At 60.5% G+C, this 114,093-nt stretch carries 106 protein-coding genes and 1 pseudogene (2 of these 107 only partly in view); 47 read left to right on the forward strand and 60 right to left on the reverse strand.

Translation table 11 applies throughout. From position 1 onward, the window contains the following. Positions 1-1,225, reverse strand: partial view of an energy-dependent translational throttle protein EttA gene (gene ettA, locus ACM1ZW_RS04840; RefSeq protein ID WP_017340873.1) — the 5' portion only. It extends 440 nt beyond the left edge of the window; 1,225 of the gene's 1,665 nt are visible here — the first part of the coding sequence; its start codon is at positions 1,223-1,225; its stop codon lies beyond the left edge, outside the window. 285 nt (positions 1,226-1,510) lie between these two features. On the opposite strand from ettA, the gene ACM1ZW_RS04845 reads away from it, so the two are divergent. From ACM1ZW_RS04845 to ACM1ZW_RS04865, 5 genes are all read left to right on the forward strand, one after another. Continuing rightward, entirely contained in the window at positions 1,511-5,359 is a 3,849-nt protein-coding gene (locus ACM1ZW_RS04845; RefSeq protein ID WP_414878323.1) for an EAL domain-containing protein, read from the forward strand. Positions 5,360-5,594: 235 nt separating this feature from the next. Next, the gene (glyA, locus tag ACM1ZW_RS04850) at positions 5,595-6,848 is read left to right on the forward strand and encodes a serine hydroxymethyltransferase (protein ID WP_017340875.1); all 1,254 of its coding nucleotides are present in this window, start codon (positions 5,595-5,597) and stop codon (positions 6,846-6,848) included. A gap of 275 nt (positions 6,849-7,123) precedes the next feature. Further along, entirely contained in the window at positions 7,124-8,437 is a 1,314-nt protein-coding gene (locus tag ACM1ZW_RS04855) for a C4-dicarboxylate transporter DctA (protein ID WP_414878325.1), read from the forward strand. Between the two features lie 53 nt (positions 8,438-8,490). Then, entirely contained in the window at positions 8,491-9,195 is a 705-nt protein-coding gene (locus ACM1ZW_RS04860) for a FadR/GntR family transcriptional regulator (RefSeq protein WP_414878326.1), read from the forward strand. A gap of 24 nt (positions 9,196-9,219) precedes the next feature. Continuing rightward, on the forward strand, positions 9,220-9,909 hold the full coding sequence (locus ACM1ZW_RS04865) for a GntR family transcriptional regulator (protein WP_416740258.1): 690 nt from the start codon (positions 9,220-9,222) through the stop codon (positions 9,907-9,909). 53 nt (positions 9,910-9,962) lie between these two features. Here the strand turns inward: ACM1ZW_RS04865 and yjiA are convergent, their stop codons facing one another. From yjiA to ACM1ZW_RS04880, 3 genes are all read right to left on the reverse strand, one after another. Further along, positions 9,963-10,934: a GTPase gene (gene yjiA / locus ACM1ZW_RS04870; RefSeq protein WP_017340880.1), complete on the reverse strand. Its 972-nt coding sequence runs from the start codon at positions 10,932-10,934 to the stop codon at positions 9,963-9,965. Positions 10,935-11,097: 163 nt separating this feature from the next. After that, positions 11,098-11,295 (reverse strand): YbdD/YjiX family protein, encoded by a 198-nt coding sequence (locus ACM1ZW_RS04875; RefSeq protein ID WP_007895266.1) that lies wholly within the window; start codon positions 11,293-11,295, stop codon positions 11,098-11,100. Positions 11,296-11,309: 14 nt separating this feature from the next. Further along, positions 11,310-13,376 carry a carbon starvation CstA family protein gene (locus ACM1ZW_RS04880; protein ID WP_017340881.1) on the reverse strand — a complete coding sequence of 689 codons (2,067 nt, stop codon included), beginning with the start codon at positions 13,374-13,376 and terminating at the stop codon, positions 11,310-11,312. A 158-nt stretch (positions 13,377-13,534) separates the two neighbouring features. On the opposite strand from ACM1ZW_RS04880, the gene ACM1ZW_RS04885 reads away from it, so the two are divergent. After that, complete coding sequence (locus ACM1ZW_RS04885; RefSeq protein ID WP_414878329.1) at positions 13,535-13,903, forward strand: PilZ domain-containing protein; 369 nt, start codon at positions 13,535-13,537, stop codon at positions 13,901-13,903. A 47-nt stretch (positions 13,904-13,950) separates the two neighbouring features. Here the strand turns inward: ACM1ZW_RS04885 and radA are convergent, their stop codons facing one another. Continuing rightward, positions 13,951-15,318 (reverse strand): DNA repair protein RadA, encoded by a 1,368-nt coding sequence (radA, locus tag ACM1ZW_RS04890; protein WP_008040321.1) that lies wholly within the window; start codon positions 15,316-15,318, stop codon positions 13,951-13,953. 635 nt (positions 15,319-15,953) lie between these two features. Between radA and mscL the strand changes: the two genes are divergently transcribed. Then, the gene (gene mscL, locus ACM1ZW_RS04895; RefSeq protein ID WP_017340883.1) at positions 15,954-16,370 is read left to right on the forward strand and encodes a large-conductance mechanosensitive channel protein MscL; all 417 of its coding nucleotides are present in this window, start codon (positions 15,954-15,956) and stop codon (positions 16,368-16,370) included. A gap of 41 nt (positions 16,371-16,411) precedes the next feature. On the opposite strand, the gene ACM1ZW_RS04900 is transcribed toward mscL, so the two are convergent. Beyond that, on the reverse strand, positions 16,412-17,188 hold the full coding sequence (locus ACM1ZW_RS04900) for a ferredoxin--NADP reductase (protein WP_017340884.1): 777 nt from the start codon (positions 17,186-17,188) through the stop codon (positions 16,412-16,414). A gap of 340 nt (positions 17,189-17,528) precedes the next feature. Between ACM1ZW_RS04900 and ACM1ZW_RS04905 the strand changes: the two genes are divergently transcribed. Together ACM1ZW_RS04905 and ACM1ZW_RS04910 are read left to right on the forward strand one after the other, a co-directional pair. After that, entirely contained in the window at positions 17,529-18,260 is a 732-nt protein-coding gene (locus ACM1ZW_RS04905) for a helix-turn-helix transcriptional regulator (RefSeq protein WP_017340885.1), read from the forward strand. 161 nt (positions 18,261-18,421) lie between these two features. Beyond that, on the forward strand, positions 18,422-19,546 hold the full coding sequence (locus ACM1ZW_RS04910) for a methyltransferase (RefSeq protein ID WP_416740259.1): 1,125 nt from the start codon (positions 18,422-18,424) through the stop codon (positions 19,544-19,546). Between the two features lie 78 nt (positions 19,547-19,624). On the opposite strand, the gene ACM1ZW_RS04915 is transcribed toward ACM1ZW_RS04910, so the two are convergent. From ACM1ZW_RS04915 to ACM1ZW_RS04925, 3 genes are read right to left on the reverse strand one after another with little or no spacing between them, the layout of a single operon-like run. Then, positions 19,625-19,792 carry a DUF2474 domain-containing protein gene (locus tag ACM1ZW_RS04915; RefSeq protein WP_080995174.1) on the reverse strand — a complete coding sequence of 56 codons (168 nt, stop codon included), beginning with the start codon at positions 19,790-19,792 and terminating at the stop codon, positions 19,625-19,627. Between the two features lie 57 nt (positions 19,793-19,849). Next, positions 19,850-20,857: a cytochrome d ubiquinol oxidase subunit II gene (gene cydB / locus ACM1ZW_RS04920; protein ID WP_017340888.1), complete on the reverse strand. Its 1,008-nt coding sequence runs from the start codon at positions 20,855-20,857 to the stop codon at positions 19,850-19,852. Between the two features lie 3 nt (positions 20,858-20,860). Next, positions 20,861-22,300 (reverse strand): cytochrome ubiquinol oxidase subunit I, encoded by a 1,440-nt coding sequence (locus ACM1ZW_RS04925; RefSeq protein ID WP_017340889.1) that lies wholly within the window; start codon positions 22,298-22,300, stop codon positions 20,861-20,863. A gap of 540 nt (positions 22,301-22,840) precedes the next feature. Here ACM1ZW_RS04925 and ACM1ZW_RS04930 point away from each other — a divergent pair. Further along, positions 22,841-24,079, forward strand: a complete 1,239-nt coding sequence (locus ACM1ZW_RS04930) for an MFS transporter (protein WP_017340890.1) — start codon at positions 22,841-22,843, stop codon at positions 24,077-24,079. Between the two features lie 6 nt (positions 24,080-24,085). On the opposite strand, the gene ACM1ZW_RS04935 is transcribed toward ACM1ZW_RS04930, so the two are convergent. Then, positions 24,086-24,637: a DJ-1 family glyoxalase III gene (locus tag ACM1ZW_RS04935; RefSeq protein WP_017340891.1), complete on the reverse strand. Its 552-nt coding sequence runs from the start codon at positions 24,635-24,637 to the stop codon at positions 24,086-24,088. A 66-nt stretch (positions 24,638-24,703) separates the two neighbouring features. Then, positions 24,704-25,150: a DUF4879 domain-containing protein gene (locus ACM1ZW_RS04940; protein ID WP_416740260.1), complete on the reverse strand. Its 447-nt coding sequence runs from the start codon at positions 25,148-25,150 to the stop codon at positions 24,704-24,706. Between the two features lie 223 nt (positions 25,151-25,373). Between ACM1ZW_RS04940 and ACM1ZW_RS04945 the strand changes: the two genes are divergently transcribed. Both ACM1ZW_RS04945 and trmA read left to right on the forward strand, forming a co-directional pair. Then, positions 25,374-26,669, forward strand: coding sequence for an NCS2 family permease (locus tag ACM1ZW_RS04945; RefSeq protein WP_017340893.1), 1,296 nt, complete (start codon positions 25,374-25,376; stop codon positions 26,667-26,669). Beyond that, positions 26,666-27,745, forward strand: coding sequence for a tRNA (uridine(54)-C5)-methyltransferase TrmA (gene trmA / locus ACM1ZW_RS04950; protein ID WP_414878332.1), 1,080 nt, complete (start codon positions 26,666-26,668; stop codon positions 27,743-27,745). The genes ACM1ZW_RS04945 and trmA overlap by 4 nt, the downstream gene beginning before the upstream one ends. Positions 27,746-27,799: 54 nt before the next feature. Here the strand turns inward: trmA and ACM1ZW_RS04955 are convergent, their stop codons facing one another. Next, the gene (locus tag ACM1ZW_RS04955; RefSeq protein WP_416740261.1) at positions 27,800-28,246 is read right to left on the reverse strand and encodes a DUF2442 domain-containing protein; all 447 of its coding nucleotides are present in this window, start codon (positions 28,244-28,246) and stop codon (positions 27,800-27,802) included. Beyond that, on the reverse strand, positions 28,243-28,671 hold the full coding sequence (locus ACM1ZW_RS04960; protein ID WP_416740262.1) for a DUF4160 domain-containing protein: 429 nt from the start codon (positions 28,669-28,671) through the stop codon (positions 28,243-28,245). Before ACM1ZW_RS04960 ends, ACM1ZW_RS04955 begins: the two co-directional genes overlap by 4 nt. Positions 28,672-28,885: 214 nt before the next feature. Here ACM1ZW_RS04960 and ACM1ZW_RS04965 point away from each other — a divergent pair, with 214 nt between their 5' ends. From ACM1ZW_RS04965 to ACM1ZW_RS04975, 3 genes are all read left to right on the forward strand, one after another. Beyond that, the gene (locus ACM1ZW_RS04965; protein WP_017340897.1) at positions 28,886-29,797 is read left to right on the forward strand and encodes a LysR family transcriptional regulator; all 912 of its coding nucleotides are present in this window, start codon (positions 28,886-28,888) and stop codon (positions 29,795-29,797) included. A gap of 206 nt (positions 29,798-30,003) precedes the next feature. Beyond that, the gene (gene aroQ, locus ACM1ZW_RS04970) at positions 30,004-30,444 is read left to right on the forward strand and encodes a type II 3-dehydroquinate dehydratase (protein ID WP_414882982.1); all 441 of its coding nucleotides are present in this window, start codon (positions 30,004-30,006) and stop codon (positions 30,442-30,444) included. Between the two features lie 5 nt (positions 30,445-30,449). Next, positions 30,450-31,304, forward strand: coding sequence for a shikimate dehydrogenase (locus ACM1ZW_RS04975; protein ID WP_414882983.1), 855 nt, complete (start codon positions 30,450-30,452; stop codon positions 31,302-31,304). Positions 31,305-31,455: 151 nt separating this feature from the next. On the opposite strand, the gene ACM1ZW_RS04980 is transcribed toward ACM1ZW_RS04975, so the two are convergent. Both ACM1ZW_RS04980 and quiC read right to left on the reverse strand, forming a co-directional pair. Next, positions 31,456-32,133, reverse strand: a complete 678-nt coding sequence (locus ACM1ZW_RS04980) for a TetR family transcriptional regulator (RefSeq protein ID WP_017340900.1) — start codon at positions 32,131-32,133, stop codon at positions 31,456-31,458. 102 nt (positions 32,134-32,235) lie between these two features. Next, a complete protein-coding gene (quiC, locus tag ACM1ZW_RS04985) occupies positions 32,236-34,137 on the reverse strand; it encodes a 3-dehydroshikimate dehydratase QuiC (protein WP_416740263.1) in 1,902 nt (633 codons plus the stop codon). A 352-nt stretch (positions 34,138-34,489) separates the two neighbouring features. On the opposite strand from quiC, the pseudogene ACM1ZW_RS04990 reads away from it, so the two are divergent. Beyond that, a pseudogene (locus ACM1ZW_RS04990) lies at positions 34,490-35,727 on the forward strand (MFS transporter). Between the two features lie 98 nt (positions 35,728-35,825). On the opposite strand, the gene ACM1ZW_RS04995 reads toward ACM1ZW_RS04990, so the two are convergent. Both ACM1ZW_RS04995 and ACM1ZW_RS05000 read right to left on the reverse strand, forming a co-directional pair. Beyond that, entirely contained in the window at positions 35,826-36,704 is an 879-nt protein-coding gene (locus ACM1ZW_RS04995; RefSeq protein WP_416740264.1) for a DMT family transporter, read from the reverse strand. Positions 36,705-36,815: 111 nt separating this feature from the next. Next, the gene (locus ACM1ZW_RS05000; RefSeq protein ID WP_017340904.1) at positions 36,816-37,592 is read right to left on the reverse strand and encodes an IclR family transcriptional regulator; all 777 of its coding nucleotides are present in this window, start codon (positions 37,590-37,592) and stop codon (positions 36,816-36,818) included. 253 nt (positions 37,593-37,845) lie between these two features. Between ACM1ZW_RS05000 and ACM1ZW_RS05005 the strand changes: the two genes are divergently transcribed. Further along, positions 37,846-38,736: a neutral zinc metallopeptidase gene (locus ACM1ZW_RS05005; protein WP_414878108.1), complete on the forward strand. Its 891-nt coding sequence runs from the start codon at positions 37,846-37,848 to the stop codon at positions 38,734-38,736. Next, the gene (locus ACM1ZW_RS05010; RefSeq protein WP_414882984.1) at positions 38,737-39,693 is read left to right on the forward strand and encodes an alpha/beta hydrolase; all 957 of its coding nucleotides are present in this window, start codon (positions 38,737-38,739) and stop codon (positions 39,691-39,693) included. A gap of 12 nt (positions 39,694-39,705) precedes the next feature. Here the strand turns inward: ACM1ZW_RS05010 and ACM1ZW_RS05015 are convergent, their stop codons facing one another. The 3 genes from ACM1ZW_RS05015 to ACM1ZW_RS05025 form a co-directional block, all read right to left on the reverse strand. Continuing rightward, positions 39,706-40,293: an HAD family hydrolase gene (locus ACM1ZW_RS05015; RefSeq protein ID WP_017340907.1), complete on the reverse strand. Its 588-nt coding sequence runs from the start codon at positions 40,291-40,293 to the stop codon at positions 39,706-39,708. Continuing rightward, entirely contained in the window at positions 40,290-41,159 is an 870-nt protein-coding gene (tesB, locus tag ACM1ZW_RS05020) for an acyl-CoA thioesterase II (RefSeq protein ID WP_017340908.1), read from the reverse strand. Before tesB ends, ACM1ZW_RS05015 begins: the two co-directional genes overlap by 4 nt. A 106-nt stretch (positions 41,160-41,265) precedes the next feature. After that, positions 41,266-41,835, reverse strand: coding sequence for a GNAT family N-acetyltransferase (locus ACM1ZW_RS05025; protein WP_017340909.1), 570 nt, complete (start codon positions 41,833-41,835; stop codon positions 41,266-41,268). Positions 41,836-41,926: 91 nt separating this feature from the next. On the opposite strand from ACM1ZW_RS05025, the gene ACM1ZW_RS05030 reads away from it, so the two are divergent. Then, the gene (locus tag ACM1ZW_RS05030) at positions 41,927-42,847 is read left to right on the forward strand and encodes a histone deacetylase (RefSeq protein ID WP_416740265.1); all 921 of its coding nucleotides are present in this window, start codon (positions 41,927-41,929) and stop codon (positions 42,845-42,847) included. 220 nt (positions 42,848-43,067) lie between these two features. Then, on the forward strand, positions 43,068-44,309 hold the full coding sequence (locus ACM1ZW_RS05035) for a TIGR03862 family flavoprotein (protein WP_416740266.1): 1,242 nt from the start codon (positions 43,068-43,070) through the stop codon (positions 44,307-44,309). A gap of 122 nt (positions 44,310-44,431) precedes the next feature. Here ACM1ZW_RS05035 and ACM1ZW_RS05040 read toward each other — a convergent pair whose 3' ends face one another. Next, positions 44,432-45,766 (reverse strand): DEAD/DEAH box helicase, encoded by a 1,335-nt coding sequence (locus ACM1ZW_RS05040; protein ID WP_017340912.1) that lies wholly within the window; start codon positions 45,764-45,766, stop codon positions 44,432-44,434. A gap of 65 nt (positions 45,767-45,831) precedes the next feature. After that, positions 45,832-46,758: a drug/metabolite exporter YedA gene (gene yedA, locus ACM1ZW_RS05045; protein ID WP_017340913.1), complete on the reverse strand. Its 927-nt coding sequence runs from the start codon at positions 46,756-46,758 to the stop codon at positions 45,832-45,834. 165 nt (positions 46,759-46,923) lie between these two features. Here yedA and ACM1ZW_RS05050 point away from each other — a divergent pair, with 165 nt between their 5' ends. Next, entirely contained in the window at positions 46,924-47,379 is a 456-nt protein-coding gene (locus ACM1ZW_RS05050; protein WP_017340914.1) for an Lrp/AsnC family transcriptional regulator, read from the forward strand. Positions 47,380-47,532: 153 nt separating this feature from the next. On the opposite strand, the gene ACM1ZW_RS05055 is transcribed toward ACM1ZW_RS05050, so the two are convergent. The 4 genes from ACM1ZW_RS05055 to ACM1ZW_RS05070 form a co-directional block, all read right to left on the reverse strand. Next, the gene (locus ACM1ZW_RS05055) at positions 47,533-48,063 is read right to left on the reverse strand and encodes a Bro-N domain-containing protein (RefSeq protein WP_416740267.1); all 531 of its coding nucleotides are present in this window, start codon (positions 48,061-48,063) and stop codon (positions 47,533-47,535) included. A gap of 467 nt (positions 48,064-48,530) precedes the next feature. Further along, complete coding sequence (locus tag ACM1ZW_RS05060) at positions 48,531-49,142, reverse strand: PolC-type DNA polymerase III (RefSeq protein WP_017340916.1); 612 nt, start codon at positions 49,140-49,142, stop codon at positions 48,531-48,533. A gap of 22 nt (positions 49,143-49,164) precedes the next feature. After that, positions 49,165-49,644, reverse strand: coding sequence for an NYN domain-containing protein (locus ACM1ZW_RS05065; RefSeq protein WP_017340917.1), 480 nt, complete (start codon positions 49,642-49,644; stop codon positions 49,165-49,167). 252 nt (positions 49,645-49,896) lie between these two features. Further along, complete coding sequence (locus ACM1ZW_RS05070; protein WP_017340918.1) at positions 49,897-50,643, reverse strand: DUF2076 domain-containing protein; 747 nt, start codon at positions 50,641-50,643, stop codon at positions 49,897-49,899. A gap of 162 nt (positions 50,644-50,805) precedes the next feature. Here ACM1ZW_RS05070 and ACM1ZW_RS05075 point away from each other — a divergent pair, with 162 nt between their 5' ends. Both ACM1ZW_RS05075 and ACM1ZW_RS05080 read left to right on the forward strand, forming a co-directional pair. Then, complete coding sequence (locus tag ACM1ZW_RS05075; protein ID WP_031319133.1) at positions 50,806-51,480, forward strand: YciC family protein; 675 nt, start codon at positions 50,806-50,808, stop codon at positions 51,478-51,480. Positions 51,481-51,547: 67 nt separating this feature from the next. Next, the gene (locus ACM1ZW_RS05080; protein ID WP_017340920.1) at positions 51,548-52,627 is read left to right on the forward strand and encodes an endonuclease/exonuclease/phosphatase family protein; all 1,080 of its coding nucleotides are present in this window, start codon (positions 51,548-51,550) and stop codon (positions 52,625-52,627) included. Between the two features lie 40 nt (positions 52,628-52,667). On the opposite strand, the gene ACM1ZW_RS05085 is transcribed toward ACM1ZW_RS05080, so the two are convergent. The 5 genes from ACM1ZW_RS05085 to ACM1ZW_RS05105 all read right to left on the reverse strand — a co-directional run bounded on the left by ACM1ZW_RS05085 (position 52,668) and on the right by ACM1ZW_RS05105 (position 58,584). Further along, positions 52,668-53,501, reverse strand: a complete 834-nt coding sequence (locus ACM1ZW_RS05085) for an ABC transporter ATP-binding protein (RefSeq protein WP_416740268.1) — start codon at positions 53,499-53,501, stop codon at positions 52,668-52,670. Continuing rightward, positions 53,489-54,292 (reverse strand): ABC transporter permease, encoded by an 804-nt coding sequence (locus ACM1ZW_RS05090; protein ID WP_008149230.1) that lies wholly within the window; start codon positions 54,290-54,292, stop codon positions 53,489-53,491. Before ACM1ZW_RS05090 ends, ACM1ZW_RS05085 begins: the two co-directional genes overlap by 13 nt. 9 nt (positions 54,293-54,301) lie before the next feature. Next, complete coding sequence (locus ACM1ZW_RS05095) at positions 54,302-55,288, reverse strand: ABC transporter substrate-binding protein (protein ID WP_416740269.1); 987 nt, start codon at positions 55,286-55,288, stop codon at positions 54,302-54,304. Positions 55,289-55,688: 400 nt separating this feature from the next. Further along, positions 55,689-57,059, reverse strand: a complete 1,371-nt coding sequence (locus ACM1ZW_RS05100; protein ID WP_017340923.1) for an aspartate aminotransferase family protein — start codon at positions 57,057-57,059, stop codon at positions 55,689-55,691. A 31-nt stretch (positions 57,060-57,090) separates the two neighbouring features. Then, on the reverse strand, positions 57,091-58,584 hold the full coding sequence (locus ACM1ZW_RS05105) for an aldehyde dehydrogenase (RefSeq protein ID WP_416740270.1): 1,494 nt from the start codon (positions 58,582-58,584) through the stop codon (positions 57,091-57,093). A gap of 225 nt (positions 58,585-58,809) precedes the next feature. Here ACM1ZW_RS05105 and ACM1ZW_RS05110 point away from each other — a divergent pair, with 225 nt between their 5' ends. Continuing rightward, positions 58,810-59,730 (forward strand): LysR substrate-binding domain-containing protein, encoded by a 921-nt coding sequence (locus tag ACM1ZW_RS05110; RefSeq protein ID WP_416740271.1) that lies wholly within the window; start codon positions 58,810-58,812, stop codon positions 59,728-59,730. 172 nt (positions 59,731-59,902) lie between these two features. Here the strand turns inward: ACM1ZW_RS05110 and hrpB are convergent, their stop codons facing one another. Continuing rightward, positions 59,903-62,419 (reverse strand): ATP-dependent helicase HrpB, encoded by a 2,517-nt coding sequence (hrpB, locus tag ACM1ZW_RS05115; protein WP_416740272.1) that lies wholly within the window; start codon positions 62,417-62,419, stop codon positions 59,903-59,905. Positions 62,420-62,528: 109 nt separating this feature from the next. On the opposite strand from hrpB, the gene ACM1ZW_RS05120 reads away from it, so the two are divergent. Beyond that, the gene (locus ACM1ZW_RS05120; protein WP_017340970.1) at positions 62,529-62,948 is read left to right on the forward strand and encodes a hypothetical protein; all 420 of its coding nucleotides are present in this window, start codon (positions 62,529-62,531) and stop codon (positions 62,946-62,948) included. A gap of 29 nt (positions 62,949-62,977) precedes the next feature. Then, positions 62,978-63,886 carry a cation diffusion facilitator family transporter gene (locus ACM1ZW_RS05125; protein ID WP_017340971.1) on the forward strand — a complete coding sequence of 303 codons (909 nt, stop codon included), beginning with the start codon at positions 62,978-62,980 and terminating at the stop codon, positions 63,884-63,886. On the opposite strand, the gene ACM1ZW_RS05130 is transcribed toward ACM1ZW_RS05125, so the two are convergent. Continuing rightward, positions 63,871-64,899 carry a DUF6515 family protein gene (locus ACM1ZW_RS05130; RefSeq protein WP_416740273.1) on the reverse strand — a complete coding sequence of 343 codons (1,029 nt, stop codon included), beginning with the start codon at positions 64,897-64,899 and terminating at the stop codon, positions 63,871-63,873. The genes ACM1ZW_RS05125 and ACM1ZW_RS05130 overlap by 16 nt on opposite strands. 438 nt (positions 64,900-65,337) lie before the next feature. Here ACM1ZW_RS05130 and ACM1ZW_RS05135 point away from each other — a divergent pair, with 438 nt between their 5' ends. Further along, positions 65,338-65,817, forward strand: a complete 480-nt coding sequence (locus tag ACM1ZW_RS05135; protein ID WP_007894448.1) for an Lrp/AsnC family transcriptional regulator — start codon at positions 65,338-65,340, stop codon at positions 65,815-65,817. A gap of 123 nt (positions 65,818-65,940) precedes the next feature. Next, on the forward strand, positions 65,941-66,150 hold the full coding sequence (locus tag ACM1ZW_RS05140; protein ID WP_007937369.1) for a DUF2788 domain-containing protein: 210 nt from the start codon (positions 65,941-65,943) through the stop codon (positions 66,148-66,150). Here the strand turns inward: ACM1ZW_RS05140 and ACM1ZW_RS05145 are convergent. From ACM1ZW_RS05145 to ACM1ZW_RS05160, 4 genes are all read right to left on the reverse strand, one after another. Then, positions 66,145-66,786 (reverse strand): pseudouridine synthase, encoded by a 642-nt coding sequence (locus ACM1ZW_RS05145; RefSeq protein WP_017340973.1) that lies wholly within the window; start codon positions 66,784-66,786, stop codon positions 66,145-66,147. The genes ACM1ZW_RS05140 and ACM1ZW_RS05145 overlap by 6 nt on opposite strands. A gap of 71 nt (positions 66,787-66,857) precedes the next feature. After that, positions 66,858-68,357: an AMP nucleosidase gene (gene amn, locus ACM1ZW_RS05150; protein WP_193393003.1), complete on the reverse strand. Its 1,500-nt coding sequence runs from the start codon at positions 68,355-68,357 to the stop codon at positions 66,858-66,860. An 88-nt stretch (positions 68,358-68,445) separates the two neighbouring features. Further along, positions 68,446-70,092, reverse strand: a complete 1,647-nt coding sequence (locus ACM1ZW_RS05155; protein ID WP_017340975.1) for an acyl-CoA dehydrogenase family protein — start codon at positions 70,090-70,092, stop codon at positions 68,446-68,448. Between the two features lie 73 nt (positions 70,093-70,165). Further along, on the reverse strand, positions 70,166-72,550 hold the full coding sequence (locus ACM1ZW_RS05160) for a 7TM diverse intracellular signaling domain-containing protein (protein ID WP_416740274.1): 2,385 nt from the start codon (positions 72,548-72,550) through the stop codon (positions 70,166-70,168). A 314-nt stretch (positions 72,551-72,864) separates the two neighbouring features. Between ACM1ZW_RS05160 and ACM1ZW_RS05165 the strand changes: the two genes are divergently transcribed. From ACM1ZW_RS05165 to ACM1ZW_RS05180, 4 genes are all read left to right on the forward strand, one after another. Further along, entirely contained in the window at positions 72,865-73,662 is a 798-nt protein-coding gene (locus tag ACM1ZW_RS05165; protein WP_017340977.1) for a hydroxymethylpyrimidine/phosphomethylpyrimidine kinase, read from the forward strand. A gap of 18 nt (positions 73,663-73,680) precedes the next feature. Next, positions 73,681-74,304 carry a thiamine phosphate synthase gene (thiE, locus tag ACM1ZW_RS05170; RefSeq protein WP_017340978.1) on the forward strand — a complete coding sequence of 208 codons (624 nt, stop codon included), beginning with the start codon at positions 73,681-73,683 and terminating at the stop codon, positions 74,302-74,304. Between the two features lie 29 nt (positions 74,305-74,333). Further along, entirely contained in the window at positions 74,334-75,617 is a 1,284-nt protein-coding gene (gene hemL / locus ACM1ZW_RS05175) for a glutamate-1-semialdehyde 2,1-aminomutase (protein WP_017340979.1), read from the forward strand. A gap of 224 nt (positions 75,618-75,841) precedes the next feature. After that, positions 75,842-76,396, forward strand: coding sequence for a tetratricopeptide repeat protein (locus tag ACM1ZW_RS05180; RefSeq protein WP_017340980.1), 555 nt, complete (start codon positions 75,842-75,844; stop codon positions 76,394-76,396). A gap of 179 nt (positions 76,397-76,575) precedes the next feature. On the opposite strand, the gene ACM1ZW_RS05185 is transcribed toward ACM1ZW_RS05180, so the two are convergent. Further along, positions 76,576-76,905, reverse strand: a complete 330-nt coding sequence (locus ACM1ZW_RS05185; RefSeq protein WP_007894425.1) for a DUF1820 family protein — start codon at positions 76,903-76,905, stop codon at positions 76,576-76,578. 135 nt (positions 76,906-77,040) lie between these two features. Between ACM1ZW_RS05185 and miaB the strand changes: the two genes are divergently transcribed. The 5 genes from miaB (at position 77,041) to lnt (ending at position 82,460) form a co-directional block, all read left to right on the forward strand. Further along, positions 77,041-78,369, forward strand: coding sequence for a tRNA (N6-isopentenyl adenosine(37)-C2)-methylthiotransferase MiaB (gene miaB, locus ACM1ZW_RS05190; protein WP_031319146.1), 1,329 nt, complete (start codon positions 77,041-77,043; stop codon positions 78,367-78,369). Positions 78,370-78,585: 216 nt separating this feature from the next. Next, positions 78,586-79,590 (forward strand): PhoH family protein, encoded by a 1,005-nt coding sequence (locus tag ACM1ZW_RS05195; RefSeq protein ID WP_031319147.1) that lies wholly within the window; start codon positions 78,586-78,588, stop codon positions 79,588-79,590. Further along, entirely contained in the window at positions 79,583-80,077 is a 495-nt protein-coding gene (ybeY, locus tag ACM1ZW_RS05200) for an rRNA maturation RNase YbeY (RefSeq protein WP_017340983.1), read from the forward strand. Before ACM1ZW_RS05195 ends, ybeY begins: the two co-directional genes overlap by 8 nt. Before the next feature lie 5 nt (positions 80,078-80,082). Beyond that, positions 80,083-80,922, forward strand: a complete 840-nt coding sequence (locus ACM1ZW_RS05205) for an HlyC/CorC family transporter (protein ID WP_017340984.1) — start codon at positions 80,083-80,085, stop codon at positions 80,920-80,922. Between the two features lie 14 nt (positions 80,923-80,936). Further along, a complete protein-coding gene (gene lnt / locus ACM1ZW_RS05210; protein WP_416740275.1) occupies positions 80,937-82,460 on the forward strand; it encodes an apolipoprotein N-acyltransferase in 1,524 nt (507 codons plus the stop codon). Between the two features lie 22 nt (positions 82,461-82,482). Here lnt and ACM1ZW_RS05215 read toward each other — a convergent pair whose 3' ends face one another. Together ACM1ZW_RS05215 and ACM1ZW_RS05220 are read right to left on the reverse strand one after the other, a co-directional pair. Further along, a complete protein-coding gene (locus ACM1ZW_RS05215) occupies positions 82,483-83,244 on the reverse strand; it encodes a YdcF family protein (protein ID WP_416740276.1) in 762 nt (253 codons plus the stop codon). Positions 83,245-83,351: 107 nt separating this feature from the next. Then, positions 83,352-83,672, reverse strand: coding sequence for a hypothetical protein (locus ACM1ZW_RS05220; protein WP_017340987.1), 321 nt, complete (start codon positions 83,670-83,672; stop codon positions 83,352-83,354). A gap of 279 nt (positions 83,673-83,951) precedes the next feature. Between ACM1ZW_RS05220 and leuS the strand changes: the two genes are divergently transcribed. The 5 genes from leuS (at position 83,952) to ACM1ZW_RS05245 (ending at position 89,989) form a co-directional block, all read left to right on the forward strand. Beyond that, a complete protein-coding gene (leuS, locus tag ACM1ZW_RS05225; RefSeq protein WP_416740277.1) occupies positions 83,952-86,558 on the forward strand; it encodes a leucine--tRNA ligase in 2,607 nt (868 codons plus the stop codon). Between the two features lie 86 nt (positions 86,559-86,644). Then, entirely contained in the window at positions 86,645-87,250 is a 606-nt protein-coding gene (gene lptE, locus ACM1ZW_RS05230) for an LPS assembly lipoprotein LptE (RefSeq protein ID WP_017340989.1), read from the forward strand. Between the two features lie 39 nt (positions 87,251-87,289). Then, complete coding sequence (gene holA, locus ACM1ZW_RS05235; protein WP_416740278.1) at positions 87,290-88,327, forward strand: DNA polymerase III subunit delta; 1,038 nt, start codon at positions 87,290-87,292, stop codon at positions 88,325-88,327. A gap of 112 nt (positions 88,328-88,439) precedes the next feature. Next, positions 88,440-88,604, forward strand: coding sequence for an alternative ribosome rescue factor ArfA (gene arfA, locus ACM1ZW_RS05240; protein WP_017340991.1), 165 nt, complete (start codon positions 88,440-88,442; stop codon positions 88,602-88,604). Between the two features lie 62 nt (positions 88,605-88,666). Then, positions 88,667-89,989, forward strand: a complete 1,323-nt coding sequence (locus tag ACM1ZW_RS05245) for a lytic murein transglycosylase (protein WP_017340992.1) — start codon at positions 88,667-88,669, stop codon at positions 89,987-89,989. A gap of 95 nt (positions 89,990-90,084) precedes the next feature. On the opposite strand, the gene ACM1ZW_RS05250 is transcribed toward ACM1ZW_RS05245, so the two are convergent. The 13 genes from ACM1ZW_RS05250 to ACM1ZW_RS05310 form a co-directional block, all read right to left on the reverse strand. Then, positions 90,085-91,032, reverse strand: coding sequence for a S66 peptidase family protein (locus ACM1ZW_RS05250; protein ID WP_416740279.1), 948 nt, complete (start codon positions 91,030-91,032; stop codon positions 90,085-90,087). Between the two features lie 176 nt (positions 91,033-91,208). Then, positions 91,209-92,231: a lipoyl synthase gene (gene lipA, locus ACM1ZW_RS05255; protein WP_007946663.1), complete on the reverse strand. Its 1,023-nt coding sequence runs from the start codon at positions 92,229-92,231 to the stop codon at positions 91,209-91,211. A gap of 1 nt (position 92,232) precedes the next feature. Next, on the reverse strand, positions 92,233-92,880 hold the full coding sequence (lipB, locus tag ACM1ZW_RS05260; RefSeq protein ID WP_017340994.1) for a lipoyl(octanoyl) transferase LipB: 648 nt from the start codon (positions 92,878-92,880) through the stop codon (positions 92,233-92,235). After that, positions 92,880-93,155, reverse strand: a complete 276-nt coding sequence (locus tag ACM1ZW_RS05265; RefSeq protein ID WP_017340995.1) for a DUF493 domain-containing protein — start codon at positions 93,153-93,155, stop codon at positions 92,880-92,882. The genes lipB and ACM1ZW_RS05265 overlap by 1 nt, the downstream gene beginning before the upstream one ends. A gap of 80 nt (positions 93,156-93,235) precedes the next feature. Next, entirely contained in the window at positions 93,236-94,393 is a 1,158-nt protein-coding gene (locus ACM1ZW_RS05270; protein ID WP_414878124.1) for a D-alanyl-D-alanine carboxypeptidase family protein, read from the reverse strand. Between the two features lie 181 nt (positions 94,394-94,574). Beyond that, complete coding sequence (locus ACM1ZW_RS05275; protein ID WP_017340997.1) at positions 94,575-95,588, reverse strand: septal ring lytic transglycosylase RlpA family protein; 1,014 nt, start codon at positions 95,586-95,588, stop codon at positions 94,575-94,577. Then, the gene (gene mltB, locus ACM1ZW_RS05280) at positions 95,588-96,598 is read right to left on the reverse strand and encodes a lytic murein transglycosylase B (RefSeq protein ID WP_017340998.1); all 1,011 of its coding nucleotides are present in this window, start codon (positions 96,596-96,598) and stop codon (positions 95,588-95,590) included. The genes ACM1ZW_RS05275 and mltB overlap by 1 nt, the downstream gene beginning before the upstream one ends. A 17-nt stretch (positions 96,599-96,615) precedes the next feature. Next, positions 96,616-97,719: a rod shape-determining protein RodA gene (gene rodA, locus ACM1ZW_RS05285; RefSeq protein ID WP_050558263.1), complete on the reverse strand. Its 1,104-nt coding sequence runs from the start codon at positions 97,717-97,719 to the stop codon at positions 96,616-96,618. 31 nt (positions 97,720-97,750) lie between these two features. Further along, the gene (gene mrdA, locus ACM1ZW_RS05290; protein ID WP_017341000.1) at positions 97,751-99,646 is read right to left on the reverse strand and encodes a penicillin-binding protein 2; all 1,896 of its coding nucleotides are present in this window, start codon (positions 99,644-99,646) and stop codon (positions 97,751-97,753) included. A gap of 9 nt (positions 99,647-99,655) precedes the next feature. Continuing rightward, complete coding sequence (rlmH, locus tag ACM1ZW_RS05295; protein WP_007937439.1) at positions 99,656-100,123, reverse strand: 23S rRNA (pseudouridine(1915)-N(3))-methyltransferase RlmH; 468 nt, start codon at positions 100,121-100,123, stop codon at positions 99,656-99,658. 9 nt (positions 100,124-100,132) lie between these two features. Beyond that, entirely contained in the window at positions 100,133-100,627 is a 495-nt protein-coding gene (gene rsfS, locus ACM1ZW_RS05300; RefSeq protein WP_017341001.1) for a ribosome silencing factor, read from the reverse strand. A gap of 73 nt (positions 100,628-100,700) precedes the next feature. Continuing rightward, entirely contained in the window at positions 100,701-101,423 is a 723-nt protein-coding gene (nadD, locus tag ACM1ZW_RS05305; protein ID WP_416740280.1) for a nicotinate-nucleotide adenylyltransferase, read from the reverse strand. Beyond that, positions 101,392-102,663 carry a glutamate-5-semialdehyde dehydrogenase gene (locus ACM1ZW_RS05310; RefSeq protein WP_017341003.1) on the reverse strand — a complete coding sequence of 424 codons (1,272 nt, stop codon included), beginning with the start codon at positions 102,661-102,663 and terminating at the stop codon, positions 101,392-101,394. Before ACM1ZW_RS05310 ends, nadD begins: the two co-directional genes overlap by 32 nt. A gap of 189 nt (positions 102,664-102,852) precedes the next feature. Here ACM1ZW_RS05310 and ACM1ZW_RS05315 point away from each other — a divergent pair, with 189 nt between their 5' ends. Beyond that, complete coding sequence (locus ACM1ZW_RS05315; RefSeq protein ID WP_416740281.1) at positions 102,853-103,551, forward strand: DNA-3-methyladenine glycosylase; 699 nt, start codon at positions 102,853-102,855, stop codon at positions 103,549-103,551. 107 nt (positions 103,552-103,658) lie between these two features. Then, positions 103,659-104,975: a bifunctional DedA family/phosphatase PAP2 family protein gene (locus ACM1ZW_RS05320; protein ID WP_017341005.1), complete on the forward strand. Its 1,317-nt coding sequence runs from the start codon at positions 103,659-103,661 to the stop codon at positions 104,973-104,975. A gap of 77 nt (positions 104,976-105,052) precedes the next feature. On the opposite strand, the gene ACM1ZW_RS05325 is transcribed toward ACM1ZW_RS05320, so the two are convergent. The 3 genes from ACM1ZW_RS05325 to ACM1ZW_RS05335 are packed head-to-tail and all read right to left on the reverse strand — an operon-like array spanning position 105,053 to position 106,729. Then, positions 105,053-105,643 carry an LON peptidase substrate-binding domain-containing protein gene (locus ACM1ZW_RS05325; protein WP_017341006.1) on the reverse strand — a complete coding sequence of 197 codons (591 nt, stop codon included), beginning with the start codon at positions 105,641-105,643 and terminating at the stop codon, positions 105,053-105,055. Positions 105,644-105,653: 10 nt separating this feature from the next. After that, positions 105,654-106,370 (reverse strand): LrgB family protein, encoded by a 717-nt coding sequence (locus tag ACM1ZW_RS05330; protein ID WP_017341007.1) that lies wholly within the window; start codon positions 106,368-106,370, stop codon positions 105,654-105,656. Next, complete coding sequence (locus ACM1ZW_RS05335; protein WP_017341008.1) at positions 106,367-106,729, reverse strand: CidA/LrgA family protein; 363 nt, start codon at positions 106,727-106,729, stop codon at positions 106,367-106,369. Before ACM1ZW_RS05335 ends, ACM1ZW_RS05330 begins: the two co-directional genes overlap by 4 nt. Positions 106,730-106,914: 185 nt before the next feature. On the opposite strand from ACM1ZW_RS05335, the gene ACM1ZW_RS05340 reads away from it, so the two are divergent. From ACM1ZW_RS05340 to ACM1ZW_RS05350, 3 genes are all read left to right on the forward strand, one after another. Next, positions 106,915-107,370: a MaoC family dehydratase gene (locus ACM1ZW_RS05340; protein ID WP_017341009.1), complete on the forward strand. Its 456-nt coding sequence runs from the start codon at positions 106,915-106,917 to the stop codon at positions 107,368-107,370. Positions 107,371-107,472: 102 nt separating this feature from the next. Continuing rightward, a complete protein-coding gene (locus tag ACM1ZW_RS05345) occupies positions 107,473-109,191 on the forward strand; it encodes a C13 family peptidase (protein WP_017341010.1) in 1,719 nt (572 codons plus the stop codon). Between the two features lie 27 nt (positions 109,192-109,218). After that, on the forward strand, positions 109,219-109,860 hold the full coding sequence (locus tag ACM1ZW_RS05350; protein ID WP_017341011.1) for an oxidoreductase: 642 nt from the start codon (positions 109,219-109,221) through the stop codon (positions 109,858-109,860). Between the two features lie 120 nt (positions 109,861-109,980). Here ACM1ZW_RS05350 and ACM1ZW_RS05355 read toward each other — a convergent pair whose 3' ends face one another. From ACM1ZW_RS05355 to ACM1ZW_RS05370, 4 genes are all read right to left on the reverse strand, one after another. Further along, entirely contained in the window at positions 109,981-110,265 is a 285-nt protein-coding gene (locus ACM1ZW_RS05355; protein WP_017341012.1) for a YceK/YidQ family lipoprotein, read from the reverse strand. Then, positions 110,258-110,890, reverse strand: a complete 633-nt coding sequence (gene ubiX / locus ACM1ZW_RS05360) for a flavin prenyltransferase UbiX (protein ID WP_008035761.1) — start codon at positions 110,888-110,890, stop codon at positions 110,258-110,260. The genes ACM1ZW_RS05355 and ubiX overlap by 8 nt, the downstream gene beginning before the upstream one ends. Further along, the gene (gene mpl / locus ACM1ZW_RS05365) at positions 110,887-112,236 is read right to left on the reverse strand and encodes a UDP-N-acetylmuramate:L-alanyl-gamma-D-glutamyl-meso-diaminopimelate ligase (protein ID WP_017341013.1); all 1,350 of its coding nucleotides are present in this window, start codon (positions 112,234-112,236) and stop codon (positions 110,887-110,889) included. Before mpl ends, ubiX begins: the two co-directional genes overlap by 4 nt. Positions 112,237-112,439: 203 nt before the next feature. Continuing rightward, positions 112,440-114,093, reverse strand: the 3' portion of a protein-coding gene (locus ACM1ZW_RS05370) for a sigma-54-dependent Fis family transcriptional regulator (RefSeq protein ID WP_416740282.1). It continues 260 nt past the right edge of the window; only the last 1,654 of its 1,914 coding nucleotides appear in the window; its start codon lies off the right edge, out of view; it ends in the stop codon at positions 112,440-112,442.

Here is a 114,093-nt window from a genome sequence, read left to right on the forward strand (position 1 = left end):
AGATCTGCTGGAACACGGTCTTGCTGCCGTCCAGGTCTTCGCGGCTCTGGTCGACGCACGCCAGTTGCACGGTTTCGCCGACTTCGATGCTGCCCGAATCCGGGGTTTCCTTGCCCATCAGCATGCGGAACAGGGTCGATTTACCGGCACCGTTACCGCCGATCACGCCCACAATGGCGCCCTTCGGCATCGAGAACGACAGGTTGTCGATCAACACGCGATCGCCGTAGCCCTTGGTGACGTTCTTGAACTCGATGACCTTGTCACCCAAGCGCGGACCGGCCGGGATGTAGATCTCGTTGGTTTCCGAACGCTTCTGGAATTCCTGCGATTGCATTTCTTCGAAGCGTTGCAGACGTGCCTTGGATTTGGACTGGCGGGCCTTGGCGCCTTTGCGCACCCACTCCAGTTCTTCCTTCATGGCTTTTTCGTGGGCCGACTGCTGCTTGGATTCGGCCGCCAGACGATCGGACTTGGCTTCGAGCCAACCCGAATAGTTGCCCTCGTAAGGAATGCCCGCGCCACGGTCGAGTTCCAGAATCCAGCCGGCAACGTTGTCCAGGAAGTAACGGTCGTGCGTGATCGCAACGACGGTGCCCGGGAAGTCGTGGAGGAAATGCTCCAGCCAGGCGACGGAGTCAGCGTCCAGGTGGTTGGTCGGTTCGTCGAGCAGCAGCATGTCGGGGGCGGACAGCAGCAGGCGGCACAGGGCTACACGACGCTTTTCACCACCGGAGAGGAATTCGACCTTGGCGTCCCAGGCCGGCAGGCGCAACGCATCGGCGGCGACTTCCAGTTGGCGATCCAGGTTATGACCGTCGCTGGCTTGCAGGATGGCTTCGAGCTTGGCCTGTTCGGCTGCCAGCTTGTCGAAGTCGGCATCTTCATCAGCGTAAGCCGCGTAGACCTCGTCCAGGCGCGCCTGGGCGTTCTTGATCACGCTGACCGCTTCCTCGACCACTTCACGCACGGTTTTGGTCGGGTCCAGGATTGGCTCTTGCGGCAGGTAACCGATGTTCAGCTCCGGCATCGGACGGGCTTCGCCCTCGAACTCGGTATCGACGCCGGCCATGATTTTCAACAGCGTGGATTTACCCGAACCGTTAAGGCCGAGCACGCCGATCTTGGCGCCAGGGAAGAAGGACAGCGAAATGTTTTTCAGGATTTCCCGCTTCGGCGGAACAACTTTGCCCAGCCGATGCATGGTGAAGACGTATTGAGCCATGGAGAACCTTGGGTCAGTGACAGATGAATGATTAGGGCGCAGGCGATGCCTGGCCAGGCCGTGCGCGTCGCCCGATTGAAAGCTATCAATATGTGCGCGCTGAAAAAGCCTGATTTTAGGAGCTGGAACGCTCCCGCGTAACCGGCAAAGCTACCTGAATGACGAGAGGCAGTCCAGCCGGGAGGGACTGGCACTTTGCCACAACTCAAGGCATGCTAGCCGCCCTCCGGGCGTCCGGCTTATAGTGCACGTCGCGCCAGTCCAGCCAAACCGCAGGATTACAGTTTGTCCAATGTCACTCCGCCCCTGATCCCCCGTGCACCGACTGTTGCGCCCGGCTCCCCCCTGCGCGGAACCTTGAAGGGTGCGCTGGCGACACTGGTGTTGCTGCTGCTCGCCCTGCTGTTCTGGCAACTGCTGGATCAGCTGCGCGAAACCCAGAAAAACCAGCGTCAGTACACCATCGACTACACCGCCGATCTGGCCGCGCAAGTCAGCCTGAACATGGCACTCAACGCGCAGATCGCCCTCAACCTGCTACCGATCGTCGAACAGCCACAAAGCGCCGACGAACAGCAGGAGTTGCTCCGCAAGCTGCAAAAATCCTTGCCCGACCTGATCAGTCTTGCGCTGTTGAGTCCCTCCGGCAAAATCCTCAGTGACAGCGCCACCGACAGCGAGGACGCCGACTACCTCGCCGACCTGGTTCGTCACAGCCGTCGCCAGGCCCACTATTTCAGCAACGCCGATAACGGTTCGACGGTGCACTTGCTGCTGCATCAGTCCAGCGGCAGCACGCGTGGCTACTGGGCCCTGCGCCTGAAGCCGAGCTTTTTCTCGTCACTGACCAAACAGAACGAAACCGGCATCCGCCCAATGTGGCTGGTGGAAAACCGCTTCAACCACCAAGTCATCAGTCGCGATGATTCGCGCCCCTCGGCCAAGCCGGGCGAGCTGACCGAAGAGGATGTGGCCAACAGCGTGCTGACGGTTCCTCTGAGCAGCAGCGACTGGCAATTGCGCGGTTTGTTCGACCGCAAGCGCGTGATTGAAGAATTGTTACCGGCGTTCATCGGCAAATGCCTGTTGGGGCTGGCGCTCTCCCTGCTGCCGCTGATTGCCCTGCTGAACATGCGCCGCCGTCAGCGCCAGGTGACTGAAGGTCGTCGGCGCTACAAGGATATTTTCGAAGGTACCGGCGTGGCGCTGTGTGTACTTGACGTGTCGGGGCTCAAGCAGGCGTTCGACAAAGCCCGGTTGCACAGCAGCGAACAACTGCGTGGCTGGCTGGAATCTGCGGAGCAACGGCAGCAATTGCTGCAGGAACTGCGCATCACCGAGGTCAACCAGGTTGCCCTGCAACTGCTCAACGTCAACACCTGCGAACAAGCCTGGAAACTGCTGATCGACGGCAATCCGCTGGACGGCACTGCCATCGGCAATCAAGTGCTCGACGCGGTGCTCAACCAGCAGAAACAGCTCGAGCTGGAGATAAAACTCCCGGACGCCAACGGTCGCGACCAGCACTTGTGGCTGGTGCTGCGCCTGCCGGAAGACCAGGATGACTATAAAGCGGTGATCCTGAGCATCAACGACATCACCAGCCGCAAGCTCATTGAATTGTCGCTGCTCGAGCGTGAAGGGTTCTGGTCCGATGTGGTGCGCACGGTGCCGGATCATCTGTATGTGCAGGACGTGATCAGCCAGCGCATGATCTTCAGCAACCACCACCTGGGCCAGACACTCGGCTACAACCGCACCGAGCTGCACCAGATGGGCGAGTACTTCTGGGAAATCCTCCTGCACCCCGAAGATGCCGACCACTACCACCGTTCGCGCCAGACCCAGCGTCACGCCGGCTACACCCAATTGCTGCAATGCCAACTGCGCTTCCGTCATCGCGATGGCCAATGGCGGCGGTTCGACATTCGTGAGCAGGCGCTGGCGCGGGACAAACATGACCAGGTCACCCGTATCATCGGTGTGGCCAAGGACATCACTGAGCAGATCGAAGCCAGCGAGTCCCTGCGCGACAGCGAGCAGCGTTACCGGATGCTCGCCGAAAGCATCAGCGATGTGATCTTCTCCACCGACAGCAAGCTCTCGCTCAACTACGTCAGCCCGTCGGTGCAGGCCGTGCTGGGCTACGACACCGACTGGATCTTCCAGAACGGCTGGCAGACGACCATTGCCAACCCACAGCAATTGTCCGGCATCTACAGCCTGATGGACCGCGTCAGCAAGGCGCTGGACAAGCCCGACCAACTGGCGTTGCTGCGCAGTCAGGTGCAAACCCAGCTGTTCCTGTTCGATTGCCTGCGGGCCGACGGGCGCAAGATTCCTATCGAGCTGCGCCTGGTGCTGGTCTGGGATGAACACGGCGCCTTCGAAGGCGTGCTCGGTGTCGGTCGCGACATCAGCCAACAACGCCGCGCAGAGAAAGACCTGCGCATGGCGGCCACGGTATTCGAACACTCGACCTCGGCGATTCTGATCACCGACCCGGCGGGCTACATCGTCCAGGCCAACGAAGCGTTCAGTCGCGTGAGCGGCTATGCGGTGGAGCAGGTGCTCGACCAGTTGCCGAACATGCTGACCGTCGACGAGCAGCAGGAAGCGCATCTGCGCTATGTGCTCAAGCAACTGAACCAGCACAGCACCTGGGAAGGCGAAGTCTGGCTCAAGCGACGCAATGGCGAGCATTACCCGGCGTGGGTCGGCATCACGGCGGTGCTCGACGACGAAGGCGATCTGGCCAGCTACGTGTGCTTCTTCAGCGACATCAGTGAGCGCAAGGCCAGTGAACAACGGATTCACCGTCTCGCCTATTACGACGCCCTGACCCACCTGCCCAACCGCACGCTGTTCCAGGATCGCCTGCACACCGCCTTGCAATCGGCGGAACGGCAGAAGTCCTGGGTGGTGCTGATGTTCCTCGACCTGGACCGTTTCAAGCCGATCAACGACTCCCTGGGCCACGCTGCCGGCGATCGCATGCTCAAGGAAATGGCCACGCGCCTGCTCGGTTGCGTCGATGACGACGACACCGTAGCGCGCATGGGCGGCGACGAGTTCACCCTGCTGCTGCAACCGCGCATCAATCGGGAAATCGCCCTGAACCGGGCGATACACGTGGCGGAGCAGATCCTCGCCAGCCTGGTGAAACCGTTCGTGCTCGAAGGCCGCGAGTTTTTCGTCACCGCCAGTATCGGCATCGCCCTGAGTCCGCAGGACGGTAACGAACTCAGTCAGTTGATGAAGAACGCCGACACCGCGATGTACCACGCCAAGGAACGCGGCAAAAACAACTTCCAGTTCTATCAGGCCGACATGAACGCCAGCGCCCTCGAGCGCCTGGAGCTGGAAAGCGACTTGCGCCATGCCCTGGAGCAAAACGAATTCGTTCTGTATTACCAGCCGCAGTTCAGCGGCGACGGCAAACGCCTGACCGGCGCCGAAGCCTTGCTGCGCTGGCGTCATCCACGCCGTGGCCTGGTGCCGCCGGGGGACTTCATTCCGGTGCTCGAAGAGCTCGGCCTGGTGGTGGACGTTGGCGACTGGGTGATCAGCGAGGCGTGCCGTCAGCTCAAGTCCTGGCATCAGGCCAAGGTGCGGGTGCCGAAGGTCTCGGTGAACATCTCCGCACGGCAGTTCTCCGACGGCCAGCTCGGCACGCGGATCGCCACCATTCTCAAGGAAACCGGCCTGCCGCCGGCGTGCCTGGAACTGGAACTGACCGAAAGTATCCTGATGCGCGAAGTCAGCGAGGCGATGCAGATTCTCGCCGGGCTGAAAAACCTCGGGCTGAGCATCGCGGTCGACGACTTCGGCACCGGTTATTCATCGCTCAACTACCTCAAGCAGTTCCCGATCGACGTGCTGAAAATCGACCGCACCTTTGTCGACGGATTGCCCTCAGGTGAACAGGATGCGCAGATTGCCCGGGCGATCATCGCCATGGCCCACAGCCTCAATCTTGCGGTGATCGCCGAAGGCGTGGAAACCCATGAGCAACTGGACTTCCTGCGTGAGCATGGTTGCGATGAGGTTCAGGGGTATCTGTTCGGGCGTCCGATGCCGGCGGGCCGGTTTGAAGCGCAGTTCAGCAATGATGCGTTGTTCATGTTCGACTGAAGCGCAATTATTGTGGCGAGGGAGCTTGCTCCCGCTTGAGTGCGCAGCGCTCACAAGATTTTTGGGGCCGCTTCGCAGCCCAACGGGAGCAAGCTCCCTCGCCACAGGCCGGCATGATCACCGCTGATCCCGTCATGAAGCCCACTTGTCTGCGACATGATCTCCTTTCATATGCCATCTAAAACCCATTGGGTTAGAATGCCCCCCTTTTCTGCCCCGATCCTTGAGGACCGCCATGTTCAGCCGTGATTTGACTATTGCCAAGTACGACGCCGATCTCTTTGCCGCCATGGAGCAAGAAGCTCAGCGCCAGGAAGAGCACATTGAGCTGATCGCTTCGGAAAACTACACCAGCCCTGCGGTGATGGAAGCTCAAGGCTCGGTACTGACCAACAAGTACGCCGAAGGTTACCCGGGCAAGCGCTACTACGGTGGTTGCGAGTTCGTCGACATCGTCGAGCAACTGGCTATCGACCGCGCCAAGGAGCTGTTCGGCGCCGATTACGCCAACGTTCAGCCACACGCCGGTTCGCAAGCCAACAGCGCCGTTTACCTGGCTCTGCTGCAAGCAGGCGACACCATCCTGGGCATGAGCCTGGCCCATGGTGGTCACCTGACCCACGGTGCCAGCGTTTCTTCCTCCGGCAAGCTGTACAACGCCGTTCAGTACGGCATCGACGCCAATGGTCTGATCGACTACGACGAAGTCGAGCGTCTGGCCGTTGAGCACAAGCCGAAAATGATCGTGGCCGGTTTCTCTGCGTACTCGCAGATCCTGGACTTCCCGCGCTTCCGTGAAATCGCTGACAAGGTTGGCGCTTACCTGTTCGTCGACATGGCCCACGTGGCCGGTCTGGTCGCCGCTGGTGTCTACCCGAACCCGGTTCCTTTCGCTGACGTGGTGACCACCACCACCCACAAGACCCTGCGCGGTCCACGTGGCGGTCTGATCCTGGCGCGCGCCAACGCCGACATCGAGAAGAAGCTGAACTCCGCGGTATTCCCGGGCGCCCAGGGTGGCCCGCTGGAGCACGTGATCGCCGCCAAAGCGATCTGCTTCAAGGAAGCCCTGCAACCTGAGTTCAAGGCTTACCAGCAACAAGTGGTGAAAAACGCCCAGGCCATGGCCAGCGTATTCATCGAGCGCGGTTTCGACGTGGTCTCCGGCGGTACTGAAAACCACCTGTTCCTGCTGTCGCTGATCAAGCAGGAAATCTCCGGTAAAGACGCCGACGCCGCTCTGGGCAAAGCGTTCATCACCGTGAACAAGAACTCCGTGCCAAACGATCCACGCTCCCCGTTCGTTACTTCCGGCCTGCGCTTCGGCACTCCGGCTGTGACCACTCGTGGCTTCAAGGAAGCTGAGTGCAAAGAGCTGGCCGGCTGGATCTGCGACATCCTGGCTGACCTGAACAACGAAGCGGTGATTGACGCCGTTCGTGAGAAGGTCAAGGCCATCTGCAAGAAGCTGCCGGTGTACGGCGCTTAATCAGCCCGCTAAACCGCAGCAATGAAAAAACCGGCCAGCGATGGCCGGTTTTTTTTTGACTGAAATTCCTGACGGCTAATCTGACGGCAGCTCCTACGGGACCAGCACCACTGGTCAGACCGGTAATGCCAATTTGTCTGCTTACCCTTGTAATCCTGAAAAAATCCAGCGTAGACTGCGCCTGCACTGGACATACCGGTAAGACCACAATAATTAAGTCCTGAATCTGATGCGCCCCGCGCACGGCAGCCAGGACACCGACCAGGATTCCTCCCATGCTCAGATGGTGCTCGCGTTCAATCTTCCTCCAAGTGGTTCTCGGACTGGTGCTCGGCATCGTCTGCGGGCTGACCCTTCCCGAATATTCCGCCCAGCTCAAACCGCTCGGTGACGGCTTTATCAAGCTGATCAAGATGCTCATTGGTCTGATCGTGTTCTGCGTGGTGGTCAGCGGCATCAGCGGAGCCGGCGACCTGAAGAAGGTCGGGCGCATCGGCCTGAAATCGGTGATCTACTTCGAAGTGCTGACCACCATTGCCCTGGTGATTGGCCTGGTGTTCGCGTTCACCACCGGCATCGGCAGCGGCGCGAACATTCATCTGGAGCAGTTGTCCGCCGCCGACATGGGCGACATCGCCCAGCGCGGTCAGCATATGCAAACCACCTCGCAGTTCCTGATGAACCTGATCCCGAGCTCGGTCATCGGCGCCTTCGCGGAGAACAACATTCTGCAAGTGCTGCTGTTTTCGGTGCTGTTCGGCAGCGCGCTGAACCTGGTGGGCGAAGCGGCATCGGGTATTTCCCGGTTGATCAACGAGCTCAGCCACGTGATTTTCCGCATCATGGGCATGATCGTGCGCCTGGCGCCGATCGGCGTGTTCGGCGCGATCGCTTTCACCACCAGCAAATATGGCCTGGATTCGCTGCAACACCTGGGCAGCCTGGTCGGTCTGTTTTACCTGACCTGCGTGGCGTTTGTGACACTGATTCTCGGCCTGGTGATGCGCCTTTCGGGCCTGAAGATGTGGCCTTTGCTCAAATACCTGCGTGAAGAATTGCTGATCGTCATGGGCACCGCGTCGTCCGACGCCGTGCTGCCTCAAATCATGCGCAAGCTTGAGCATCTGGGCATCGGCAGCTCGACGGTGGGCCTGGTGATTCCAACCGGGTACTCGTTCAACCTGGACGGTTTTTCGATCTACCTGACCCTGGCCATCGTCTTCATCGCCAATGCCACCGGTACGCCGCTGGCCATGACCGATCTGCTGACGATTCTGCTGGTGTCATTGATCACGTCCAAAGGCGCACACGGGATTCCCGGCTCGGCGCTGGTGATTCTGGCGGCGACGCTGACCGCGATTCCGGCGATTCCGGTGGTCGGCCTGGTGCTGGTGCTGGCGGTGGACTGGTTCATGGGCATCGGCCGCGCGCTGACCAACCTGATCGGCAACTGCGTTGCCACCGTGGCCATCGCACGGTGGGAAAAAGACATCGATATCCAACGGGCAAATAAAGTGCTTTCGGGTCAGGTCGGTTATACCTTCCAGCCGAAAAAACCGGTTGCCCCGGCGCATCAGCAGGAATTTTAAACAACATGTGCCTGCCTGCGGGCGGGCACATTCATCGCGACTTGGAGCGAACAGTGATTACCTCGTCAACCGTCGTCAATTCAGTGGTAGAAAAACTTCGGGCCGCCCTGGCCCGTGGTCAGTGGCGCTCCGGCGAGATGTTGCCGGGCCAGCGTGAACTGGCCGAGCAACTGGGCATCAGCCGCCCTAGCCTGCGCGAAGCGGTGATCGTGCTGGAGACCCTCGGCCTGGTGCGCTCAATGCCCGGCAAAGGCGTGGTGGTGCTGGACGCCAATCTGAGTGACAGCCAAAGCCACGACAGCGCGGTGGCCGGTGCAAGCCTCGAAGATGTGCTGCAACTGCGCTACACCCTTGAGCCGTTTATCGTCGGCCTGGTGGCGCAATCCATCAGCAGCAAGGAAGTCGGGCAACTGCGCCTGACGTTGATGGACATGCGCGAAGCCCTGGAGGCCAACGACAGCGAGGCGGGCGTAAACGCCTACATCGCCTTCCACGAAGAGCTGTTCACCCTGACCTCGAACCCGATCTTCCAGAGCGTGGTGCAGCAGACGAGCAATGCCCTCAAGCAAAGCGCACAGGTGTTGCGCAACTCCCCCGAGCATCTGGCTGAGCGTCTGGAAGAGAACGAAGCCGTGGTGCGCGCGATTCGCAGCAAGAACAGCGCCCAGGCCAGTGCCGAAATGCGCCGCCATATCCTTCGCGAAGGAAAGCGGATGGGCATCGAATTGAATATTCCGGACGACAACCTCGGCAGTTGAAACCTATAAAACCGGAGACAGGCCATGAACAGCTTCGCTTCACCGCACACTCTTGTCGCCCTGCCCTTTTCTCCGCCGGCGGATGATCTCTACTCGCGAGTCTTCGACGCCATTCTCGAACAACGCCTCCATGCTGCCAGCCGCTTTACTGAAGAGAGCCTGGCGCAAATGTTCGGTGTTCGCCGCAGTGAGATTCGCGGGGTGTTGACGCAACTGTCCCATCAGCAGGTCATCGTCCTTCGGGCCAACCATCGCCCCCGCGTCGCCATGCTCGATAGCGAGCTGATTCGGCAGACACTGCATGCCCGGCGGTTGACTGAGACCATGGTGGTGCGGCTGGCGTGCCAGCAGCCCCGGTCACAGGACTTGAAATGTCTACGAGCCCTGATCGATAGCGAGCGTCACTGTGCAGCGCGTGGGGCGGCGATCCGGTTGTCGGGGGAGTTTCATCTGAAGTTGGCGGAAATGGCGGGGAATGCACCATTGGCGCATTTTCTGGGCAGCCTTGTGCCGCTGTCTTCGCTGGCGATTGCGCAGGTTGAGGTGCGGGTGGAGGGTTATTGCGATTGGCAGGTGCATGCAGGGATTCTGGATGCAGTAGAGCGTAGCGAGGCAGTCAAGGCGGTCATGCTGCTCAGCAGGCATCTGGATTATCTGGAGGAAACATTGCTGAGCACGGGACCGGGCCTGAGCCAGAATCGTGTTGCGGGGTAGATCGCCATCGCGGGCAAGCCCGCGATAGCGTCATCACTGACGCTACACATATTTCAGCCCGCGGCCACCCGCGCAAAGCCCTCTCGAATTTTCTCTTCCGGCAGATCATCGGCGATAAACACGATCACGCTTTCACGCGCCTCGCCGTCCGCCCATTCCGTATCCCAATCGAATCCGTACAACTTCAGCACACCCTGAAACACCATCCGCCGCGGCTCACCGAGAATGCTCAACACACCTTTGTAGCGCAGCAGTTGCTTGCCATGATCTTCCAGCAGTTCGTTCATGAACTCGCTGAGCTTGTCGATATCCAGCGGCTTGTCAGTGCGCAGCACCAAGCTGGAAATGCGGTCGATGGAAGGCGCCTTGCTGACCGGGCGCAAACTCACGCCGCCACCCAGGTCGGCATTGAGATTGAAACCACGCACGTCGAGCAATTCGGCCAGGTCGATCTTGCCGTGGTCGACCACGCGGATAGGCGCGCGACGGTTGATGCGGGTCAGGCGTTCGCTTAATGCGGTGAACGTTGGCTCGTCCACCAGATCGCGCTTGCTCACCAGCAAGCGGTCGGCAAAACCGATTTGCGCCTGGGCGATGGTTTGGGTCAGATGAGTATCGGCATGCGCCGCGTCGACCAGGGTGATGATGCCATCGAGGATGTAACGCTCGCGCAATTCTTCGTCGATGAAAAAGGTTTGCGCCACGGGGGCCGGATCCGCCAGGCCGGTGCACTCGATCACCAGGCGGTCGAAGGCGATTTCACCGCTGTCCAGGCGTTCGAGCAACAGGTAAAGCGCCTTGGTCAGGTCAGTGTGAATCGTGCAGCAGACGCAGCCGTTGGACAGCGTCATCACTTGCACCGGCTCATCACCCAACAGTTGGGTGTCGATGCCGGCGTCGCTGAATTCGTTTTCGATCACGGCAATTTTCAGGCCGTGCTCGGTTTTGAGCAGGTGGCGCAGCAGCGTGGTCTTGCCGGCGCCGAGGAAGCCGCTGAGGATTGTTACCGGGATGGGAGAGGACAAACTGGATCTCCTGTCTCACAAAGTTAAAGTATCAACACAAAATAAATGTGGGAGCTTGCCTGCCAGCGATGGCGGACTGTCAATCAACAAGGATGTTGAATGTTCAGCCGCCATCGCTGGCAGGTTAGCTCCCACAGGGGTTGCTGCTAATCCGGCAACCGGGTCAACAGCACTTGGGCCCACCCTTGCCACCGTAACGGGCTTCCTGACGTTCCCGGAAGAACATTTCGTAGCTCATCACCGGTTTGTCCGGGTGTTTGGTCTGCATGTGCTCGACGTAGTTGTCGTAGTCGGGCATGCCGACCATCAGGCGCGCGGCCTGACCGAGGTATTTACCGAGGCGACTCAGGTCATTGAACATCGTGCATTCCTCGATTACGCATCAGGCAGCGCCTGGAACGGTGCTTCTTTATCCGTACGCTCCTTGGTACCCCAGGCGGAAATACCGACCTTGAGCGCATAGAACAGGATACTGAAGACCACAAACAGGAACAGTGCCGTCAGCGTTGCGTTGGTGTAGGCATTGAAGATCACGTGTTGCATCTGAGTGATGTCCTTGGCCGGGGCGAGGATCTGACCGTTGGCCAGCGCATCGCTGTATTTCTTCGCCAGCGACAGGAAGCCGATCGCCGGGTTGGCGTCGAACAGCTTGATGAAGCCGGCCGTGGTGGTGCAGATCAGCAGCCATACTGCCGGGAGCATCGTGACCCAGACGTAGCGTTGACGTTTCATTTTGATCAGCACGACGGTGCCGAGCATCAGCGCGATACCGGCCAGCATCTGGTTGGAGATACCAAACAGCGGCCACAAGGTGTTGATGCCGCCCAGCGGATCGATCACGCCCTGATACAGCAACCAGCCCCACATCGCCACGCAACCGGCGGTGGCGATCAGGTTGGCCGTCCAGGATTCGGTGCGTTTCAGCGCCGGTACGAAGGAGCCAAGCAAGTCCTGGAGCATGAAGCGTCCGGCACGGGTACCGGCGTCTACCGCGGTCAGGATGAACAGCGCTTCGAACAGGATCGCGAAGTGGTACCAGAACGCCATGGTGTTTTCACCCGGCAGGACACTGTGCAGGATCTGCGCGATACCGACCGCCAGGGTCGGCGCACCGCCCGCGCGGGCCAGGATGGTGGTTTCACCGATGTCCTTGGCCACTGCTTGCAGCGCTTCCGGGGTAATTGCAAAACCCCAACTGCTGACGGTTTGAGCCACAGCCACCACATCACCACCGACGACTGCCGCTGGACTGTTCATGGCGAAGTAGACGCCCGGCTCGATCACCGACGCGGCGACCATCGCCATGATGGCGACGAAGGATTCCATCAGCATGGCGCCGTAACCGATGTAACGGGAGTTGACTTCGTTATCCAGCAGTTTCGGCGTGGTGCCGGACGAGATCAGTGCGTGGAAACCCGAGACCGCGCCACAGGCGATGGTGATGAACAGGAACGGGAACAGACCGCCCTTCCACACCGGACCAGTGCCATCGACGAACTGGGTCAATGCCGGCATTTTCAGCTCTGGCATGGTGATCAGGATGCCGATCGCCAGGGCCACGATGGTGCCGATTTTCAGGAACGTCGACAGGTAGTCACGTGGCGCCAGGATCAGCCAGACCGGTAACGAGGCGGCCACGAAACCGTAACCGACCAGCATCCACGTAATCTGGACGCCATTGAAGGTGAACGCCTTGGCCCAGACCGGATCGGCGGCAATCTGCCCGCCCAGCCAGATCGACCCCAGCAGCAGCAATACGCCGACCACGGAGATTTCACCGATACGACCCGGACGGATGTAGCGCATGTAAATGCCCATGAACATCGCGATCGGGATGGTCGCCATCACCGTGAAAATGCCCCACGGGCTTTCGGCCAGGGCTTTGACCACGATCAGCGCCAGCACCGCGAGGATGATGATCATGATCAGGAAACAGCCAAACAGCGCGATGGTGCCGGGGATGCGGCCCATTTCCTCACGGACCATATCGCCCAGGGAGCGACCGTTGCGGCGGGTGGACATGAACAGGACCATGAAGTCCTGAACCGCACCGGCCAGCACCACGCCGGCAATCAGCCACAGCGTGCCGGGCAAGTAGCCCATCTGCGCCGCCAGAACCGGACCGACCAGCGGACCTGCGCCGGCGATGGCCGCGAAATGGTGACCGAAGAGGATGTGTTTGTTGGTCGGTACGTAGTCCAGACCGTCGTTGTTGAGCACGGCGGGGGTGGCCCGTCGCGAATCGAGTTGCATCACATTGTTAGCGATGAACAGACTGTAGTAACGGTACGCAACCAGATAAATGGCCACGGCAGCGACCACAATCCACAAGGCATTGATTGCCTCGCCGCGACGCAATGCCACTACACCAAGGGCGCACGCGCCTACGATTGCCAGCAGCAGCCAGGGTAGGTGGCGTAGCAGGCTATTATTATTTTTCATTTTATGATTCCAGCCAGGGTGGACAAGAAAGACAGCCACCCCGAGTTTAGCTCGGCTGACGGCAAAGGCCATACCCCGACGTTGGTCTGGACGCCCTCTGGGCTGGCAGGCTTTGACAATGCGGGTCTATAGTCAGCGAACATTCAGAGGATTGCGCCATGAGTGAACACCCTGCCGATCGCCGCCGCTTCAAACGTATTGAGTTCGACGCCCGAACAGAGCTGTGCCAAGGGGACTTCATCTGGCCAGTGAAGTTGATTGACCTGTCACTCAAGGGGTTGCTGATCGAAAAACCCGAGCCGTGGCTGGGCGATCGGGCAAAGGCTTTTTCCGTCGACATTCATCTGAATAAAGACGTCGAGATCAAGATGGATGTGCAGCTAACGCACGACGATCACGGCCAGCTGGGTTTCGTCTGCCGACACATCAGCCTGGATTCCATCGAGTGCCTGCGGCGGTTGATCGAACTCAATCTGGGGGATCAGAAGGCGATGGAGCGGGAATTGGGTGCGCTTATAGAGGTGTGAACATGCCATTGCAGGAGCCCGCTTGCTGGCTCCTGCAATGATGGAGGTTATTCGAACAATGCGTCGAGAGCCTGTTCCAGACGCGTCACGGCAATAATCTGCAACCCCGGCGGCGCCTCTTTCGGCGCGTTGCCCTTGGGCACAATGGCCCGTTTGAAGCCGTGCTTGGCGGCTTCCTTCAAACGCTCCTGACCGCTGGGCACCGGGCGCACTTCGCCAGACAAACCGACTTCACCGAACACCAGCAGATCATGGGGCAGCGGCCGGTTGCGCAAACTGGACATGACCGCCGCCATCAGCGCCAGGTCCGAAGCGGTTTCCAACACCTTCACGCCACCCACCACGTTGAGGAACACGTCCTGATCGTGGGTCGGAATGCCGCCATGACGGTGCAGTACTGCCAGCAACATCGCCAGCCGGTTCTGATCCAGTCCCAGCGTGACGCGGCGCGGGTTGGCCAAATGGCTGTCATCCACCAGCGCCTGGACTTCCACCAGCATCGGTCGGGTCCCTTCCCACGTCGCCATGACCACACTGCCCGGTACTTCTTCTTGAGCACGGGTCAGAAAAATCGCCGACGGATTGGACACTTCCTTCAAGCCCTTGTCGGTCATGCCGAACACGCCCAGTTCGTTGACTGCACCGAAACGGTTCTTCACCGCCCGCAACAAGCGCAAGCGACCGTCGGATTCACCCTCGAAATACAGCACGGTATCGACCATGTGCTCCAGCACGCGCGGACCGGCCAGCGCACCTTCTTTCGTCACGTGGCCAACCAGAAAAATCGCCGTGCCGCTCTGCTTGGCGTAGCGCACCAGCAATGCCGCGCTCTCCCGAACCTGGGACACGCCGCCCGGTGCCGATTGCAGTTGCTCGGTGAAGATCGTCTGAATCGAGTCGATCACCATGACCTTGGGCTTTTCGACCCGGGCAGTGGCGATGATGGTTTCGATGCAGGTTTCGGTCATGACGCGCAGTTGATCCTGCGGCAATCCAAGACGCCGGGCGCGCATGGCCACCTGTTGCTGGGACTCTTCGCCGGTGACATACAGCGCCGGCATGCTTTTGGCGAGGTTGCACAAGGTTTGCAAAAGAATGGTTGATTTGCCGATGCCGGGGTCACCGCCGATCAGCACCACCGAACCGTCCACCAGACCGCCACCCAAGACCCGGTCCAGTTCACTGGACGCGGTGGAAAAGCGCGGTATTTCCTCGACGCTGACTTCGGCCAGGGTCTTGATCTGCGCCTGTTGGCCGGTCCAGCCGGTGCGACCGCTGGGGGCCGCAGCCCCGCCGCTCTCGACCATGGTTTCGGTCAAGGTGTTCCAGGCCCCGCACTCGCCGCACTGGCCGGCCCACTTGGGGAAGGTTGAGCCGCACTCGGTGCAGCCGTACATGCGTTTGGCCTTGGCCATCTGAACTCCCGGCAAAAAACGCGATGATAGCTCAGCTGGACTGAATCGGCGCGAAGCAGTTGCCCAATGAAACTTGGGCCGAAACTTTTACGATTGCCGGGACTGTCGAGTGACGGCACACAAATCTGTACAACTTTGCGTATCGACACTCCCATTAAAATCCGGACGGCCCTTTCAACAACATTGAAAAGCTGTACAAACCATTTAAATCTCGCTTGGAAAACGTACAACATATTCTTCAATATTATTGTCTTGGCAAGACACACCAACTTACTGGCAATTTAACAGCATGTACAACTTGCCCTGAACCGACGGCTTATACACTCCAACTAACAATGTAAAACTTCAGAGCTCCTATTACTCAATACAACAAGTCGACATCCATTCAACCGCTTCCCTTTCAAACTTTGAAACGATCCGACTATTAGCAGGCCGAACAGGCTGACACCGATAAAGCACGTCCCCGCAATGAAACGGTCACCACGGACAGATCGCAAGGATGATGGCATTTTGTAAACTTTTTTTCGACGACCCGGTCGATAGCAGGCAAGCTCTGTAAGCAGTTGTTTCGGGCGAGAAGCCTTTGGCTGATTTACACTGCATTACCAACCTCATCTGTAACAAGGAAATAACCTATGGGCGTGATAAGTGAGTTCAAGGCCTTCGCGGTCAAAGGCAACGTGGTCGACATGGCCGTCGGGATCATCATAGGCGCCGCTTTCGGCAAGATCGTTTCGTCTTTTGTCGGCGATGTGGTCATGCCGCCAATCGGCCTGCTGATCGGTGGGGTGGACTTCAGTGACCTGGCCATTACGCTCAAGGCTGCCAACGGGGACATTCCCGCGGTGGTGCTGGCGTACGGTAAATTCATTCAGAGCATGATCGACTTCATCATCGTCGCGTTCGCGATCTTCATGGGCGTCAAAGCCATCAACCGCTTGAAGCGCGAAGAGGCCGTTGCGCCCACCCTGCCGCCTGTTCCGACCAAGGAAGAAGAGCTGTTGGGTGAGATCCGCGATCTGCTGAAGGCCCAGAACAATCGGCCTGAATGATCTGATGCACGCAAAAACGGCGCCTTCGTGGCGCCGTTTTTTTACCAGTAGTTTTCCACTGCCACCTGCCCGGGGCGTCGGCTGAGGCTCAAGTGCATGTCGCGCTGTTTCAGCAGTTTTCGCGTTTCATCGATCATCTGTGGGTTACCACAAAGCATGACCCGCGAATGCTCGGCCGTCAGCGCCACACCCGCTACCCGTTCAAGTTCGCCATTGTCGATCAGCGTTGTGATCCTGCCATTCAAGGCACCCGGATGCTCCTCGCGCGTGACAGTCGCGATAAATTGCAGCTTGTGTGCGTACTCGGCCAGATAGTCACGTTGCGCCAAGCCCGAGATCAGTTCCTGATAAGCCAGCTCCCTGGCTTCACGCACGCTGTAGACCAGGATGATTCTTTCGAATTTCTCCCAGACTTCGAAGTCCTGCAGGATTGACAAAAACGGCGCCACGCCGGTGCCTGTGGATAGCAACCAGAGATCACGTCCGTCAGCAAAACGGTCAAGCGTCAGGTAACCAAAGGCCTGACGGTCAACCAGCAGGGTATCGCCCTCGCCCAACCGACTCAGCTCACTGGTGAATTCGCCGCCCGGCACCACAATGGAAAAGAACTCGAGGAATTCGTCATAGGGTGAAGAGACCATGGAATAAGCGCGCCATACGGTGCTGCCATCGGCCTTGGTGACCCCTAGCCGGGCGAACTGTCCGGCACGAAAGCGAAAGCCTGGATCCCGAGTCGTGCGTAGAGTGAACAGGTTCGGGGTCAACGGCTGGACGTCGAGCAGGGTCTGGCGTGTGAATTTTTCTGCGCTGGCGGTCATGGGGCGCTCCATTGAACAGGTGGCTCCAGTGTCCCGCAAAACATGCGAATTAAACACGGACGATTTGTGGTGACTTTAATGCGCATTATCAAAACCCCCTATCACCGGAAACATTAATTTTACGGACTATTCGGTTAATTCGGACGATTCAAATTAAGGCTGTCATTCAATATTTCATACTATGCAAATCGACATTTATTAGAACCAGATATTTAGTTTTTAACTTGTTTACAAAGCCAAAAAATCTCACCATGCATGTAGGAATCATCCTACACTCGTTGGGTGCTGGATCTCGGATCCAATTTGCACCCCAGAGAACATTGGATAATGGAGATACAAGATGGAGCGATGGAAGGAATCACAACTCAATCAACTGTCGAAAACAACGGATATAGAAAACGCCTATCGGATCGCCCTTGGATTTGCGAAAAACATCGGGTTTAAATTTTTTGCCTTTTCAACTACTTATCAAACGAATAACAACCAGTTCAATACCGTACGACACAACAACTATCCGGCCGACTGGAATCAGGAATATGAACGAAAGAATCTGAGATCAATCGATCCGGTAGTAGCCCATTGCAATCACTCCATGCTGCCCATTCTGTGGAGCGAAAACCTTTTCTCTAACGTTCCTTCACTGTGGGAGGCCCTTGTAGCGCAAGGTTTGGAGCATGGCTGGTCACAATCATTTCACGACGAAAAGAGTGGTTTGTGCAGCATTCTGAGCCTGGCCAGGAGCCACTCTCCAATCACCGCATTGGAGGTGTATGAAAATTTTGGCTTCTCAATGCTCATGTCCAGTCATCTCCATGAGTTGATCGCACGATCGTTGCCCCAAAAAACGGCAAAACCGGCAACCCCGCATCTCTCACCACGCGAAATCGCCGTATTGGAACTGGCAGCAACGGGCAAGACAGCAGAGCAAAGCGCCAGGATTCTTAACCTCAGTGCCCGTACCGTCCATTTCCACACGCAAAGCTGCATCGAGAAACTCGGGGTCTGCAACAAGATTTCGGCAATCATTGCCGCCATCAAGGCCGGTTACCTGGACAGCACTTCGATCCGTTGAGGATCAAAACCTGCGAGTAATCCAAAAGAAAAAAACGTACCATCTGCGACGCCTCCAGAGTGTTGACGTGTGAACCTTCACGACGCAGTACGCTCGGAGCCTCGCCCGCTACAACGCCCCTGGGCCGCGGGAAACCCGTTGATTACCCAGAGCCCCGCCCCATGCCTTTGCTCGAAACACCCTTCGCCCGCCTCGACCTTATCCGCCAGCCCGAACAGCAGAACGAACCGCTGCAAGCGTTTGATGCCGCCGACGAATACCTGCTCAATCATCTGGCCGAACAGCAACCGACCGCGAACACTCGCGTGCTGGTGCTCAATGACAGCTTCGGCGCATTGGCTGCCAGCCTGGCAGGCAAGGTTCAGGTAACCACCAGCGGCGATTCGTTCCTGGCCTTCCAGGGGCTGGAAAAGAATCTGATCCGCAACGGCCAGGCATTTGATGCCGTGCCGAGTGTACCTGCCAGCGAAGCAGTCACCGGCCCGTTTGACCGGGTGCTGATCCGGGTACCGAAAACCCTGGCTCTGCTGGAGGAGCAACTGATCCGCCTACAAAACCAGCTGGCACCCGGCGCCCAAGTGATTGCCGGCGCCATGATCAAGCATCTGCCGCGGGCCGCCGGGGATTTGCTGGAGCGCTACATTGGTCCGGTGCAAGCATCATTGGCGGTGAAAAAGGCTCGACTGTTGATCGCTACGGCTGAAGCCAAAGCGCCCGCGACATCCCCCTACCCGACCCGCTATCGTCTCGACACGCCGTCCATCGAGCTGCTCAACCACGCCAACGTATTTTGCCGCGAGGGCCTGGACATCGGCACGCGGGCGTTTCTCCCGCACTTGCCGACGAACCTTGGCGCGGCGCGGGTCGCCGACCTCGGTTGCGGCAACGGTGTACTGGCCATCGCCAGTGCCCTGCAAAATCCCGAAGCGCACTACACGCTGGTGGACGAGTCCTTCATGGCTGTGCAATCGGCTGCCGAAAACTGGCGCGCAGCGCTGGGTGATCGGGACGTGATCGTGCGTCCCGGAGATGGTTTGGCCGGGCAGGAACCACAATCGCTGGACGTGGTGCTATGCAACCCGCCGTTTCATCAGCAGCAAGTGGTGGGGGACTTTCTGGCCTGGCGGATGTTCCAGCAAGCCCGGGAAGCGCTGGTGGTGGGCGGTGCACTGTATATCGTCGGCAATCGTCATCTGGGTTATCACAGCAAGCTGGCGCGGTTGTTCCGTGGTGTTGAACAAGTGGCAGCCACGCCGAAATTCGTGATTCTTAAAGCCCGAAAGTAATTCCGGGCAAAAAAAAACCCTCCAGCGCAGGAGGGTTGTAAATCCGTGCCGCAAGGCATCGGGATGGGATCTTGCGAATCAGTGCGTCGACAGGCCTGCGGCATTCATGAACATGCGCATCAGGCTCGCGACGATGAAGAGCGCCACTACGCTGCCGGTCCAGATCATCACCAGCCAGCCGAGACGCTGCCACAGCGGTTTTTTCTCTGCTGCTTCGATTTCCTGCAAGGAATGTTTGCCAGCCATCATCGTGATCTCCTCTGAAATGGCGCGGGTTTCAACCCTGCGCCATTGCGGTGTGCGCTAGTGGTAGCCGTCTTCGTGGGTGACCTTGCCGCGGAACACGTAGTAGCTCCAGAAGGTGTAACCCAGGATAAACGGGATGATGAACAACGTTCCCACCAGCATGAAACCCTGACTCTGCGGCGGTGCGGCGGCGTCCCAGATCGAGATCGACGGTGGCACGATGTTCGGCCACAGGCTGATACCCAGACCGCTGTAGCCGAGGAAGATCAGCACCAGTGTCAGCAGGAACGGCGTGTAGTTCGCATTACGGGCCACGGCGCGAATAAGGCCGTACATGGTCACCAGCACCAGAATCGGCACCGGCAGGAACCAGAACAGATTCGGCAACGTGAACCAGCGCGCGGAGATCTCGGGGTGAGCCAGCGGCGTCCAGATGCTGACGATGCCGATCACAGCCAACACCACAAAGGCCAGTGGCCGCGCCAGGTCATGCATCTGTTCCTGCAACTTGCCTTCGGTTTTCATGATCAGCCAAGTGCAACCGAGCAGCGCATAAGCCACCACCAGTGCGACGCCGCAGAACATCGTAAAGGGCGTCAACCAGTCCAGTGAACCACCGGCGAACTGACGGTTGACCACCGGCAATCCATCAATGAACGCCCCCAGGGCCACGCCCTGGAAGAACGTCGCGGCGATCGAACCACCGATGAACGCTTTATCCCAAAGGTGACGCTTGTCGTCCTTGGCCTTGAAGCGGAACTCGAACGCCACGCCGCGGAAGATCAGCCCGATCAACATGAAAATCAGCGGCAGGTACAGCGCCGAGAGCACCACTGAATACGCCAGTGGAAAGGCGCCGAACAATGCTGCACCACCCAGAACCAGCCAGGTTTCATTGCCGTCCCACACCGGTGCGACGGTGTTCATCATCACGTCACGGTCGGTCTTGCCCGGGATGAACGGAAAGAGAATCCCGATCCCCAGGTCGAAACCGTCCATGACCACGTACATCATGATGCCGAAGATGATGATCACGGCCCAGATCAGCGGAAGATCAATACCCATGACTCAAATCTCCTTTTGCAGGCTGGGGTCGTGGTCGGCATCGACGGAATCGTCGGCAGCGGACAGCGGACGGGCCGGCGTACGTTTCTTGCCTGGACCGCCCTCGGGCGTTTCCGCGCCTTCGCCGATCTTCGGACCTTTGCGCACCAGACGCATCATGTAGCCCAAACCTGCGCCGAACAGCGCGAAATAGACTACGACGAACAGGATCAGCGTGATGCTCATCTGCAGGAAGCTGTGATTGGACGACGCGTCTGCCGTGCGCATCAAACCGTAGACGACCCACGGCTGGCGGCCGATTTCAGTGGTAAACCAGCCGGCGAGTATCGCGATCAGGCCGGATGGCCCCATCCACAACGCCAGGTACAGGAACGGTCGCGAGGTGTACAACCTGTCGCGCTTGCGCAGCCACAGGCTCCACAAACCGGTGAAGATCATCAACATGCCCAGGCCGACCATGATCCGGAACGACCAGAACACGATGGTCGAATTCGGCCGGTCTTCAGGCGGGAACTCCTTGAGCGCCGGCACCTGCTTGTCCAGCGAGTGGGTGAGGATCAGGCTGCCCAGGTACGGGATTTCAACGGCAAATCTGGTCTTCTCGGCTTTCATGTCCGGCCAGCCGAACAGGATCAGCGGAGTCGGTTCATCGCCGTGGTTTTCCCAGTGGCCTTCGATCGCCGCGATTTTCGCCGGCTGGTGCTCCAACGTGTTGAGGCCGTGGAAGTCACCGATGACCGCTTGAATCGGTGCCACGATCAGCGCCATCCACATGGCCATCGAGAGCATGGTGCGGATCGCCGGGTTGTCCTTGCCGCGCAGTAAATGCCAGGCCGCCGATGAACCGACGAAGAACGCCGTCGCCACGAATGCGGCCGTGGCCATGTGCATCAGGCGGTACGGGAACGACGGATTGAAGATCACCGCCAGCCAGTCGGTTGGAATGACCTGGCCGTTGATGATTTCGTAGCCCTGCGGGGTCTGCATCCAACTGTTGGAAGCGAGAATCCAGAAGGTCGAGATCAGCGTGCCGATGGCGACCATGACCGTGGCGAAAAAGTGCAGGTTGCGCCCGACCTTGTTCCAGCCGAACAGCATCACCCCAAGGAATCCGGCCTCGAGGAAGAAGGCCGTCAGTACTTCGTACGTCAGCAACGGCCCGGTCACGGAACCGGCGAAGTCCGAGAATCGGCTCCAGTTGGTGCCGAACTGATAGGCCATGACCAGCCCGGAGACCACCCCCATGCCGAAGTTGACGGCAAAAATCTTCGACCAGAAGTGGTACAGGTCGCGGTAGGTGTCGTTATGGGTTTTCAGCCACAGGCCTTCGAGCACCGCCAGGTAACTCGCCAGGCCAATGGTGATGGCCGGGAACAGGATGTGGAACGAGATGGTGAACGCGAACTGAATTCGGGCGAGATCAAGCGCCTCCAAACCGAACATAAGTCTTCCTCTGTCAGGTAATACCGGCTGAAGGCTTGCGGCCTGCACCCACTGCCCCCACGGATATGGAGTGTGGCGAATTTGAATTCGTTCTTCTTTTAGCAACATCACACGCAGGGAATCTGGCCATCTGGCCGCCGGATCAATTCCAGAAAGGTTTTGATCTGGATCAAGCATCGCTGAAAGAGTAGTCCGGTTTTTGACGATGGACGGTGTGGTCTTTTGCCGCGTGACAGGTTGCCTCATAGCCCACGCAGTCAGTCGCAGCACATTTCCTGTGGGAATCTGCGGTGAGGCGATTTATCCCCGTTGGCCTGCGAAGCAGTCGTCAACCCTTTACACGCGGTGGGTCTTTGAAATGCCGGGGCTGCTTCGCAGCCCAACGGGGATAAATCCCCTCGCCACAAAATCCCCTCACCATGGGTGGGATATCAGCGCTTTCGGGATCGGTGTCTAGCTAACTGAATTTCCCGCCTCTGCAACTTCTGGTTACAGGTTGGTGATAATCTCGGCCTTCACCTCGCTCAAGACCTGCCTCAGATGCCCAGCCAAGCGCCCTTGCTGTTACGTCATCATCGCCCTTTCATCGCGTTCTGGCTGGCTCGGGTGTTTACCGCCAGCGGTTTTCAGATGCTCACTGTCGCCATCGGCTGGAACCTGTATCAACTGACCGGCAACGTGCTGGATCTGGGCCTGGTCGGCCTGGTGGAATTTGCCCCGCGGGTGCTGTTCATGTTGCACACCGGGCATGTCGCCGATCGCTATGACCGCCGTAAAGTCGCGGCCATCTGTCAGTCATTGCAGGCATTGATTGCGCTGACGCTGGCGATTGGCGGCGCTACCGGCCACGTCACCCGGGAAATGATCTTCATCCTGGCATTTCTGCTCGGCGCCGCTCGCTCCTTCGAGATGCCGACCACCCAGGCGCTATTGCCGAGCATCGTTCCCGCTGCGCTGTTCCCCCGCGCCGTCGCCGCAGCACAGTCGGCGCAACAATCGGCAACCATCGTCGCCCCGGCCTTGGGTGGTTTGTTGTATGCCTTCGGCAGCGTCTGGGTCTACGGGCCGACCGTGATCCTTTATGTGATCGCCTGCCTGTTGATGCTCAACCTGCCCGCCCGGCAAACGCCGCTGAACAAAGGCAAGGCGACTTTGGATTCGCTGTTGGCAGGCATCCGTTTCATTCGCAGCCGTCCGGACATTCTCGGTGCGATTTCCCTCGATCTGTTTGCCGTTCTGTTGGGTGGCGCGACGGCATTGCTGCCGGTGTTCGCCAAGGACATTCTGCTGACCGGGCCATGGGGGCTGGGCCTGCTGCGTTCCGCTCCAGCAGTCGGTGCGTTGCTGATGTCGCTTTGGCTGGCGCGCTTCTCGGTGGATCGCAAGGTCGGTCGGGTGATGTTTACCGCGGTGGGTGTATTTGGCGTCGCGACCATCGCGTTTGGCCTGTCGACCTCGTTCTGGTTCTCGCTGGCCGTGCTGGTGGTGTTGGGCGCGGCAGACATGATCAGCATGGTGATCCGCGCGTCCTTTGTGCAACTGGAAACACCAGATGAAATGCGTGGCCGGGTCAGCGCCGTCAACGGCCTGTTCATCGGCGCCTCGAATCAGTTGGGCGAGTTCGAGTCCGGCCTCACCGCCCACTGGTTTGGCACCGTGCCGGCGGTGGTCATGGGTGGCATCGGCACGCTGGTGGTGACGGGAGTGTGGATTAAGCTGTTCCCGACGCTGGCCAACCGTGATCGCATGCATGTGCCGGTGGAAGAAGCCAGGGTTTGACACCGTTTAAACGACCAACTCCCCCGCCACCGTCAGCCGAGTCGCCTTGCCGCAAAGTTGCTCCACCAGCGTCAGGGCGAACGCCAAAGCGCCCCCTGAACCTTGGGCGGTAACGCAGTTGCCATCGACTACCACCGGTTGATCAACGAAGTTGCAGCCAGACAGTTGATGACTGGCCGAAGGCAGACAGGTCATCCGCCGCTGACGCAGGACGCCAAAAGCCTGGAGTGCCACGGCCGGGGATTCGGCGATGGCGGCGAACAGACGACCTGCCGCCGCCTGATCCTTGATCAATTGTTGCAAGGGTTGATGGGCGGCCAGATGCTGCGCACCGACGGCACCGCCGGGCAGTACGATCAAATCAAACGGCTGGGCCAGCAAATCCACCAGCATCGCATCGGCCGTCACTCGGGTGCCGCGGGCACAGGTGAGCATGCGGCGCCCCTCGATGCTGGCCACCACCACTTCGACCTTGGCGCGGCGCAGCACATCGATCAATGTCACGGTTTGCAGGTCATCGATGCCCTCGGCGAGGGTAATCAGAGCTCTAAAGGTCATGGGCGCAGTCCACAGGATGATCTTTAAAGCGTAGTCAGCTTTCCTGACCCTTGTTCGAGCGGGCCGTTACTTGATGTAAAGCTGCGTCGACATCGTGTTGCCCGGCGCGTTGATGGACGTGTTGCTGAAGGTGAAGGTGCCTTCCTGTTTGCCGGCCAGATCGAAAACATACAGGTAGCCGACAGTTTTTCTGCCGACGGTGCACTCGGTCAGGTTGCCGTTATCAAACGCACACACCGGGGTCCGGGTGCCGTTCACTTCAAAACCGTCCAGCCCGACTTGCGCGCGACGACCGTAGCCGACTTCGAGCACGTAAACCTTGATGTTAGGTCCAGTGTGATCGCAGCCCGTTTTCACTTGCCCCGGCGAAATGCTCTCAAAACCGCACGCTGGCGATTCGACCTTGAGCACCTGGACCTGGCTCAACGGTGCCGCCGAAGCAGCCCAAGCGCTTTGCGCCCCCGGCAACAAGGCAATCAATGCTCCAAATACGGCAACCAGACGCTTTTTCATGCAATCCCCATGTCCCCCAAAATCCAGCGCGCAGTATGGCGCACTTGGCTTTAACGCAAAACATCGACGACGATCACAGCCATAAGCAGCCACAGCCCCACGCTGCTGGTATGATGCGCGGCTTTTTCCGACCGACAGAAAATTACCAGGCGCCTGCAGCGGTCTGTGCTTTGCTGTTGAGGTCGATACATTCACGGCGCCGGGCGCGCCACGGGGAGCAGACATGCTGGAAAGGCTGTTTCAACTCAAGGCACACAACACCAACGTGCGGACCGAGATTCTAGCGGGCGTCACGACTTTCCTGGCCATGGCCTACATTCTGTTCGTCAACCCGAGCATCCTCGGCGAGACCGGCATGGACAAGGGCGCGGTGTTTGTCGCGACCTGCCTGGCCGCCGCCATCGGCTCCACGACGATGGGCCTGATCGCCAACTACCCGATCGCCCTCGCACCGGGTATGGGCCTGAACGCCTTCTTTACCTACACCGTGGTCCTCCACATGGGCCATACCTGGCAAGTGGCGCTGGGGGCGGTGTTCATCTCGGCCGTGTGCTTCTTCCTGCTGTCGATCTTCCGCATCCGTGAGTGGATCATCAACAGCATTCCGCTGCCGCTGCGGTCGGCGATCGCCGCCGGTATCGGCCTGTTCCTGGCGCTGATTGCCTTGCACAACGCCGGCATCGTTGTCAGCAATCCGGCAACCATGGTCGGCCTTGGTGACCTGAAACAACCGGCGCCCATCCTCGCAACGCTTGGCTTCGCCCTGATCGTTGCCCTCGAAGCACTGGCCGTACGCGGTGCGGTGCTGATCGGGATTCTGGTCGTGACCATCGCCTCGATTGCCCTGGGCTTCACGCCGTTTGGCGGCGTGGTGTCGATGCCGCCTTCGCTGGCGCCGACTTTCCTGCAACTGGACATCAAGGGTGCACTGGACATCGGCCTGGTCAGCGTGATCTTCGCCTTCCTGTTCGTCGACCTGTTTGACAACTCCGGCACCCTGATTGGCGTTGCCAAACGCGCCGGCCTGATGGGCAAGGACGGCCACATGCCGAAAATGGGCCGCGCCCTGATCGCCGACAGTACCGCGGCCATGGCCGGTTCGTTGCTGGGTACGTCGACGACCACCAGCTACATCGAATCCGCTGCCGGCGTGAGTGCCGGTGGCCGCACCGGTCTGACGGCCGTTGTGGTGGCGATTCTGTTCCTGTTGGCGCTGTTCTTCTCGCCGCTGGCCGCCAGCGTTCCGGCGTTTGCCACCGCACCGGCACTGCTGTTCGTCGCGGTACTGATGACTTCCGGCCTAGCCGAAATAGACTGGGACGACATCACCGTTGCCGCACCGGTCGTGGTCACTGCGCTGGCCATGCCGTTCACTTACTCCATCGCCAACGGCATCGCCTTCGGTTTCATTTCCTGGACCGCGATCAAGCTGCTGTCCGGTCGCGGCCGTGAGCTGAACCCGGCGCTGGTGATTCTGTCGATTCTGTTCGTGATCAAGTTGGGTTGGTTCAACGCATGACTTTTGATTCCCAGGCTTACACCGTTCAGCTCGAAGAAAAGGTCTCGCGCCTGCGCGACCTGCTGGCCCCGTTCGATGCACCTGAACCGGCCGTGTTCGATTCGCCGCTGAAAAACTTCCGCCTGCGTGCCGAATTCCGCCTGTGGCGTGAAGGCGGCGAGCGTCACTACGCGATGTTTTCCCAGGAAGACAAACGCACGCCGATCCTGATCGAAGAGTTCCCCATTGCCAGCCTGCGCATCAATGAGCTGATGCCGCAGCTCAAGGCCGCGTGGAAAGCCAGTGCCGCCCTGAGCCACAAGCTGTTTCAGGTGGAATTCCTGACCACGCTGGCCGGCGATGCGATGATTACCCTGTGCTATCACCGCCCGCTGGATGAACACTGGCACGCGGCGGCCACGAAACTGGCGGCAGACCTGAACGTCAGCGTGATCGGCCGCTCGAAAGGCAAACGCGAAGTGATCGGCCATGATTACGTGGTCGAGAAACTGGAAGTCGGCGGCCGCACCTTCAGCTACCGTCAGCCGGAAGGTGCGTTCACTCAGCCCAACGGCACCGTGAACCAGAAAATGCTCAACTGGGCTTACGACGCCCTCGGTGATCGTCCGGACGATTTGCTGGAACTGTATTGCGGCAACGGCAACTTCACCCTGCCGCTCGCGACCCGCGTGCGTAAAGTGCTGGCCACCGAAATCAGCAAGACGTCGGTCAACGCGGCTTTGAGCAACCTCAGCGAAAACGCCGTGGAAAACGTCACGCTGGTGCGTCTGTCCGCCGAAGAGCTGACCGAGGCCTTGAACGAAGTTCGCCCCTTCCGTCGCCTGCAAGGCATTGACCTCAAGAGCTACGAATTCGGCAGCGTCTTCGTCGACCCGCCTCGCGCCGGCATGGACCCGGACACCTGCGAGCTGACCCGGCGCTTCGACAATATCCTGTACATTTCCTGCAACCCGGAAACCCTGGCGGCCAACATCGCCCAACTGCACGACACCCACCGCATTACTCAATGCGCGATGTTCGACCAGTTCCCGTGGACCCACCACATGGAATCCGGGGTGTTGTTGACCCGGCGTTGATTGCATTCGTCCGATACAAAACAGCCGTCAGTACGACGGCTTTTTTGTGCGTGCTCAAACGGGGACATCCGGTTTGCGCGGACGCCCGCCCTTGCGACCATTAGCCCGCGCAGCCTCAGCCTTGGCGGCGCTGCTTTGGCGACCATTGCGCGACGCGATGACCGAGGCGGCCATGTCCATCAGTGGCTTGCTCGCGGAGATCATCCCGGCGATGGACACATGCAGATCCTTGCCCTCATGGCAAAGGGCGGTGCCGGAAAAGCCGACTTTCAGGTCAGCGAAATCCTCGACCTCGAAACCGTCGAATTCCGGATAGTGCTCGACGGGCAGCAGCACGCCACTGCCATCAATGAAACTGACGGCCAGACACGGTTCCAGAAAGGTCACGGCAGTCGCCTGCAAACCGCTTTTGTGGCGCACTTGCCCTCGCCGGACGGCTTCATCCAACACGGCCTCACTGACGGGCCGATCGGCCAGTATTCCTGCCTCTATCGTTTTCATAGTTCTATCTCCACGCCCTCCGAAGCGCCAAACAGCGCCAGCAAGGTCCTGTTCGTCTCGGGCTCATAGCTAGCCGAGCAAATCATGTCAGTCGTACTCGCAATCCTTTTCACCACCAGGACTTCGCTGGTCCGCCAGTCCCATATCTGATGATCGAGGCACACCGTGCGCAGCTTTTCCCACCAGATCGTGCGAGCGCGACGCAAGTGGGCAGGTTGTCTGAGTGCTTGACGCAGGCCTTCCAGCACGGCGATGGGTGGCCGGTTGGAATGAGGCACCACATCCCACAGCTCGACACTGTTGTGCCAAAAGCTGAATTTGAAGCGTGCGCTCCAGGCTCCGGCGTCCACATGCGCGTGCGGCGGACAGTGCTCATCGCGCAACATGATCACCATTGAAAGCCCTTTGTAGCTGAACAATTTCATACTAACCCATCCGTTAGGTTATTGAGCCTCATGACTCACCATTCCTTGATCAATCCGATAACCGGTGCTGACCTTCATTCAGTCCCCGCACTTCAGGCTAGCGCTTGACGTCGCCACGGGAGCGGTAATCAGGGGCAAAAATGGTAAGCAATCCTTTCACCAATTTGATAAACACTGTTTACAGTCCTTCATTTGATCCCCGGTGTAATCAATCATGCAGCGAACATTCGACGATCTTCAGCTCGGTAGCATTGAGCTGTTTTGCCTCGCCGCCGAAGCAGGCAGCTTTACCGCCGCGGCCCTGGTGGCTGGCGTAACGCCCGCAGCGGTAAGCCGTTCGGTGTCGCGCATGGAGGAGCGGCTGGGCGTTCGGTTGTTCGCGCGCACCACTCGCAGCGTCAAACTGACTGATAGCGGGCGCCGGTATTACGAAGAATGTCGTCAGGCGCTGGCGCAATTGGTCGAGGCCCAACGCGAAGTGATGGGCCAGCAGCAGGAGCCTTCCGGCACCTTGCGCATCAGCATTCCCACAACGTATGCCCACCACCGGATCCTGCCGTTGCTGCCGGCGTTTCGGGAGCGCTTTCCGCAGGTCAAAGTCGAATCGCACATCAGCAACCGCAACATCGATTTCGTCGGCGAAGGCTATGACCTGGCCATCCGCGTACGGGCGATTCCGGATTCCGGGCTGATTGCCCGGCAGCTTGAGGACGCGGAACTGGTGATGATTGCCAGTCCTGATTACCTGAAGCGCGCGGGCACTCCGCAAACCCTGGACGACCTCAAACAGCACGAATGCATCCAGTACGACTTGCCCAGCAGCGGTCGGCGGATTGCCTGGTTGTTCAACGACCATGGCGAGCAACGCGAGATTCAGGCCGAGGGCAATTTCAGCTGTTCCGACGATGTATTAGGCGGCGTGACGCTTGCCAAACACGGTGCGGGGCTTTTCCAGACCTATCGTTTCATCGTCGAACACGAACTGGCCGAGGGGTCGCTGGTGGAACTCCTCAAGCCTTATGGCGGACGCTCGCGGCCGTTCACCCTGCTCTATCCACAAAGCCGTCATGTGCCACTTCGGCTGCGGGCGTTTATCGATTTTCTGGTTGAGCATATGCCGCGCTAAAAGATCGCAGCCTTCGGCAGCGCCGACAGTGGAATGCGTTTTCCTGTAGGAGCTGCCCAGGCTGCAATCTTTGCAATTGTCCGATCACCGCACACAAAAGCCCGGTTCGCCACCCCTTCAATTGACCAAATTAACCATTTAGTACAATTTATCTCCACAGGCTGGAGCATCAGTCCATGCCAACAATAATAAGTGGAGAGACCCCGATGAACCCTATCGTTCTGGTGCTCAACGGCCCGAACCTCAACCTGCTGGGCACCCGTGAACCGGCGACTTACGGTCACGAAACCCTGGCGGACATCTCAGCGTTGTGCGGCCGTGCCGCCGAAGAATTCGGCCTGGCAGTCGAGTTTCGCCAGACCAACCATGAAGGCGAATTGCTCGACTGGATTCACGCCGCCCGCGGCCGTTGCGCCGGGATTGTCATCAACCCGGCCGCCTGGACCCACACCTCGGTTGCCCTTCGCGATGCCCTGGTCGCCTGCGAACTGCCGGTGATCGAAGTCCACCTGTCGAACGTCCACGCCCGCGAACCTTTTCGCCACCACTCCTTCGTGTCGGCCATTGCCACCGCGGTGATGGCCGGTTTCGGCAGCCACGGCTATCGCCTGGCGCTTGAACATTTCAGCCTGCGCTTGAAGGGGTGAACGTCGTGACTCAGAACAACGCTGTACTGGCCGGGCTGATCGGCGCCGGCATTCAGGCGTCCCGTACTCCCGCGCTGCATGAGCATGAAGGCGACGCCCAGGGTTTGCGTTATCTCTACCGCCTGATCGACCTCGACCAGCTCAATCTCGACAGCAGTGCCCTGCCCGACTTGCTGATGGCGGCCGAGCGGATGAATTTCACCGGTCTGAACATTACCTTTCCGTGCAAGCAGGCGATCATCCCTTTGCTCGACGAATTGTCGCCGGAAGCGCGCGGCATCGGTGCGGTGAACACGGTGGTGTTGAAAGATGGTAAACGCATCGGCCACAACACCGACTGCCTGGGCTTTGCCGAAGGTTTTCGGCGTGGTCTGCAGGGCGTTGCCGTTGACCGTGTCGTCCAGATGGGCGCCGGAGGGGCCGGTGCAGCGGTGGCCCACGCGTTATTGAGCGAAGGCGTACAACTGCTGAGCATTTTCGATGTGGACAACAGTCGCGCTCAGGCGCTGGCGAACAACCTTAATCAGCATTTCGGCGCGGGCCGCGCGGTGGCGGGTCATGATCTGCCAAGCACGCTGGCGCAGGCCGACGGATTGGTCAACACCACGCCCATGGGCATGAAAAAACTGCCGGGCATGCCGGTGCCGGCGGCGTTGCTTCGCAAACAGTTGTGGGTGGCGGAGATCGTTTATTTTCCGCTGGAAACCGAACTGCTGCGCAACGCCCGCGCCCTGGGTTGCCGGACGCTGGATGGCGGCAACATGGCGGTGTTTCAGGCGGTGAAGGCGTTTGAATTGTTCAGCGGCGTGGTGCCGGATGCGCAGCGGATGCTGGCGCATTTTCAAAGCATGAATGGTTGAAGTTTCAGGCTGAACCGTATTCTGTGACGAGGGCGCTTTTTCCCGCCGGGGCGGCAATGCCGCCCCAACATACTGGCTATTTTGTGAGTGCTACGCACTCAAGCGGGAGCAAGCGCCCTCGCCACAAAAGCCCCCTGAAACTCATCACAAATCAAGCCTGAAGGTATCGCAACACCGAATCGCAAATCATCTCCCGATGACGCTGCTTGATACTTTCGTCCGCCAGCTCGATCTGAAAAATCTCCCCGAACGTATTGCGATTCGACACGCGATAGAAGCAGAACGAACTGATCAACAAATGCACATCCAACGGATCAAGCCCCGCCCGGAACACACCGTCTTCAGCCCCGCGACGCAAAATCACACCCAGTGAATCAAGAATGGTGTTGTTCATCGCCTTGATCGCATCGGAACGCTTCACGAATTCCGCGTTGTGGATGTTCTCGATACTGACGATGCGCACGAAATCGACATTGCGATCATGGTGATCGAAGGTGAACTCCACCAACCGCCGAATCGCTTCCACCGGCGCCAGTTCGGCCAGGTGCAGGCGGTTTTCGGTGCTGCGGATATCGCCGTAGAGTTTCTCAAGCACCTCGATGTAGAGCTGTTCCTTACTGCCGAAGTAGTAATAGATCATGCGTTTGGAGGTGTGAATGCGCTCGGCGATCGCATCGACGCGAGCACCGGAAAGCCCCTGCTGGACGAACTCGACAATAGCTTCTTGCAGAATGTTCTCGCGGGTCTTTTCCGGGTTGTTCTTGCGACTCTTGCGCGGCTCGACCAGGGGCTCGTCGGGCGCTACGGAGAGTTCTGAAATTATTGTCATTGTGGGCTCACGGCCATCACTGCACAGGCTGGCAATTATGAGCCGCGCTGCACAGTGAAGGAAGCCGCGCGGCAGCGGTTTAACCTCGCGTTTACCAAATTCCTACAACTTGGCCTGACGAATGGCGCCGCTGCGGGATTTGGCCATGGCTGCCAGTCGCACCGCCACGTTGGCCGCGCCGTAACCGGCGTAACCATTCTTGCGCTGGATGATTTCAAAGAAAAACCGCCCTTCGAACGGCTCCGTATAAACGTGAAACAGCTCGCCACCCTGGGCATCACGGTCGTAAAGCACGTTGTAATAGGCGAGCTCGCTGAGGAACTCATCATCGAAATCGAACCGCGCAGCCAGGTCGTCGTAATAATTAAGCGGGATATCCAGCAGCGGAACCCCCGCCTCCTTGGCGCGGCTGACTTCGGCAAAGATATCGTCGCAATCAAACGCAATGTGATGCACGCCAGAGCCGCGATAACTCGACAGTGCGTGTGAGATCGCGGTGTTGCGGTTCTCGGAAATGTTCAGCGGCAAGCGGATCGAACTGTCGCGACTGCGCAGTGCCCGGCTCTTCACCAGACCATAAGGGTCCGGCAACACCACTTCGTCGTCGGCTTCGAAATCCAGCAGGCTCTTATAGAACAGCACCCAACTGTCGAGGCTGTCGGCCGGCAACGCCATGGCCATGTGGTCGATGCGCTTGAGGCCACCACTGGCCACGGCGGCCGGTTGCAGATTGAAGTCGGTGCCATAGACGTCGGCGTCCCGGTCCACCAGATAAATCAGGCTGCCATCCGGCGCACGTACCGCCGCCAGCTCCAGCTCATTGGGGCCGACCAGTCCGCGATAAGGTTGACCTTTGTAAGCCACCGCCCGGGCCAGCGCGCTGGCGCTGTCCTTGACCCGCACCGCAGTGGCGCACAGCGACGGGCCATGCGCTTCGAAAAAGCTGTGGGCAAATGAGTAAGGCTCGGAATTGAGAATCAGGTTGATGTCGCCCTGACGCAGCAGGCTCACGCTTTTGGAGCGGTGCTGACCGGCCTTGACGAAGCCCAGTCGCTCCAGCCAATGAGAAAGCTTGGCGCCAAGGCTTTCGTCCACGGCGAATTCGAGAAACTCGATGCCGTTGTATTCGCTGGCTTTAGGCGTCTCGAACAGAATCTCCGGATTGGCCGCTGACTTGGCTTCCTGCGCCAGTCGTTCGCGGGTTTTCTCTTCCAGGTACAACAACGAACGCAAACCGTCGGCGGCGTTGGCTCGCGGCGGCGCGGCGCGGAAGCCGTCGTTGAATATTTCCAGCGACAACGGCCCGGTGTAGCCACTCTTGATGATCGGCGCGAGGAACCCCGGCAAATCGAATTCGCCCTGGCCCGGGAAGCAGCGGAAATGCCGGCTCCATTCCAGTACGTCCATGGCCAGGATCGGCGCGTCGGCCATTTGCACGAAGAAGATTTTGTCGCCAGGGATCTCAGCAATGGCCGTTGGATCGCCCTTGAGCGACAGCGTGTGAAAACTGTCCAGCAACACACCGAGGCTTGGGTGATCCGCCTGGCGAACGATGTTCCACACCTGCTGCCAAGTATTGACGTGGCGCCCCCAGGCCAACGCTTCGTAGCCGATGCGCAGGCCGCGCGCACCGGCGTGTTCGGCCAGCAGGCGCAAGTCGTCGACGAGGATCTGTTCATCACCGATGGCGTCGGCCGAGGCGTTGCTGCAGACCAGCACCAGGTCGGTGCCCAATTCCTGCATCAGGTCGAATTTGCGCTCGGCCCGTTCCAGGTTGCGTGGCAAGCGGTCGCGGCGGCAGCCTTCGAAATCGCGGAAGGGTTGAAACAGCGTGATGGCGATCCCGAGATCGGCGCACATCTGTTTAATTTCCCGAGGACTACCGTCGTAATAGAGCAGGTCGTTCTCGAAAATTTCCACCCCGTCGAAACCGGCGGCGGCAATGGCTTCGAGTTTTTCCGGCAGGGTACCGCTCAAGGACACGGTGGCAATGGAACGCTGCATGTTTCGACTCCCGGTGGAGGCTTCGGCTACAGGGAATTTGCGCCGCTTTTAAAAGAGTGAGTGAATTATTGAGCTGCCCCATACAATGAGCAATTCAAAGTGTACTACCCAGTTAGTTTTGCGTGCGATTATCGAACACAATGGCCTTTGGCGAATTGACGATTTTTCGTCCACTGCCCACCATCCACTACACATTGAGTCCGGTCACAACCAGCGGTCTCGGTGACCAAAGACTCAAAACACCACATAAAAATAATCGGTGGCCTACATGACTCCTTCCCAAAGCTCTCCCGTGGAGCGCTCCTCCACGACTCCTGCCGTCGGCGGTATCGGCGATAAAATCCGCGGCGCCATGGCCGTCGGCAAAACCCGTTGGGGCATGCTGGCGCTGGTGTTTTTCGCCACCACCCTGAACTACATCGACCGCGCCGCACTGGGCGTCATGCAGCCCATTCTCGCCAAGGAAATGAGCTGGACGGCGATGGACTACGCCAACATCAACTTCTGGTTCCAGGTCGGTTACGCCATCGGTTTCGTGCTGCAAGGCCGGTTGATCGACCGGGTCGGCGTGAAGCGTGTGTTCTTCTGCGCGGTGCTGCTCTGGAGCCTGGCGACCGGCGCCCACGGCCTCGCCACCTCGGCGGTCGGCTTCATGGTCTGCCGCTTTATCCTCGGGCTGACCGAAGCCGCCAACTACCCGGCCTGCGTGAAGACCACGCGGTTGTGGTTCCCGGCCGGCGAGCGCGCCGTGGCCACCGGCATTTTCAACGCCGGCACCAACGTCGGTGCGATGTTCACGCCGATGCTGCTGCCGCTGATCCTGCATGTGTGGGGCTGGCAGGCTGCGTTCCTGTGCATGGCATCACTGGGCGGGATCTGGTTGCTGTTCTGGGGCTTGAAGTACTTCAACCCGGAAGATCACCCGAGCGTCAAACAGTCGGAGCTGGACTACATCCAGAAGGAAGTCGAACCGGAACAGGCCCGCGTACCGTTCTCGAGAATCCTGCGCATGCGTGGCACCTGGGCCTTCGCCCTCGCCTACTCGATAACGGCACCGGTGTTCTGGTTCTACCTGTACTGGCTGCCGCCCTTCCTTAATCAGCAATACAACCTGGGCATCAACGTGACCCAGATGGGTATCCCGCTGATCATCATCTACCTCACGGCCGACTTCGGCAGTGTCGGCGGCGGCATCCTGTCCTCGTTCCTGATCGGCCGTGGCATGAATCCGATCAAGGCGCGACTGATGTCCATGTTCCTGTTCGCCTGCTGCCCGCCGGTTCGAGCAGCCTGTGGGTGGCGGTGTTTGCGATTTCCCTGGCCATCGGTGCACACCAGGCCTGGACAGCGAACATCTGGAGCCTGGTGATGGACTACACGCCTAAACACATGATGAGTACGGTGTTCGGTTTCGGCGGCATGTGCGCCGCCATCGGCGGGATGTTCATGACCCAATTGGTCGGCCACATCCTGACCATCACCAACAACAACTACACCGTGCTGTTCACCATGATTCCGGCGATGTACTTCATCGCGCTGATCTGGATGTACTTCATGGCGCCGCGCAAGATTCCGACCGTTACGGAGTAAGTTCGACGCAATACCCCCTGTGGGAGCGAGCTTTTGTGGCGAGGGGACTTGTCTCCTCGCCACAAAGGCTCGCTCCCACAGTTTGTTACCGTGATCCTCTACTTGCGGCTTTGCTGCCACGCCGCCGCCAACCCGCTGCAGCAAATCACCGCAATCCCGACCACCGTCGTGAGCGTCGGGGTGTGGGAAAACAGCAACCAGCCCAGCAACCCGGCAAACACAATCTGGCAGTACCCGAACGGCGCCAGCAACGCAGGCGCGGCGTGGCGGAAAGCCTGGGTCAGAAACAGATGCGCCGTCATCCCGCAGGCGCCTAACGCCACCATCATCAATCCATGCCCAATGCTCGGCACTTGCCAGAAGAAGGGCACCAATGCGCTCATCACCAGGGTGTTGCACAGGCCGGCAAAGAAGTTGCTGGTGGTCGGGCTATCGATCTCACTGAGCTTGCGGGTGAGCAATTGATAGAAGCAGAAAAACAGCGCCGAGCAGAGCGGCAGCAGAACCGCTGGCGTGAACAGATCGCCACCGGGGTGGACGATGATCAACACACCGACAAATCCGCAGATCACCGCGATCCATTGGCCGCGGGTGACGCGCTCACGCAGCAGCGGCACCGACAGTGCAGTCACCAGAACCGGTGCGAGAAAGTTGACCGCCGTGGCTTCGGCCAACGGGATGTACTGCAAGCCGGTGGTGAAAAACAGACTGGTGCCCAGCAGACACAACGCCCTCATCAACTGCAGCCATGGCCGTTTAGTGCGCAGGACGCGCAGCCCGGATTGCGGCAGAAAAATCCCGGCCATCAACAAGGTGTGAACCACGTAACGGGCCCAGACCACCATGACAATCGGGTAGAACCCCGAAAGGTATTTCGACAAGGCATCGTGGCTGGAGAAAAGGAAGGTGGCGACGACGATCAGCAGAATCCCTTTGAAGGGTTGGTTTACGCCGGAGAGCGGGGTGCTGACGGTCATGGGTTGCCCTTGTGCCTCGCGAATTCAATTAAATTTAGAACCTGGTTCCAGATTCTTACATAGCCGCAGCGTAAAACCGGGCGAACAGCGCACACAATTTCAGCAGCGCCGTTAATTGAAGAACTCAGACGCCAGGCTTGCTGCAGACAATTCCTCGGTAAATTTCAGCAAAAGAGGGGCCAACTCATGAAGTCGGGCTCCCGGCATCCGCGCGCTTGGACCGGCAATGCTCAGTACGCCAATCACTCGCCCATCGGTGGGGTGCCGTACCACGGCCGCAATCGCCGAAGTGCCCACCGCCGAACTTTCCTCGACCCAGGCGTAGCCTTGCTCCCGCGCCAGCCGCAGCCGTTCCAGCAGTTCAATGTTGGACCGCGGTGCGTTCGGTCCCAGGTCTTTCGGCCGGTCGCCACCCTGGCGTTCCACCAGCGACAAGGCCTCGGCGTCGCTCATGCAGGCCAGCCACGCATGGCCCGAAGCCGTGTAGAACAACGGCGCATCACGCCCCATGTCCGGGTCGTAACGCAACCCCGAACGTGCGCCCTGGGATTTGGCGATCCAGATCTGCCGCTCACCTTCGATGAGCCCAAGACGCACCAGTTCCCCGGTTTCCTGGGCCAGACGATCCAGCACGGGCTGAACGATATCGGCGCCGCTGCCCGCCAGGTAACGAAAACCCATCGCAACCAGTTTGGTCGACAAGTGATACCGCTGGTTCTCCGGATTCTGCCGCACATAACCCAACCGAATCAGCTCCGCGAGCAAACGGTGGGTGGCGCTCTTAGGGATGTCCAGTTGCTCCGCGAGCATCTGCATAGGCAAACCGCGAGGGTCACGGGTGAGGCTTTCGAGCACATTGAAGACACGTTCGATCTGACTGCCGGCCATGGGAGGTTCCGAATTCGATTTGCCCTGATTCTAGAAGATGAACCGGGTAATGCGAAATCTGGAACCCGCGGCCCGAGCGACGCAGACACTCGACTGTTTGATAAAAACCCGCCCCCTGAGGGAATTCGATGGGTTATCCATGTTCCTACAGCCTGCAACCTACCGGCCAGCGAGTGAAAGACGGACGACCGGACTGGCGCCGCTCTCACTCACCAGCAACACTCATCCCCACGGACAATCAGAGGATTCCCACATGCTATGGAAAAAAGGCCGACGCAGCGACAACGTGGTCGATGCCCGTGGCGATGATGTCGGCGGTGGCGGCGGGATGCGCTTTGGTGGCGGCAAGGGCCTGAGCCTGACGGCGATCATCCTGATTGTCGGGATCGGCTGGATCACTGGCCAGGACCCGTTGCAGATCCTCGGGCAGCTGACCGGTCAAATGACCGAGCAATCGGCACCGGCCTCGACGCAAACCCGCAAGGCACCGCCGGCCAATGATGAAGGGGCGGAATTCGTACGCTCGATCCTCGGTGACACCGAAGACACCTGGGGCCAGATTTTTCAGCAGGCCGGTCGGCAGTACAAGAACCCGACCCTGGTGCTGTTCAGCAACCGGGTGAATTCGGCGTGCGGCCTGGCGACGTCGGCAACCGGTCCGTTCTATTGCCCGGCAGACCAGAAGGTCTACCTGGACATGGCGTTCTTCCAGGAGATGTCGCAACGCTTTTCCGCCGCGGGTGACTTCGCTCAGGCCTACGTGATCGCTCACGAAGTCGGACACCATGTTCAGACCTTGCTCGGTGTCTCGGCGAAAATTCAGACCGCCCGCCAGCAAGGCCGGCAGATGGAAGGCGACGGTGGTTTGCTGGTGCGTCAGGAACTGCAGGCGGATTGCCTGGCGGGTGTCTGGGCCAACAACGCGCAGCAGCGCCTGAACTGGCTGGAACCGGGCGACATCGAAGAAGCCTTGAATGCCGCCAACGCCATCGGCGACGACCGCTTGCAACAGCAAGGTCAGGGTCGCGTGGTGCCGGACTCGTTTACCCATGGCACGTCGGCGCAAAGGGTGCGCTGGTTCAAAACCGGATTTGCGCAAGGCCAGGTCGGCCAGTGCGATACCTTTGCGGCGAAAACCCTATAGATGAATAAGTGGCTGTTGGTTCTGTTGTTCACCTGTGCAAGTACCCAGGCTGCCGAGCAGGGGGTCAAGGAGATCAGCCCCGGACGGCTATTGTTGAACGAAGGTGAGATGGCGGTGGGCATCGGTCCGGCACCGGCGAAAATCGAACGCGTGCTGATCATCATCCATGGACGGTTGCGCAACGCCGAGACGTATCGCCAGAGTGCCGAGCGTGCGGCGGAGCAGGCCGGGCAAAGCGCGAATACGCTGGTGATTGCTCCGCAATTTCTCAATGAAACCGACGTGGCACTCCATCCAGTGGCCGACACCGTGTTGCGCTGGCAGGGCAATGACTGGATGGCCGGCGGTGTATCCACCGCTCCGTTTGCGCTGAGTTCCTACGCTGCTCTCGACCAGATCATCGCCCGGCTCGGTGATCGCCGACAGTTTCCAGACGTGAAAGATGTCGTCATCGCGGGCCACTCGGGCGGGGCCCAGGTGGTTCAGCGTTATGCGTTGTTGAGTCACGAGCAACCGGAGCTCAAGGCCGCTGGCGTGCACGTGCGTTATGTCGTCGCCAACCCGTCTTCTTATGCGTATTTAGACGAGCGACGGCCGGTGGCCTTCAGTCACGCCCGCTGCCCGGGCTTCCATCGCTGGAAGTACGGCTTGAGCGATCTGCCGGCTTATGCTGAAGGACAAACGCCCGCACAGCTGGAGGAAAACTACGTCCAGCGTGACATCGTTTATCTGCTGGGGCAGCAGGACACCGACCCGAATCACCCGGGGCTGGATAAAAGCTGTGAAGCCCAAGCCCAGGGGGCTTATCGATTGGCGCGCGGGCGCAGTTTTTTTGATTTTTTAAAGCGCAGCCATCCGAAAGGATTGAACCAGCAACTGATCGAGGTGCCCGGGGTTGGGCATAACGGGGACGGGATGTTTACGTCGCCGGAGGGGCAGAAAGCGTTGTTTCAGTAAAAAAATTCAAGCTCAAAGCAATTCCCGCAATGCGACACAATCCGCCGCATGCCAATCGGTCAACTCCGGCCACGGGTTGTCCGGCAGATTCACCAACACCGTCCGCGTTCCCGCCGCCCGCCCGCAATCCAGATCAAAGCGGTAATCACCGACCATCACCATCTCGCTCGCCGGCACCTTCCAGGCCTCGGCCAGTTTCAACAAACCGCCGGGATGCGGTTTGGGTGGCGCTTCATCGCGCCCCAGCACATCCTCCACCGCGAAGCAGTCCGCCAGGCCGATGGCCTCCAGTGTCACATGCGCCAGTTCGCGCGCATTGCGCGTGAGAATGCCCAGACGATAACCGCGCCCTGCCAACTCACGCACCAACTCGACGGCACCCGGCGCCGGTTTCGAACCCAGCGCCAGATCCCGTTCATGCTCCAGCAGCCACGCGTGTTTGGCCGCGGCTTCATCGGCTGGCAGCGCCGCGAGGTGGGTCAGAATGTCGTCTTCGGCCGGGATCGCCAATGCCACGCGAATCGCCGCGAAATCATGCACGGCCACCGTCAGGGTGCCGTCCATGTCGAACACCCAGTGCCGCACCTCGGACAGGCTCATGCCCAATCCTTGCGGTGACGAATCAGGCCTTCCTGGGTGACCGAGGCCACCAGTTGCCCGGCGCGGTTGAACACGCTGCCGCGGGTAAAACCACGGGAATTGCCGGCCCATGGGCTGTCCATGGCGTAGAGCAACCAGTCATCGGCACGCAGGTCCGCGTGGAACCACAGGGCGTGATCGAGGCTGGCAACCTGCATGTCTTTCTGCCAGACCGATTTTCCGTGCGGCTGCATGGACGTGGTCAGCAGACCGAAGTCCGAGGCGTAGGCCAGCAGGTATTTGTGCAGCGCAGGGGTATCGGCCAGGGCACCGTCGGCACGAAACCAGACGTACTTGATCGGATCGGACGGCTGCGGGTTGTAGGGATCTTTCTCGGTGATCGGTCGGAATTCGATCGGTTTCGGGCACAGCAGTTTTTCACGCATGTGCTCGGGAATCAGGTGGGCGCGCTGCTGAGTCAGTTCCAGCTCCGACGGCAGGTTCTCCGGGCCGACCACCACCGGCATCTCGGCCTGGTGCTCGAAGCCTTTTTCGTCGTACTGGAACGAGGCGCTGCACGTGAAGATCGGGTTGCCCTTCTGGATCGCCGTCACCCGGCGCGTGCTGAAACTGCCGCCGTCGCGCACCCGGTCAACCTGATACACCACGGGCAACGCGGAGTCGCCCGGACGCAGGAAATAACCGTGCATCGAATGCACATGGCGCGCGGCTTCGACCGTCTGACTGGCCGCCGACAGGGACTGGCCGATCACCTGACCGCCGAACAACTGACGAAAACCCAGGTCCTGACTGCGGCCACGGAACAGGTTTTCTTCAATCGGTTCCAGGGTCAGCAAGTCGACCAGATCATCCAACACTTGGCTCATTCAGACTCTCCTCACACAACGCTATGCCGCGCAGTCTTGGCTGCGGCGGTCGATTCAGGTTCAGGCCAGGGCCATCATTGTGGCCATTGTAAACGTCCGGGCCGGCTTATCCATGCAAGGTTTGCAGCCATTGTTCACGGGTGATGCGGTACAGCACATGGTGACGCAGGGGATGATCGGCCGCGAGCTTGGGGTGTTCGAAGTCATCGGCTGAATCATGCTGCATGCCGATCGCCTGCATGACTTTCTGCGAAGGCAGATTGGCTTCACTGGTAAAGGACACCACTTCTTTCAGCGCCAGCCGGTCAAACCCGCACCGCAGAGCGGTCCATGCGGCTTCACTGGCATAGCCAAGACCCCAATGCTCGCGAGCCAGACGCCAACCGATTTCGATGGCCGGCGTAAACGGCGCGTCGAAACCGACCACACCCAAGCCGGTAAAACCGATGAACGCGCCGGTGTCCTTGCGCTCCAGCGCCCACAGGCCGAAACCATGCTCGGCAAAATGCCCGCGAACGCGTCCGATCAACGAAGCACTGTCCAGCCGACTCAGGGGCGCCGGAAAATAGCGCATCACTTGTGGATCGGCGCACATCGCCGCAAACGCCGGCAAATCTTCATCACGCCACTGCCGCAACAGCAGTCGCGCGCTCTCGAGTTCCAGTATCGGCTCCATCGTTTTTACTCCCCCCTTTCCATGCCGCAAGTCTACATCGCTGGTAGGATCGTTCACTCATTCCTACCGCCGTACTTGATAAAAGCCCGCCATGCCGCTGCCGCTGATCTACCACGAAGACTACAGCCCCGAATTCCCGGCGGATCACCGCTTCCCGATGGACAAGTTTCGCCTGTTGCGCGATCACCTGGTGGACAGCGGGCTGACCCGGGACGCCGACCTGCTGCGCCCGCAACTCTGCCCGCCGGAGATTCTCGCCCTCGCCCATGACGCTGCTTATATCGAACGTTACATGAGCGGCGAGTTGTCCCGCGAAGACCAGCGGCGCCTCGGCCTGCCGTGGAGCGAAGCACTGGCCCGGCGCACGGTGCGCGCGGTCGGCGGCTCGTTGCTGGCGGCGGAACAGGCGCTGGAACATGGATTGGCCTGTCACCTCGCTGGCGGCACGCATCATGCGCATTACGACTACCCGGCGGGATTCTGCATCTTCAATGACCTGGCGGTGATCAGCCGTTACCTGCTGGAAAGCGGTCGTGTGAATAGAGTGCTGATCTTCGATTGCGACGTGCATCAGGGCGACGGGACTGCACGGATCCTGCACAACACCCCGGAAGCGGTAACTGTTTCCCTGCACTGCGAGAAGAACTTTCCTGCACGCAAGGCCGAAAGTGACTGGGACATCCCGTTGCCCAAAGGCATGGGCGATGCCGACTACCTGAAGGTGGTGGACGACGCGCTGAATTACTTGCTGCCGCTCTACCAACCGGACCTGGTGTTGTACGACGCCGGGGTGGATGTGCATAAGGACGACGCGCTCGGTTATCTGAAGCTGACAGACGAAGGCGTGGCGGCTCGGGATGAAAGCGTCATGCGCCATTGCCTGGGGCGGGATATTCCTGTGGTCGGGGTCATTGGCGGCGGTTACAGCAAGGACCGCAAGGCGTTAGCACGGCGGCATGGCATCCTGCATCACAGTGCGCAACGGGTGTGGACGTCATCAGGTTGTCATTGAGGTATGAGTCTTTACCCACAATGCCTGTGGAACTGCCTGTGGATAACCTGAGTGAAAGGGCCTGCAGGCCCTGTCGGGTATAGGCTTCAGAGCGGTGGTTGTTTTTTGACCAGCCATTGAAAACGCCACCAATCCCTGTGGGAGCGGGCGAGCCCGCTCCCACAGTTATGGTGTACTGCTAGAATGCGCGGCTATTCCGTCAAACCGCAGCGCACTCCCCATGACCCAATCTTCCGCCGCCCTCTCCCCTCACGTCGCCATCATCGGCGGTGGCCCCGCCGGCCTGATGGCCGCCGAAGTGTTGAGCCGGGCCGGAATCAAGGTCGACCTGTACGACGGCATGCCATCGGTGGGCAGGAAGTTTCTCCTGGCGGGGGTCGGTGGCATGAACATCACCCATTCCGAAGCCTACCCGGCCTTTCTCTCACGCTACGCCGAACGCGCACCGCAGATTGCACCGCTCCTCCGTGCCTTTGGTGCCGAGGCGCTGTGCCAGTGGATTCATGACCTGGGCATCGAAACCTTCGTCGGCAGCTCTGGCCGGGTGTTTCCGACCGACATGAAAGCTGCGCCGCTGTTGCGCGCCTGGCTCAAACGGTTGCGGGATGCCGGCGTAGTTATCCACACCCGCCACCGTTGGCTGGGCTGGGATGACAACGGTGGATTGCGTGTCGAAAGTCCCGACGGCGAAAAAACCATTCGACCCGACGCGACCCTGCTGGCCCTCGGCGGCGGCAGCTGGTCGCGTCTTGGTTCGGACGGCGCGTGGATGTTGCCCCTGGAGCAGCGCGGTGTAGGACTTATGCCGCTGCAGCCGAGTAATTGCGGCTTCGAGGTGCAGGCCTGGAGCGAATTGATGGTCAGCAAATTCGCTGGTGCGCCGCTGAAAAACATCGCCATCGGGCTCAACGACGATGTTCCGCGGCTCGGGGAATGTGTGATTACGGCCACCGGGATTGAAGGCAGCCTGATCTACGCCCTGTCAGCGCCGATCCGCGAAGCCATCAATCAACACGGCTCGGCGACCATTCACCTCGACCTGTTGCCGGGCAGGCCTGTGGATAAAGTTCAGGCGGCGCTGAGCAAACCGCGCGGTTCACGTTCCATGTCCAAGCATCTGCACAGCCAGCTCGGGATTGATGGTGTGAAAGCGGCGTTGCTGCGCGAACTGACGCCGGCAGAATGCTTCGCCGATCCGGCATCACTGGCCAAAGCGATCAAGGCCTTGCCACTGACGCTGGTAAAAACCCGCCCACTGGACGAAGCCATCAGCAGCGCCGGTGGCGTGATGTTCGAGTCGATGGATGAACGTTTGATGCTCAAGCAACTGCCTGGCGTGTTTTGCGCGGGGGAAATGCTGGATTGGGAAGCGCCGACGGGGGGCTATTTGCTGACCGCGTGTTTCGCCAGTGGGCGAGCGGCCGGGCTGGGGATGGTGGAGTGGCTCAAGCGCAAGGATTGAGACCGCGGCGCGCCCATCGCGGGCAAGCCCGCTCCCTCACTGGATCTTTTGTGAACACATAATTTGTGAACACCAGAGATCAAGTGTGGGAGCGAAGGCGGCCTAGCAGACGCCGCAGCGAATCAAGGCTTACGCTTACGCGGCCCAGTATTAAACACGGGCACTTTTCGCACAGGCTTGATCGAAGGTTCCGGTGCCGAAGCATCCCCGCTCTCGACCCATTTGCCCAAATTGCGTTTACCGCCACTGGACGTCTTTGGCTTCTTCGGCTTTTTCGGCTTCTTGACCACCTGACCGCTGGCATCGGTATCTGGCACACGGTGCTCAGGTTCGAAGTCATGTTCCACCTGACGAGGCAACGTCTGACGCGTCAACGTCTCGATGGCCGACAGCAGATTCACTTCATCGGCACACACCAGCGAAATAGCCTGCCCGGTGGCGCCCGCACGGCCGGTACGACCGATGCGGTGGATGTAGTCCTCTGCCACGATCGGCAGGTCGAAGTTGACCACCAACGGCAGGTCTTCGATATCCAGGCCACGGGCCGCGACGTCAGTGGCGACCAGAATCTGTACTTCACTGGCCTTGAATCGGTCCAGCGCACGCTGGCGGGTCGCCTGCGGTTTGTCGCCATGGATGCCGTCGGCATTGATGCCCAGGCCCTGAAGTTTTTCCACCAACGCGTCCACGCCATTGCGAGTCTTGGCGAACACCAGCACCTGCTTCCACTTGCCCTTGCGCAGCAAGTGGATGAACAGTTCCGGCTTGCGCTTCTTGTCCACCGTCACCACCCACTGTTTCACAGTGTTGGCCGCCACGTTGCGCGGGCTGACTTCGATGCTCAGCGGATCGTTGAGCATTTGCCCGGCCAGCAGGCGAATCGCATCGGAGAAGGTCGCGGAGAACAGCAGCGTCTGACGTTTCTTCGGCAGCACCCGGTAAATGTTCCCCAACTCCTCGGAAAAGCCCAGGTCGAGCATGCGATCCGCTTCGTCCAGCACCAGGGTTTGCAGCTGGTTGAACTTCAGCGCGTTCTGGCGGAACAGGTCGAGCAAACGGCCCGGCGTCGCCACCAACAGGTCGACGCCTTTGCGCAGCTTCATCATTTGCGGGTTGATGCTGACGCCGCCGTACACCGCGTAAGTGCTCAGCGGCAGGTTCTCGGCGTACTGACGCACGGCCTCGTGAACCTGCTCGGCCAATTCGCGGGTTGGCACCAAAATCAGAGCGCGCACCGAGTTGGCAGTGACTTTCGGCCCTTCCATGGCCAGCAATTGCAGGAGCGGCACAGCGAAACCGGCGGTCTTGCCAGTGCCGGTCTGGGCGGCGGCCATCAGGTCGCGACCGGCCAGCACCGCCGGAATGGCTTGCGCCTGAACCGGCGTCGGGGTCTGGTAGCCGAGCGTCTCGAGAGAGCGCAGCAAGGGTTCGATCAGGCCAAGGGTGGCGAAAGTCATGGGATTACCGTAGGAGAATTCAGCGCGGTTGTGCGAAACAAGTGTGCAATGGCGCGCAGTTTACCCTAATTCACGCTCGATTCTGTCTGCACCACGGCAGCCGGTCGTTGCGGCGCCCGGCGCCACTGCGGCAAACCGATCAACACCACGGCACTGATGATCACCAGCATGGCCAACGCTTCTTCGATACCGATGGTCTCGCCGACAAACACGATCCCCAGCAACACCGCCACCGCCGGGTTGACGTAGGCATAACTGGTGGCCGCCGCCGGACGCACGTTTTTCAACAGGTACATGTAAGCGTTGAAGGCGATGATCGAACCGAAGAAGGTCAGATAGGCCAGCGCCGCCCACCCTTCGATCGGCGGCATGGCCTCCAGATGCTCACCGCTCAAGGCACTACCAATCAACAACGCCACGCCCCCCACCAGCATTTCCACGGCACTGGCCATCGCGCCCTGGGGCAGCGGCAAGTGTTTGCTCCACACCGAACCAAACGCCCAGGAAGCGGCCGCGAAGATCAGCAACAGGGCACCCAGCGGGCTCGATTGCAGGTTGGAACCGAGGTTGAGCATGGCGATGCCGATCAGCCCGAGCACAATCCCGGCCCATTCGAGACGGGTATTACGCGCGCCCCAGAAATAGCCGCAGAGCAAGGTAAACAACGGCACCGTCGCCACCGCCAGCGCGGCGACACCGGACGCGACGCCCATGTGCTCCGCCACACTGACCCCGCCGTTACCGCACGCCAACAGCAAAATCCCGATGATCCCCGCCGCTTTCCACTGCGCCCAGGTCGGGGCCGGCGCCCCGCGCCAGCGCAGGAACGCGTACATCAAGGTCCCCGCGATGACAAAGCGAATACCGGCGAGCAGCAAGGGCGGCCAATACTCCACGCCGATACGGATCACCAGGTAAGTCGAGCCCCAAATCACGTACAACGCGAAAAAGGCAGCGATCAACGGCAAGGGAAAACGGCGCAGGCCAGGCATGGGGGCAGCTCGCAGGCAAGGACAAATGAACAGCTATTCTAGAAAGGCCAACCGCATAAAATAAGTTACAAAACCTGTTTATAGCGCCGGTACACTTTTCAAATCACGGAGATCAGCGCTATAAACCGTGCTTTCGAAAGTCAGTCATTTTTCAGGAATCCGACCATGGACAAATACGACCGCATGCTCCTCAGCGCCCTGCTGGAAAACGGTCGCGCGTCCTACGCCGACCTCGCGCGCAAGGTCAACCTGTCCGCCCCGGCCGTGGCCGAGCGCGTGGCCAAACTCGAAGCCAGCGGGGTGATTACCGGTTACCAGGCGAAAGTCGACATGGCCAAGCTTGGGCTACCGATCCAGTGCGTCATCGAACTGCGCCTGAACCAGCACGGCAACCAGAAGGCCTATGACGACCTGATCAAAATCCCGCAACTGACCGAATGCCACCGGGTAACGGGGGATCCGTGCGTGATCATGCAAGCGGCGGTGGGCTCGATGCCGGAGCTGGAAGAGTTGATCAACCGGATTGCCAAATTCGGGTTCAGCAAGACGTCGATCGTGTTGTCGAGTGCGATAGAGAAGCGGGTGCCGTTGGGGCAGTTGGAAGGGAATGGAAAAGTTTGATCGAACGCGGACCCTGTGGGAGCGAGCCTGCTCGCGATAGCGATTTACCATTCAACATTGATGTCGACTGATACGCCGCCTTCGCGAGCAGGCTCGCTCCCACAGGTACGATGCCATCCTGTAGGACCGAGGCTTGCCCGCGAAAGCGATATATCAGACGCCGCTGTAACTGGCAGACAACAAACCCGGCATATCACGCAGGCGAACCCAAGGTTCTTTGCGCCAATGCAGCAGCCGCAGCGTCCCGCCGGCCCATTCCATCGCCCGCATATGCGGCGCTTGCGTCGAAACGGACCCCGCCTCCTCCCGCAACATCGGCACCACATGGTGGGTCAACCAACGCCGCAAATGGCGGTTTTCCGGGCAGTAGTGATAGACCAGCATCGCGTATACGCCTGACTCACTGAGCATCAGGGTTTCTTGCGCTTCATCGCTGCCGGACAGATGCATCATCCGCCGCTGATCAGCATCGAGCTTGAGCGCATGTCTGCCGTTGATATCCACACCCATTAACCGGCCGATATCGCGGGCGCAGAACCAGGGCTCTGCGTGCAGTAAAAGTGCGCGTAGCTGGATGTGATGACGGATGAAGGTTTTGGGGATGAAGTGAGGAGCACAGGTAGCTGTTTGCGCTACAGCCAACTGATCTGAGTCTTCAGGGGGATTGGGGGTAACGTTGATCATGGCAAATCTCCTATAAAAGTCGGAGCTGCCAGCATCACTTGCAGATGATGGGTGGCAGCTATGCGCGGGTCTGCAAGACCGAGTAGGAGACCAATCCCGGCAGACCCGAAGGTCTCCCGCACACAGCTACCATAAATCGATGGTCGCTAATTAAAGCGACGCGATTATAGGTGCGCCTGTGGTCTCCAAACAAATTATTGGCGGGCTTGCAGTCCCGGTCGCTGAATTGTCAGCGACGTTCCAGAGGTTATCGATGCCGCAGAAGGGGGGCAAGACAGACAATCCTTAAGTTTCGGTAGGATCAATCGTCGAGTTTCAGGCGTGTTTAAACACAAGGTTTGAAATTGAACACCGCCCCTGTGGGAGCGAGCCTGCTCGCGATGGCGGTTTATCTTCAACAGTGATGTCGACTGACACTCCGCCATCGCGAGCAGGCTCGCTCCCACAGGGGATTTGCGGTGTTTCAGTCAGAACCCGCGATGGCGCTTGAGATGCTCATTGATCTTCGCCGCCGGCACTTTCTGCAAGCTCACCAGCAGATCATGGGACAACTCGCGCAACCCATGCTTCTGCCGCAGTTCCTGCGCCAGGTGCGCCGTCAGGTTGGCGGCCATCTCGGCGTCAGCCATGGCCCGGTGAGCCTTGCCAGTGTTGGGCAGGCTGGCGAAGGTGGTGAGCGTCCCGAGCTTGTGATTCGGTGCGGCGGGCATCAGGCGGCGGGCGAGCAACAGCGAGCAGGCGAAGTTCTGCAACCGCGTGCGTTTGATCCGCCCCAGCTCAAAGTCCCAGAACTTCTGGTCGAATGCCGCGTTGTGAGCCAGCAAGGGCGTGATACCGACAAACTCGTTGACCTCGTTCATCACCTGCTCGGCCGATGGCGCCGTGCGCAACATGGCGTTGCTGATGCCGGTCAGTTGTTCGATGAAGGCCGGGACGCGCACGCCGGCGTTCATCAGGCTCTGGTAACGCTCGACGATGCGCCCCTGTTCAAGGATCACCACGGCGATTTCCGTGGCCCGGCAGCTGCTGCTCGGGGAGATCCCGGTGGTTTCAAAGTCGATGACTGCTATGCGTTCCAAACCTGTTTCAACTCCGTAAAAATCAATTCTTGAGCAGCAAGGCGCCTTCGATCGGCACATAGCGGCTGGCGGCGCGGATCAGCGAGTTGGCCGTCAGGCCTGGCACGCCGTAGGCCACGGCTTGCACACCGTGCTTGGCGATGATGCGCTCCAGCAGCATGTCGAAATCACCGTCGCCAGAAGCCAGCACCACTTCGTCGACGTGGTCGGCGGCGTCCATGATGTCGAGGGTGATGCCCACGTCCCAGTCGCCCTTGGCCGAGCCGTCGCTGCGCTGGATGTAGGGTTTGAGCTTCACGGTGAAACCGAGGTTGCGCAGGATCTGCTGGAACTGCTGTTGTTTGCTGTCGCCACGGTCGATCGCGTAGGCGTAGGCCTCGACGATCTGGCCCTGTTTGCTGATATCAGCCCACAACGCGGCGTAGTTGAAGTGGCAACCATAGGCCTGACGCACGGTGTAATAGAGGTTTTGAACATCGGCGAACACTGCAATTTTTTTCACCGGTTTTCCTCAAGGCTGGATCAGGCACCGAGCCCGAAAGGTGCCCAGTATGCCAGCCTCGAGGATTGTTCCGCGAATAATCGACCCGAAGCATCTTGGATGCCTCGGACGAATGGCAACCTGTGGCGAGGGGATTTATCCCCGCTGGGCTGCGAAGCAGCCCCCTGCGTCCGTTCACATAAATGGAGAGGGTCGAATACACGACTGCTGCGCAGCCGAACGGGGATAAATCCCCTCGCCACAGAAAATCAATCAGACGAAGGAGTCGTCGTCGCCGCCGAAGAACGATGAGCTGTCATCGCTGTAATCGGCGTCGGCGTAACCGCCCTGATCAGCGGAGTTGTCAGCCACACGCTGATCGTCGCCCCAACCGTTGCCGCCGCTTTGATCGTTGACCTGAGCCGGCTCTTCCTTGATCACTTCAACCACTTCCGGCTGCTGGTTGTGGTGGAACAGGCTGCTGATGCCCTGTGCCAGCATCACGCCACCCGCCACACCGGCGGCGGTTTTCAGCGCGCCACCGAGGAAACCGCCACCGACAGGCTGCTGTTGCGGCGCGTAGTTTTGCTGCGGTGGCGGCGCACCGAAGTTCTGCTGTGGCGGCGGCGAGTTGAACGACTGCCGCCCCGGCTCACGCCAGCCACCATTGGAGGGCGGAGCACTTTGGGCCGGCGCTTCACGGGAACTGCCGCCGAAAATGCTCGACAGGAAGCCACCGCCGCTCGGCGCCGGAGCCGCCGCCTGCGCCTTGGCCGATTGCAGCTCGGCCTGCAATTGCTGGACTTGCTGAGCCAGTTGCTTGTTCTGCGCGTCGAGGCTCTTGACCGCTGCCTCCTGCACCAGAATGGCCTGGGTCATGAAGTAGCCCGCCGCGGGTTGGCGAGTCAGGTGTTCCTTGATCCGCGCCTCGGCCTGGGCGTCGCGCGGGGCTGAATCCGTTTCGGCCTGTTGCAGCCGGGAAAACAGTCCATCGATCAGGGTTTGTTCTTCGCTGTTCATGGCGACCTCGTAGATTGCCGGGGAAATCGTTGACCTTCTCCAGGGAGGATACGGCGCTCGACCTTAATGGAGGCTGAAACAAGAACCGAACGTTTACGTTTGCGCCCCGAAGCGCTGCATCGGTTAAAGTGGGCCACTGCTTTCAACCTGCGATACCGACTGATGAATCCGTTCGATGTACTGCGTGACTCTTTGTATTTCTTCAAACGCAATCTGGGCCAGATCGTGCGGCTGTGCCTGCCGCTGGTGATCGTCGAAGCGCTGCTTCAGCAAGTGGTGGATCACTCGACCGAGCCGGACAGTTTTCCCGGCATCAGTGTGATTGTCGGTTTGCTGGTCTATCCGCTGTACACCGCCGCGCTGATCCTGTTTCTCGATGCGCGCAGCCGTGGCGAATCGCCGCGCAACCGTGACCTGCTGTCGAGGTCCGCGTACCTGTGGCCGCGCTTCGCCCTGCTCACTGCGCTCAATACCTTGCTGATCCTGATCGGCCTGTCGTTGTATTTCCTGCCGGGTATCTGGCTGATGGTGACCCTCGCGTTCGGCGAGTACCTGCTGGTGCTGCGCGGCCTGGCGCCACTGGCCGCGATGAAGGAAAGCCTGCGCCTGACCCGCGGCCATTTCCTGCGCATCCTGGTGTGCATTTTGTGTGTGATGGGGCCGTTGTGGTTGCTCAAGGGCTTGACCCTGGAGGTTTACCCGGAGCCGCAGAACCCGGTGATTTCCTTGCTGATCGACAGCGCTCACAGCTTTTTGCAGTTGTTCACCAGCGTGGTGTTGTTCCGTTTGTTCATGCTGATCAGCGACGTTCCCGAGAAAATCGACCGGCCGCTCTAAGCGTGGGCTTCGGCCCCGCTCTCGGTTATGCTCGGGGCCATCTTTTGTAACGCTAATAAGCCGAGCCATGACCCGTCTACTGCGCTACACCCTGCTGGGCCTGGTGATTGCAATCGGCCTGATTGCCCTGCTGATCTACAACCTGACCTGGCGCCCCGAAGCCAAGGAAGTTTTGCCCGTCGGCTGTAATGCTCAAGCACCGACACTGGTGCCCGGCCAGGCGTTGAAGGTGATGACCTGGAACGTTCAGTACCTGGCGGGCAAGCGCTATGTGTTCTGGAATGACCTGGCCGCCGGCAGCGATGAAAAACCGACGCCTGCAGACATGGCCTTCAGCCTCGATGAAGTGGCGCGGGTCATTCGCGACGAACAACCGGACATCGTGTTGTTGCAAGAACTCGATGACGGCGCCAAGGCCAGCGATTACCAGAACCAGTTCAAACTGCTCCAGGAACGCCTCGCAGACCTCTATCCATGTAGCACTCATGCCTTCGACTGGAAAGCCGACTTCGTGCCGCAACCGCACATCTTCGGCAGTGTCGGTCGACAACTGGCAACCCTCAGCCGCTACCAGATCGATCACGCCGAACGCCTGCAATTGCCGGTCGCGCCGGCCAACCTCATCAGCCGCCAGTTCCAACCGAAAAATGCGTTGCTGGTCACTTACCTGCCCTTGAGTGACGGCGCTCAGATAGCGGTGCTCAACACCCATCTGGACCGCGCGACCCAACCTGATGAAACGCTACAGACCCAGGTGACGGCGGTGGCCAAAGTCCTCGACAAGTACGAAAGCCGTGGCACGGCATGGCTGATCGGTGGCGACTTCAACCTGTTGCCGCTGGGCCAATATCGACGCCTGACCTCCGAACAACGCGCGCCCTACTCCGCTGACAGCGCGTTGCATGTGTTGTGGGACAAGTACCCGATGATTCCGACCAACAATGAAGCGAGCGGCATCGATCGGGCGCGCTGGCTGACGCATTACCCGAATGATCCGGGGCTGAACGGCCCGGACCGGACCGTCGATTACCTGTTTTACAGCCCGCGGATCAAGCGCGTCGAGGCGACGGTGCGGCAGGACGATACCTTGCGGATCTCCGATCATTTGCCGGTGATTGCGCGGTTCCTCCTGCCTGCGGCGCCCTAATTTCGGGCTGAATGCAAAACCTGTGGGAGCGGCGGTGAACTCAATGTTCCTCCAGCTCGTCATGCAGCAACCCGAAAATATCGCGCTTCATCTCGATAAACGAGCGCTCCATGACCATGTCCAGGGTCCGTGGGCGTTCGATCGGCACGTCCAGAATCTGCTTGATCCGCCCGGGCCTGGCGCCCATCACATAGACTCGATCCCCCAACAAAATCGCCTCGTCGATATCGTGGGTCACGAACAGCACGGTCTTCTTGCTATTACCCCAGACCCGCAACAGCAGCTGCTGCATTTGCAGGCGCGTCTGGCTGTCGAGGGCGCCGAAGGGTTCGTCCATCAACAGGATCTGCGGATCGTTGGCCAACGCCCGGGCGATCGCCACGCGCTGCATCATGCCGCCGGACAACTGCTTGGCGTAGTTGTCGGCGAACCCGGCGAGGCCGACTTCATTGACGTAGTAATCGACGATTTCCTTACGCTGGGCCGCTGCCATGCCGCGACGCTTGAGCCCGAACTCGACGTTCTGGCGCACGGTCAGCCACGGGAACAGCGTGTAGCTCTGGAACACCATGCCGCGATCCGCGCCGGGGCCCTGCACTTGCTGGCCGCCAACGTAGATCTCGCCTTCCGTGGGCTCGTTCAGGCCGGCAGTGAGGTACAGCAAACTCGACTTGCCGCAACCCGACGGCCCCACCAGCACCGCGAATTGCTGATCCGGGACTTCGAATGAAACCTGATCCAGCGCGGTGAACATTCCGCCATCGGGCTTTTGATATCGCAGGCTGACCTTGTCCACTTGAAGGCGTGGCGCGGCGTGCGCCGGGGCAGCCATCGGAGTGACGAAACGCGGGTTGACGGCGGTTACTGAGCCCATGCGGCAATCCTCAGACGAAGGAAACGGAACAGTTGATCGGTGACCAGGCCCAACAGGCCGATGATCGCGATGGCGAGGAAAATCACATCCACCTGAAAGCCGCGCATGGCCTTGAGGCTCAAGTAACCCAGGCCACTGGAAGCGGCGACCAGCTCGGCGACCACCAGGTAAGTCCAGGCCCAGCCCATGGTCACGCGCAAGGTGTCGAGCACACCCGGCAACGAGGCCGGCGCGATCACATGCAGCACGGCATCGCGACGGTTTGAACCCAAGGTGTAAGACGCGTTGATCAGGTCTTTGGAGATGCCTTTGGATACGTCCGCGATCATTACCAATTGCTGGAAAAACACGCCGAAGATGATCACCGAGACACGCTGCTCCAGACCGATGCCGATCCACAGAATGAACAGCGGCACGAACGAGGTCACCGGCAGGTAGCGGATGAAATTCACCATCGGCTCAAGGAACGCCTGAACGATGCGAAAGCTGCCCATCAGCAACCCCAGCGGCACCGCCACCAGCGACGACACAATGAAGCCGACCATCACCACTTCAAGACTGGCCCACACATGCAGGCCAAGCGTGCCGTCGCGGCTCAGGCGCACAGCGGCTTCGACCACCGCGCCCGGTGTCGGCAGGAACATGCCCGGCACCACGCCGCCGTAAGACAAACCGGCCCACAGGCCAACCAACAACACCCAGGCCAGACCGCTCGCGCTCCAGATCACCGACACCGGCAGGCCGGTCTTGGGCGTGATGCAGCGGCTCAGCCATGAATTGCGCTTGAACATGCGAACCTCCTACAGCGGGGTGACGAAGCGGTTGTCGATCAGGTCGTCATTGCTGACGTTGTAGGGTTTGCCCTGCAATTCACTGGCGGTTTCATTGGCCAGTTTGATCAGCGGTTCGCTGTCGCCCGGCTTGCCCGGCGAGCCCAGGAGTTTTTCGCTCATGGCCTGATCGTAGAAGCGCACGCCTTGCGCGGCAGCTTCCAGTTCCTTCGGATCGGCGAGGTAACCACCGACGCCCTTGGCCATGATTTTGTAGGCTTCCTTCGGATGATCCTTGGTGTACTGCACCGCTTTGTACAGACCGGCGACCAAGGCCTTGACGTCTTCCGGCTGTTTCTCGATAACGGTGCAGTTGAGCGCAACCACATCGACGATCACCCCCGGCGTGCTGCTGCTGTCGATCAGCACCTTGCCCTGTTGCTTGCTGCGCACCATCGACAGGTGCGGTTCCCAGGTCACGGCGGCCGGCACGCGACCGGCGATGAACGCGGTGGCGGCGTCGTCGGCCGTCATGTTCTGCACGGTGATGTCGCTCATGCTCATGCCGTGTTTTTTCAGCAAGTACGACAGCCAGAATTGCGAGGTGGAACCTTCGTTGACCGCCACGGCCTTGCCTTTCAGCTCCTGCAGACTCTTGACGTCCTTGCCCACCAGAACACCGTCGCCACCATGGCTGTCATCCAGTGCAGCTACAGCCTTGAAGCAGAATTGCGGGCGGTACTTGAGCACCTCATCGATGGTCGACGCCGAGCCGGACAATTCACCCGACGCTTGCGCGGCCATGTACATCGAGGCTTCTTCGACGACGGGCAATTCAACGGTCAGACCGTTTTCCTTGAAGTAGCCCAGGTCCTGGGCGAGGTAGAGCGTGCCGTAACCGACCCACGTGGTGTGGCCGATAGAGAGGGTGCCGGCCTGGACGCTGGTAGCGACCGTCGCGGCAATGGCGGTGATCGCCAATGGATGGGCAACGCGGGTAAGCAAGGACTTGATCATGGAGCACTCCCAAAGCTGTTGATTTAGTTTTGTCATGGGCAGTACGGCCAGCGGCGTTTGGAGAAGAGCCGCCACGGGTGGTCTCTGATGGACCTTTTTGTGGGCAGCGTTCGGCTGTCTGGCGAGGTCGATGTTGGCGCAAGGCCGGGAGAAGGAAAATCAGGAAATATGTCGTTGGGAGTGATGAAAAAACTGGGTAGTGCGCACTGAAAACGAGCGCTGTTTGCGGGGGTGCACGGGACGGGTGCAAAAGCTTAGAGATAGGTTGCGGGAGAGAAAGCTATCGCGAGCAGGCTCGCTCCCACAGGGGTTCCATGTCGTCCTCTCTACCGAGGTTGACACCGTCCCAATGTGGGAGCGAGCCTGCTCGCGATAAGGTCCGAAGGACCTTCCTGCGATATCAGAGCCGGCCGTATTCCTGAGCCGTACGATCAACCGCTTTCAAGGTTTTGCCAACCAGTTCATCAACCTCTTCACGACTGGCAATCAACGCCGGCGCCATGATCATCCGCCCCAGCGTCGAACGAATGATCACCCCTTCTTCAAAGCCAATCGTGCGGCAGCGCCAGGCAATGTCGTTCTCGTTGGCAAAGCGCTTGCGACTGGTTTTATCTTCAGCCAACTGCAACGCCGCCACCATGCCGACGCCCTGAATATCGCCCACCAACGGGTGATTGCCGAACACCTCGCGCAAGCACTGTTGCAGGTACGGCCCGATGTCATTTTTGACCCGCGTCACCACGCCCTCATCACGCAACGCCTTGAGGTTGGCGATGGCCACCGCTGCCGCCACCGGGTGCCCCGAATAGGTCAGGCCGTGGGCAAATACCCCGCCCTGCTCTACCAATACCTGCGCCATTTTTTTCGACAGAATCAGCCCGCCCATGGGGATGTAGCCGGAGGTCAGGCCCTTGGCGATCGACAGCGTGTCCGGCTCGAAACCGAAGTGCTCGTGGGCGAACCATTCGCCGGTGCGACCGAAGCCACCGATCACTTCGTCGGCGCACAACAGCACGTCGTACTTGCGGCAGATCCGCTGAATTTCCGGCCAGTAACTGTCTGGCGGGAAGATCATCCCGCCTGCGCCCTGGAACGGTTCGGCGATGAAACCGGCGACCTTGTCGGCGCCGAGTTCGAGAATCTTCGCTTCCAGTTGCTGCGCCGCCCGCAGGCCGAATTCAGCCGGGGTCAGGTTGCCTTCGTGGGCGAAGAAATACGGCTCGTCGATGTGCTCGATGTCCGGCAGCATGCCGCCCATTTCGTGCATGAACTTCATGCCTCCGAGTGCCGTCGCCGCCAGCGTCGAACCGTGGTAACCGTTCCAGCGCCCGATCATGACTTTCTTCTCGGGCTTGCCGAGGATCGTCCAGTAACGCCGCACGGTGCGGATCAGCACCTCGTTGGCTTCGGAGCCGGAGTTGGTGTAGATCGCGTGGCTGTAGTGCCCCGGCAACAAACTGAACAACAGCTCCGACAGCTCGATCACTTGCGGGTGGGTGGTGTGGAAAAACATGTTGTAGTACGGCAGCTGTTCAAGCTGTCGGGTCGCCGCAGCCGCCAGGTCCTTGCGCCCGTAACCGAGGTTGGTGCACCACAGCCCGGACATGCCGTCGAGGTAACGCCGACCATCGTTGTCCCACAGGTGCAGGCGCTCGCCACGGACCATCACCCGCGGCCCTTCGTCGTTGAGCGCTTTCTGGTCGACGAATGCGTGAATGTGGTGCGCAGCGTCGGCGGCCTGGTAGTCGCGGGTTTCACGTGGTGTGGTCATCGCCAGTTCTCCGTTTTGTTGTGAGCGGCTGTTATGAGCGCAGCTGAAACCAGGTGGTCTTCAACTGGGTGTATTTGTCGAATGAGTGCAGCGACAGGTCGCGACCGAAGCCGGACTGCTTGCCGCCACCGAACGGCACGGTCACGTCGAGCGCATCGACGCTGTTCACCGACACCGTGCCCGCGCGCAATTGACGCGCCACGCGGTGGGCGCGATTGAGGTCGTCGGTCCACAGCGACGCGGCCAGTCCGTAGACGCTGTCGTTGGCCAGTTGCAAGGCGTGTGCCTCGTCGTCGAAGGCGGTGACCGCCAGCACCGGGCCGAACACTTCGTCGCGAAACAGCGGCATGTCCGGGCTCACGCCGGTAAAAATTGTCGGTTGAATGAAGTTGTCGGAACCGTTGAAAATCGACTGCCGACCGCCACACACCTTGGTCGCGCCCAGGCGTTCGGCCTGCTCGATGAACTTCATGATGCGCGCGGTCTGACGGCTGTCGACAATCGCCCCGGCGCTGCTCGACGGGTCCAGCGGATCGCCCGGCAACCAGCGTTCGGCCTGCGCCTTGAGACGCTCGACGAACTCGTCATGAATCGAACGCTGCACCAGCAACCGCGAGTTGGCCGAACACACTTCGCCCTGATTGAAGAAGATGCCGAACGCGGCTTTTTCGGCCGCCAGATCCAGGTCCTGACAATCGGCGAAGACCAGGTTGGCGCTCTTGCCGCCGCATTCCAGCCACACCTGCTTCAGGTTCGATTGCGCGGAATACTGCATGAAATATTTGCCGACTTCGGTGGAGCCGGTGAACACCAGACAATCAACGTCCGGGTGTAAACCGAGGGCTTTGCCGGTTTGTTCGCCGAGGCCCGGCAGCACGTTCAACACGCCCGCCGGTAGCCCGGCTTCCAGCGCCAGCTGAGCCAGACGCAGGGCGGAAAACGGCGACTGCTCGGCGGGCTTGAGGATCACCGAATTGCCTGCCGCCAGCGCTGGCGCGAGTTTCCACGCGGCCATGTCCAGCGGGAAGTTCCACGGCACCACGGCGGCGACCACGCCCAGTGCTTCGCGGGTGATGGTTGCCAACACGTTCTGTGCGCTCGGGGCGATCTGGTCGTAGAGCTTGTCGAGGCTTTCGGCGTACCAGCGAAACACTCCGGCGGCGCCCGGCACGTCGATGTTGTAGGTGTCCATCACCGGTTTGCCCATGTTCAGCGAATCGAGCAGCGCCAGTTCTTCGCGGTGGGTCATGATCAGATCAGCCAGGCGCAGCAGCACGTGTTTGCGCTCTGCCGGCGAACGCGCCGCCCAGGTGCCGGCCTCGAACACCTGCCGCGCATTTCTGACCGCGACGTCGACGTCTTCAGCGCCGCACGCGGTCACGCTGGCCAGACGCTGGCCGGTGGCTGGATTGATCGCGGCGAAGGTCTGGCCCGACTGCGCCGAGCGGGGTTGACCATCGATCAGGGCCTGGTCGGGAAACGTCAGCGCAGCGGCTTTGTTTTGCCAGTAGGTAAGCTCGAACACGTTCAGATGCTCCAAGGGCTTTTCTTGTGTCTGGATGGTGGCCCAGGCCCGTGTCGAGGAAAAATAGTAAAAATGTCTTCGCAGACCATGAAAAAACTGGGCAGCCCATCTCCACGGTTGCGCGGTATGTGGTTATTGTTCAGGCACAACAACACCGTCGTCAGAACGGACGCAGTCGGCGCAAAAATTGCCTGGATGTCGAGTCCATCCGCCCCGAGGTTTGCCGTGGCTGCCTACAACCTGCGTCAATTGAAGTACTTCATCACCACCGTCGAATGCGGCAGCGTCGCCGAGGCGTCGCGCAAGCTGTACATCGCTCAGCCAGCGATCTCCACGGCGATCAAAGGCCTGGAAGACAGCTTCGGCGTACAACTGCTGATCCGTCACCATGCGCAAGGCGTGTCCCTGACCCCCAGCGGTGCACGCTTCTACCGCAAGGCCCAGGAACTGTTGCGCATGGCCAAGGAGTTCGAACAGAACGCCCTGGCCGACAACGACGTGGTGGCCGGGCAAATCGACATTGGCTGCTTCGAAACCGCCGCGCCGCTGTACCTGCCGCAATTGATTGCCGGGTTCTCGGCGCTGTATCCGGGGGTGAAAATCCGCATCCGCGACGGCGAGCAGCAAGAGCTGGTGCAAGGGCTGACGTCGGGCACCTTCGACCTGGCGATCCTCTATGAACACGACCTCGACGCCACCATCGAAACCGAACCGCTGATGCCGGCGCAGCGGCCTTATGCACTGCTGCCGGCGGATCATCGCTTTGCGCAGCTCAAGCAAGTATCACTGCGCGACCTGTGCCTGGAGCCGATGATTCTGCTGGACGTGCAACCGAGCCGGACCTACTTCGTCAGCCTGTTCGAAGAGCTTGGCCTTACGCCAAACATTGCCTTCAGCTCACCGTCGATCGAGATGGTCCGGGGCATGGTCGGGCAAGGGTTCGGCTTCTCGATCCTGGTCACCCGCCCGCATTCGGAATGCACCTACGACGGGCAGAAAGTGGTGTGCGTAGACATCGTCGAAGACGTCACCGGCTCGGGGCTGGTGGCGGCGTGGCTGAAGCGCGGGCAACTGACCAAACCGGCGCAGTTGTTTGCGGATTACTGCCGGGAGCAATTGACGGCGAAGGCTGCGACAAGAACCTGAGTCAGAGGACCTCCCTGTGGCGAGGGAGCTTGCTCCAGTTCGACTGCGCAGCAGGCGTAAAACCATTGCAGTCTGATAAACCGTTATGGGGCCGCTACGCGACCCGACGGGAGCAAGCTCCCTCGCCACAAGCAAGCTCCCTCGCCACAGGCCTTGTGTTCAGTTTCAGGGATTATTTGCGCGGCTTGATCCGCGCGGTCGCTTCGGCCACCAGCGGATCATCCGGCCAGTAATGCTTCGGATACCGCCCCTTCAAATCCTTCTTCACCTCGGCATAGGTACTGCGCCAGAAGTTCGCCAGATCCTGCGTCACCTGCACCGGCCGCCGCGCCGGGGACAGCAGATGCAACTTCACCACCTGGCGCCCACCGGCGATGCGCGGTGTTTCGGCCAAGCCGAACAACTCCTGCAACCGCACCGCCAGAATCGGCGGCTGCTCGCTGTAATCCAGGCGAATCGACGACCCCGACGGCACGCTCAAATGATGCGGCGCCAGCTCATCCAGCCGCTGCGGCAAGGGCCACGGCAGCAGGTTATGAACGATGTTCGACAAGTCCAGATTGGCAAAATGACTGAGCCGCGAGACTTTCCCCAGATACGGCATCAACCAGTGCTCGAGGCTTTTGAGCAGCGCAGCATCACTGACATCCGGCCACTCACTTTCATTCTTGCTGCCCAGATCCAACTGCCGCAACAACGCCACTCGCGCCTGCCACTGACGCAATTCCGGCGTCCACGGCAACAGCTCCAGCCCCTTGCGTCGCACCAGATTCACCAGCGCCTGACTGCGCGCGGTTTCATCGAGCCCGGTCAACGGTTCACGGCTGAGGATCAACTCCCCGACCTTGCGCTGACGCTCGGCGCGCAATACGCCCTCGCGCTCGTCCCAATCCAGCTGATCGACCACCCGAACTTGCTCGGCCAACACCGAATCGAACAGCGCCGGATCGAAATCCGCCGCCAGATAAATTCGCTCTTCCCGCTGGCCCTGACGACTGCCCAGGTCGGCGATCACCAGCCAGGGTTGTTTCATCAAACTGTCGGCTTCGGCGAACAACGCGGCGCGACCGTTGGCCAGGCGATATTCCGCGCCGCCCGCTCGACGTTGCTGCGCCACACGATCGGGATAGGCCAGCGCCAACAGTGCACCGAGCCAACGCGGATGATCCGGATCGCCGACCGGCTCCGACGGTTTGCCGCGCAGGTAACCGCGATACTGACGCGCCAGTTGCCGGGCCCGTTGCACGCCGCCCTGAGCACCGCGCGCGGCACGTTCTTCGCCGGACAGCAGCACCAATCGGCTGTGCAAATCGGCGCCGGCACCGCGCAGGATATCGCGCTCGCCGAGCAGTGCCGCGACATCGCTTGCCATGTCCGCCAGGCCGAGCGCCTGACCACGCAGCAACAAATGGGCGATGCGCGGATGCGCCGGCAGTTCGGCCATGGCCTGACCGTGACGGGTCAGCGTTTCACCGTCCAGTGCGCCCAGTCGATCAAGCAAGTCCTGCGCCTGGGCATACGCCGCTGCCGGTGGCACGTCGAGCCACACCAACTGCCCCGGCGACACGCCCCAGCGACCCAGTTGCAACGCCAACCCGGCGAGGTCCGCCGATAAAATCTCCGCACTGGCGTACGCCGCCAGTTGCTCGTGCTGATCCTGCGACCACAAGCGATAACACACGCCCGGCTCCAGCCGCCCTGCCCGACCGGCGCGCTGGGTTGCGCTGGCGCGGGAGATGCGTTGCGTGTCGAGGCGGGTCATGCCGCTGCCGGGATCGAAACGCGGCACCCGCGCCAACCCGGCATCGATCACCACGCGCACGCCGTCGATGGTCAGGCTGGTCTCGGCGATGTTGGTCGCCAGCACCACTTTGCGCTTGCCTGCCGGCGCCGGCTCGATCGCGGCGCGTTGCGCGGCGAGGTCCAGTTCACCGTGCAACGGGCAGAGCAACACCTGCGTACTCTCGCCCAGCGCATCGGCCAGTTGTTGATGCACCCGGCGGATTTCCGCTTGCCCCGGCAGGAACACCAGGAGGCTGCCGGTTTCGTCGTTCAGGGCTTCGAGAATCGTCTGCACCAGACGCGGCGCGATGAATTCACCGGGCTGGAACGGCCGGCCCCAGCGCATCGCCACCGGGTACATGCGGCCTTCGCTGCGCAGGATCGGCGCGTCGTCGAGCAGCCCGGCCAGGCGTTCGCCTTCCAGCGTTGCCGACATCAACAGGATTTTCAGCGGCTGATCGTCGCGGAACAGTTCCCGGCCATTCAGGCTCAGGGCCAGCGCCAGATCGGCGTCGAGACTGCGTTCATGGAATTCGTCGAAGATCAGCAGACCCACGCCTTCCAGTGCCGGGTCATCCTGCAAGCGGCGGGTGAGGATGCCTTCGGTGACCACTTCGATACGGGTGTTGGGGCCGACTTTGCTGTCCAGCCGAATGCGATAGCCGACGGTTTCCCCGACCTTTTCGCCCAGCTCACTGGCCAGACGCTCCGCTGCCGCACGCGCGGCCAACCGGCGCGGTTCGAGCATCAGAATGGTCTGCCCGGCCAGCCATGGCTCGTTGAGCAGGGCCAAAGGCACGCGGGTGGTTTTACCGGCGCCGGGCGGTGCTTCGAGCACGGCTTCGTGGCGTGTAGCCAAGGCTTCACGCAGGGCGGGTAAAACTTCATCAATCGGCAAAGAAATCATGCTGGCTCCCAAACAGAGGCGCGAGTATAACGGCGAACTGCTCGGCGTTTATCAGGGTCCTAATTCATAGAGACGCCCTTTCGTTTCAAGACTACTCAGGAGATTTCCTATGCGTGTTCCCTTTCGCTTGATTGGCGGTGTATTGGTTGCAACCCTGCTGACCCAGGTAACGGCTTGCGGATCGATTTTCTACCCTGATCGTCGCGGGCAGATCGACGGCAAGATCGACCCGGCCATCGCCGCGCTGGATGCCGTGGGCCTGCTGTTCTACATCATTCCCGGCCTGATCGCGTTTGCGGTCGACTTCGCCACCGGCGCGATCTACTACGCACCGGGCGAAACCGCGCAGGTGGCGCCGGAAAAACTCAAGGAAGCCATCGGCGCCGACGGCAAGGTCGACACCCACAAGTTGCAGACTATTCTGGAAACCGAGCTAGGCCGCAGCTTCCCGCTGGATGACCCACGCCTGATCCAGCACAAGGGCAGCACCCAGCAACTGGCCCTGCTCGGCCTGCAACCTGCCGCGTAATCGGTACACATGAAGGAATAGCCGTACCTATGATTTCCAGCTCCGAACACGCCCGCCTGTTGCGGCTGGCGACCCGTGCCTCGGTGGCGGTGGCGTGCACGTTGATCGTCGCCAAAGGCATCGCCTGGTGGCTGAGCGGTTCGGTCAGCATGCTCGCCGGGCTGACCGACTCCGTCCTCGACGGCGTTACCTCGCTGCTCAACCTGCTGGCGGTGCATTACGCCTTGCGCCCTGCCGACGACGATCACCGTTACGGGCATGGCAAGGCCGAGTCACTGGCGGGCATGGCGCAGGCGTTGTTCATTGGCGGCAGTGCGGTGTTGATCGCGTTGCAGGCTTTTGACCGGCTCAAGCATCCGGAACCGGTGGGTGCGCCGTGGATCAGCATCGGCGTGATTGTGTTCTCTCTGGCGCTGACGCTGGCGTTGCTGATGTTGCAGCATCGGGTGGTCAAGGCCACCGGTTCCAACGCCGTGCGCGCCGACTCCCTGCATTACCGTTCGGACCTGCTGCTCAATGGCAGTATTCTGGTCGCGCTAGTGCTGGCCGGGTATGGCTGGCATCAGGTGGATGCGTGGTTTGGATTGGGGATTGCCGCTTACATCCTCTGGAGCGCCATTCAGATCGCCCGGGAAAGTTTTACGGTGTTGATGGATGAGGAGCTGCCGCAGGATGTCAGCCAGCACATGCTCGAACTGGCCTGTAGCGTTCCGGGCGTATTGGGTGCGCATGACCTGCGCACACGGGTTTCCGGCAACCAGTGGTTCGTGCAATTGCATTTGGAATTGCCGGGGGAGCTGACCCTGTCAGTCGCCCACGGCATCAGCGATCAGGCGGCGGATGCGATTCATGCCGCTTACCCGCGAGCCGAAGTACTGGTGCACGCCGACCCGCAGGAAGTGGTGAACGTCGCCGGGGAGAATCAGAAACTCACCTGATACCCGCGGCTGCTCAGGCAGTTACCCTGGGCCTGACGGTAGACTTGCACCACCGACGGGTCCGGTTGATAAGTGGCCGCGCGCGGATCGAAACCGCTCTGCTGCACCGCATATTGATAGCACTCGTACCCGTCCTGATTGACCTGCTCCGGCGACTGGCCGTTGGCCGGATAGGCCACCACGTCATAACCATTGCTGACCGGTTGCGGCTGCGGTTGCACGGGCGGCTCGACCACCACGTAATCCTGAGTCGTTTCCTGGTAGGCGTAATACGACCCGGCCGCGAGAAACAACAGCGCACCACCAATCCACACTTCGCGGGCGTAATCCGGCAGGTAGCCGACGCGAATCCCGCGTGGCGGCTGCACCACCACATAACGCGGGCCCAGCGGCCGGTACCAGTAGCCGCCGGAGTAGAAATAATCCTGGCCCCGATAGGGCACGCGGTAGTCGCGGTCGGGGAAGCGGTCGATCACATGACCGGGACGATACTGCGGCCCTGGCCCCCAACCATTACCGTGCCCGTCCGGGCGACCGGCCCAGCGATGATCATCGGGACGCGGGCCGTTGTTCTGCCAGTGCGGGTTGTTGTCGTTACGCCGCGGCACGTCATTGTAGTAACCACGCTGTGGCGGCTGGGTCTGGCGCACGGTATCGGGCCGCCCCTGGATCGGCAGGTCGTTGGCCGGCAATTGGGGTGGCGGCGGCGGTGGCCGAACCGGGTTGTTGAAGTCGCGAGGCTGATTGTCTCGAGGCTGATTGTTTTGCCACTGGCTGCCATTGCGCGGCTGCCCGTTTTGCTCGAACTGGCGACTGTTGTCGCCGCGAATGATCTCGTTGTTCTGCGGGCGTGGTTGATTGTTGCCGCCATGCCCCTGATTGTTGCCCTGATGGCCGTCGCCGCGTTGCCCGTTGTCGGGACCACGGTTCTGCGGCTCATCGGCCAGCGATTGCGCAGTGACACTGACACATAGCAAACCAACACCGGCCAAACGCCAGATGCGCGACTTCATGCTTTTCCTCACTGCGGGTTAGGGCCTGTACGTAAGACTGGGAAAGCACAGGCCGGTTCTGCAACAGGTTATCAGTCGCGAAACTTATTTATTGAGGGAAGCCGGCGATAAATTGCACGCAAAAGAAAAGGGAGACCCGTCGGCCTCCCTTTGAGAACTTCGTCCGTGCTCGACGCTTATGACGTCGGCTCACCTCACGCCGTCTTCTGGACAGTGTGCAGCTCGGGGGCCGGCACATCCCCGGTGGGGGTGGCGGCCGCGGCAGGCCTGATTGGGCGAGCCGCTGTGGACTGTTTGTCCGAGCAGTGATTCTGGTGATAAGAATAGGCCTGCAGCGGCGACAGATGATTGCGAAGATTGCTCAAATAAACATGACTTGCGCAATTTTTAACCCTGGATAGATAATCTGCCGCAATTGATATGACAAAGGCCTGATTGATGAGCAAACTCGACCGATACGACCTGAGCATTTTGGCGGAATTGCAGCGCGACGCGCGCATCTCCAACCAGGAGCTGGCCGAACGCATCGGCCTGTCGCCTTCACCGTGTTCGCGCCGGGTCAAGCAACTGGAGGACGACGGTTACATCACCCGCCAGGTGGCGTTGCTGGACCGCAAGATGCTCGGCTTGAGCCTGACCGCCTATGTGCTGATCGGCATGGACCGACACACACCGGAGCGGTTCGAGAACTTTGAAGCGGCCATTCGCACGTTGCCGCAAGTGCTGGAATGCAGCCTGGTCACGGGCATGGATGCGGACTATCAGCTCAAGGTGGTGGTGCCGGACATGGACCACTACCAGAAATTGCTGTTGGGGCATCTGACCCGGATTGAAGGGGTGACGAGTGTGCGCTCGAGTTTCGTGTTGAATCAGGTGTTGAACAGCACTGAACTGCCGCTGACTCATCTGCGCAGCTAATTGTGGCGAGGGAGCTTGCTCCCTCGCCACAAGTGCGACACACCGCCGCAGCCCACACCTCCACTACTCTCCCATGCCGTATACTCCAGCGCCTTTTAGCCCCGCCCGCGCTGGAGTTGCCTGATGGATCCTGCCGTATTCGAAGAGTGGATGATGACCGGACTGGTCAGCATTCTGATCATTTTCATGGGTTTCATCGTCTGGGATCTGGCGAAAAAATCCAAGGCCGGGCGCTTTGGCTCGTTCATCCTGTTCTTCGTACTCGGCCTGGGCGTGGCCGCGTTCGTGATCAAAAGCGTGGTAATCGGCCTGATCGAATCCGGGACGTTATAAGCGCGCCGGCACTTCTTTCCACTGGCCCTGATCGAGCCCTTCGATCGACCAGTCCCCGATCCTGACCCGCACCAGGCGCAACGTCGGCAAGCCGACCGCCGCGGTCATGCGCCGGACCTGACGGTTACGCCCCTCGCGAATCACCAGTTCCAGCCAGCTGGTCGGCACGCTTTTGCGAAAGCGCACCGGCGGGTTGCGTGGCCACAGCTCTGGCTCATCCAGTTGCCGCGCTTCGGCGGGCAAGGTCATGCCGTCATTCAGTTCGACACCCTCGCGCAAACGCTGCAACTGCTCAGCGCTCGGCTCGCCCTCCACTTGCACCCAATAGGTCTTGGCCAGTTTGTGTTTGGGATCGGCAATCCGCGCCTGAAGCTGGCCGTCGTTGGTCAGCAACAGCAAGCCTTCACTGTCACGGTCCAGGCGTCCCGCCGGGTAGATCCCGGGGATCTCGATGTAGTCCTTGAGCGTCGCCCGCCCTTCGCCGTCGCTGAATTGCGTCAGCACATCGAAGGGTTTGTTGAACAGGATCAGCTTCGGCTCGGCCGGTGGCGCTTTGGCGACACGGCGCGGGGCTGATGAGGATGGCGCAGGCTTCACGCCAGGGCGGCGGGAAACGGGACGTTGAGGACGGGACATGGCGAAGAGAACATCTAACGGTCAGGGCTGCTAATGCTAGTGCCCCGACCGCCAAATGACCATGACAACCGTTACCGGAACGGCGGCTCGTCGAAGCTGCGCAGCTTGCGCGAGTGCAACGAGTTGAGTTCGGTGCGCAACAGGTCCACCGCCTCGATACCGATCTTCAAGTGCTGGCTGACCGCGCGCTCATAGAAGGCGTTGGCCGAACCCGGCAGCTTGATTTCGCTGTGCAGCGGTTTGTCCGAGACACAGAGCAACGTGCCGTACGGCACCCGCAAGCGATAACCCTGGGCGGCGATGGTGCCGCTTTCCATGTCCACCGCCACGGCGCGGGACAGGTTGATCAGCGGACGCTCCTGGGCCCAGCGCAACTCCCAGTTACGGTCGTCGTAGGTCAGCACGGTGCCGGTGCGCAGGCGTTTTTTCAGCTCGTCGCCCTTCTCGCCGGTGATGTTGGCGGCCGCTTGCTGCAACGCCATCTGCACTTCGGCCAGGGCAGGAATCGGAATGTTCGGCGGCACGACCCGGTCGAGAATCCCGTCGCGGCGCATGTAGGCGTGAGCCAACACGTAGTCGCCAATGGTCTGCGACTGACGCAAACCACCGCAATGACCGATCATCAGCCAGCAATGCGGACGCAGCACCGCCAAATGGTCGGTGATGTTCTTGGCGTTGGACGGGCCGACGCCGATGTTCACCAGGGTCACACCATGACCGTCACTGGCGATCAGGTGATAGGCCGGCATCTGATAGCGGTGCCAAACCACACCGGCCGCAATCGCCGAGGCTTCACCGTGGTCCATGCTCTTTTCGATGATCACGTTGCCCGGTAACACCATACGCACGAAACGCGGGTCGCTGCGCAACTGCTCCAGGCCATGAACGATGAACTGGTCAACGTAGCGGTGGTAGTTGGTCAGTAGAATCCACGGTTGCACATGGCGCCAGTCGCTGCCGGTGTAATGCACCAGGCGACGCAGAGAGAAATCCACCCGCGCCGCATCGAACAGGGCCAGCGGCAGCGGATCGGTGTTTTCCCAATCGTACAGACCGTCAGCGATGCCATCGGTGGCGGCAGACAGGTCGGTGCTCGGGAACACCCGCGCCAGCACGGCGGCGGTCACGCCGGAACCGGCCAGCTCATCGCCCTGCTCGACCACGTAGGGGTAAGGAATGTTCTGCTGGCTGATGCCGACTTCCACGGTCACGGTGAAGTCGTGCATCAACGGTACGAGTTGCTCCAGCAGGTATTTGCGGAAAGCCGCCGGATGGGTGACGGTGACGCTGTAAGTCCCCGGCAATTGCACCTTGGCGTAGGCACGGGTGGTTTGTGGGACTTCGCCTTGGCAATGGTAGGTCAGACGCAGTTCAGGATAACGAAACATCGCACGCTGTTCGGCGTCCGGTTCAACTCGATCCTTGAGATAACGCTTGAGCGCCTGGTTCAGCGCGGTGGTGGCACGATTGTGCAGGTGAGCAAGCCGGTCCACGGCTTCCTCGGCGGTTTGAACGACAACAAAAGCTTCGGTCACGATCAGCATCCTGTGTTCTGACTTGCAGGTCTTCATCTTGCCTGCATCGTCGCGTCACGGGAACAGTGGCGTGTTGATACACAGACACCAGGTTCACCATGCTCCCACATTGAGTCCATGGTGTTTACAAAAGCGGGGTTGACCGGGCGACGATCGCTTCCACATCCAATCCCCGAGGCAACGCACCGTACACTCGGCCGCCGCCATTCAGACGACTGGCGATAAAGGCATCGCTGACCGCCGAGTTGCCCGCCTCCAGCAACAACCTGGCCTGCAGCCCCAAGGCAATGTCTTCGGTGAGCTGGCGGGCACGATACTGAATGTCGCTGGTGTCCTTGAAAGCGGCCTGCAATTGGCTGATGTGCGCCGCCAGGCGTTTGTCGCCATGACCATCGCCCAACTCGCTGAACAGCACGTCGAGCACACCCGGTTCTTTCGACAGCGCCCGCAGGACGTCCAGGCATTGCACGTTGCCGGAACCTTCCCACGTCGAATTGACCGGTGCCTCACGGTACAAACGCGGCAGGATGCTGTCTTCGACATAACCCGCGCCGCCCATGCACTCGGCGGCTTCGTTGATCATGGCGGGCGCGCGTTTGCAGATCCAGTACTTGCCCACCGCCGTCACCAGACGGGCGAATTTCGCTTCATGTTCATCGTCCAGATGATCCAGCGCCTTGCCCATGCGCAGGCTCAACGCCAGGGCCGCTTCACTTTCCAGCGCGAGATCGGCGAGCACGTTCTGCATCAACGGTTGTTCACTGAGCCGCTTGCCGCCAACCCTGCGATGAGCGCAGTGATGACTGGCCTGGGTCAACGCCTGGCGCATCAGCGAGCTGGAACCGACCATGCAATCGAAACGGGTCATGGCCACCATTTCGATGATGGTCGGAACGCCGCGCCCTTCTTCACCGACCATCCACGCCAGTGCACCGCGGAATTCGACTTCACTGGACGCGTTGGAGCAATTGCCGAGTTTGTTCTTCAGGCGCTGGATGTAGAACTGATTGCGCGTGTCGTCCGGACGATGGCGCGGCAGCAGGAAACAGGTCAAACCCTTGTCGGTCTGCGCCAGGGTCAGGAACGCATCGCACATCGGCGCGGAACAGAACCACTTGTGGCCCACCAGTTCATAGGCCTGCCCCGGACCGCCGGCACCGACCGGATACGCCTTGGTGGTGTTGGCCCGCACATCGGTGCCGCCCTGCTTCTCGGTCATGGCCATGCCGATGGTGACGCCGGCCTTGTGCGCCATGCCGACGTTGCGCGGGTCGTATTCGGTGGCGAGGATTTTAGGCAGCCACTGCTCGGCCAGATCCGGTTGCAGGCGCATCGCCGGGACGCTGGCGAACGTCATGGTCAGCGGGCAACCGCTGCCGGCTTCGGCCTGGCTGTGCAGGTAGGTCATGGCGGCGCGGGCAACGTGAGCGCCGGACTGCGGATGCGCCCAGGGCAGCGACGTCAGCCCGTGTTCGATCGCCGTGCGCATCAGTTCGTGATACGCCGGGTGAAACTCCACCAGGTCGATGCGATGACCATAACGGTCGTGACTGCTGAACACCGGCTTGTTCTGGTTGGCCAGAAACCCCGCGTCCATCAGCGGCCCGCCGGCCAGCGCGCCATAGGCGTCGATCCGCGATTCGGCCCAACCGGCCCCGAAACGCCGCGACCACTCCTGCAACGGCAAATCGATGCGATACAGGTTAGTGCCGTCCAGCGACGGTGGCTGGTTGGTGACTTCGTGGGTTTCGGCGAACTGATGCAGGTTCATGACGGGGCTCCTTTGGTCAGCCAAGGGATTCAGTTAATCACTGCCCCGAGGCCGAACAAAGTGGCATATCCGCCTAACTGTCGGCGCTTTCGCCTTGTTCTGGACAGAGCACCCGACGATAAAGGGCAGCCTGCAAGTCTTCGAACTTCACCGGCTTGCTCAGGTGATCAATCAAGGCACCCGTTGGGCAGCGTTCCCGATCAGCGCTCAAGGCAATCATGAACACCGGCAATTGCTCGCAGCCCGGCAGCGCACGGATCTGGCAGCACAGTGACGCGCCATCCAGCGACGGCAATTGGCCATCGATCAGCACGGCATCAAAGGTTTCACGCTGCAAGAGATCCAGCGCGGCCACGCCAATGTCGGCCGTTCGCACCCGGAACCCGAGCTTGAGCAACATGCCGCGCATCACCAGCTGATTAATGCTGTTTTCATCCACCAGCAGCACGGTGCAGTCCTGCGGCAGGCGCAGACGCGGGAACTCCCGCGTCATCATGGGCGTTGAGACTCGCTCTACCACTGGCAACTCAAACTCGACGTCGAGCTGGAAGCGACTGCCACGACCGGGCTCAGAGCGGTGAGTCAGATGCCCGCCAAGCAAGTCGACCAGTTGCCGACAGATCGCCAGGCCGACGCCCAGACCGCCGTATTCCCGGGTCATCGAGCTGTCGAGCTGGAAAAAGCGCTGGTACAGCGTCGCCTCGCCCAAATCGGTGAAGCCGATACCGGTGTCGATCACTGCAAAGGACAGTGCCACCCGGTCGGGGCCTACGGGTTTACCCGTGACCCGCAACGCCACGCCGCCCACACGAGTGAACTTGATGGCGTTGTCCAGCAGGCATTCCAGGCATTGCGCCAACTTGATGTTATCGCCGTGCAGACGGTCCGGCAGGCCTGGCGCGAGGTCAACCTTGAAGTCCAGTGACTTGCCTGACGCATTGCCTTCGAACTGCACCCGCAAGGCATCGACCACACTGCGCAAACTGAAGGGGGACGCATTGGCCTTGAGCTTGCCGGCCTGCAATTCGGTCAGGGTGAGGATGCCGTTGACCATGCGCATCATGTCTCGCGCCGAACCGGCGGCCGTTTGCTGGTATTGCTCCAGTTCCGGGTCCATCTCGACGGTTTGCATCAATTCCAGCGAACCGATCACACCGTTCATGGGCGTGCGCAATTCGTGGGTCAGCGTGGCGAGGAATTCATCCTTGAGCTTGTTGCTGTGCGCCAGTTGCTGGTTGAGCACTTCGAGCTTTTGCCCGGCATCGAACAAGGTCTGCGCCTGTTGCTCGCGCATGGCGTTGATGCGGTCGGCCAGGGCCAGGGACAGCAGCGCCACTTCGATGGCCGAGCCGATCTGGCTGGAATACATGGTCAGGAACACGTTCGGCAGGTAACCCAACACCATCAGCGTGTTGATGATGCCGCCGAGCAAAAACGCCGACCAGGCGATGATGAAATACCGCGCCACCCGCAGGCCGCGCCACCAGGCAAAAAAACCCGCGGCGAAAATCACCACGGTGAACGTCAGGGCCAGCGTCGTCGCCAGACGCAAGGCCAGGGCGTAACTGGTCATCAACGACAACCCGACGACCACCGCCCCGAATGCAATCAACGCCAGCAGCAAGCGATCGAGCCAGCGGTTGAGCGTCGCCGTCTGCAGGAAGCTGCGGGCGAACTGGCTGCCGAACAGCCCTGCACAACCAATGAAGAACGGCGTCGCCGCATTGGCCCACCAGGGATTGTTCGGCCAGAAATATTGCACGGCCGCGCCGTTCACTGACAGTTGATACAGCCCAAACGAGGCAATGTAGAAGATGTAATAGAGGTAGCTGGTGTCGCGCACGCTGAGGTAGATGAACAGGTTGTAGACCAGCATCCCCAGCAACACGCCGTAAATCAGGCCCAGCACGTAGAGCCGCACCGGCTGTTCTTCAAGGAATGCCGTGCTCGACCACAACGTGACCGGCGCCTGGATCGACCCTTCGCTCTGCAGGCGCAGGTACAGGGTTTGCGGTTGGTCCGGGGTGAAGTTCAGATCGAACAAATAGTTGTTCTGGCGAATTTCGCGACTGTCGAACGGCAAGGCATCGCCGGTCTGACGGGCCAATCGATAGGCACCGGCAGCATCGGGCAAGTACAGGTCAAGGTGATCGAGGGGAGGATAGGCCAGCTCCAGCAACCACGTCCGTTGGGTCGCGGGGTTGGTCGGGCGGTAATTCAAGTCGATTTTCAGCCAGAACACCGAACGCGAGTAGCCGGCGTTGAGGGTGGCTTTATCGTGGGGCTTGAAGTGTCCGGCCGCCGCTTGCGCACGGATATCGTCGATGGTCGCCTGACCATCGGCATCTTCGAACACTTGCAGGGTTCGGCCCAAGGGCAGGCTTTGAGTGAATTCATCGAATTCGACTGCGCTCGCCATGAGGGGCAAGCAAAACAGCAACATCAGCAAATAGCGCATTTAAGCCCCAGCGTGGCCTGTCCGGTTATCTCAGGAAGCCCCTCATTCCCTTTGAGTAGACGTAAAACCGGTATTACCTGTTATTGGTTTGGATCCACTCTAGCATAGCCGTTGATGGCCATTGAACACCATTGAAATATTTCCTGCAAAGGCTCTAGTACGGGCGTTCCAGCGGAGCACATTGAACCAGAGCTGTTTGCTCGGTCAGATTCTGACAATCCCGGCAAGTGGCATTGCCAGCCCATGACTCTCTATCGGCAGGACTGGCGGGCACTGCACCCGAAAATCGATGTTTGGTGGTAAGCTCGCGCACCATGAATATCTACAGCTCTCGCCCCGTTGTCCTCTGTCTCTCCGGCCACGACCCAAGTGGTGGCGCCGGCTTGCAGGCAGATATCGAAGCCCTGCTTGCCCAGGGTTGTCATGCGGCCCCGGCCGTCACCGCCCTGACCGTGCAAGACACGGTCAATGTCACTGACTTCCGCGTCCTCGACCGAGAGTGGGTGCTGGCTCAGGCCAACGCCGTGCTCAACGATTCCGAAGTCGCTGCCGTCAAACTGGGCATGCTCGGCTCCCTGGAAATGGTCGACACCGTCGTCGAACTGCTGCAGGCACACCCGCACTTGCCGATGGTCTGCGACCCGGTGCTGCGCGCCGGCGGTGGCGGACGACTGGGCAAGGATGAAGTCGGCTACGCCATGCGCGAACGCCTGCTGCCTTTGGCCATCATCGCCACCCCTAACCTTCCCGAAGCCCGCATCCTCGCCGAACTGCCCGAAGGCACCGCGGACGAGTGCGCTGAAAAACTCCTGCCCTACGTCAAACACCTGCTGATCACCGGCGGCCATGGCGATGAAGATGAAATCCACAATCGCCTGTACAGCCGCGACGGTGGTCGCGAAACTTTCACCTGCCAGCGCTTGCCCGGCAGTTACCACGGTTCCGGTTGCACACTGGCCAGCGCCCTCGCCGGTCGTCTGGCCCAGGGTGAAAACCTCGTCAGCGCCGTGCAGACCGCGCTTAACTACACGTGGCGCACCCTGCGCGATGCAGAGCAGCTGGGCAAAGGTCAGTTCGTGCCGCGCCGCCTGCCACTGGATTTCTGTTCGTAACGCCATGAGGCATGTCCGATGAAACTACGTGGCCTTTACGCCATTACCGATAGCCAGTTGCTGGCCGGTAAATTCCTGTCGTACGTGGAAGCCGCGCTGGAAGGCGGCGTCACCCTGCTGCAATACCGCGACAAGAGCAGCGACGAGGCCCGCCGCTTGCGAGAGGCCGAAACCCTGCGCGATCTGTGCGAACGCTACAAGACTCAGTTGATCATCAATGACGACGCCGAGCTGGCTGCGCGCCTGAACGTCGGCGTGCACCTGGGCCAGACCGATGGCCCGCTGACCCCGGCCCGTGCGCTGCTGGGTCGCCAGGCGATCATCGGTTCAACCTGCCACGCGCAACTCGAACTCGCCGAACAAGCCGCCAAGGAAGGCGCCAGCTACGTCGCCTTCGGCCGTTTCTTCAACTCCAATACCAAACCCGGCGCACCGACCTGCAGCCTTGAGTTGCTCGATCAGGCCCGCAGCAAACTGCACCTGCCTATCTGCGCAATCGGCGGCATCACCCTGGACAACGCTGCGCCACTGGTGGCCCACGGGGTCGATCTGCTGGCGGTGGTCCACGGCCTGTTTGGTGCCGAAAGCACGGCGGAAGTCACCCGTCGCGCCCGCGCCTTTAATGCCCTGCTTTCCAAGTAGCCTTAAAAGTCTGATTTGAGAGTCCCATCATGTCTCGTTCCGAAACCCTGTTTGCCAATGCCCAGAAACACATTCCCGGTGGCGTGAACTCGCCTGTTCGCGCATTCAAGAGCGTGGGTGGCACGCCGTTGTTCTTCAAACACGCGGAAGGCGCCTACGTCACCGACGAAGACAACAAGCGCTATGTGGATTACGTCGGCTCCTGGGGCCCGATGATCCTCGGCCACAGCCATCCGGACGTGCTGGACGCGGTACGCAAACAGCTGGAGCACGGCTTGTCGTACGGGGCCCCGACCGAGATGGAAACCGAAATGGCCGACCTGGTCTGCTCGATCGTGCCGTCGATGGAAATGGTGCGCATGGTCAGCTCCGGCACCGAAGCGACCATGAGCGCGATTCGCCTGGCCCGCGGTTTTACCGGCCGCGACAGCATCATAAAGTTCGAAGGCTGCTACCACGGTCACTCTGACAGCCTGCTGGTCAAGGCCGGTTCCGGCGCCTTGACCCAAGGCGTGCCGAGCTCGGCCGGCGTACCGGCCTCCTTTGCCAAGCACACCCTGACCCTGCCGTTCAACGACATCGACGCCGTGGCAACCATGCTCGCCGAAGTCGGCCAGGACGTGGCCTGCATCATCGTCGAGCCGGTGGCCGGCAACATGAACTGCGTACCGCCGGCGCCGGGCTTCCTCGAAGGCCTGCGGACCCTGTGCGACAAGCACGGCGTGGTGCTGATTTTCGACGAAGTGATGACCGGTTTCCGCGTCGCTCTCGGCGGTGCTCAAGCGCATTACGGCGTCACGCCAGACCTGACCACGTTCGGCAAGATCATCGGTGGCGGCATGCCGGTTGGCTGCTTCGGCGGCAAACGCGAAATCATGTCGCACATCGCGCCACTGGGTCCGGTTTATCAGGCGGGCACCTTGTCGGGTAACCCGCTGGCGATGGCGGCCGGTCTGACGACTTTGCGCCTGATCAGCCGCCCCGGCTTCCACGCCGAACTGAGCGACTACACCAGCCGCCTGCTCGATGGCCTGCAACAGCGCGCCGATGCTGCCGGCATTCCGTTCGTGACCACGCAGGCCGGTGGCATGTTCGGCCTGTACTTCAGCGGCGCCGACGACATCGTCACGTTTGATGATGTGATGGCCAGCGACGCGAAGCTGTTCGGCCGTTTCTTCCACCTGATGCTCGAAGGCGGCGTGTACCTGGCGCCGAGTGCATTCGAAGCCGGCTTCACCTCGATTGCCCACGGCGAAACCGAGTTGAAACTGACACTGGATGCCGCCGAGCGCGCATTTGCCGCACTGAAATAATGCTGAGCCGCTGACGTTGGCGATTGCCAGCGTCAGCTTTTGCCTACATTCCAGCGTCTTTTCTTACTCATCTGCCGATAATCCCCCGTAAACCGGGCGATATATTCCCCGCGCAGCAGAAAAACGAGTAAAGACTTTGTAAGGTTGGCCCTGCTTATTTCATAATGCGCGCTTATTGGATCCCTCGATGGGTCCGCGCGCCCCTCAGAGGTAAGTCGATTCCCATGAACCGCACCGGCCGCGCCCTTGCATTGGGCTGCCTGTTGCTCCTTCAGCCCCTGCTCGCGCTCGCACAAGCAGGCGGCAACTCGTTGTTAATCCCAGCGATGGGTCGCTGCACCCTCAATACCCAGCCGCAAGACCTGGAACAGGCGCTCGCCGCCTGCCAGAAAGCGTCGGATGACGGGGATGCGCAAGCGCAATACGAGTTGGGTGAGTTCTACTACGACGGCAAAAACACCCCGCGCGACCTCAAGAAAGCCCTGGATTACTTCGAAAAGGCCTCGCTGCAAGGCCATGCCCAGGCGCAATTCAAACTCGGCACCATGTTCTTCCACGGCGAAGGCGTACCGGCCAATAACGTCCAGGCGTATATCGTGCTGAAAATGGCCGCGGTCAATGGGGCGGAAGAAGCGCTGGATACTGCGGACGAAGTCGCCGAGAAGATGCCGCGTGAAGAACTTGAGGTAGCAACTCAGGTGCTTGGGCAGATCTTCCGCAAGTACCTGATGGAATTGCAAAGCGCCGATGGGCGTACACCGTTTTCGCCACTGCCCTGATTGACGCAGGCCCTTGTGGCGAGGGAGCTTGCTCCCGCTCGGCTGCGCAGCAGTCGTAACGTCAAACAATGCGGTGAATCAGAAAAACGGTGTTTGCAGAGTTTAGGGCCGCTTCGCGCCCCAGCGGGAGCAAGCTCCCTCGCCACAAACAACCCAGTTCATTTCAAAAGCTTTCCTGCTTACTTCTCCGGCATCGGCATCGGAAACGGCATGACATTGCCGACCGCGCCGCGGGCTTCGCTGATTTTCGGCGTGCCAAGACGCTCGACTTCATCGATGCGCACGATCGAATGCATCGGCACGAAACTGCGCACGACACCTTCGAACTGAGCCTTGAGCTTCTCTTCGCTCGGGTCGACGACCACTTGCGTGCGCTCGCCAAAGACGAACTCTTCCACTTCCAGGAAGCCCCACAGATCACTTTGATAGATCTGCTTGGCGTACATTTCGTACACCTGGCCCTGGTTGAGGAAAATCACCTTGTAGATTGGAGCTTCACGTTTGGTCATGGTGGGCGAGCAACACATCGGGGGATAAAAATGAGGGCGCGAACTATAGCATAGCCACCGGACGCACAGCGGTAGGAACCTTCGAGCATGTTCCCTATAATGCGCGGTTCTTTGAATCACGTGATGACTGTATCCATGGCCAAGAAGCTTTACATCGAAACCCACGGTTGCCAGATGAACGAGTACGACAGCTCGCGCATGGTCGATCTGCTGGGCGAACACCAGGCCCTGGAAGTCACCGCTCGCGCTGAAGACGCCGACGTGATCCTGCTCAACACCTGTTCGATCCGCGAACGCGCCCAGGACCGGGTGTATTCCCAGCTTGGCCGCTGGCGTGAACTGAAACTGGCGAACCCGGAGATGGTGATTGCCGTCGGCGGTTGTGTCGCCAGTCAGGAAGGCGCCGCCATCCGCGATCGCGCTCCTTATGTCGACGTGGTCTTCGGCCCGCAAACACTGCACCGCCTGCCGGAAATGATCGACGCCGCCCGCGCCACCAAATTGCCGCAAGTGGACGTCTCGTTCCCGGAAATCGAAAAATTCGACCATTTGCCGGAGCCGCGCATCGATGGCCCGAGCGCTTACGTCTCGGTCATGGAAGGCTGCAGCAAATACTGCACGTTCTGCGTAGTGCCCTACACTCGCGGCGAAGAAGTCAGCCGACCGTTCGATGACGTGATTGCCGAAATCATCCACCTCGCTGAAAACGGCGTGCGGGAAGTGACGTTGTTGGGCCAGAACGTCAACGGCTATCGCGGCACCACCCACGACGGTCGCCTCGCGGATCTGGCCGAACTGATTCGTGTCGTCGCGGCTGTCGATGGCATCGATCGGATTCGCTACACCACGTCCCATCCGCTCGAGTTCTCCGACAGCCTGATCCAGGCTCACGCCGAAGTGCCGGAGCTGGTGAAGCACCTGCACCTGCCGGTGCAATCCGGTTCGGACCGCATTCTTTCGGCGATGAAGCGCAACCACACCGCGCTGGAATACAAATCCAAACTGCGCAAGTTGCGCGCGGCCGTGCCAGGGATCTGCATCAGCTCGGACTTTATCGTCGGCTTCCCCGGCGAGACCGAAAAAGACTTCGAACAAACCATGAAGCTGATCGAAGACGTCGGTTTCGACTTCTCCTATTCGTTTGTCTACAGCCAGCGCCCGGGCACGCCGGCGGCCGATCTGGCCGACGAAACGCCGGAAGAGCTGAAAAAAGAACGACTGAACGCCCTGCAACATCGCCTGAACCAGCAGGGTTTCGAGATCAGCCGACAAATGGTCGGTTCGATCCAGCGGATTCTGGTCACCGATTATTCGAAAAAAGACCCCGGCGAGCTGCAAGGCCGGACCGAGAATAACCGGATCGTCAACTTCCGCTGCGACAATCCAACCCTGATCGGCCAATTCGCCGATGTGCACATCGATGCGGCGCAACCGCACTCGCTGCGGGGTTCGCTGATCCAGTAACCCCCGTCACAGAGAACCTTTGTGGCGAGGGGATTTATCCCCATTGGGTTGCGCAGCAGCCCCAAAAACAGGACTGCTGCACAGCCCAACGGGGATAAATCCCCTCGCCACAGTTCAGGCGTCAAATTTCAGCATCCATTTAAGAGCTTTCGCACCCGCCTCACTGGCGTTATCCTTGATTTCATCTTAATTGCCCCAGGGCGGCTAAATACGACCTTGAACGCACCCATAGAACCACATCGTTTCATCCTCGAGCCCTTTGAGGCTCGCCGCTTCGCCAATCTGTGCGGGATGTTCGACGAGCACCTGCGCTTGATCGAGCAACGCCTGACCATCGAGATCCGCAACCGCGGAAACCAGTTCGAGCTGATCGGCGACCCCAAACACACCACCTCCGCGGAAAACCTCCTGCGCCGTCTGTACCGGGAAACCAAAGGTACCGAGCTGTCGCCGGACGTGGTTCACCTGTTCCTGCAGGAATCGGCCGTCGAAGCGCTGGACAACGTTTCCCCGTCGGAACCCTCCGTGGCCCTGCGCACCAAGAAAGGCATGATTCGCCCTCGTGGCTTGAATCAGTTGCGCTACGTGAAGGAAATCCTCGGTAACGACATCAACTTCGGCATCGGTCCGGCCGGTACCGGCAAGACCTACCTGGCCGTCGCCTGCGCGGTAGACGCGCTGGAACGCGAGCAGATCCGACGCATCCTGCTGGTCCGACCGGCGGTTGAAGCGGGCGAAAAACTCGGATTCCTGCCGGGCGACCTGTCGCAAAAGATCGACCCGTACCTGCGCCCGCTCTACGACGCACTCTACGAAATGCTCGGCTTCGAATACGTCGCCAAGCTGATTGAGCGCCAGGTGATCGAAGTTGCGCCGCTGGCCTACATGCGCGGTCGCACGCTGAACAACAGTTTCATCATCCTCGACGAAAGCCAGAACACCACCGTCGAGCAGATGAAAATGTTCCTGACCCGGATCGGCTTCGGCTCCACGGCGGTCATCACCGGTGACATCACCCAGGTCGACCTGCCCAAAGGCACCAAGTCCGGGCTGCACCATGTGATCGAAGTGCTGAAAGACGTGCCGGGCATCAGCTTCACCCATTTCATGCCCAAGGACGTTGTGCGCCATCCACTGGTGCAGCGGATCGTCGAAGCCTATGAGCGCTTCGAGAATCGCGTGGCCGACGAAACGCCAAAGGACAGTCGCCGCGATGCTTGAGCTTGATCTGCAACTCGCGACTGAAGCGCCCGCCCCCAGCGAAGCCGAGTTCCGCCAATGGTGCGAACTGGCCCTGCGCCAGCGTACCGCCGACTCCGAAATGACCATTCGCCTGGTCGACGAAGCCGAAGGTCGCGAACTGAACCACACCTGGCGGCAGAAAGATTACGCCACCAACGTGCTGTCGTTTCCGGCGGACGTGCCTGATGAGTTTCTCGATATCCCGCTGCTGGGCGATCTGGTGATCTGCGTGGCGGTGGTCGAGCGCGAAGCCGCGGAACAAGGCAAGGAGCCAACGGCCCACTGGGCACATCTGGTCATTCACGGCTGCTTGCATCTGCTGGGTTACGACCATATAGATGACGATGAAGCCGAAGAAATGGAAGCGCTGGAACGAACGTTGCTTGCCGAACTGGGCTATCCCGATCCGTACGCGGACGACGAAATTGAAACATCCACTATCGTGACAACAAAGGATTCAGAGTAATCGCTATGAGCGAAGATCGATCGAGCAACGGGCAGAAGTCATGGCTGGGTAAACTCACCCAGGCTTTTGCCCACGAGCCGAAGAACCGCCAGGAGCTGCTGGAGCTTCTGCGCGATGCGCACCAAAACAAGTTGCTGGACAGCGAAGCGCTGGCCATCGTCGAAGGCGCCATCCAGGTTGCGGACTTGCAAGTACGGGACATCATGGTCCCGCGCTCGCAGATGATCAGCATCAAGGCGACCCAGACACCCCGCGAGTTTTTGCCGGCCGTGGTCGACTCGGCCCACTCCCGTTACCCGGTCATCGGCGAAAGCCACGATGACGTGATGGGCGTGCTGCTGGCCAAGGACTTGCTGCCGTTGATCCTCAAGGAGAACGGCGACAGCTTCAACATCAAGGACCTGCTGCGTCCGGCCACCTTCGTGCCCGAGTCCAAGCGCCTGAATGTGCTGCTGCGCGAGTTCCGCGCCAACCACAACCACATGGCCATCGTTATCGATGAGTACGGCGGTGTGGCGGGTCTGGTGACCATCGAAGATGTACTGGAACAGATCGTCGGCGACATCGAAGACGAGCACGACGTCGAAGAAGACAGCTACATCAAGCCTCTTCCCAGCGGTGATTTCCTGGTCAAGGCCCTGACGCCGATCGAAAACTTCAACGAGTTCTTCGACAGCGAATTCTCCAACGACGAGTTCGACACCGTCGGTGGCCTGGTGATGAGCGCGTTCGGGCACTTGCCAAAACGCAATGAAATCACTGAAATCGGCCCCTATCGCTTCCGCATCCTGAACGCCGACAGCCGTCGGATTCACTTGCTGCGCCTGACGCCTATTGCCCGGTAATTCTAAGGATTGAAATGCATCGTATGACCCGCCCCGGCTGGCCCGGTAACCTGCTGGCCGTGGCGGCCGGTGCACTCACCACCCTGGCCCTGGCGCCGTTCGACATTTGGCCGCTGGCGTTGCTGGCGGTCGGCTTTTTCTACGCCGGCTTACGTGAACTGAGCCCCCGCCAGGCCCTGGGCCGTGGCTGGTGCTTCGGTTTCGGCCTGTTTGGCGCCGGCACCAGCTGGATCTACTACAGCATTCACAACTTTGGCGGCGCTTCAGTGCTGCTCGCCGGGTTCCTGATGCTGCTGTTCACCGCGGCGATTGCCTGGTTCTTCGCACTGCCGGCCTGGATCTGGGCGCGCTGGTTGCGTCGCAACGAGGCGCCGCTGGCCGATGCCATGGCGTTTGCGGCGTTGTGGGTCGGCCAGGAAGCGTTTCGCGGCTGGTTCCTCACCGGCTTCCCGTGGCTTTATTCCGGTTACAGTCAGCTCGACGGCCCGTTGGCCGGGCTCGCCCCCGTAGGCGGGATGTGGCTGGTGTCCTTCACCCTGGCCTTGACCGCCGCACTGATCTACAACGCTTCGCGCCTGATCAAGACCGGTCGCAAAGCATTTATCGTGGCGGGTGCGCTGCTGTTGGTCGGCCCTTGGGTCGCCGGCATCGCGCTTAAAGGCCATGCCTGGACCAGCCCGTCTGGCCCGGCGCTGAGCGTCGCGGCGATTCAAGGCAATATCGAACAAAGCATGAAGTGGGACCCGGCGCAGCTCAACGCGCAGCTGGCGCTGTACCGCGACATGAGCTTCAGCTCGAAACGGGTCGACCTGCTGATCTGGCCGGAAACGGCGGTCCCGGTGCTCAAGGAGTCCGCCGAGGGCTACCTGAGCATGATGGGCAATTTCGCCGCAGAGCGTAAAACCGCACTGATCACCGGCGTACCCATCCGCCAGGAAGTCCGCCACGAGAAGCGTTTTTTCAACGGCATCACCGTCGTCGGCGAAGGCGACGGCACTTACCTCAAGCAGAAGCTGGTGCCGTTCGGCGAATACGTGCCATTGCAGGACATACTGCGCGGCCTGATCGCCTTCTTCGACCTGCCAATGTCGGACTTTGCCCGCGGCCCCGCCGATCAGGCGATGCTGCAAGCCAAGGGCTATCAGATTGCGCCGTACATCTGCTACGAAGTGGTTTACCCGGAGTTTGCCGCCAGCCTCGCGGCTCGCAGCGATCTGTTGCTGACCATCAGCAACGACACCTGGTTCGGCACTTCCATCGGCCCGTTGCAACATTTGCAGATGGCGCAGATGCGCGCGCTGGAGGCCGGCCGCTGGATGATCCGTGCCACCAACAACGGCGTGACCGGGCTCATCAACCCGTTCGGTCAGATCACCACGCAGATCCCGCAGTTCGAACGCGGCATCCTGTACGGCGAAGTGGTGCCAATGCATAACCTGACGCCTTACCTGCAATGGCGTTCGTGGCCGTTGATCATCGTGTGCGTGTTGTTGTTTGGCTGGGCGTTGATCGCGAACCGGATGGCCAAAACCGTTTAATCGCAGCGCCTGCAAAAGATTTTCAGCGGTAAAACAATGAATACCCGATCTGGCCCACCGCCTCATTCATCAGCTGCCCGCTCTGCCAGATCGACTTGAACTCAGGCATCCAGCCACCCAATGGCCGGGCATTGTCCACGCCTAGGAACCCCACTGGTGCGGGCACCACCTCAAATCCTGCTTTCTGGAAACTCCAGACCGCCCGCGGCATGTGCCAGGCCTGCGTCACGACCACAACACGCTTGATCCCCTGTGGCAGCAACACTTCGGCACTGAACTGCGCATTTTCCCAGGTTGTACGGCTGCGCCCTTCCTGCCAACGCACGGTGATGCCAGAGTCTTCGAGCATCGAATCCGCCATCAATTTGGCTTCGGTGGGCGGCGTACCGAAATGCAGACCGCCGCTGGTGAGGATCGGCAGGCCGGACGCCTTGGCCAGTCGCGCGGCATAACGCTGGCGCCCAAGGCCCACGCCGGTCGGCTGGTCGTCGCCCCAAGCCAGATCGCCCCGCTCACGCCCGGAACCCAGCACCACGACCGCATCAGCGCGCTGACTCAGGGTCGCCCATTCGGTGCGATCCAGCGCCGGCTCCCGCTCCAGCGCCTTGGCGCTCCATTGCACTACCACCGGCAAACTCATCAGCCAGAAGCCACCGAAGCCCAGCGCAAAGCACAGTCCGGCCAGCCGCGGCCTCGAGCGGCGAAACCACCAGGCAAGCGCCAGCAACAGCAATAAAATGCCGGGCGGCAGCAGAAGTTGTTTTACGAAATAACGAAAAGGCATCGAGCATCTCCAGAAGATGCTCGAAGCCTAAGTGGATTGACGCAATGCGACAACAAATGCGGAAGGACTATGCTTCAAAAAACCATGTGTCATGGCTTCAAGTGCCCTTACTTGAATTGCAGAGACCGGACCTTTACCGCGTCCCTGCCCGGTGCCTTGTCCTTGAGCCAGATGATCTTGGCCGAACGTGGTGCGTCTAGTTGCTTCACTGCTTCTGACAAGCATCCGTGTGTTTCACGTTCACAGCGGTCCAGATACGCCTTGACCAGTGCAAATTCTGCGGGGCTCAGGCCACGCAACTCCAGCTCAAGGGGGCATTCATCGCGCAATCGGCCAGCGGTTTTTGCCGCGTCCAGGGCCATTCCCAGACGATCGATCAGTCTTTCGTACAGCTCCGGCTTTGTAACTTTTTGCTGTGACTCAACCATCCCTCACCTCATTGAAGATAAGACTCACTCCCCATTTAGAGCTTAGCTTCGCTGAACAAACCGGCTGGATGCCGCGACCAACGGCCCTCGCGGCCCTTTTTGCAGGACGCGCGGCAGTAATCAGGGTTTCCCTCGGTAGAGTGCGGTCATGTATGCTACGGCGCTTCCTGTAACTCCACTTCCAGCTCGCTTGGGCACCGCAACGCCGATTTGGCGTGATCACCGTCCAGCGTTGCATTGAAGAGGATTAGGCCACCCCTATTCAGTTCAAAAGTAGCCATGCACGAACAATATCAGCCCCGTGAAATCGAAGCCGCCGCCCAGTCATTCTGGGACGAGCAAAAGTCCTTTGAAGTCAGTGAACAGCCAGGCAAGGAGACGTTCTACTGCCTGTCGATGTTCCCTTACCCCAGCGGCAAGCTACACATGGGGCACGTGCGCAACTACACCATCGGCGACGTGATCTCCCGCTACCAGCGCATGCAAGGCAAGAACGTCCTGCAACCCATGGGTTGGGACGCCTTCGGCATGCCGGCGGAAAACGCCGCGATGAAGAACAACGTAGCGCCCGCCAAGTGGACCTACGAAAACATCGCCTACATGAAAACCCAGCTGCGCAGCCTGGGCCTGGCGGTGGACTGGTCCCGTGAAGTGACCACCTGCAAACCGGATTACTACCGCTGGGAACAATGGCTGTTCACCCGCCTGTTCGAAAAAGGCGTGATCTACAAGAAAAGCGGCACCGTGAACTGGGACCCGGTCGACCAGACCGTCCTGGCCAACGAACAGGTGATCGACGGTCGCGGCTGGCGTTCCGGCGCGCTGATCGAAAAGCGCGAAATCCCGATGTACTACTTCAAGATCACCGCCTACGCGGATGAGCTGCTGGAGAGCCTCGACGAACTGACCGGCTGGCCTGAGCAGGTCAAGACCATGCAGCGCAACTGGATCGGCAAATCCCGCGGCATGGAAGTGCAGTTCCCGTACAACGTCGACTCCATCGGCGAAACCGGCGCACTGAAAGTCTTCACCACCCGTCCGGACACCCTGATGGGCGCGACCTACGTTGCCGTGGCCGCCGAACACCCCCTGGCCACCCTGGCCGCACAGAACAACCCTGAGCTGCAGGCGTTCATCGCTGAATGCAAGGGCGGCAGCGTCGCCGAAGCCGACGTCGCCACTCAAGAGAAAAAGGGCCTGCCGACCTCGCTGTTCGTCGAGCACCCGCTGACCGGCGAGAAACTCCCGGTATGGGTCGCCAACTATGTGCTGATGCACTACGGCGATGGCGCGGTGATGGCTGTTCCGGCTCACGATGAACGTGATTTCGAGTTCGCCACCAAGTACAACCTGCCGATCAAATCCGTGGTGCGCACCAGTTCCGGTGACACCAACCCGGCTCCTTGGCAGGATGCGTACGGCGAGCACGGCACGCTGATCAACTCCGGCGAATTCGACGGCCTCGACTTCCCAGGCGCGTTCGACGCCATTGAAGTCGCGCTGCTCAAGAAGAACCTCGGCGCCTCGCGCACCCAGTTCCGCCTGCGCGACTGGGGCATCAGCCGCCAGCGCTACTGGGGTTGCCCGATCCCGATCATCCACTGCACCACCTGCGGTGATGTGCCGGTCCCGGAAGATCAACTGCCGGTCGTGTTGCCCGAAGACGTGGTACCGGACGGCGCTGGTTCGCCATTGGCGCGCATGCCTGAGTTCTACGAGTGCAGTTGCCCGAAATGCGGTGCACCGGCCAAGCGTGAAACCGACACCATGGACACCTTCGTCGAGTCCTCGTGGTACTACGCCCGTTACGCCTCGCCACACTATGAAGGCGGTCTGGTGGAAAAATCGGCGGCCGATCACTGGTTGCCGGTGGATCAATACATCGGCGGTATCGAACACGCGATCCTTCACCTGCTGTACGCGCGCTTCTTCCACAAGCTGATGCGCGACGAAGGCCTGGTGAGCTCCAACGAGCCGTTCAAGAACCTGCTGACCCAGGGCATGGTGATCGCCGAGACTTACTATCGTCGCGAAGCCAACGGTGCCTACACCTGGTTCAATCCGGCGGACGTCGAACTCGAACGCGACAGCAAGGCCAAGGTCATCAGCGCCAAACTGATCGCAGATGGCCTGCCGGTAGAAATCGGCGGCACCGAGAAGATGGCCAAGTCAAAGAACAACGGCGTCGACCCTCAGTCGATGATTGACCAGTTCGGTGCAGATACCTGCCGCCTGTTCATGATGTTCGCCTCGCCACCCGACATGAGCGCGGAATGGTCCGACTCCGGAGTAGAAGGTTCGCACCGTTTCCTCAAGCGCGTCTGGCGCCTGGCTCAAGCCCACGTCACTCAGGGCCTGCCGGGCAACCTGGACGTCGCCAGCCTGAACGACGAGCAGAAAGCCGTTCGCCGTTCGATCCACCTGGCCATCAAGCAGGCCAGCCACGACGTCGGCCAGAACCACAAATTCAACACGGCCATCGCCCAGGTGATGACGCTGATGAACGTACTGGAAAAAGCCGCGCAAGGCACTGAACAGGATCGCGCGCTGGTTCATGAAGGTCTGGAAGCCGTGACGTTGCTGCTGGCTCCGATCACCCCGCACATCAGCCACGAGCTGTGGAATCAACTGGGTCACGCAGACCCGGTGATCGACGCCGGTTGGCCGGTGGTGGACGAAACCGCACTGGTTCAGGACAGCCTGACACTGGTCATCCAGGTCAACGGCAAGCTGCGCGGCCAGATCGAGATGCCGGCCACCGCGACTCGCGAAGAAGTCGAAGCCGCTGCCCGTGTCAACGAGAACGTGCTGCGCTTCGTCGATGGCCTGACTATTCGTAAAGTGATCGTAGTGCCCGGGAAACTGGTCAATATCGTCGCCAGCTAATTGGATCAGGCGCCAGGGAGCCTGGCGCCGAGTAAAACCTTTCGGGCCGCACGGTCGGCCCACATGGTTTCAAGGGGAGCAACAAGATGATCAAACGCAATTTGCTGGTGATGGGCCTTGCGGTCCTGTTGAGCGCCTGCGGTTTCCAGCTGCGCGGCACCGGTACCTATGAACTCGCCTTCAAGGAACTCGACCTGAGTGCACGCAACTCCTATGGAGAAACCGTGACCATGATGCGTCAGTTGCTGGAGAGCAGCGGCGTCAATATCCACACGGGCGCACCTTACAAACTGGTGCTGGCCGATGAGCAGGAAAGCCAGCGCATCCTCAGTTATGCGGGCGCCGGCCGTACTGGCGAGTACCAGGTCACTACAGTACTCAACTACGACATCCGTGGTGAGCACAATCTTGCGCTGCTGAGCGACAAGCTCGAAGTGCAGAAAGTCTTTATCCACGACGGCAACAACCTGGTGGGTTCCGATCAGGAAGCCACCGATGCTCGCAAGGAGATCCGTCGCGAACTGGTACAACGCATGATGTTGCGCTTGCAGCAACTGTCGCCGGCCCAGCTGGATCAGTTGCAACAGACCGCCGAGGCCAAGGCCAAGGCTGAAGCTGCGGCACTGGAAGCCGCACAGAAGGCTGAAGCGGAAACGCCGCGTCAGTCGCCTATCGAAATCCCGCAGCAGTAAGACTTACGGGGCGCTCAGGCGCCCCGTTCGCCCTCTCTTATGAAACTCGCCCCCGCCCAACTCGCCAAACACTTGCAAGGTGCTCTCGCGCCGGTCTACGTCATCAGTGGCGACGACCCGTTGCTGTGCCAGGAAGCCGCTGACGCCATTCGTGCCGCCGCTCGCCAACAGGGTTTCGACGAACGCCAGGTGTTTGCCGCCGACGCCAGTTTCGATTGGGGCACGTTGCTGCAGGCCGGCGCAAGCATGTCGTTGTTCGCTGAAAAACGCCTGCTGGAGCTGCGTCTGCCGTCCGGCAAACCCGGTGACAAAGGGGCGGCCGCGTTCATCGAATACTGCTCGCGACCAGCTGAAGACACCGTGTTGCTGATCAGCCTGCCGAAACTCGATGGCAGTGCGCAGAAAACCAAGTGGGGCAAGGCGTTGGTCGAAGGCCAGCACTCTCAGTTCGTGCAAATCTGGCCGGTGGATGCCAACCAGTTGCCGAGCTGGATCCGCCAGCGCTTGTCCCAGGCCGGGCTCTCCGCCAGCCAGGACGCCGTCGAGCTGATCGCCGCGCGCGTCGAAGGCAATCTGCTGGCCGCCGCCCAGGAAATCGAAAAGCTCAAGCTGATGGCCGAAGGCGGCCAGATCACCGTCGAGACCGTACAAGCGGCGGTGGCCGACAGTGCACGCTTCGATGTCTTCGGCTTGACCGATGCGATTCTCAACGGTGAAGCAGCGCATGCCCTGCGTATGCTCGAAGGCTTGCGCGGTGAAGGCGTCGAGCCGCCGGTGATTCTCTGGGCCCTGGCCCGTGAACTGCGCCTGCTCGCCAACCTGTCGCAGCAATACAGTCAGGGCGTGCCGCTGGACAAAGCCTTCAGCTCTGCCCGACCGCCGGTCTGGGACAAACGCAAACCGCTGATGAGCAAAGCCCTGCAACGCTACTCGGCACAACGCTGGGCGCAGCTGTTGCTGGAAGCACAGCGGATTGACGCACAGATCAAAGGCCAGGCTGCGGGTTCGCCGTGGATGAGTCTGAGTCGGTTGTCGCTGTTGATGGCCGGGCAAAGATTGTCGTTGCCAGCGGAGTAAGATCAAAAGATCCTGCTTCCTACACAAAACACATCCATTTGCACTGTAGACAGAACCCCAACTTCGGCAGATGATTTCCCCCGCAACCCCCACTCACTTGCGAGAGATCATCATGAGCAAAAAGCCATCTAAAAATGGCCCCAACAAGGCCAAATCCATCATCGCCCAGCCACTGTTCCGCAGCCGTCAGGAACGAGCCGGCAAGGGCAAAGGCAGCTACCGCCGCGAAGCCTTCCAGTCTGACAACTGGGAGGCTTCTTACTTTCTGGCGGCCTGAAAGGCAAGCCAGCGCTCAACATGTTAAGGTCTGCACCTGATTCGTATTCCCTGGACCCGTGCATGCCCTTTTGTATTTCCCGTCGTTGGCACCTGCGCCAATTGATAGCTGCCTCCAGCCTCGTTCTGCTTGTCGCCTGCGCGGAAAAACCGACCGCCGCCGACGCCCAACCGCTTCAGACCCTTCCCGTCGCGACAGCCCCTGCGGTGATCCCGCCCGTGGTGCCGACCGGAGAAAATCTCGACATCCTGCCGACCCAGACCTTCGCCGAATGGCAGGCGGGTTTTCGCAAGGATGCCCTGGCCGCCGGCATCCGCGCCGACCTGTTTGATCGCGCCTTCGCCAATGTCAGCCTGGACACCAGCGTAATCCGTGCCGACCGCAGCCAGCCGGAGTTTTCCCGCCCGGTGTGGGAATACCTCGACGGCGCCCTGTCGCCGCTGCGTGTGCGCAAAGGCCAGGCACTGGTCAACCAATACGCCGACATCCTGCAAAGCATCGAACAACGCTACGGCGTCGATCGTCAGGCGCTGGTCGCGGTGTGGGGCATGGAAAGTAACTTCGGCCAGTTTCAGGGCAGCAAGTCGGTGATCAACTCCCTGGCGACCCTGGCCTACGAAGGCCGGCGCCCTGGTTTCGCCCATGCGCAATTGATCGCGGCCCTGCAGATCCTGCAACAGGGTGATATCGAGCCGGAGCAGATGCTCGGTTCCTGGGCCGGCGCCATGGGCCAGACCCAGTTCATCCCGACCACCTACAACACCCATGCCGTGGACTTCGATGGCGACGGTCGCCGCGACATCTGGGGCAGCTCCGCCGACGCCCTGGCCTCGACCGCCCACTACCTGCAAAGCTCTGGCTGGCAAAAAGGTCAGCCGTGGGGCTTTGAAGTTCAGCTACCGGGGAGCTTCAACTACGTGCTGGCTGATGGCACGATCCGCAAGACTGTCGCCGAATGGCGGCAACTGGGCGTGACGCTGCCTAACGGCGGACAGGTTCCAGCGGGCTCCGAATACCTGTCCGCAGCGCTGTTGCTGCCGGCGGGTTACCGCGGCCCGGCATTCCTGGTGCTCGACAACTTCCGTGCGATCCTCAAGTACAACAACTCTTCGTCCTATGCGCTGGCGGTCAGTTTGTTGTCCGAACGTTTCAACGGCGCGGGTCTGATCAACGGCACCTGGCCCAAGGATGATTTGCCGCTGAGCCGTACCGAGCGGATCGAGCTGCAAAACCTGCTGAGCGCCCAGAAATACGATGCAGGCACCGCCGACGGCATCATTGGTGCCAACACCCGCAAGGCGATTCGCAGTGCGCAGCAGTCGTTTGGCTGGCCGGCGGATGGGTATCCGACGCACAAGTTGCTCGAAGGCCTGCGTAACCGCTAAAAACAAAAGATCGCAGCCTTCGGCTGCTCCTACAGGGTTTTGCGTTCACCTGTAGGAGCTGCCGAAGGCTGCGATCTTTTTTGTAGCCCCGCTACTTACCTGACCACCACATCCTGCTCCAGCACCAATTCCTTGCTCCCCGCATCCAGCCTCACCAACGCCCCCAGCGGCAACGTCAGGTTCGGATCGCAATGCCCGCTGCGCCACCCCGACAGCACCGGTATCCGCAACGGCTCAAAGGTCTGCTTGAGCAAACGCTCCAGCGCGACCGTATCGACCCCCGCCACATCCCCTACCAGAACCCCGCGCAGCTTGCCCAGCGTGCCGGCCAGACGCAGATGAGTCAGCAGCCGGTCAATCCGATACAACGGCTCGTTGATGTCCTCGATAAACAGAATGACGCCCTCGGCATCGATTTCATAAGGCGTGCCCATGGTCGCGGCAATCATCGCCAGATTGCCTCCCAACAAGCGCCCGTGAGCGATACCTGGCTCGATGGTCGTCAACGGATAGGCTACCGGGTGCGCCAGCACGCTGCCCGCCTTCACCTGCCCTCTGAGCATGTTGAAAAACGAAGCCTCGGTAGGCTGTTGCTTGCCTCCCAACAGATCGGCATTGAGCAACGGACCATGAAAGGTCACGAACCCCGCATAACGGCTGATCGCCAGGTGCAGCGCCGTGATATCGCTGTAGCCGATGAACGGCTTGGCGTTGTTTTGCAGCAACTCGAAATCGATGCGGTCGAGCAAACGCGGTGTGCCGTAACCGCCGCGCAGACAAATGATTGCATCGACCTCACAGTCGGCGAACGCCGCGTGCAAGTCATTGAGGCGCACATCGTCGCTGCCGGCCAGGTACCCGTCCTGCTCGTAGACACCGGGAAAAATTCGCAGCGCGTAACCGCGGGCCCGCATCCAGGCCACGGCTTTGTCGGTGTCCAGGGCTGCAGGGCCGGCAGGCGCGATTACGCCGATCAGCCCTTCCCGGGGCAACGCCGGCACCGGCGTATGTGGAAACAGTGTGTGGGTCGGTCGAACGGTCATCCATGAATCTCCCTGCGCGAAATCTTCAGCACACAGTAGTCAGGAACGGGGACAAACAGAAGAGGGTCAGTCGCCCCGCAGGTTGCAGGAAAAAACGGTGATCGCCGTAGGCAAGGCGAAAAAATGCCCGCAAGGCAGGAAAGCCATGCGGGCATTTTGTATTTCTCACCGCGTGATCAGGACGACATCAGCTCGGCTTTAACCAGCTTCGCCTGCTCGTCGGCGTGGTACGAGGAACGTACCAGCGGGCCGGAAGCGACGTTCTTGAAGCCCATTTTGTAACCTTCCTCGGCGAACCAGGCGAAGGTGTCCGGGTGCACGAAACGCTGCACCGGCAAGTGGCTGCGGGACGGTTGCAGGTACTGGCCCAGGGTCAGCATGTCGATGTCGTGTTCACGCATGCGCTTCATGACTTCGATGACTTCTTCGTCTGTCTCGCCCAGACCCAGCATCAGGCCGGACTTGGTCGGAATGTGCGGCATCATCTGCTTGAAGCGTTGCAGCAGGGTCAGCGACCACTGGTAGTCCGAACCCGGACGCGCAGCCTTGTACAGGCGCGGCACGGTTTCCAGGTTGTGGTTGAACACATCCGGTGGCTCGGCGGCGGTGATTTCCAGCGCGACGTCCATGCGGCCACGGTAGTCCGGAACCAGGGTTTCGAGCTGCACATTCGGCGACAGCTTGCGGATCTCGCGGATGCAGTCGGCAAAGTGCTGGGCACCGCCGTCACGCAAGTCGTCGCGGTCAACCGAGGTGATCACCACGTATTTCAGTTTCAGGTCGGCAATGGCGATGGCCAGGCTTTCCGGCTCATTGACGTCCAGTGGTTTCGGACGGCCGTGGCCCACGTCGCAGAACGGACAGCGACGGGTGCAGATATCGCCCATGATCATGAACGTCGCGGTGCCGCCGGAGAAGCACTCGCCCAGGTTCGGGCAGGACGCTTCTTCGCACACGCTGTGCAGCTTGTGTTTGCGCAGCAGGGCCTTGATGCGGTCGACTTCCGGGGAAACCGGGATGCGCACGCGGATCCAGTCGGGTTTCTTCGGCAGTTCGGTGGTCGGGATGATCTTCACCGGGATGCGTGCAACCTTCTCGGCGCCGCGCAGCTTGACGCCGGCTTCTACCTTGGCACGCGGGGCCGGACGCTCGGTGACATCCAGCGTCGGGATCATGGTTTGCACTGCATCAGTAGTCATATCAGTCGATTCCGCCCGTTAGGGTCGTCTGCTCAGCATAGTCGAGGTGTTTGACGAGCTGCGCGCGCAGCCGGGCACTTACCTCGGCAAATTCAATCGATCCTGCGTGATCGCTCAGCTGGGTCATCGCCAGCCCGGCGTAGCCGCAGGGATTAATCCGTCGAAACGGTTCCAGGTCCATGTCCACGTTCAGGGCCAGGCCATGAAAGGAACAACCGTGGCGGATCCGCAGACCCAGGGAAGCGATTTTCGCGCCGTCGACGTAGACGCCCGGCGCATCCGGCTTCGCCGCGGCAGTGACGCCGTAACTGGCCAGCAGCTCGATCAGGCAGTGTTCCATGCGGGTGACCAGGTCACGCACGCCGAAACCGAGCTTGCGTACATCGAGCAACAGGTAGGCCACCAACTGACCGGGACCGTGATAAGTCACCTGGCCACCACGATCGACCTGCACCACCGGAATATCCCCTGGCAGCAACAAGTGCTCGGCCTTGCCGGCCTGGCCCTGGGTGAACACCGGTGGGTGTTCCACCAGCCAGATCTCGTCAGCGGCATCGCTACCACGCTCGTTGGTGAAGCGCTGCATGGCATGCCAGACCGGCTCGTACGCCATCTGGCCGAGGTCGCGAAAGCCCAGCGTGCCAGACATCACAGCACCATGTGCACGAAACCGGTAGCCCGCAACTCGCTGTTGATGTCGTACAGCTGTTCTTGACCGGTGGCGATGATGTGCAGCTGGATAGTCGTGTACTTGCCGTTGGTACTCTGGCGCTCGGCCAGGGTCTTGTGGTCAACGGTCGCGTGTTTCTCGAGGATCGCGATGATCTTGTCCTTGAAACCCACGCCGGTGTCGCCGATCACCTTGATCGGATAATCCGCGCAGGGGAATTCGATCTTTGGCGCATTTACTTCGGTGTCTGTCATGGCGTAACGGCCTCGTAAGCCGTGGCAACGGACATGGCCCCGCTCCGGATTGGAGCGGGGCCATGAGAGTCCACACTAATTCAGTTGAACAAGCCGTAGAAGAATAGACGGATGCTATCCCACATGCGACGGAAGATACCACCCTCGTCGACCGCGTCCAGGGCGATCAGGTCAGCGCTGTGCACCACCTTGTCGTCCAGTTTCACTTCGACTTTGCCGATCACGTCGCCCTTGGCGATTGGCGCAACCAGTTGCGGGTTCATGGTCATGCTGGCGGCGAGCTTTTTCAGCTGGCCTTTTGGCAGGGTCATGGTCAGGTCTTCAGCCAGGCCGGCCTTGACTTGATTGGTGCTGCCTTTCCAGACAGGGGCCTGGGCCAGCTCGGCGCCTTTCTGATAGAAGGTCTGGGTTTCGAAGAAACGGAAACCGTAGGTCAGCAGCTTCTGGGTTTCCGATGCGCGGGCCACTTCGCTGTTGGTGCCGAACACCACGGCGATCAGGCGCATGCCATCACGAACGGCCGAAGACACCATGCAGTAGCCGGCTTCTTCGGTGTGGCCGGTTTTCAGACCGTCAACGGTCTTGTCACGCCACAGCAGCAGGTTGCGGTTAGGTTGCTTGATGCCGTTCCAGAAGAACTCTTTCTGCGAGTAGATCGCGTAGTGAGCCGGGTCTTCGTGGATGATCGCGCGAGCCAGCACGGCCATGTCGTGGGCCGACGAGTAGTGCTCCGGGTTCGGCAGGCCGGTCGGGTTCATGAAGTGGCTGTTGGTCATGCCCAGGTCGGCCACGGTTTTGTTCATCATGTCGGCGAAAGCGTCTTCGCTGCCGGCGATGTGCTCGGAGAGCGCAACACTGGCGTCGTTGCCCGACTGAATGATGATGCCGTGCAGCAGGTCGCTGACCGTCACTTGCGAACCGACCTTGATGAACATCCGCGAACCGCCGGTGCGCCAGGCGTTTTCGCTGACGGTCACCGGATCGTTTTCGCCGATCTGGCCACGACGGATTTCCAGGGTCGCGATGTACGCGGTCATCAGCTTGGTCAGGCTGGCAGGCGGCAGACGCTGGTCACCGTTGTTCTCGACCAGCACGTTGCCGCTGCTGGCATCCATGAGCACGTAGGCTTTGGCGGCCAGTTGTGGCGGCGACGGCATCATCTCGACCGCAAAAGCGGCAGGCGAGAGGAGCAGCGGGACTAGAAGGCACAGGCGTTTGGCAAAGGTGGTGATGTTCATCCGTCTCTCGAAATCGCTAATGGAAACTGCCCGAGGGCAAAACTAATCAGACAACCTTCTAACGGGTTGTCGCGTGTTCAGTCGTTCACTCAGAACCCTTGCCGGGCTTTTGTTCTTCAACGAGCCAACAACCAGGTTCACCCCTGAAACTGCAAGTGAACCGTCAATCAAGTACTACGTATTACTCGGCGGTGACCACGCTCGGCGAACCGAGATTGGCCAGGCGCACACTGTTCTGCACTTGCTGGATTTCACCCGGCGAGCCGATCGGCCCCAGGCGCACCCGATGCAGTGTCTGTTGATTGCGCACGATCGAGCTGATGAACACCGGAGCGCTCACCATCCCGCTGAGCTTCGATCTCAGGAGTTCTGCAGCGTCCGGGTTGGCGAACGCGCCCACCTGCAGATACTGGCCAGAGGCTGGTACAGAAGCGTTTTTTTTTGCATCGATCTGCACGGGCACGACGGCCGCGGCGTGTTGCTGCGGCGGTGGCGTCCATTGTTCGACCGTACCGGCCGAAGCGGTAATCGTCGGCGCGGTATTTTGCGCGACTTGCGGCTCGTTGAGCATCAAAGGTGCCGGACGGCCCTTGGCCGCCCACCATTGCTGCGGATCGATGCCTTCGACCTTGACCCGCGCAGTGCCGGTTTCGGCATAGCCGAGTTTTTTCGCCGCCGCGTAGGACAAGTCGATGATGCGGTCCGAGTAGAACGGGCCACGGTCATTGACCCGCAGGATCACGGTCTTGTTGTTGTCCAGGTTGGTCACCCGAACGTAACTTGGCAGTGGCAAGGTCTTGTGGGCGGCACTCATGCCATACAGGTCATAGACCTCGCCGTTGGCGGTGTTCTGGCCGTGGAACTTGGTGCCATACCAGGACGCCGTGCCCGAGGCGACGTAGGTCTTGGATTCCTGCAGCGGGAAGTAAGTCTTGCCCAGTACGGTGTACGGGTTGGCCTTGTAAGGACCGGTGTGCAAGGTCGGCGTGGCATCCGGGATGCGCGATACGTCGACATCCCACCACGGTGCGCCATCTTTGTGGGCGCGGTTGATGTCCAGCCCCGGCGCCGAGCGCACGGCGGTGGAAGAAGACTTCTGTGTCGGCGAGCGGCTGGTCGAACAACTGGCGACCAGCACCGCCAACGCGGCGAATGCCATCAGCTTCAGGGGTTTATTCATAGGCAATGCCCGCATTACTTGACGCCCCGTGCTTGGACCAGCTGTTCAGACAGTTGATGTACCGCCATGGCGTACATCACGCTGCGGTTATAACGCGTGATTGCGTAAAAATTCGTCAGGCCCATCCAGTATTCAGGGCCATTGTCACCTTCCAGGCGGAATGCCGTGACCGGCATATCATCGCGCAGCGCATCATGACTTGACCACCCCAGCGCCCGCAACTCCCCGACGGTTTTAGTCGGTTCGATGCCGGTGGTCAAACCTTCGTCGACCTGCTCGCCACGCACATCCGCGCGGCTGACCACCGGTTCACCGGCCACCCAGCCGTGACGTTTGAAGTAACTGGCAACGCTGCCGATGGCATCGTCGGGATTGGTCCAGATATTAATGTGGCCGTCACCGTCGAAATCCACCGCATAGGCGCGGAAGCTGCTCGGCATGAACTGCGGCAAGCCCATCGCCCCGGCGTAGGAGCCCTTGAGGGTCAGTGGATCGACCTGTTCTTCTCGGGCCAGCAACAGGAACTCACGCAATTCCTTGCGGAAGAATTCGGCACGGGGAGGATAGTCGAAACCCAGGGTCGACAAGGCGTCGATTACCCGGTAATTGCCGGTATTGCGACCGAAAAAGGTCTCAACGCCGATGATCGAGACAATCACCTGGGCCGGGACACCGTATTCCTGCTCGGCGCGAGCCAGTACCGCCTCGTGCTGCCGCCAGAAATCCACGCCGCGGGCAATGCGCGCGTCGGTAATGAACATCGGACGATATTCGTTCCACTGCTTGACCCGCTCGGCGGGTTTCGAGATCGCGTCCAGAATCGTTTGCTTGCGCTCGGCTTCGCGGAACACGCCCATCAGCTGTTCACCGGCAAAGCCGTAGTCGCGGGTCATTTCACCGACGAATTCGGCCACCTGGGGTGTGCCTTCGTAATCGCCGGCCAACGCGTCCTGCGCAGTGCCAAGGATGCTTACCAGGCCGACCCATGGCGCGTATCGAGTCGCCCAGCCACGCATTACTTGCATTGAAATCTTCACCTTATTCAAACTTGCGCGATCCACTTACGATGGGTATGGATCGACATCAAAACCCCAAACGCTGACAGCAGCGTTACCAGCGAAGTTCCTCCGTAGCTAATGAACGGCAACGGCACCCCCACAACCGGCAACAGGCCACTGACCATACCTATGTTGACGAAAACGTAAACAAAAAACGTCATGGTCAGGGCGCCCGCGAGCAATTTGCCGAACAATGTCTGGGCCTGGGCGGTAATCACCAGCCCGCGGCCGATCAATAGCAAGTAAATCAGCAGCAGCGCGCAGATGCCGACCAGGCCGAACTCCTCGCCCATGACCGCAATAATGAAGTCGGTGTGGCTTTCCGGGAGGAAGTCCAGGTGCGACTGGGTGCCCAGCAGCCAGCCTTTGCCGAATACGCCGCCGGAGCCAATGGCCGCTTTCGACTGGATAATGTTCCAGCCCGTGCCCAGCGGATCGCTTTCCGGGTCGAGGAACGTCAGGATTCGCTGCTTCTGGTAGTCGTGCATGATGAAAAACCACATCCCCACGGCCACCGGCACGGCCGCGGCCAGCACGCTGAGAATCCAGCGCCAGCGCAGGCCACCCATGAACAGCACGAACGCACCGCCCGCGAGAATCAGCAGCGAAGTACCGAGGTCGGGCTGGCGCACGATCAGAATGAACGGCAAACCAATCAGAAACAGACTGACGCCCACATGCTTGAGCTGCGGCGGCAAGGTGCGTTTGGACAAGTACCAGGCAATGGTCGCCGGCATCAGGATCTTCATGAACTCCGAAGGCTGGAAGCGGATCACCCCGGGAATGTTGATCCAGCGCGTGGCGCCCATGGCGTTGTGGCCCATGACGTCCACCACCACCAGCAACAGCACGCCGAGCACGTAACCCACCGGCACCCAGCGAGCCATGAAGCGCGGCTCGAACTGGGCGATGACGATCATCGACACCAGGCCGATGCCGAACGACGTGGCTTGCTTGGCCAGCAGATCCCAGCTCTTGCCGCTGGCCGAATACAGCACGAACAGGCTACCGGCCGCGAGGGTCAGCAGCAGGATCAGCAACGGGCCGTCGATGTGCATGCGTTGCAACAGCGTCGCGCGGCGACGCATCACATCCTCACTGGAAAGGATGCGATCGAAATTACTCTTCACGGGCCGTAGCCTCCGCACTGATTGGGCTGGCGTATTCGGCTTTCAGTCGGCCGTCCTGGTCCAGGAGCCAGGCGTCCATGACCTGGCGCACCACCGGTGCGGCGACGCCGGAACCGGACTCGCCGTTCTCGACCATCACCGACACCACGATTTGCGGGTTGTCGGCCGGCGCGAAGCCGACGAACAAGGCGTGGTCACGGTGACGTTCCTGAACCTTGGAGCGGTCGTACTTCTCACCCTGCTTGATCGCAACCACCTGGGCCGTACCACTTTTGCCCGCGATCCGGTATTGCGCGCCGATCGAGGCCTTGCGCGCGGTACCACGGGCGCCATGCATTACCTGCTGCATACCATGGTTGACCTTGGTCCAGTCGGACGGATCGCGCAGGATGATGTCCGGCATCGGATTGTCATCTTTGGGCCGTTCGCCTTCGACGGTCTTGGCCAGGTGCGGACGGTTCCATACACCTTTGTTGGCCACCAGCGCCGTGGCCTGGGCCAGTTGCAGCGGCGTGGATTGCATGTAGCCCTGGCCGATCCCGAGAATCAGTGTTTCGCCCGGGAACCAGGCCTGACGACGGGTCGCGCGCTTCCACTCACGGGACGGCATCAGCCCCGGCGACTCTTCGAACATGTCCAGGGAGACCTTCTGGCCGATGCCGAACTTGCCCATGTAGGCCGACAGGCGATCAATCCCCAGCTTGTGCGCCAGGTCATAGAAGTAGGTGTCGTTGGACCGCATGATCGCCGTGTCCAGGTCGACATAGCCGTCACCGGTACGGTTCCAGTTACGGTATTTGTGGTCGTAGTTGGGCAGTTGGTAGTAACCGGGGTCGAAGACCCGGGTCGACGCCGTGACCACGCCCGAATCCAGACCGGCAATCGCCACCGCCGGCTTGATGGTCGAACCCGGCGGGTACAGACCACGCAGCACGCGGTTGAACAGCGGCCGGTCGATGGAGTCGCGCAACTCGGAATAGGCTTTGAAGCTGATGCCGGTGACGAACAGGTTGGGGTCGAAACTCGGCTGACTGACCATTGCCAGTACTTCGCCGGTTTTCGGGTCCAGCGCGACCACCGCGCCACGGCGACCGCCGAGCGCTGCTTCGGCGGCTTCCTGCAATTTGATGTCCAGGCTCAGGACGATGTCCTTGCCGGGAATCGGATCGGTACGCTTGAGCACCCGCAATACGCGGCCTCGTGCGTTGGTTTCGACTTCTTCGTAACCCACCTGACCGTGCAACTCGGGCTCGTAGAAGCGCTCGATACCGGTCTTGCCGATGTGGTGGGTGCCGCTGTAATTGACCGGATCGAGGGACTTCAGCTCCTTCTCGTTGATCCGCCCCATGTAACCCACCGAGTGCGCAAAGTGCGCGCCCTGCGGGTAATGCCGCACCAGTTGCGCAACCACTTCAACTCCCGGCAAGCGGAACTGGTTCACGGCGATGCGGGCGATCTGTTCTTCGGTCAGTTCGAACAGAATCGGCACCGGCTCGAATGGCCGTCGCCCCTGGCGCATGCGTTTCTCGAAGATCACCCGATCCTCGGGCGTCAGCTCCAGCACTTCGACGATCACATCGAGCACTTGCTGCCAGTCGCCGGAACGCTCGCGGGTCATGCTCAGGCTGAAGCTCGGCCGGTTGTCGGCCACCACCACGCCATTGCGGTCGAAGATCAGCCCACGGGTGGGCGGAATCGGCTGCACATGCACGCGGTTGTTTTCCGACAGGGTCGAGTGGTACTCGTACTGAATCACCTGGAGGAAATACAGGCGCGCGATCAGCACGCCGATCAGCGCCACCACTGCAATTGCCCCGAACACGACGCGGCCACGCACCAGACGGGCGTCTTTTTCGTGGTCCTTGATGCGGATCGGCTGGGGCATGAGGCAGAACTACTTGTGGTAAGGGTGGCCGGACAGAACTGTCCAGGCACGGTACAGCTGTTCGCCGATCAGAATCCGCACCAGCGGGTGCGGCAACGTCAACGGCGACAAGGACCAGCGCTGATCGGCCCGCGCACAGACTTCCGGCGCCAGCCCTTCGGGGCCGCCGACCATGAAATTCACCGTGCGCGAATCCAGCCGCCAGCGATCGAGCTCGACCGCCAACTGCTCCGTGCTCCAGGGCTTGCCGTGGACTTCGAGGGTGACAACGCGCTCGTTCGGCCCGACCTTGGCCAGCATGGCTTCGCCTTCCTGACGGATGAAGCGCGCCACGTCGGCGTTCTTGCCACGGGTATTGAGCGGTATTTCCACCAGTTCCAGCGCCAGCTCGGACGGAAGACGCTTGGCATATTCATGCCAGCCTTCTTCCACCCATTTGGGCATGCGTGAACCGACGGCGATCAGTCGCAGTCGCACAGCGGTCCCTTATTGCTGGTCTTTGTTGAGCTTGGTGAAGTGCTCATGGGTGTTTTCCGGGCTGTGGTGCGCAGCGCTGGCCGAACGGCTCTGCTCTGCACCGGCCCACAGGCGCTCCAGGTCATAGAACTGGCGAGCCGAGGCGGTCATCATGTGCACGATGACGTCGTCCATATCCAGCAGGACCCAGTCGCTGTCGCCCTTGCCTTCTTCACCCAGTGGCTTGACGCCCTTAGCCTTGACCGCTTCGCGGACCTTGTCCAGCATCGCGCCGATCTGGCGGTTGGAGGTACCGGTGGCGATGATCATGAAGTCAGTGATGCTCTGCTTTTCACGAACGTCGATCACCTGAATGTCCTGGGCCTTCACGTCTTCCAGGGCCGCTACGGCAACCTTCACCAGTTCTTCGCCGACCAGCTCAGGGCCGGTTGGCACTTCTACTGGCAGCGGGGCGCTCTTGAATGTGCCTTTGCGCTTAACTTTAGCTACGTCTTTGTCAGTCATATAAAACTCGTTTTGCTCATGTGTTCGGGTGGTTCAATACACGTTGGTATCACGTGCCTTGAAGCACTCCCATTCAGTTCGGCGCACGGTAGAGTCCGTGCGCATCGATGTAGGCCAGGACCGCGTCGGGCACCAGGAAACGTACCGACTTACCGCTGGCCAGCAGTTGACGGATCTGGGTGGCGGATACCGCGAGCGGCGTCTGCCAGACGAATGCAATCTGTCCGCTCGGCCCTTTGAGGGCCAGCGGGTCGCTCACCGAGCGCGCTGCCAGCAGGTTGCGCAAGGCATCCGGCGGTTCGCTGTCGGCATCCGGGCGTTGCAGCACCAGGATGTGGCAATGCTGGAGCAACTCTTCCCAGCGGTGCCAAGTGGGCAGGCCGCAAAATGCGTCCCAGCCCAAAAGTAGAAAAACCTGGTCTTCAGCGGCCAGTTCGGCACGCATCAGTTCCAGGGTATCGATGGTGTAGGACGGCTTGTCCCGCAGCAATTCACGGGCGTCCACCACCAACGGGGCCACACCGGCCACCGCGCACTCGACCATCGCCAGACGGTCCTTCGCCGAGACCTGCGGCGCGCCTCGATGAGGCGGCCTGGCACTGGGTGTCAGTCGCAACTCATCGAGCGCCAGCGATTCGGCGACTTCCAGCGCACCGCGCAAATGGCCGATGTGCACCGGGTCGAACGTCCCGCCCAGCATGCCGATACGTCGAGGCGCAGGTTCGCTGGCAGTTACCGGGGCCGACGGATTAAGGTCGCCCAAGTCAGACCGACGCCTGGCCGCGCAACTGGCCATCACCGACCACGATGTACTTCTCGCAGGTCAGGCCTTCGAGTCCCACCGGGCCACGGGCGTGCAGCTTATCAGTAGAAATGCCAATCTCGGCACCCAATCCGTATTCGAAGCCGTCAGCGAAGCAAGTCGGCGTATTGATCATCACCGACGACGAATCCACTTCCGCGACGAAACGCCGAGTGTCTGCAAGGTTTTCGCTGACGATCGAATCGGTGTGATGGGAGCCGTACTTGTTAATGTGCTCGATGGCCTGGTCCAGACCGTCGACCACGCGGATCGAAAGGATCGGCGCCAGGTATTCAGTGTGCCAGTCGTCTTCAGTGGCCGCCGCGGCATCGATGATCGCCCGAGTGCGCTCGCAACCACGCAGCTCAACGCCTTTTTCGCGGAACTGTGCAGCCATCGACGGCAGGAAATCTTTGGCAACGGTTTGATCCACCAACAGCGTTTCCATCGCACCGCAGATGCCATAACGGTAAGTCTTGGCGTTGAAGGCAATGCGTTGGGCTTTCGGCAAATCGGCGTGAGCACTGACGTAAACGTGGCAGATGCCGTCCAGATGCTTGATCACCGGCACGCGAGCGTCGCGACTGATCCGTTCGATCAGGCCACGGCCGCCACGGGGCACGATGACGTCGACGTATTCAGGCATGGTGATCAGCGCACCCACCGCGGCGCGGTCAGTGGTTTCGACCACTTGAACCACGGCGGACGGCAGATCGGCTTCGGCCAGACCGCGCTGGATGCAGGCGGCGATGGCGCGGTTGGAATTGATCGCCTCGGAACCGCCGCGCAGGATGGTCGCATTGCCCGACTTCAGGCACAGGCTGGCAGCATCGATGGTCACGTTGGGCCGGGATTCGTAGATGATCCCGATCACGCCCAGCGGCACGCGCATCTTGCCGACCTGAATCCCCGACGGACGGAAGCTCATGTCGCGAATGGCCCCGACCGGGTCCGGCAACGCTGCAACCTGACGCAGACCGACGATCATGCCGTCGATACGCTCCGGGGTCAGCGCCAGGCGTTCCAGCAGCGCAGGCTCCAGACCATTGGCGCGACCCGCGGCCAGATCCAGCTCGTTGGCAGCCGTCAGCTCGGCACGCGCGGCGTCCAGCGCATTGGCAGCAGCCTGCAAGGCGCGGTTTTTCTGCGCGGTGCTGGCACGGCCGATGATGCGCGACGCTTCGCGGGCAGCGCGACCCAGGCGGGTCATGTAGTCGAGAACGGACTCAGTCATGGTCGGTGGTGGTCTTTGCTAAGGTCTTGGTAAAGAGTAAAGCGGCAGATTATAGCTGTCGCGTCCCCCGACTAACAGCGGTGACGGGCGGATGGTCGAAATGGAGGGCAATTTGCCGACGTTCAGCCGTGATTAAGCTGCAAATTGTTATCATCACGACTCAATCAGCTTTGATAAATGCCGCTCATCATGTCCAACCTGACTGTTCGTGCGCCCGCTGCGAGCCTGCCTACAGGGCTCCCGGACGCGTTTTTCGACCGGGATGCGCAAACGCTGGCCCGGGATTTACTGGGCAAAGTCATCCGTCACCGGGTAGGTGACTTGTGGCTCAGCGCCCGGATCATCGAGACCGAAGCCTATTACTTCGAAGAAAAAGGCAGCCATGCCTCTCTCGGCTACACAGAAAAGCGTAAGGCTTTGTTTCTGGATGGCGGCCACATCTATATGTATTACGCCCGGGCCGGCGACTCCCTGAATTTCAGCGCTCAAGGTCCAGGCAATGCGGTTTTGATCAAATCCGCCTATCCGTGGGTCGATGAGTTGAGCGGCCCGGCGAGCCTGGCGCAAATGCTGTTGAACAATCCTAATGCCCAGGGTCGCCCTCGCCCTTCGCAAAAACTTTGCGCCGGGCAAACATTACTGTGCAAGGCGCTGGGTTTGAAGGTGCCGGTCTGGGACGCCAAGCGCTTCGATCATGAAGTGCTGCTGGTGGAGGATGTCGGCCCGGCACCTGGCCATATCATTCAAACCACACGCCTGGGCATTCCCCATGGGCGTGACGAACACTTGATGTACCGCTTCGTCGACGCGGCTTACGCGCCGTATTGCACGCGGAACCCGCTACGACGGGGGCAGGTCGAAGGTCGCGATTATTTTTTGCTGACATGAACAATCAAAGAACTTGAAGCATCCGCAATCCCTGCGGGGCTTGTGTGGTGTTTTGGAAGGTTTGCTCGCCCTGAAGGCGTTTATAGAAATTCAATGGAGTTGTTTTTATGGGCCCTTGGCTCGATAGCGTGACCGGATGGCTGGCGACAAACCCGCAGTGGCTGGCCGCGGCGGTTTTCATTGTGGCCTTCGTGGAATGCCTGGCGATTGCCGGGCTGATCGTACCCGGCACGGTGTTGCTGTTTGCCGTCGCGGTGCTGGCCGGTAGCGGCGCGCTGTCGTTGAGCGAAACATTGTTGCTCGGATTCGCCGCCGGCGTACTGGGCGATATCGTTTCCTACTTTGTGGGGCGACATTTCCATCAGAACATTCGGCGCCTGCCCGGCCTGCGCCATCATCCGGAATGGATCGCCGGCGCCGAGGCTTACTTCCAGCGCTATGGCATTGCCAGTCTTTTGGTCGGGCGTTTCATCGGGCCGTTGCGGCCCATGCTGCCGATGGTTGCCGGGATGTTCGACATGCCCTTCCCGCGCTTCGTCGCTGTCAGCCTGCTGGCCGCTGCCGGTTGGAGCGTCGCCTACCTGTTGCCCGGCTGGGCCACGGGGGCTGCGATTCGTTTGCCATTGCCGGAAGGTTTCTGGCCTGAGGCCGGGATCGTTGCCGGCAGCATCGCGGTGATGGTGGGCTTGAGCGTGACCAGCAGCCTGCGCCGCCATCGCAAAGCGACAATACTGATCACCAGCATGAGCTTACTGATCCTCGCGGGGCTGTTTATCGGCTACCCGCACCTGACCGCCCTCGATCAGGGCGTCATGACGCTGGTGCAGGAACACCGCAGCCCGACGCTCGACGAAGTCGCCGTCACCTTCACGCTGATTGGCGAGTTCCGCAACATGCTGCTGTTCAGCGCCCTGCTGACCGGGCTGCTGCTGGTGGCCCGGCAATGGCGACAGGCGATTTTTGCGGGGAGCACATTGCTCTTCACGGCGCTCGGCAACACGTTTACCAAACAGTTTTTCGCCCGCGTGCGCCCGGAAGTCTTGAGCGATCCGTTGGTGAGCTACAGCATGCCCAGCGGTCACGCCTCCGGGGCCTTCGCGTTGTTTCTGACCCTCGCCGTTCTGGCTGGTCGCGGACAACCCCCGCGGATGCGTCTGACCTGGTTGCTGTTGGGCTGCCTGCCGGCACTCGCGATCGCGCTGTCACGCGTCTATCTGGGCGCGCACTGGCCCACGGATGTGCTGGCCGGCGCAATGCTGGCGGCGTGTGTCTGTGCGGCGAGCCTGGGGCTGAGTCAGCGCCGGACACCGCTCAATGCCATGCCGCCGAGGATCTGGTGGCTGGTGTTGCCGGCGATGGTGGCGCTGTTCGGGTTCTTTGCGTTGCGGCATTTACCGCATGCGATGGTGAGATACGCCTACTGAAGATCAAAAAATCGCAGCCTTCAGCAAGTTCCTACGCCTTACCCATGTAGGAGCTGCCGAAGGCTGCGATCTTTTCATCAGGCAAACAACTCACCCTGCAACTCATCCAGCAGTGCCTGGATCGCATCCAGTCGCTGCTGCGGATCGTCGAGTTGCAGCAGGTCGATTTTGTCCAATTCGGCAAACGGCAACAGGTACGCCAACTGATTGGCCAGCGACTGTTGCCCGGTCGCCTCGGTGCCCATGTTCAAGGCTTCGACCATCGGGTGTTCGGCCAGGGCCTTGAGCAGTGCAACCAGGTCGGCGTCCTCATCCTGCAACGGTTGCTCGGGCTCGTCTTCCAGCCACTCGACCTCGGCGACCGTCAATTGATCGCGCTGGACCTCGGTGCGCAACACGTGAAAACGCCGTCCGCCCTGCACCCGAATGCCCAGCAAACCGTTGTCCTGCTGTTTGAAGTCGGTAATCAGGGCTTCACAGCCGACCAGCGCATAGCCCGCCGGAGCGATGCCGACTTCTTCGCCATCAAGAATGCACACCACGCCGAAACCGCCGCCCTGTTTCATGCAGCGGCTGATCATGTCCAGGTAGCGCGCCTCGAAGATCTGCAAGTCGAGGATGCAGCCAGGAAACAGCACCGTGTTCAGCGGGAAAAGCGGCAAGCTCATAGACATTTCCTTACACCACCATCGACACTGCCAACGGCAGGAACACCGCCGTGGCCACGCCCATAAGACTCATTGCCAGCGCCGCGAAGGCGCCGCATTCTTCACTTTCCTGCATGGCCACCGCGGTGCCGACCGCATGGGCAGTCATGCCCAGCGCCATGCCACGCGCCTCGGGGCTGTGGACGCCGAGCCGATTCAGCAGGCTCGGCCCAAAGATCGCCCCGATCACGCCGGTGATCAACACAAACACTGCCGCCAGCGCCGCGACGCCGCCAATCTGCTCGGCCACCAGCATGGCGATCGGCGAGGTCACCGACTTCGGCGCCATGGTCATCAGGATCATGTGTTCGGCACCGAACGACCAGCCCAGCAACACGCCCATGCCGGTGGCGACGACACCGCCTATCACCAGCGTAGTAAATATCGGCCAGAACAACTGCCGGATCCGCCGCAGATTGAGGTAAAGCGGTACAGCCAGCGCGACCGTGGCGGGGCCGAGCAAAATGCTGAGGATCTCGGTGCTCTTGCGGTACTCGGCGTACGTCAGGCCGCAGCCCACCAAAACGCCAATCACCAGCAACATGGAGACCAGCACGGGCTGCAGAAAGATCCAGCGGGTTTTCTCGAACGCCGCCAACACCAGTTGATAAGCGCCGAGGGTAATGCCGATGCCGAACAACGGATGATGAATCACCGACGTCCAGGCGCCTTGCCAGTCCAGGATCATTGCGAGTCCTCGCGGTGCGCGTGACGCTTGACCATGCGCTGCATCAGCACACCCGCGAAGGCCATGGACAACAGCAGCGACAACACCAGCGCACCGACAATGGCCCAGAAGTCCGCGGCAATGTCCTTGGCGTACACCATCACGCCCACAGCCGGTGGCACCAGCAGCAACGGCAGGTAACGCAGCAGGCTGCTCGCGGCCAGGTTAAGCGGTTCGCCCACCTGCCCACGACAGATCAGGTACACCAGCAGAAGCAGCAGGCCGATAATCGGCCCCGGCAGCACCGGCAATAACAAATGGTTGATGGCTGTGCCCAGCAATTGGAACAACACCAGCCAGGTCAGGCCACGTAACAACATCCGTCCTCTCCCCGAAAAAAATCGCGCCCGGCATTATAAGCATGCCAACGCTATGGACCGGCATTCGCCAAAAGCATGGTCGGTTGACCGGAGCAATTCGCCATGTTGATCTAAAGTGGTAATCCGGGAGGTCAAATCCCCCCACCTCAAAACTATAAAACCGATGAACCCCAAGGAGAGTCTCAATGCCCTATGTTCCCGTTGCAGAGCTCAAAGATTATGTCGGCAAGGAACTTGGACGTTCCGAATGGCTCACCATCGATCAGGAGCGCATCAACCTGTTCGCCGAAGCCACAGGGGACTATCAGTTCATCCATGTCGACCCGGTCAAAGCCGCGCAAACGCCATTTGGCAGCACCATTGCACACGGTTTCCTGTCGCTTTCGCTGATCCCCAAACTGATGGAAGACATCCTCATCCTGCCCGAAGGCTTGAAGATGGTGGTCAATTACGGCCTGGACAGCGTGCGGTTCATTCAGCCGGTCAAGGTCAACTCGAAAGTGCGGCTCAAGGTCGACCTGACCGAAGTCACCGAGAAGAAACCCGGCCAATGGCTGCTCAAAGCCACCGCCACGCTCGAGATCGAAGGTTCGGAAAAACCGGCCTACATCGCCGAGCCATTGTCACTCTGCTTCGTGTAAACCCTCCCGGATGCGAAGCAGCTCACGCTGTTTCGCGACCTCTCTCTATTTAAGGTCATAGAGCTGCGGCATACTCGGTCGCCTAATTGCCCGGATCCCGCTATGCGCTCACTTGCACTCATTGCCTTGACCCTGATGCTCACCGCTTGCGGCGACGGCGAATCGCTGTTGCCGCCCGATGCGCGCCTGCCGGATGGCGGACGCTATCGCGGCGACCTGGTCAACGGATTGCTGCAAGGCCAGGGTCGCGTCGACTACCCGAACGGCAGCTGGTACGCCGGCAGTTTCGACAAGGGTCAATGGCATGGCCCGGGCGAATGGCACGGCAGCAACGGCGAAGTGTATCGCGGTAATTTCAACCTGGGACTGTTCGACGGTCAGGGCACGCTGACCACCAGCGGCAGCAGCTACACCGGCGGTTTCAAGGCGGGTCGGCGCGAAGGCGAAGGCACCCTCAAAGAAAACGGCATGACCTACCGCGGCGAATTCAAGGCCGATCAATATTCAGGGCTCGGACGTCTGGAACTCGATGACGGCAGCTCGTATCAAGGCCAGTTCGCCCATGGCAAGCCCAACGGCGAAGGCCAGCGCGGTGACGCCAGCGGCAATCAGTTCACCGGACATTTCAAGGACGGTCAGCTGGAAGGCAACGGGACTTTCAACAGCGCCGAAGGCGACATCTACGTCGGCGGCTTCAAGAACAACCAACTGCACGGCAAGGGCCGCTACGAGAATGCCGACGGCGATGTCTGGCTGGGCCAATTCAAGGAAGGTTCGCTGAACGGCAAGGGCGAGTTGATCGGTGCCGACGGTAGCCACTACATCGGCCAGTTCAGCGACTGGCGCTTCACTGGCCAGGGCCGGCTGAACCTGCCCGACGGCAGTTTCTACATCGGTCAGTTCGACGGCGACAGTTATCAAGGTCATGGCACGCTGGTGTTGACCGATGGCACCGTACAGAGCGGCACCTGGGTCAATGGCCAGCGAGTGCGCGATGCCGATGGCAAGCTGCTGCCCGACAGCCTCGAGCTTGGCCTGCTGGCTCAGGGGCGCTTGCTCGAAGATGCGCTGGCCAATGTGCCGGCCTCGACCCCGGCGATCGAGTTGTACACCCTGACGCTGGGCGGTGACGGCAAGCAGAGCGTGTTCCTGCGCGAATCCGATTACGTCAGCAATATGCTGACCAGCCGCTTCGGTGCGTTTGGCCAGATTCGCCTGGTGAACCACCGCGACCATCTCGTCGATCGGCCGATGGCCACCCGGGAAAACCTGCGCCGCGCCGCGTTGACGCTGGCCGAACGCAGCGGTCCGGAAGACTTGATCTTCATCTACCTGACCAGCCACGGCACCAGCGAACACGAACTCGTACTCGATCAGCCGCGCATGGAACTGTCCGACCTGCCGGCGGACGAACTCGCTGCCGTGCTCGCGCCACTGAAAAACCGCGACAAGATCATTGTGATTTCGTCTTGCTACTCCGGTGGTTTCATCCCCGCCCTCAAGGACGAACGCACGCTGATCATGGCGGCCGCGCGGGCCGACCGTGTGTCCTTCGGTTGCACGGAAGAAGCCAACTTCACTTACTTCGGCGATGCGCTGTTCGCCCAGGCCCTGAACCAGACCGACGACCTGGAACAAGCCTTCAAGCTGGCCAGGGCCACCGTGGCCGAGCGGGAACTGGCGGACAGCTTCGAAGCCTCTGAACCGCAGATCTGGGCACCGAAAACCGTACTCTCCCACTGGCAGCTGTTACGCAAACAGCAGGCACGAAAAGCGCTACAAAGTGTCTCTATCAGCAACAAGGATGCAAAGAGCAACTAAGCTGATCAGTATCAAGGGGGAAACACTATGTACTTGACGCCTCAGCATGTATTGCTTGCCGGAGCTACCGGCCTGACCGGTGAACACTTGCTTGATCGCCTGCTCAACGAGCCTACGATCACGCGCGTATTGGCCCCCTCACGCCGGCCGTTGGCCAAGCACCCCCACCTGGAAAACCCGGTCGGCGACCCGGCGGAATTCCTGCCGCAACTGAACGGTCGCGTCGACATCGCCTACTGCTGTCTTGGCACCACGATCAAACAGGCTGGCTCGGAAGAGGCGTTTCGCGCGGTCGATCTCGATATGGTGGTGGCTTTCGCCAAACGGGCGCGGGAAATGGGCGCGCGGCACTTGATCGTGATCAGCGCCCTGGGGGCCGATCGCAGATCCTCGATTTTCTACAACCGGGTTAAGGGCGAGATGGAATACGCATTGCGCGCGCAAAACTGGCCGCAGCTGACCATTTGCCGGCCTTCGGTATTGCTGGGCGATCGTATCGAGCCTCGGCCGGCCGAGCTGTTCGCCGGTCCGTTGTCCCGCCTGATCCCGGGCAAATACCACGGCATCGAAGCCTGCCAACTGGCTCGCGCGATGTGGCGGCTGGCGCTGGAGGAGCAGGATGGGGTGCGGATTGTCGAGTCGGATGAGTTGCGCAAGCTCGGCAAGTAACCCGCGAACCTGTGGCGAGGGAGCTTGCTCCCGTTGGGTCGCGTAGCGGCCCCATAAATTGGGACTGCTGCGCAGCCCAGCGGGAGCAAGCTCCCTCGCCACAAAAAGCCTCGCTTACTCCTACAACCCGCCGGTCGCCTGAAAACTCACGCCGATCACCGTCAACACCGACAACGGCAACAGCAACGTATCCAGCAAAGCACTGGCGGGCAGATCAATACCAGGATAGCTCGGTGCTTCTGCCCCAAAACGGTCCATCGCGCAGCAACCGCCATTCATGGCGTACAAATCCAGTCGCGTTCCCGCATACACCACCGGAGCCCCCGGCTTGGCAGCATCCAGCGTGCGCACCGTGGCACAGCCCGCCAGTTGCAGCGCCAGCACAACCATCAGCAGCTTATTCATCGCTGGTCAGATGGTGTTCGCCCCAACGCGGCAGCATGTCTTGCGGGATGTTCAGCAGGTTGAGAATCCGCGCCACGACGAAGTCGATCAGGTCATCGATGGTTTGTGGCTGATGATAGAAGCCCGGCGACGCGGGCAAGATCGTCACCCCCATGTTCGACAACTTGAGCATGTGCTCCAGATGAATACTCGAATACGGCGCTTCGCGCGGCACCAGGATCAGCTGGCGACGCTCTTTCAGTGTGACGTCAGCGGCCCGTTCGATCAGGTTGTTACAAGCACCGGTCGCGATAGCCGACAGCGTGCCAGTCGAACACGGCACCACCACCATCGCCGACGGCGCGCCGGAGCCCGAGGCCACCGGCGACATCCAGTCTTCCTTGCCGTACACCCGAATCTGCCCCGCGGCAGCGCCGGTGTACTCGGTGAGAAAGGCCTGCATCATCTGGGTTTTCGGCGGCAACGTAACGTCGGTTTCGGTGGCCATCACCAGCTGCGCAGCCTTGGAGATCAGGAAGTGCACCTCGCGATCTTCGCGAATCAGGCAGTCCAGCAGGCGCAAACCGTACTGGGCGCCCGAAGCGCCGGTCATCGCCAGCGTGATGCGTTCCGGGCCATTGTTCATTTGAGCGCCTCGGCCAGTTTGCCGTGCAGGCCGCCGAAGCCGCCGTTGCTCATGATCACCACGTGAGTGCCGGGTTGAGCCTGGCTTTTCACGCGCTCGATAATGCCTTCCAGAGAATCGCTGACAATCGACGGCACCGTGCACAGCGCCGCAGTAGCGCTCAGGTCCCAGCCGAGGTTGGCCGGTGCGTACCAAATCACTTGATCGGCATCGACCACGCTTTCCGGCAAGCCATCACGGTGAGCGCCGAGCTTCATGGAATTGGAGCGCGGCTCGATGATGGCGATCAATGGCGCGTCGCCAATGCGTTTACGCAGACCGTCGAGGGTCGTGGCGATGGCAGTCGGGTGGTGAGCGAAGTCGTCGTAGATGGTGATGCCACGGACTTCGGCGACTTTTTCCATCCGGCGCTTCACGCTTTTGAAGGCGCTCAACGCAGCGATGCCCATGGACGGCACGACACCGACATGCCGCGCCGCCGCCAAGGTGGCCAAGGCGTTGGCGACGTTGTGTTGACCGGTCATGTCCCACTCGACCACGCCTTGAGCGACGCCTTCGAACATCACTTCGAATGTCGAACCGTCTTCACTCAGCAGTTTGACCTGCCACTGACCACCAGCGCCGGTGGTTTGCACCGGGGTCCAGCAGCCCATCTCGATCACACGCAGCAAGGCCGGTTCGGTGGTCGGGTGGATCACCAGGCCTTCACTCGGGATGGTCCGCACCAAATGGTGGAACTGTCGCTCGATAGCCGCCAGATCGGGGAAGATGTCGGCGTGATCGAACTCCAGGTTGTTCAGGATCGCCGTACGGGGGCGGTAGTGAACAAACTTGGAGCGCTTGTCGAAAAATGCACTGTCGTATTCGTCGGCTTCGATCACGAAGAACGGCGTGCCGCCCAGACGCGCCGACACCGAGAAATTCTGCGGCACGCCGCCAATCAGGAAACCGGGGCTCATGCCCGCGTGCTCCAGCACCCAGGCGAGCATGCTGCTGGTGGTGGTTTTGCCATGCGTGCCGGCGACGGCCAGCACCCAGCGACCTTGCAACACGTGATCGGCCAGCCACTGCGGGCCGGAGACATACGGCAAGCCCTTATTCAGGACGTATTCGACCGCCGGATTGCCGCGGGACATGGCGTTGCCGATGACCACCAGATCCGGGGCCGGATCGAGTTGCGCCGGGTCGTAGCCCTGGGTCAACTGAATGCCCTGAGCCTCAAGCTGAGTGCTCATCGGCGGATAGACGTTGGCATCGGAGCCGGTCACATGATGGCCCAGCTCTTTGGCCAGAACCGCCATCGAACCCATGAAAGTGCCGCAGATACCAAGAATATGAATGTGCATTAGTCGACCTCGTAAAACATGGCCGCAGGTTAGCTTAGAGAGGCAGAAATCGCACTCTTTAGCTGAGACTTGCCACCACCACTGTGGCGAGGGAGCTTGCTCCCGCTGGGGCGTGCAGCGGCCCCCACCTGCGCTCGCGATTACTCTGGCTTATTGCATTCCTTGATTGCGACGGGAGCGAGCTCCCTCGCCACAAAAGCGGTTTACCGGGCAATCCCGTGCTTGCGCAGTTTTCGGTAAAGGGTATTGCGGCTGACACCAAGCTGTTCGGCGGTATGCGTCATATGCCAGCGCGTCTGTTCCAGCACATTCAACAACGCCAGCCGCTCGGCATCGTCCAAGGGGTGTTCGGAAGGCTGGTCAACGGCAACCACCGGCATCGGTCGCGCCTGACGAATCATCACCGGCAAATCCTCCAGCCCGATCCGCCCGCCTTCGCACAACGCTGCCAACGTGCGCAGCACATTGCGCAACTGCCGCACATTTCCGGGCCAGGCAAAACCCAGCAAGGCCTGGCGTGCCGGCTCATCAATCAGCACCGTCTCCCCGCCCGCCTCTTGCGCCAGCAGAAAATCGAGCAACTGGGATTTATCACTGCGCTCGCGCAACGCCGGCAGTGCGATCTCCAGACCGTTGAGCCGGTAATACAAATCCTCGCGGAAGCTGCCGTCCTGCACCCGTTCCAGCAAATTACGGTGAGTGGCGCTGATGATCCGGACGTTGACCGACTCCGGCTCACCGCCAATCGGCACGACTTGCCGGTCTTCGAGCACCCTTAATAGCCGGGTCTGCAATGCCAGGGGCATGTCGCCGATTTCATCCAGAAATAATGTCCCGCCATCTGCCTGCTGCAACTTGCCGCGCATGCCTTCCTTGCGCGCACCAGTGAAGCTGCCGCCGCGATAACCGAACAGTTCGCTCTCGATCAGGCTTTCGGGGATGGCCGCGCAATTGAGCGCAACGAAGGCCTTTTGCGCCCGCTGACTGGCCTGATGCACCGCCTTGGCGAAGGCCTCCTTGCCGGAGCCGGTTTCGCCGTTGATCAGCAGCGGTACGTCCCGTTCGAAGACGCGAAGGGACTTGCGAAAATCTTCCTGCAACCCGACGTCGCCCAAACATATGCCCGACAACCGCGACGGCTCGCTGATCACCGGAGCAGGCACCACGGGCACCGGAATGCTGCGCGGCTGACCACGCAACACGGCAAACAGACTTCGCCCGTCGCGGGTGCGCAGCGGCCAACTGGCGCTGGCATTCACACTCGCTCGGCCCAGCAACTCGTCCAGCGAGCAATCGAAAAACGCCTCGACCGGTTTCCCCAGCAGTCCGCCGCGAACATGGCCCAGCAGGTTGAGCGCACTCTGGTTGACCGCGCAGATCCGCCCTTCCCCGTCGAACGCCAGCAACCCTTCGCTGAACAGCCCGACGGATTCGGCCTGCAGGTGGAAGCGCAGCAACCACTGATTGTCGAAGTAACGCAGGAAGTAGCAGCTCTCGATCATCTTCGCCGACAGATTGACCAGCGCCATGGTGTGAAACTGGCTTTGCCGCGAGACGTCGTGACGCGCCGAGGACACGTCGAGCACCGCCAGCAATTCGCCATGCGGGTCGAACACCGGGCTCGCCGAGCAGGTCAGGCCGGTGTGGCGGCCGCGAAAGTGTTCGTCCTGGTGGATGGTCAGCGATTGGCGTTCCACCAGGCAGGTGCCGATGCCGTTAGTGCCTTCGCAGGCTTCGCTCCAGTCGGCGCCGAGCCAGAGGCCGGCGCGTTCGAAAATCTTCCGCTCGGCGGGCGCAGTCACGCAGTTGAGGATCACCCCGCGCGCATCGGTCAGCAGCACCGCATGACCGGCGCCG

Source organism: Pseudomonas sp. NFX71, assembly GCF_048079215.1.
GTDB classification, from domain to species: domain Bacteria; phylum Pseudomonadota; class Gammaproteobacteria; order Pseudomonadales; family Pseudomonadaceae; genus Aquipseudomonas; species Aquipseudomonas fluorescens_B.

Coding starts and splice junctions, on each gene's coding strand:
- ACM1ZW_RS05215 (WP_416740276.1), bottom strand. CDS start 83,244: ATGCCTTTTCGTTATTTCGTAAAACAACTTCTGCTGCCGCCCGGCATT.
- mscL (WP_017340883.1), top strand. CDS start 15,954: ATGGGCGTGATAAGTGAGTTCAAGGCCTTCGCGGTCAAAGGCAACGTG.
- ACM1ZW_RS05005 (WP_414878108.1), top strand. CDS start 37,846: ATGCTATGGAAAAAAGGCCGACGCAGCGACAACGTGGTCGATGCCCGT.
- thiE (WP_017340978.1), top strand. CDS start 73,681: ATGAAACTACGTGGCCTTTACGCCATTACCGATAGCCAGTTGCTGGCC.
- ACM1ZW_RS05075 (WP_031319133.1), top strand. CDS start 50,806: ATGAATCCGTTCGATGTACTGCGTGACTCTTTGTATTTCTTCAAACGC.
- lipB (WP_017340994.1), bottom strand. CDS start 92,880: ATGTCTGGCACGCTGGGCTTTCGCGACCTCGGCCAGATGGCGTACGAG.
- ACM1ZW_RS04910 (WP_416740259.1), top strand. CDS start 18,422: ATGCCTTTGCTCGAAACACCCTTCGCCCGCCTCGACCTTATCCGCCAG.
- ACM1ZW_RS05090 (WP_008149230.1), bottom strand. CDS start 54,292: ATGTTCAAGCGCAATTCATGGCTGAGCCGCTGCATCACGCCCAAGACC.
- ACM1ZW_RS05310 (WP_017341003.1), bottom strand. CDS start 102,663: ATGACTGAGTCCGTTCTCGACTACATGACCCGCCTGGGTCGCGCTGCC.
- tesB (WP_017340908.1), bottom strand. CDS start 41,159: ATGAGCCAAGTGTTGGATGATCTGGTCGACTTGCTGACCCTGGAACCG.
- quiC (WP_416740263.1), bottom strand. CDS start 34,137: ATGCAGCGTTCCATTGCCACCGTGTCCTTGAGCGGTACCCTGCCGGAA.
- ACM1ZW_RS05140 (WP_007937369.1), top strand. CDS start 65,941: ATGGATCCTGCCGTATTCGAAGAGTGGATGATGACCGGACTGGTCAGC.
- ACM1ZW_RS04925 (WP_017340889.1), bottom strand. CDS start 22,300: ATGTTCGGTTTGGAGGCGCTTGATCTCGCCCGAATTCAGTTCGCGTTC.
- ACM1ZW_RS05080 (WP_017340920.1), top strand. CDS start 51,548: ATGACCCGTCTACTGCGCTACACCCTGCTGGGCCTGGTGATTGCAATC.
- ACM1ZW_RS05330 (WP_017341007.1), bottom strand. CDS start 106,370: ATGATCCTGGACTGGCAAGGCGCCTGGACGTCGGTGATTCATCATCCG.
- ACM1ZW_RS04900 (WP_017340884.1), bottom strand. CDS start 17,188: ATGACCGCCAGCGCAGAAAAATTCACACGCCAGACCCTGCTCGACGTC.
- ACM1ZW_RS05155 (WP_017340975.1), bottom strand. CDS start 70,092: ATGAACCTGCATCAGTTCGCCGAAACCCACGAAGTCACCAACCAGCCA.
- mltB (WP_017340998.1), bottom strand. CDS start 96,598: ATGCAAGTAATGCGTGGCTGGGCGACTCGATACGCGCCATGGGTCGGC.
- ACM1ZW_RS04880 (WP_017340881.1), bottom strand. CDS start 13,376: ATGAAAAATAATAATAGCCTGCTACGCCACCTACCCTGGCTGCTGCTG.
- ACM1ZW_RS04960 (WP_416740262.1), bottom strand. CDS start 28,671: ATGAAATTGTTCAGCTACAAAGGGCTTTCAATGGTGATCATGTTGCGC.
- ACM1ZW_RS05165 (WP_017340977.1), top strand. CDS start 72,865: ATGAATATCTACAGCTCTCGCCCCGTTGTCCTCTGTCTCTCCGGCCAC.
- ACM1ZW_RS04965 (WP_017340897.1), top strand. CDS start 28,886: ATGCAGCGAACATTCGACGATCTTCAGCTCGGTAGCATTGAGCTGTTT.
- ACM1ZW_RS04935 (WP_017340891.1), bottom strand. CDS start 24,637: ATGACCTTTAGAGCTCTGATTACCCTCGCCGAGGGCATCGATGACCTG.
- arfA (WP_017340991.1), top strand. CDS start 88,440: ATGAGCAAAAAGCCATCTAAAAATGGCCCCAACAAGGCCAAATCCATC.
- ACM1ZW_RS05025 (WP_017340909.1), bottom strand. CDS start 41,835: ATGGAGCCGATACTGGAACTCGAGAGCGCGCGACTGCTGTTGCGGCAG.
- yedA (WP_017340913.1), bottom strand. CDS start 46,758: ATGCCTGGCCTGCGCCGTTTTCCCTTGCCGTTGATCGCTGCCTTTTTC.
- ACM1ZW_RS05250 (WP_416740279.1), bottom strand. CDS start 91,032: ATGACCGTTCGACCGACCCACACACTGTTTCCACATACGCCGGTGCCG.
- ACM1ZW_RS05180 (WP_017340980.1), top strand. CDS start 75,842: ATGAACCGCACCGGCCGCGCCCTTGCATTGGGCTGCCTGTTGCTCCTT.
- rodA (WP_050558263.1), bottom strand. CDS start 97,719: ATGCGTCGCCGCGCGACGCTGTTGCAACGCATGCACATCGACGGCCCG.
- ACM1ZW_RS05000 (WP_017340904.1), bottom strand. CDS start 37,592: ATGGCCGGCAGTCAGATCGAACGTGTCTTCAATGTGCTCGAAAGCCTC.
- ACM1ZW_RS05030 (WP_416740265.1), top strand. CDS start 41,927: ATGCCGCTGCCGCTGATCTACCACGAAGACTACAGCCCCGAATTCCCG.
- ACM1ZW_RS05120 (WP_017340970.1), top strand. CDS start 62,529: ATGCGTGTTCCCTTTCGCTTGATTGGCGGTGTATTGGTTGCAACCCTG.
- ACM1ZW_RS05085 (WP_416740268.1), bottom strand. CDS start 53,501: ATGGGCTCAGTAACCGCCGTCAACCCGCGTTTCGTCACTCCGATGGCT.
- ACM1ZW_RS05325 (WP_017341006.1), bottom strand. CDS start 105,643: ATGAGCTTGCCGCTTTTCCCGCTGAACACGGTGCTGTTTCCTGGCTGC.
- ACM1ZW_RS05145 (WP_017340973.1), bottom strand. CDS start 66,786: ATGTCCCGTCCTCAACGTCCCGTTTCCCGCCGCCCTGGCGTGAAGCCT.
- ACM1ZW_RS05320 (WP_017341005.1), top strand. CDS start 103,659: ATGGGCCCTTGGCTCGATAGCGTGACCGGATGGCTGGCGACAAACCCG.
- ACM1ZW_RS05055 (WP_416740267.1), bottom strand. CDS start 48,063: ATGATCAACGTTACCCCCAATCCCCCTGAAGACTCAGATCAGTTGGCT.
- ACM1ZW_RS05070 (WP_017340918.1), bottom strand. CDS start 50,643: ATGAACAGCGAAGAACAAACCCTGATCGATGGACTGTTTTCCCGGCTG.
- hemL (WP_017340979.1), top strand. CDS start 74,334: ATGTCTCGTTCCGAAACCCTGTTTGCCAATGCCCAGAAACACATTCCC.
- trmA (WP_414878332.1), top strand. CDS start 26,666: ATGACTTTTGATTCCCAGGCTTACACCGTTCAGCTCGAAGAAAAGGTC.
- cydB (WP_017340888.1), bottom strand. CDS start 20,857: ATGGGTATTGATCTTCCGCTGATCTGGGCCGTGATCATCATCTTCGGC.
- ACM1ZW_RS05185 (WP_007894425.1), bottom strand. CDS start 76,905: ATGACCAAACGTGAAGCTCCAATCTACAAGGTGATTTTCCTCAACCAG.
- amn (WP_193393003.1), bottom strand. CDS start 68,357: ATGAAGACCTGCAAGTCAGAACACAGGATGCTGATCGTGACCGAAGCT.
- ACM1ZW_RS05335 (WP_017341008.1), bottom strand. CDS start 106,729: ATGTTGTTACGTGGCCTGACCTGGCTGGTGTTGTTCCAATTGCTGGGC.
- ACM1ZW_RS04945 (WP_017340893.1), top strand. CDS start 25,374: ATGCTGGAAAGGCTGTTTCAACTCAAGGCACACAACACCAACGTGCGG.
- mpl (WP_017341013.1), bottom strand. CDS start 112,236: ATGCACATTCATATTCTTGGTATCTGCGGCACTTTCATGGGTTCGATG.
- ACM1ZW_RS04865 (WP_416740258.1), top strand. CDS start 9,220: ATGAACAGCTTCGCTTCACCGCACACTCTTGTCGCCCTGCCCTTTTCT.
- ACM1ZW_RS05130 (WP_416740273.1), bottom strand. CDS start 64,899: ATGAAGTCGCGCATCTGGCGTTTGGCCGGTGTTGGTTTGCTATGTGTC.
- ACM1ZW_RS05095 (WP_416740269.1), bottom strand. CDS start 55,288: ATGATCAAGTCCTTGCTTACCCGCGTTGCCCATCCATTGGCGATCACC.
- ACM1ZW_RS05270 (WP_414878124.1), bottom strand. CDS start 94,393: ATGAACATCACCACCTTTGCCAAACGCCTGTGCCTTCTAGTCCCGCTG.
- ACM1ZW_RS05340 (WP_017341009.1), top strand. CDS start 106,915: ATGCCCTATGTTCCCGTTGCAGAGCTCAAAGATTATGTCGGCAAGGAA.
- ACM1ZW_RS04940 (WP_416740260.1), bottom strand. CDS start 25,150: ATGAAAAAGCGTCTGGTTGCCGTATTTGGAGCATTGATTGCCTTGTTG.
- ACM1ZW_RS05220 (WP_017340987.1), bottom strand. CDS start 83,672: ATGGTTGAGTCACAGCAAAAAGTTACAAAGCCGGAGCTGTACGAAAGA.
- miaB (WP_031319146.1), top strand. CDS start 77,041: ATGGCCAAGAAGCTTTACATCGAAACCCACGGTTGCCAGATGAACGAG.
- leuS (WP_416740277.1), top strand. CDS start 83,952: ATGCACGAACAATATCAGCCCCGTGAAATCGAAGCCGCCGCCCAGTCA.
- ACM1ZW_RS05315 (WP_416740281.1), top strand. CDS start 102,853: ATGTCCAACCTGACTGTTCGTGCGCCCGCTGCGAGCCTGCCTACAGGG.
- ACM1ZW_RS05135 (WP_007894448.1), top strand. CDS start 65,338: ATGAGCAAACTCGACCGATACGACCTGAGCATTTTGGCGGAATTGCAG.
- ACM1ZW_RS04875 (WP_007895266.1), bottom strand. CDS start 11,295: ATGTTCAATGACCTGAGTCGCCTCGGTAAATACCTCGGTCAGGCCGCG.
- ACM1ZW_RS05100 (WP_017340923.1), bottom strand. CDS start 57,059: ATGACCACACCACGTGAAACCCGCGACTACCAGGCCGCCGACGCTGCG.
- ACM1ZW_RS04855 (WP_414878325.1), top strand. CDS start 7,124: ATGCTCAGATGGTGCTCGCGTTCAATCTTCCTCCAAGTGGTTCTCGGA.
- ACM1ZW_RS04980 (WP_017340900.1), bottom strand. CDS start 32,133: ATGACAATAATTTCAGAACTCTCCGTAGCGCCCGACGAGCCCCTGGTC.
- ACM1ZW_RS04905 (WP_017340885.1), top strand. CDS start 17,529: ATGGAGCGATGGAAGGAATCACAACTCAATCAACTGTCGAAAACAACG.
- nadD (WP_416740280.1), bottom strand. CDS start 101,423: ATGGCCAGTTGCGCGGCCAGGCGTCGGTCTGACTTGGGCGACCTTAAT.
- ACM1ZW_RS05245 (WP_017340992.1), top strand. CDS start 88,667: ATGCCCTTTTGTATTTCCCGTCGTTGGCACCTGCGCCAATTGATAGCT.
- ACM1ZW_RS04915 (WP_080995174.1), bottom strand. CDS start 19,792: ATGGCTGGCAAACATTCCTTGCAGGAAATCGAAGCAGCAGAGAAAAAA.
- ACM1ZW_RS05265 (WP_017340995.1), bottom strand. CDS start 93,155: ATGACAGACACCGAAGTAAATGCGCCAAAGATCGAATTCCCCTGCGCG.
- ybeY (WP_017340983.1), top strand. CDS start 79,583: ATGCTTGAGCTTGATCTGCAACTCGCGACTGAAGCGCCCGCCCCCAGC.
- ACM1ZW_RS04930 (WP_017340890.1), top strand. CDS start 22,841: ATGCCCAGCCAAGCGCCCTTGCTGTTACGTCATCATCGCCCTTTCATC.
- lptE (WP_017340989.1), top strand. CDS start 86,645: ATGATCAAACGCAATTTGCTGGTGATGGGCCTTGCGGTCCTGTTGAGC.
- radA (WP_008040321.1), bottom strand. CDS start 15,318: ATGGCCAAGGCCAAACGCATGTACGGCTGCACCGAGTGCGGCTCAACC.
- ACM1ZW_RS05125 (WP_017340971.1), top strand. CDS start 62,978: ATGATTTCCAGCTCCGAACACGCCCGCCTGTTGCGGCTGGCGACCCGT.
- ACM1ZW_RS05345 (WP_017341010.1), top strand. CDS start 107,473: ATGCGCTCACTTGCACTCATTGCCTTGACCCTGATGCTCACCGCTTGC.
- ACM1ZW_RS05355 (WP_017341012.1), bottom strand. CDS start 110,265: ATGAATAAGCTGCTGATGGTTGTGCTGGCGCTGCAACTGGCGGGCTGT.
- aroQ (WP_414882982.1), top strand. CDS start 30,004: ATGAACCCTATCGTTCTGGTGCTCAACGGCCCGAACCTCAACCTGCTG.
- ubiX (WP_008035761.1), bottom strand. CDS start 110,890: ATGAACAATGGCCCGGAACGCATCACGCTGGCGATGACCGGCGCTTCG.
- lnt (WP_416740275.1), top strand. CDS start 80,937: ATGCATCGTATGACCCGCCCCGGCTGGCCCGGTAACCTGCTGGCCGTG.
- ACM1ZW_RS05040 (WP_017340912.1), bottom strand. CDS start 45,766: ATGACTTTCGCCACCCTTGGCCTGATCGAACCCTTGCTGCGCTCTCTC.
- ACM1ZW_RS05350 (WP_017341011.1), top strand. CDS start 109,219: ATGTACTTGACGCCTCAGCATGTATTGCTTGCCGGAGCTACCGGCCTG.
- holA (WP_416740278.1), top strand. CDS start 87,290: ATGAAACTCGCCCCCGCCCAACTCGCCAAACACTTGCAAGGTGCTCTC.
- rsfS (WP_017341001.1), bottom strand. CDS start 100,627: ATGACTGACAAAGACGTAGCTAAAGTTAAGCGCAAAGGCACATTCAAG.
- glyA (WP_017340875.1), top strand. CDS start 5,595: ATGTTCAGCCGTGATTTGACTATTGCCAAGTACGACGCCGATCTCTTT.
- ACM1ZW_RS05015 (WP_017340907.1), bottom strand. CDS start 40,293: ATGAGCCTGTCCGAGGTGCGGCACTGGGTGTTCGACATGGACGGCACC.
- ACM1ZW_RS04885 (WP_414878329.1), top strand. CDS start 13,535: ATGAGTGAACACCCTGCCGATCGCCGCCGCTTCAAACGTATTGAGTTC.
- lipA (WP_007946663.1), bottom strand. CDS start 92,231: ATGACTACTGATGCAGTGCAAACCATGATCCCGACGCTGGATGTCACC.
- ACM1ZW_RS05160 (WP_416740274.1), bottom strand. CDS start 72,550: ATGCGCTATTTGCTGATGTTGCTGTTTTGCTTGCCCCTCATGGCGAGC.
- hrpB (WP_416740272.1), bottom strand. CDS start 62,419: ATGATTTCTTTGCCGATTGATGAAGTTTTACCCGCCCTGCGTGAAGCC.
- ACM1ZW_RS05010 (WP_414882984.1), top strand. CDS start 38,737: ATGAATAAGTGGCTGTTGGTTCTGTTGTTCACCTGTGCAAGTACCCAG.
- ACM1ZW_RS05050 (WP_017340914.1), top strand. CDS start 46,924: ATGGACAAATACGACCGCATGCTCCTCAGCGCCCTGCTGGAAAACGGT.
- ACM1ZW_RS04995 (WP_416740264.1), bottom strand. CDS start 36,704: ATGACCGTCAGCACCCCGCTCTCCGGCGTAAACCAACCCTTCAAAGGG.
- ACM1ZW_RS05035 (WP_416740266.1), top strand. CDS start 43,068: ATGACCCAATCTTCCGCCGCCCTCTCCCCTCACGTCGCCATCATCGGC.
- ACM1ZW_RS04955 (WP_416740261.1), bottom strand. CDS start 28,246: ATGAAAACGATAGAGGCAGGAATACTGGCCGATCGGCCCGTCAGTGAG.
- ACM1ZW_RS05275 (WP_017340997.1), bottom strand. CDS start 95,588: ATGCGGGCATTGCCTATGAATAAACCCCTGAAGCTGATGGCATTCGCC.
- mrdA (WP_017341000.1), bottom strand. CDS start 99,646: ATGCCCCAGCCGATCCGCATCAAGGACCACGAAAAAGACGCCCGTCTG.
- ACM1ZW_RS05205 (WP_017340984.1), top strand. CDS start 80,083: ATGAGCGAAGATCGATCGAGCAACGGGCAGAAGTCATGGCTGGGTAAA.